This is a genomic window from Pseudidiomarina sp. PP-1MA, assembly GCF_041200125.1.
Lineage (GTDB): Bacteria > Pseudomonadota > Gammaproteobacteria > Enterobacterales > Alteromonadaceae > Pseudidiomarina > Pseudidiomarina fusca.
This window is the reverse complement of sequence record NZ_CP165718.1, coordinates 57,672-173,014: the sequence shown is the minus strand read 5'-3', so window position 1 is coordinate 173,014 and position 115,343 is coordinate 57,672. Positions and strand designations below refer to the sequence as shown.

Genomic DNA, 115,343 nt, shown 5'->3' with positions numbered 1-115,343 from the left:
TGCAGTGCTCCTGCACTACGGCCAAACTCGTTCAGCGCCAAACCTACCCCGAGCTCAGCTAACTGACGCAAACAGCTCAGCTGGCGTTTGGAGTTATCATTAAGCTCAGTCTCACTAAACTCTAGGATTAACGACTCTGGCGCAACTCCAGAGTTAGTGATGATATCAATTAATACCTTCACATCTGCCAGTTTATAAAGATGCTTACTAGACAGGCCCACATAGATAGGTAACGGCTGATCTTCAGCCTGTAAAATAGCGCAACAGCGTTTCAGCATCCAATGATCAAGCGCCAACGTCATCCCGGTTTTGTCAGCTACTGCATTAAAGCGATCTGCCGGAAGCAAGCTATCATCGCGTTGCCACCTTAGTTGCAATTCACGGGCAACTTCTGTGTTATCGCGCAGATCGGCTAAGGTAAACTGTTGTAATACAAAATCTTGGTCAAATTGAGCATGCCGCAATTCGGTTTCGCGATGCAACGAGGCCACCAAATCCTGGTGAATACTTTCATCAAAGACCACATAGCGACCGCGGCCCATACTTTTTGCTTGATACATGGCAGCATCAGCATCGCGCAGTAAACGCTCTGCCGAATCATTGCGCGATTTACACTCGGCGATACCCACGCTGGCACCCGAATAATGTTCGCTCTCACCAAAGACAAACGGTAACCGCATTTTTTCAATAATGCGCGATGCAACATCTCTAGCATCGTCAATATGGCGAATCATATCTAGTAAAATAACAAACTCATCGCCACCTAATCGTGCCACTGTGTCATTATCGCGAATGCAGTCACCAATCCGACGACTCGCTTCAAGCAAGAACTCATCACCCGCCGAATGCCCTAGCGTGTCATTAATATTTTTGAAGCGGTCTAAATCAACAAACAGCACCGCAAAATTATGGTTCGGGAAACGCTTTTTATGCTTCAGCGTTTGCTGTAACCGCTCAGTAAACATGGAGCGATTCGGTAAGCCCGTTAACGCATCATGGTGCGCGTCATAGAATAGTTTTTCTTCTACTTTTTTGCGGCGCTCAATTTCGCTAACCAACTCTTCTGTACGCTCCGCCACCTTACGCTCAAGATAGGCATTAACGCGTTTAACTTCATCGGCATTCCGACGGCGCTCGATGGCTACCGCAACATGTTGTGATACGAAGTTAAGAAGCTCTAAATCGTCCTGCTTATAGGTGATGTCATTCACGTAGGTTTGCACGGATAACACCCCAATCACTTCATCTTCAACCACCAAAGGCGAGCCCAACCACTGCGTTGGATGAGTACCGTAATAGCTTACCGCATCTTCCACTTCACCTGCCTGCACCAGCTGTTGATACTTGGCTCGGTCAATGAATACCGGTTGCGCATGACGGATAACATACTCGGTCATGCCTTTAGCTAACTTACGTTCGCGTTGTAAATTGCCATCATAGGCATCAACACTGTAGGGAAACTCCAGCACACCTCGGTCTTGATTAATCAGAGCAACAAAGAAGTTATCGTTATTGATGAGCATCCCTATCTGTCGATAAAGCTGTTCATAGAAGGTTTGCATGGACTCAGAGGTGTTGGTAATTTCCGAAATCGCAAACAACACGGAGGTTAATTTTTCAGCTCGCTCACGGACACTAATTTCATTAATCAGATCATCATTAATCTGCCGTAATTTTGCGGTTTGACGAGCAATTTCTGCCTGCATGTATTCACGCTGACGAACTCTATCTAAAGCATTTACAATGTGTTGCGAAACGAATAACAATAACTCTTGGTCTTGCTCTGTGTAGCGAATCTGCTCAGAGTAACTCTGCACCACCATGGCACCAACCACTTGACCATTTGAGCGCAAAGGCACCCCTAACCAGTCTACTGGAGGTGACCCTAAGTCGCGAATTTCACCTCGCTCTTTTAACCGTTCAAAGACCTCAATATCATACAAAAATGGCTTACCCGTACGCATCACATAACCGGTTAAGCCTTGCCCTAGCACCTCAGCCGGAATCACTTGCTCAAGGGCCGGAAAATCATCATATTCATCCACAAAATAGACAAACTGAACCGTGTCTTTAGCTTGGTCATACAAACAAATGTAAAAGTTTCGAGCATCCATCAGCTCGCCAATAATGGCGTGCACCGATGCATAGAAATCTTGCATGTTTTCTACAGAAGAGGCTAATTCAGAGATTTTAAACAGTGCTTTTTGCACCACTTCAGATTGGCGATATTTAAGTGCTAGTTTTTGCAGACGTGCAACAGCCTTACGCAGGCGCGTAATTTCTTTGCTTTCGGTGTTCTGCACTGCTGAAGTTTGAGCTTCAGGCTGCATCCCTGTTGACGTAGGCATAAGCTAGCTGTTTCGTTTTGTTTAATTGTTGTTTTTGTTTTATTTATTGTTTTAAAACTAACCAACCACAAAGTATATATTTACATTGCTAAATTACAAAGAGATTTATAAAAAACAGCTCAAATTATAGACACAAAAAAACCGCCGAAGCGGTTTTTTCTATTCATATTATGAATGCTAACTATTAAATTTCAGCAATCATAAAGTCGATAGCAGCTTGGATTTCTTCATCGCTACAGTCGTTACAAGTACCTTTAGGTGGCATCGCATTGATACCTTCAATAGCATGCTTCAGCACTGTATCCATGCCTTGAGCTAAGCGTGGCTCCCAATCGGCTGCATTGTTTAATTTAGGAGCACCTAACACCCCAGAGCTGTGACAAGCAACACAGAACTTGTTGTAAACCGCTTCACCAGAACGCGCGCCACCAGAACTTGCAGCTGCGGCTGGAGCAGCTCCAGCTACCCGTACTTGCGCTACCGGTGCAATGCGCTCTTTAATATCTGCGGTACTTTGTTGTGGTACTACAGCAGCACTAGCACCACCTACGACAAATGCCATTGCGGCAACCATTAAACGGCTAGATTTAAAAATAGATAATACGTTCACAGTAAACTCCTGATTGAACTAATGAGCTTGCACGCTCGGTTTGTTGTTGCGATTATAGCCAGATTCCACTCAAGGTTAAATACTTCCGTGCAATGTCAACCAATCCTAGCTTAGATACGCGTAAAATTGCCCTTTTGGATCTGGATGCTTTCTTTGCCAGTGCTGAACTCTTGCGCCAACCACAACTGCGCGATAAGCCTTTTGCGGTGGGTGGTGGCGGTGATCGCGGAGTGGTTGCTACTGCTAATTATTTAGCGCGGCAATATGGCGTGCGCAGTGCAATGGCCGGCAGCCAGGCTCGACGATTATGTCCACAACTTATCTTTGTGCGCCCTGATCATGCTTACTATCGCGCCATGTCCAATCAAGTTTTCGAAGTCCTACAACAGTATACCGAGATCATTGAACCTGCTTCTATCGACGAATTCTATTTGGACCTTACCCACAACCAGCACTATCAAGGGAGTGCCAGCTTAACGGTTAGTGCTATTCGAAAGCAACTACGAGCGCTAGGTTTAACCGCATCGGCGGGCATTTCTAATCAAAAGATGGTAGCTAAAATAGCTAGCGAAGAAAACAAGCCTGATGGTCAGTATTTAGTAACCCCAGAGCAAGTGAGCTCTTATCTTGCGCAATTAGATCTAAAGCGAATCCCTGGAATTGGACCGAAAAGTTTACAAAAATTGCATTACGCTGGCTTATTTTTAGGTAAAGATGTCCAACAAGCTGAGTTAACCAGTTTACAACGCATTTTAGGCGAAAAGGCCGGCTGGTTAGTTTATCAACGTTGTTTAGGTAACGACCCAAGAGCTGTGATTACCGAGCGTGTGCGCAAAAGTGTTGGAGTGGAAGAAACCCTAAGCCAAGATGCCACGAGCCTACGCCAACTCGAACAGTTCCTTGAACAAGTGCTACTGCCGCAATTGCAGAAGCGGATGAAAGTGAGTAACTGGCAGCAAGCCTTCATTAAAAGCCAGACGATTAAGTTAAAGTTTTCAGATTTTCAACAAACAACCGTATCCCGAACGGCTAACTTAGCCTCACCCAGCTTATTTTATCAACTGCTACGAGATGCCTGGGATAGGCGCCAGCAACGGCAAGTCCGACTCATTGGCATCAGCGTGGCGCTACCCGACCCTGATGATGCCCTGCAATTGGAATTGGAGCTGGAGTAAGCGGCTGCAACTAGGAGCTAAACTCATAGCTGCCTAACTGAATCACCTGGTTACGCAACTCAATCGCACTTAACGCAGCCTGTACGCGAGGATGCTGTAAGTGCCCTTCAAACTCGATAAAAAAGTGATAGTGCCCGAAACGCTGCCCGGTTGGTCGCGACACCAACGCCAATAGGTTAATTTGATGAACCGCAAAAGCTTGTAAGTGCTCGAGTAAGAGCCCCGGATGGTCTGCGTCATCGACAATAACTATCGAAGATTTATAGTGTTTCGAATCATCCGGTGCGGCTAAAGGCTGTGGCTGCTGTACCGCCACAAATCGAGTGATATTGTGGGCGTAATCTGTCACATCATGTTCCACCCAAGCCCAGTCCGCTGCGCTAGTATTAGGCTCGACCGCTGCCAACAGGTGCTCTGGAATGATTGCTGCCGCCGCCTGGGTTGTTGCTTGCAACTGCGCCAACGCTGCGGTATTGCTGGCGGTAGAAATCACCTCAATATCATGTTGCGATAACCAATCGCTGCATTGCCCTTGGGCAACAAACTGCGCGAAAATAACGTTCGGCTGTGGGTGATTTGCAACTACCGAAAAGCGCACTGGAATAGCCACCTCAGCAATAATTTGCAAAGGCTGCTTTAGAAAGCTATCAACGACTGGTGAAACAATCCCCTCAACGATATTTTCTAACGGCACTACCGCAATCCCCGCCTGTTCAGGGATGGCCTGCAGCGTTCGGGAAAGAGAGCTGTAGAAACTTATCGTAGGCGGCGCCTTGGCAAATTGCGGTAGGCGCAATACCTCACGCGCAGCTAACTCTGAGAACGTACCTGAAGGACCCAAAGTTGCGAGAAAAGTGGCTGAACTGCTAGTGGCTGGCACGAGATGCTTTACATCCTTTAACGATATCTTTGTATGAGTTGCAGTGAGATTAACTTACACGCTTTTATTCACAGATAAAAGTTACAGATTGTATTGAATTGGCATCTAGGTATTGGCAGTATGGCTGCTGACTTTATCGCTCAAGGCAGATGCGTATGGATTGGCTCACATTGCTACCCCCCTTGGTAGCCATTATCGTGGTTTTTTGGCGCAAAGAAGTGATTGTTGCGCTACTCCTTGCCATTTTCACCTCAGAATTATTATTACTTTTACACCATCAGCAGCCACTTTGGAGCGCTGGTGCTGCCATGCTAGAGCGTATCATTGCCGTCTTTAGTTCGGCCGGTAATACTCGTATTCTCATTTTTAGTTTGCTGGTAGGTGCGCTGCTTGCCTATGTGCGTGAGTCTGGTGGCGTGACTGCCATGGTCAATAGTTTACTCAAACGTGGTTTTGGCAAAACGAAGCGCAGTGCCAGTTTAATGACCGTCTTTACCGGAGTTTTTATATTTATTGAATCCAACCTCAGTGTGCTCACTGCGGGTATATTATCTCGCGGCTTATTTGAGAAGCTAGGCATGAGCAGAGCGCGATTGGCCTATTTGATTGATAGTACCAGCGCTCCCATCTGCATTTTGATTCTGCTTAATGGCTGGGGTGCCTACGTGCTCGGTATGTTAGAACAACAGCAACTGCCGGGGTCTTCGGTTGCCACCCTCTGGGCGACCATTCCATTCAACTTTTACGCACTCATTACCTTAGCGCTGGTGTTTTATACTGCCATTAGTGGCAAAGTACATGGCGCATTAGCTAAACATGAACAACAACCCCAGCCACCGCAAGATATCCAGCCGCAGGCCCCAAGCAACAGCAAGGCGCGTTACATGCTGGTACCTTTAACCGTCATGGTCGTGGGAATGATCGCCTTTATGGTGATTACGGGCGACGGTAATCTAACCGCTGGTGATGGCTCAAAATCAGTGCTTTATGCTACAGCGTTAGCCTGTTTGGTCGCCTACTTGATGCTCTTGGTCAGCCGTCGTAACAGCCATCAGCAATTAGTGACGATTGGCTTTAAAGGCATGAGCGAATTATTACCGCTGGTAACTATCGTTTTGTTATCATTAGCGCTTGGTGCTAGCGTCCGTGAACTTGGCACAGGAACTTTTTTGGCCGGGTTAGTCGGTGACTATCTACCGCTGGTACTGATAACCCCGATGCTATTTATTGCTGGTGCCCTGATTAGCTTTACAACAGGCACCTCGTGGGGCACTTTTGCTATTCTAATCCCGATTGCGGCACCCTTAATAATAGCACTAGATTTGCCAGCTCCCCTACTTCTGGCCGCGGTGCTTGGCGGAGGGGTTTTCGGTGACCATTGCTCACCCATTTCAGATACCACAGCTGTATCTGCGCTGGCGTCAGGCAGCGATTTGCTTGACCATGTTCGCACCCAGTTACCTTATGCACTGGTTGCTGGTGGGCTTACAGTAATTTTATATACAGTGGCAAGCTGGCTGATGCTTTAAGCTCGCCAGCTGATTTGTTTTTGCTACCAACTATTTGGATAATCATCAAACATGACACACGGTTTGCACTTTCGCTCTACTCGCGCCGAAATATCACGCCAAGCGCTTACCCACAATGTGCAACTCATCAAAGAAAAGTTGGGCAATAATTACCTTATCGGCGTAGTTAAGGCTGACGCTTATGGACACGGGATGATCAGCACGGCACAGGCTATAGCAGCTCACGTTGATGCTTACGCAGTGGCTTACATTGACGAAGCTCTAGCCTTACGCGAAGCTGGCTTAACCCAGCCCATTGTATTACTCGAAGGCTGTTTCAGCGCTGCCGAGCTTCCTATCTGTGCACATTACAATTTACTCCCGGTGATTCATCAGCAACACCAACTCGATGCCGTGCTCACTGCACGCTTGGCCCGTCCTGTTGGGGTCTGGCTAAAGGCTGATACAGGATTACACCGATTAGGCTGGCGTCCAGAGCAATTACCCGCCGTTTATCGACAACTCGATCAGTCTGCGCAAGTTGCTTCTATCACGCTGATGTCGCACCTAGCGATTGGAGATACACGCCATCAATTCACCCAACAACAGCTAGAGGCCTTTGCTGATCTTTGTGCCCAAACCAAGCCCTCAGCTCAGATGAGTGTCATCAATAGTCCAGCATTATTAAGTGCCGCTAAGGATATCAGCAATGGTTATGCTCATTGGGTTCGCAGCGGTATTGCCATGTACGGTGTCGCTCCGATTTTAGAAGGAGTTGAACTCCCTCCATTACAACCGGTGATGCGCCTTCTCGCTCCGATCATCGCCTTACGTGATATTCCTCAGGGCGATACGGTCGGTTACGGTGGTACTTGGCGAGCAACGCGTCCGAGTAAAATTGCAACCGTTGCCATCGGCTATGCTGATGGTTACCCACGCAGTGCAGCCAACGGCACTCCAGTTTGGCTTCACGGTAAACAGGTGCCCTTAGCCGGTACTGTATCTATGGATATGATTACGCTTGATGTAACCGACCTAGAGCAGGTCGCCATTGGCGATGAGGTTGAGCTGTGGGGGCCTAATCTAAGTGTGAATATCGTTGCGGAACACGCCAACACCATCAGTTACGATTTGTTTACTGGGGTTAGTCAACGTGTTCCTAGACTCGAAGTTTAATTACTCGGCTGGCGTGGGCTTCTGATACAACTTAAACCACGCTAGCGTATGTTCAATTTTTGCAATCATATTCGATGGCCTTGCGCTGACCGAATGAGAGGCGTCTGGCACCCGCACCATCACCGTATCTACCTTGCGTAATTGCAATGCTTGATAATATTGCTCTATTTCTGACATCGGCACTCGACGGTCGTTTTCACCGCTAAAGAGCAATACTGGGGTTGTTACATTTTCAACCAACGAAAGTGGAGAGCGCTGCCAGTAGTGATCCACATCTTGCCATGGCAATGCCGGGAATTGATTCGCAATCTGACCCAAGTAGCTATCTGCCGTAAGCGTCTTGCTGATCCAGTTAATGACCGGGTTGGTTGCAGCTGCAGCGTTAAAACGATCGGTTAACCCCACCGCATAGGTGGTTGCGATACCACCAGCAGAGCCACCAGCAATGAATAAATTATTACCGTCAACAAAGCCTTTTGCTAACAGCGCATCGATACCCGACATGTGGTCTGCAAAGTCACGTTCTGACGCATAGTAACCGTCAAGCTTTAACGCATGTTCAGCACCGTAACTGGTGCTACCCCGATAGTTGTTGTAGAAGACTACGTAGCCAGCCGCAGCATAGCGCTGATGTTCAGCTGCAAACATGGGGCTGTAGGCTAAATGCGGGCCACCATGAATTTCTAGCAATAGTGGGTACTTTTTATTGGGGTCAAAATTGGGTGGAGTGATATACCAACCATGAATCTCCGTGTCGTCAAAACTCGATTTGTAAGTGATCTCGTGCACTTCGCCAAGTGTTTTATGCGCAAGTAAATCTTCATTGAGCTTGGTTAATTGGCGCGCCTTCGTGCTAGTTACCGAGTCTAACAAAGCAACATCTGCAGGTCGGTATGAACTAGCTCGCGTATAGACGACCTGCCCCGTATTAGTAGCAATAGAATAACTACCGCTGGTGTAAGGTCGCGAAATATATTCACCGCCAACATCACTGACCCCCTCGGTTAACCGCCCATTTAATCTTACTTGCCCCAACTTAACGAGGCCGCGGTCGGTAAATTGAATGGCCAACGCACTATTATTAATCCATTGTGGGTTTTCTACCGAGCGGTCCCAGTCCGCTAATAACGCCTGCTGCTGATTCTTACCTAAATCTAAAACTTGGAGTCGATTATGATGATAAGCAATGGGTTCGTTTCCTCGATGCAAGAACGCCAACAGCTTGCCATTCGGTGACAAGGTTGGAGCAAACTCACGTCCAGGCAACGTAGTTAACTGGCTCAGCTCCTTATCTTTCACTCTTACTTGCCATAAATCAGCTTCTGCCACTTGATATTCCCAATCGGTAGAACGGTTCGCTGAAAAAATAAGGTGACTATTATCTGCACTCCAAACTAGGGGGCCCGAATGGCTGTAAGGACCTTCCGTTAGCTGGCGTGCATGCCCTCCTTCAGCTGGAACAACAAAAACTTGACTGTATTGATTGGCCAAAATGCCGGCACCATCGCGCTGATAATAAGTTCTCTCCACGATGGTAGGGGCTTTTGCCCAGTTTGCAGAAGCAGGCTGTTGCGGGCGGTAAACCGAGCGAGCAAACTCTGATTTAGGCGCATCAACGTTCATCATAAAAGCTAGCCAGCGTCCATCATGAGACCAGCTCAACTGACTTGGACTCTGGTCTACCGCAGTCACAACTGACATGGTTTTCTGCGCTACATAATAGACATGAATCTGATTACGGCCTTCATGACTGGTGGTAAAAGCCAAGCGTTTACCATCCGGCGACCAGGTAGGATTCGCATAACCATGAGCCATGGTTAGCAATGGAGTATGCTCGCCACTTTGGGTATTGATCAACCACAAGTGGCGCTTGCTATTATCCTTAATCATGTCAAAGCTGTTACGGCTATAGATTACCCACTTCCCGTCAGGAGAAATTTGGGGGCCTGCTGCATGCTCAAGTGCAAAGATATCTTCTGGCATGAAGGTTTCAACTGCTGGCTCTGCACTTACAACTGCGACATTTAGTAGCACCGCCAGCGGTCCGCTCCAGCGTAATAAGCTCTTAATCATGACATTCTCCAAACTAAACGTTTTGTTTTTATTAGTAATTAATGTACCCCTTTCTTTATCAAGAACCTAGTCTTTGGCCTACTTTTTGTATGGCGGGCATTAGAAATAGTCCTAGTAAATCCAGGGTTTTTATTTCGCATGTGCCTAAATTAATACTATACTCATCTTGTTGTAACACCATGTGAGTAGCGTTTGACTCAACAGAAAACATAACGAGGTCAAGAACATGCTAGAAAGTTGGTTCTCACAAGCTGATGCAGTCTTATTAGCTCGCTTTCAGTTTGCCTTTACAGTGGCATTCCACATCATATTCCCCGCCTTTACGATTGGTCTTGCAAGTTTTCTTGCCGTGCTAGAAGGGCTTTACCTTAAAACTCGCAATCCGGTCTACCAGAAGCTCTTTCGATATTGGGTGAAGATCTTTGCCGTAGCCTTCGGTATGGGCGTGGTTTCTGGCATTGTGATGAGCTATCAATTTGGTACCAACTGGGCCGTCTTCTCAGATAAAGCAGGACCTGTTATTGGCCCACTCATGGGCTACGAGGTACTCACCGCTTTCTTCCTGGAAGCTGGGTTTTTAGGGGTGATGCTATTTGGCATGAACAAAGTAGGAGAGCGGCTGCACTTTTTTGCCACCTTGATGGTAGCCGTTGGAACTGCCATTAGCGCATTCTGGATTTTGTCAGTAAACAGCTGGATGCAAACACCTGCTGGATTTGCTATGAATGAACAAGGCCAATTTATTGTTACAAGTTGGTTTGAAGCTATTTTTAATCCTTCATTTCCATACCGTTTAGCGCACATGTTACTTGCTGCCTATTTAACCACAGCCTTTGTGGTAGGCGCAGTTGGTGCTTGGCACTTACTCAAAGATAGTACCTCGGCCAGCGCTAGAAAAATGTTCTCGATGGCTATGTGGATGGCATTAATTGTGGCACCACTACAAGTGTTTGTTGGCGACTTGCACGGCCTTAATACGCAAGAGCACCAACCGGCCAAAGTAGCCGCTATGGAAGGCCACTTTGAAACCCAAAGTAACGCCCCTCTGTACCTGTTTGGACTTCCTAATCAGACCACAGCTGAAGTGGATTACGCGGTAAAAATACCGGGCCTAGCTAGCCTCATATTACAGCACGATATTAATGCTGAAGTTACCGGTTTGGACCAATTCCCTCGAGACGAGTGGCCACCAGTAGCAATCGTGTTTTGGGCCTTTAGAATCATGGTCGGCATCGGTGTGTTAATGATGCTTATCGGTCTCTGGTCTGGGTTCCAGCGTCTACGTGGCGGCCTTTACCAGAGCAAAATGCTGCATCGTAGTGCTGTCTTGATGGGGCCACTAGGGTTTGTAGCTGTTATTGCCGGTTGGGTTGTTACCGAAGTAGGCCGACAACCTTGGGTCATTCAAGGCCTCTTAAGAACATCTGAGGCTGTCTCTCCTGTCGATGCGGTTGGAGTCGGCGCTAGCTTGCTAGCTTTTATTATCGTGTACTTTTTAGTCTTCGGTGCTGGTACCGTTTATATCTTAAGAAAGATGGCCGGCGATCCCGAGCATACCCACATACCTGATTATGCTCGTATCCCAATGGCTGCAGAACGTCTCTACCACGAGGAGAAATAAGCAATGGATTACGCATTAATTTGGGCTGCACTTATCTCGATCGCGGTATTCGCATATGTAGCTCTTGATGGTTTTGATTTGGGTATTGGGCTCTTGTTTCCATGGTTTACAAACGAGCAACATCGTGACCGTATGGTCAATACTGTTGCGCCGGTATGGGATGGCAATGAAACTTGGCTGGTTCTTGGTGGTGGTGGCCTACTCGCGGTTTTCCCGCTGGCTTATTCGGTGCTGTTACCAGCACTTTACATGCCCGTTATTGCCATGCTCCTAGGCTTGATTTTTCGTGGCGTTGCCTTTGAGTTTAGATTTAAGAGCCGCAATAACAAACATTGGTGGGACCGCTCTTTTATGCTTGGGTCCGCAGTTGCTGCGTTTAGCCAAGGAGTGATGTTAGGCGCCATGCTACAAGGTATTGATGTCACCGATCGAGCCTACTCAGGCGGATGGTTTGACTGGCTAAGCCCATTTACTATTTTTGCAGGCATTGCGGTATGTATTGGCTATATGCTGCTTGGCGCCACTTGGTTAATTATGAAAACCGATGGCCAATTACAAGGCCGAAGTTTTTCATTAGCTCGTAACTTATCGTTACTCATGATTCTTGCAATAGCAGCCGCAAGTATTTATCTGGTATCAACTTATGGGCAAGTCGCTGATAGATGGTTAACGTGGCCGACCTCCGCTGGTTTGTGGTTGTTACCTTTTGCCTTAGCTATAGTCGGCGGCGGACTCCTAACAGCACTTAACAAGAAACGTGAGGGAACTCCATACCTCTGGGCTTTAGGAGTATTTTTAATTGCTTTTATTGGTTTTGCGGTGAGCATCTTCCCTTATCTTATCCCCTTTGAAATCACCTTATGGGAAGCCGCAGGACCAGATAATAGCCTATCGTTCCTGCTCGTAGGCGCAGTCATTCTAATTCCTATTATTTTTGCCTACACTGGTTATACCTATTGGGTATTCAGAGGAAAAACCAGTGAGGATTCTGGATATCATGAATAAACCACCAACTAAGTTACGACAGTGGCTCTGGTTTATTGGTCTTTGGGCTGCCGGGGTGATCACTATCACCCTAGTAGGTCTTCTGATTAGAGCGGCAATTCTTTAATCGGAGTCTTTCTCTTTTCGCGTTAATCTATCTAAATAACCCATGGCAAAAGCAGAGCCAACAAAAGTTAAGTGCATCAACACGTACCACTTGATGGTTGGCTCATCCATGTTTTGCGCGTTCATAAACACTTTCAATAAATGAATAGAGGAAATCGCAACGATAGATGCAGCTACTTTATTCTTTAAACCACCTGAATCAATTTTTCCTAACCAAGCTAATTTCTCAGTGTCGTTATTAATATTGAGGGTCGAAACGAAGTTTTCGTAACCACTCAACATCACCATCACTAGCAATCCTCCAACCAATGCAATATCGATTAAGGTTAGCGTTAACAAAATAAGGTCAACTTCTTTGATCGTTAGAATGTCTGGAAAAACATGTATAAGCTCCTGAAAGAACTTAATCCCCAGCAGCAACACCGCCAAGCTCAAACCAAGATAAATAGGTGCCAGCAACCAACGTAAGCTATACATTAAATTTTCTAAAAACCGTTCCATGAATATCTCAGAAAGTAAGGGTTCAACAAGAGGAACATCATACCAAGGTTAGCATTCACCGCTCAATTTTTTTAATCTACCGATGACCTCGACCATCAAGGCTGCCGTTAGACCAGCTGAAGCCAAGTATAATTCAAGCCAATAATCAAAACGTAACGCGCTCCTTTACCCAGACTTACAAGCAATAAAAACCAACCGAAACGTAGCCTAAGCATTCCTGCAAACATAGTTAATGGATCGCCCAAAATAGGTAGCCAAGACAATAATAAACTCCACTTACCATAGCGATTAAACCAAGCCTGACCCTGTGCTAGACGAATTTTACTCACCGGAAACCAGCGCTGGTTTTGCCAATGAAGAAAGTACCTGCCCAAGCTGTAATTCACGCAAGACCCAAGTACATTCCCTAAAGTAGCCACTGCCCACAGTGTTCCGATCGAGTCTGTCTGATTGAGCAAAAGCATCAGAAGCACTTCTGACGAACCTGGCAATAAGGTCGCTGATAGAAATGCTGAAATAAAAAGACTCAAGAACACAATCCACAACCCTCCCTGTACAAAATTCAAACAGGTGAACACGAAAATCTATCATTGCAACTAGTTTACCTGTTACGTTACTGGACATGGGAGTAATAATTCCCTAAAATCCACGCTCGCTGTTTTACCAACAGTACATTCCAATACGCACCCGTAGCTCAGCTGGATAGAGCGCTGCCCTCCGGAGGCAGAGGTCACAGGTTCGACTCCTGTCGGGTGCGCCAATTATTTCAATGAATACAACGGTAGCAGTCACTAACCAATATTTTTATGGGACCACATTGGGACCATTTTGGGACTGATTTTTAATACGCTATTATCGCATTTGAACTAAAGTGACCGCTAGCTAAAACTACCTAGCCTCGACTATTTTTAAGATTTCAGATGATGCATAGAACTGCTGAATAGATCATCATCTCAACAATTACAAATTATCTTAAAAACTTCTTCTTTATTACCCTCTGAGAATCATTGTCTTTGTGAAGCGCAACTCTGATACACATCAAGTACCTTGGATCACGTATTGAATACGAATTGCTTTTTGAACTTCTGTTTAATAGTGGATTTGAACCTTTGGCTAATTCTCCCAAAATACTTCCCACTCCCATGTTTGTTTCAGGAATTGTTGACGGAAACTCCCTTCTGATTAGTTGATCGATATCATTAGAATCGAACTGATGTTGTCGTACTTTTGCAATACAAAATATTACTTGATTCCGTCTCGCAACCGCTGTCTCTCGGCTATTGAGATGCGCTTCGATAACTTGATAGCTATTTCTTAGCCCCTGTTTCAACCATTCAACATCTGCATATTTTAGAAGATCTTTGTCATACTTCCATTCATTGTCCTCAATCTCATAAGCTAGGCACTCACAATATTCATGTACGCGCTGAGCGACACCCAGAGTCACATACCAAATATGCTCCGATAGATGTATCAGTGTTTGACCCGTAATATTGATAGAGAGTTGCTCAAATCCTTTTCTGACTATTTCTTGGACTTGTTGTCGATCAAGACTCGCAACTTTCTCGACTTCTTGTATTCTATTTGAGACCGATTCTTGGTTTTTTGTCTCACTAAAATAATGTAAAACTCCGTTTGGTACACCAACGATAAGAATATTTACATTACATTCCGCATAGCGAGTATCATCCAATAATATAACTATATCAGCCAGCTCTTCCATTAAGTCATCAGACGAGAATATCGACTCTAAATTATCTAAGACTATTACCTTTTTTTGATTAGTCGTCTCCGCAAACATCTTGAATGCCTTAAGTAAAGGCTCCTCTTGACTTATAGAATAGCTTCCATTGTGTTTTAAAGTGCCTTTGGCAAATAAAGCACCGACCTCAGCCGCCTTCTCCTCACTAAATCCAAGCTTTGTGACGGTGCCGGGCTCAATTAAACAATTGCATATCTCATGTGTAATCGAGCGAAGCCGAGAAGCGTTAGCACAATTAGCTACAACATATGGAATACCTAACTCATTCATCACTTTTTTATATAGCCACGACTTACCATTTCCACTATCACCGAATAGCAGAGTATGCGAATTTCTTTTTAAAGCTCTAGCAAGTGACTTTTCGTGCTGAGGTCGTTCAACGTACATCGAAGTGTTTACTTCCCCAAGCCGAGGTGTGAATACGTCTGATATTTGTTTACGGTCACGGTTCATTTACTTTCAATCCCTATTATCTTTTGAGTAACTCGCTTATTAAAGAAACCTAGTTCGGCACCAAAGTTAGGTAAACCTCTATACACTGAAAAGCTTACCAGCCATACCATCTAGCCGATGCTTCACATATTCCCAATTCGGCATCACCTGCCCCATCAGGCGGTAGAATCGCTCGCTGTGGTTGTGCTCTGCAATATGGCATAACTCATGCAATATCACGTAGTCAATGCAGTCGCGTGGGGCCTTTACTAGCAGTGGGTTTAGTGTGATGCGCCCTTGAGGCGAGCAACTGCCCCATTGGGTTTGCATGGTAAGCACGCGCAGCGGTGGGCGTTCGGCCACCCACAAAGCTTGTTCGAGAACAGCGTCTAACCGCTTATGAAACACTTCTTTGGCGCGGGCTTTGTACCATTCTTCAAGCGCTAAACGAACGCGCTCGGGCTCTTGAGCGCGCACGCTGACTAGCAACTGCCCGCGCAACAATTTAACGCTACGAGGCGCTGCGGCATCAACGGTAACTTTCAACAGGTATTGCTTGCCGAGGTAATAATGGCTTTCGCCACTGACATATTTGCGCGGGGTAATGTGTGCCTGCTGCGCTTTAAAGTCGCGTAATTGCACGTAAATCCAACGGCCGCGTTTGCGTACAGCGGCCAGCACTTCTTTGTCAGAAGCGCTCGTGGGTGCGGCCACCTGAACCGTGCAGTCGGGCTTTACCTTAATGGTCACTTTGTGTGCCGCGCTTTTGCTGTCGCGGCGTCTGAATGGTATCCACTCGTCACCGTAGTAAAAGCCTTGAATGGCAACGTTCATGGTTAAGCGTCCAACCGGCCGACACGAACAATCTGCACTACCGACTCGACAATGCGTTTGGCTTGGTCGATGCCACCGCCTAAACCTTTGCATTCAGCAAAAATCATTGGCAGTAATTTCTTGCGAATATCGGCTTCTATGTTTTGCGGGTTAATCGAGTTCTCGGCAACCGCTTGGCTCACCACGTCATCGACGTCAAACGCCAATTTGACCCATTTCTCTTGGGTTTTCTCGTCTAACAGCGCAAAAGCCTCCGGCAAGTTCTGTTTAAATACTCCGTAATAGCCTTGTGCGTGTTTGTTGGTATCAAACGCATCGGGTAGCTCGTTTAAGTAGCGTGCTTTTACCTGCTCTTCAAACTCATGAAACATCATGTATTGCTTCAGCGGGTGGTCAAACAGCTTCTCAGCTTCTTCAATGGCTTGACGCAACAGCTTCGAAAAGGCTTCTTGCGCGTAAGGGTCGTCACGCAGCTCTTGCTCAATCATGCGAGTCACGCGGGTGCGAATTATATCAGTTTCGTTGCGGGTTTTATCTTCGCTCCAGTCTTCGGGTTGTTGTTGCTGGCCCATTTTGCCCACTTCGTAAACACCCTCGGCATCGCGTACGCCCACACCAACCACGTGTTTATCGAGCAGCTTTTTCACATCGGCGGCATAGCTATCGTAGCTGACACGTTCGCCCGACTCTTGTTGCACCACTTGGCGCAAGCTTGATAGCTGCTTCACGGTTTCTTTATAAAAAGCACGGTCTTTGTCGGTGAAGCTTTTATCGTCAAAGAATGTCTTCGATTGCAACGCCACTTTTAAACAACTGGCAAACTCAGTCAGGGCTTCGTAGAAATCTTCGCGGCGCTTCAAGTTCACATCAACAAACTCACTGCCACGCTCTTCTAAGCGAGGAATAAGTACATGCTTTAATGCTTCAGTATCGGATTTGTTTTTCACGCCATCAAATATCGCCCACAATTGCTTATAAAGCTGCGGCAGGCGCTTATATTCGGTGCTCATTTGCTGATAGAGCCCTTCAATGTCGTTAATGTCGTAACCGCCTTGGGTGCGCGAGGCAAGGTCTTGATAGTCTTTGATGGTGGTATCAAGCTCAGCAAGAATGCCGCGGTAATCAATCAGCAAACCAAATTTCTTATCGGGGTGTAAGCGGTTTACCCGGGCAATGGCCTGAATTAAATTATGGCCCTTGAGTGGCTTGTCGATATACAGCACAGCATTGCGCGGCTCGTCAAAACCGGTTAGTAATTTGTCGACGACAATCAGCAGCTTCAACTTAGGGTCATTTTTAAAACGGTCAATCAAATGCTGGGTATAGGTTTTCTCATCACCGCCCTCAACGTTCTCTTTCCACCACTTGCTCACTTCCGGCATGCTGGCTTCGTCCACCGAGGTATTGCCTTCGCGGGTATCGGGTGAGCTCATCACCACGGCAGATTCAAACAAGCCAATTTCGTCTAAGAAGCGTTTGTATTTAATAGCTGAGGCTTTGCTATCGCAACACAACTGGCCTTTCAGTGTCTCGCCAATGTTCTTATCAAAATGGTGCGCAATGTCGTAGGCGATAAGACGAATACGGTCATCAGCGCCGTACACTTGCCCACGTTTGGCGAACTTTTTCTTTAAATCGGTTTTTTGCTCATCGCTTAAGCCTTCGGTAATGCGGTCAAACCACGCATCAATGGCGCGTTCGTTCACATCTAAATCAGGCACACGCTCTTCGTACAACAGCGGCGTCACGGTTCTGTCTTCAACCGCGCGCTGCATGGTGTAGGCATGCACTATCGAGCCAAATTTATTGGTGGTTTTGTCATCTTTCAATAACGGCGTGCCGGTGAAAGCCACAAACGCCGCTTTCGGCAGCGCCTGCTCCATACGAATGCTGTTCTCACCGCCCTGGCTGCGGTGCCCTTCGTCTATCAGCACAATAATATCTGGGCTTGGGTTGTAGCATTCTTTGAGCTTGGTCGCGGAGTTGAACTTTTGAATAAGCGTGAACACAATGCGCTCGTTACCACGGCCAATTTGCTGGGCTAGGCGTTTGCCTGAGGTGGCCATGGCTGATTCACGGTCTTTCTTGGATGATAACTCACCGCCAGAGGCAAAGGTTTTGGCCAGCTGGTCTTCTAAATCAACGCGGTCGGTCACTACAATAACGCGGCACTGTTTAAGGGCGTCTGTAAGAATGAGTGTTTTCGACAAAAACACCATGGTGAATGACTTACCCGAGCCGGTTGTATGCCAAATCACCCCTCCTTCGCGGCTGCCATCGCTACGGCGTTTTTGAATACGCTCAATTAAGCGTTTAATGCCAAATACTTGCTGGTAGCGCCCAACTATTTTGCCAATTTTTTGGTCAAAAATGGTGAAGTAACGCACCATGTCAAACAGCCGCTCGCGCGATAGCAGGCTAATCAGCAAGCGGTCTTGGCCACTTAGCATTAAATCGCCACCGGCTAGCAGATTTTGATACCAAGCTAAATCGCGCGGATGGCGGTGGGCGAACAACGCATTAATGTCATCGCTTGAGCGCTTTTTATTTTTAAGCGCTAGCATTTCAGCATCGTTAATGTCTTCTTCACGCCAGGCGGCCCAGAACTTTTCAGGGGTTTCGACGGTGCCGTAGCGCCCTTCACTGCCGTTAATTGACAACAACAGCTGGGTATAAGCGAATAAATGCGGAATTTCATCAGGGCGCTGGTTGCGCAAGCTTTGTGAGATACCCTCAAGTACCGTTGGGCCCTTTTGCGCATTGCCATCTGGGCGCTTGGCTTCAATCACCACCAATGGCAATCCATTCACAAAACAAACAATATCAGGCCGGCGTGAATCTAAGCCGTTAGCCCGAGTTACCGAATACTCTTCGGTAAAGTGGAACCCGTTGTTGTTAAGGTTGTGCCAGTCAATAAGCTGAATAGTTGGTGAGACTTTTTTGCCGTTAACAAACTCGGTTACCGGCATCCCGTACAGCAGGTGGTTATAAATTTTCTCGTTGGCGTGGCGTAAGCCTTCATTGAGTGCCGGCGAGCATAACTGCGAGATAATATTATCAACGGAGTTGTTCGATAACGGATGGCTTTCGCCGGCAAACACAAACGTGCGATTTGAAAGCACTTTGCGTAATACTTCTCGCAGCACAACTTGGTCTTGCTTACCACCGCGCAGCGCCAATGCCTCAGCCGGAGCTAGAAACGTCCACCCCAAGTTTGCCAATAGCGTCATTGCGGGAATTTTGGCGGCGTATTCTTCCTGAAATTTTGGGGTGTATTGCTCCATCACTGGACTCCAATTAGAAAATAATTAACGGTTAGTCACTAGATTTTTCGCTATCTCGATCAACATAATCATCTAGCGTTTGACCGGATGATGTTTTCCATTCACGCCAACCGTTTGTTGCACCAAGCACCAATAAAGCTGATGCGCCACTGGGTGAGTTAAATAGATAGTCTTTGGTAAACACCACCCTGTCACCAACTTTGTGCAAAACGCCTTTCTCAAGCAACTCATCGCGCTGACTTATTAATCGTGGCTGCGTCGTTTTACGTGTTGGCACATAAGGCGCTGACGAGCCTTTTAGCATCACCATCCCTTCATTGGTGTAATAGGCCTTGCCATCAACACCACCACGCTTACAGAAAAACATTTCCTTGGTATCACCCTCGGTTGGGTCCACCAAAGCTTCAAAAATGGGATAGCCTAGGGTAGCCAGTAATAATGAACCAACGCGATGAATTTCATCACAGTCGGCTTTCAAGGGGATTGGCGTGTGCGGCTTCTGCCCACCATTACCGTTAATGAGCTCATACCGAGCGCATTGCTTTGCTTTTTCGATACTGAGGGACTCAAGGTAGAGCGCGTGGGTTTGCGTTAAGTTATTAGTTAGCGAGATAAGAACTAAAGCGCGTTCCCAATCTTTCTTTTCGTTCTTTAAATGCTGGCCCAAACGGTGGCCAACATCGCCCGACTGCCCAATATACACTTCATCTTGATTCTCACGCCCCACAAGGAAATACAACCCAACCTGGTGTGCTTCTGGCATTTTTAAAAATTCAGCCATTTGGTTCCGCGGCACTTCAATTACTCGAACAATGGACGTGGTGATTTCAGCCACGCGAATACCTGACGGGTCGCCACTGGGTAAAAAGATTTGGATGGTTCTTGGCTGCTTTTCAAAACTCATGCGGCCTCCTCGTCAACTTTAACTCGGCGCTTGCCTGTTAAGAGTTGCTGCATTAGGGCTTTCTTTTCTTGTTTTAGGGCATCGAGTTTTTGTTCGTACTTCTTAATTTCATTTTCAGCAAGCGTCAACACAGCAGCAATCGAGTGTTGCTCTCTAAGGTCAGATGGAATCTTAAACTCTAGTTCCTTTAAAACTCGCATATGGCGACTATAACCAAGATTAGGAATATCGACGTGGCTCAATAAAAAGTAACCAAATTTAATGTCGAGAGTACTTCGAGAAACTAAGATCTGAGTGCCGTCAGCTCCGGGACAAAAGGCAAAATCAACCCATTTTATGCATCGCGTATGGTCTCCAAAAATGATTACCGGAATATCCTTATAATGTTCGGAATTGTTGCAAAACCCAGCAATTAGTTTCTGACCTTGATCAACAATCGGTACGTCACCAAAACTTAAATAGTCAGACGATTTAACCTGAGTCGACTTCTGGTTAGCGATCTTGAATGCGTCGCTAAATACGACAAATTTCCACTCCCCACTAAACCGCACACCATTCTCATCAAGCAAACGCTTTTTGCCGGTGAGCAGTTGTTGCATGAGTGCTTTTTTCTGCTGCTGGCTGTTGGCAAGCAGTTGCTCAGTGGTACTGATGGCCTTATCCCAAGTGGAAAGGATTTGGGCGATTTTTTTTTGCTCTGGGAGAGGTGGTACTAACAACGCTAAATTTAAAACATCTGATTTTGTGATGTTCTTCATGCTCCCGCTAGTACCAGTTCCAAGGTTTGATAATCTATATCTCGTATGAGCTGAACCAAGCCAGTATGCTAACCATCTCATCTCAACAACTTTATTTTTTGGTTTTAGTTGCCAAAGCCTGTCCGGTAGATAAGTATTATTGAGAGCAATCTCCACATAAGCATTCGCCCCGACTAATGCTGGAGTATTCATTCGACTAATAATGATTGAATTCGCTATCACTGGCTCTCGAAGCCTCGCAATCTCTGACTGCTCGATTACTGACTTGGTTTCATCGCTTTTAAAATAACCATATGAAACACAACTTGTTTTAAGTATTTTATGTGTAGCATTTTCATTACCATCGTCCTCAGAGTTCACGGAAACGCCTGCATCTAGGCTCCTGACTAACCCTTTGACATACTCTTCCGTCCACCCCTCAGGCACCATAACCCAACTCCTTCAGATACTTGGCCATTTGGTCTTCAAGTGCATCAAGTTCAGCTTTTAGCTTCATGCGCTCAGCACGTACAGCCATCAGGTCAATCTCTTCCTCTTCCTCAAAGGTATCAACGTAGCGCGGGATGTTGAGGTTGTAGTCGTTTTCTTGAATTTCTTTTAGAGTTGCAAGGTATGCATATTTATCAACGCTTTCACGGGCCCGATAAACATCGACAATCTTCTGAATGTTGTCATCGCTCAGTTGGTTTTGGTTTTTACCGGATTTGAATTCACGCGAGGCATCAATAAACAACACGCGCTCGTTATCTTTGTTTTTCTTAAACACCAAAATAGCGGCAGGAATACCGGTACCGTAAAACAGTTTCTCCGGTAATCCAATGACGGCATCAAGCAAGTTCTCGTCAATAAGCTGCTTACGAATTTTTCCTTCCGACGAGCCACGGAATAACACGCCATGCGGTACGACAACACCCATGCGGCCGCCGAGCGTTGATGACGAGCCTGGTTTTAGCGTTTCGATCATATGCAATATAAACGCGTAGTCGCCTTTGGTTTTGGGTGGCAAACCGCGGCGGAAACGTCCGAACTTGTCGTTGGCCGCGTCGTCATAACCCCATTTATCAAGGCTAAATGGAGGGTTGGCAGTCACGATATCAAACAGCATGAGGTCACCGTTTTTATCGAGTAGTTTTGGGTTACGAATGGTGTCGCCCCACTCTATTTTGTGGTTGTCTTCACCGTGCAAAAACATGTTCATTTTGGCCAGTGACCAAGTCGAGCCAATGGCTTCTTGGCCATAGAGTGCGTATTGCTTGCTGCCATGGTTGGCAACGACTTTGCGACCACATTTCATGAGCAATGAGCCGGAGCCACAGGCTGGGTCGCAGATGCTATCACCCGGTTGTGGGTCGAGCAGTTCGGCCATAAGGTCGGATACTTCAGGTGGTGTATAGAACTCACCGGCTTTTTGGCCACCGCTGGCAGCAAAGTTTTTAATGAGGTATTCGTAGGCGTTACCGATAACATCCAGTGAGCCCACGCGACTTGGCTTGAGGTTTAGCTCTGGCTTGGCAAACTCTTCAAGCAAATGACGCAGTATGTCGTTCTTTTGTTTTTCTTCGCCAAGTTTGTCGGTGTTAAAGCTGATGTCTTGGAACACGCTTTTACCGGCGTCTTTGAGTTTAGTGCCGTTGGCTTCTTCAATAGCATGTAAGGCTTGGTCAATGCGCTCACCATTACCGGGCTCGTAACGGCGTTCATACAATGCGTAAAAACTGGCATCGCGTGGTAACACGAAGCGCTCGTTTTTCATTAGCTCTTCAATGAGTTCTTGCACGTCGCCATGCTCGGCTTGATACTGGTCGTAATGGTCTTGCCAGACATCTGAGATGTACTTTAAGAACAGCGTAGTCAGGATAAAATCTTTGTAGGTATCGGCACTGACGGTGCCGCGGAACGTATCACATGCGTTCCATAGCGCTTTGTTGATGGTGTCTTGTGAAATGGGCGAATTCATTGTGTATCCCTACTCTTTTTTCAGTTACTAGTCGTGCTGAATTATCGTATTATCATGGTTGCGCGACGATATGTGTCGCAAAATGTTACACCTACTGCTCCTCGATATACTCAACCAAGTCTCCAACTTCGCATTCGAAAAATTGACACAATGCTTCAAGCGTTTCGAAATCCACTCGCCTTGCGGTTTCACGGTACAACAATGTCACGGTATTTCGATTTAAATTCGTTGCTCTTGCAACATCAGTAATATTTAGCTTTCGCTCACCCATCATTCTTGCCAAATGAACTTTTATCATGACTCCCCCGAAGAAATGTCATCTAAAATGGCAAAAAGTCATTGCAAATGTCATTTTGCGTGCTAATATGTCATTTTAGATGGCAAATTGAAATCTTAGAAAACTATATGTCATCTAATCTATCACCAATAATTGGAGGTTTCCATGCAAAAAGATATAACTTACTTAACCACGGCTGAGCTTGCTGAAAAAATCAAATATGACACTCGCACGATCCGCGAGCAGCTTAAGGATTCCGTACTAATAGAAGGGATTCATTACATCCGACCTTTTGGGAAACGGAAGATCTTGTACCTCTGGGAGCAGATTCGTGATGACTTAGGTAAATTCTCACAGGCATCAACCATGGTTCCCATGGCAAAGGGAGGTGTAGCTCATGGGTAGTGTTTATGCTCGGCCAGAAACGAAGCGGTTAATTATAGATTTCCGGTACCAAGGTGTTCGTTGTAAAGAAACTACCTCTTTACCCGACACAAAAACGAACCGAAAAAAAGTGGAGAAGCTTCTTCAAACAATCGAAGCCGAAATCACGCTAGGCTCTTTTGAATATCACAAATATTTTCCAAACAGCAACCGAGCCAAGCTTTTTGCAAATCAGGCTTTACATGAAAGTTCCGGTAATTTTCCAACGTTCCGCAACTTTGCTGAGCAGTGGTTTGGTGAAATGGAAACCCAGTGGCGTAAATCACATAGCGACACCGTTCGGAATACTATCGATAAGTACTTGATTCCGAATTTTGGAGAAAAAGAAGTTGGCCACATCACCAAAGCGGAAATCCTGTCATTTCGAGCCTCCCTCGCCAAAGTTACAGCTCGAAATGGCAAACAGCTATCACCGTCGCGGATCAACCATATCATGACGCCATTGCGCATGATCCTTAATGAGGCAGCCAACCGATTTAATTTTAGCTCACCCTATCAAGGAATTAAATCGTTAAAGGTTCCGCGTACGGATGTAGAACCTTTTACGCTCGAAGAGGTGAGGCTCATTCTTGATAATGTGCGTGTTGATTTTAAGAACTACTACACGGTTCGTTTTTTCACTGGCATGCGCACTGCCGAAATTGATGGTTTACAGTGGGATGCAGTGGACTTTCAACAACGCCAAGTTTTAGTCCGCAGTACCCTCGTTAATGGCCGCATCGAAAGTACAAAAACGGATGGCTCTTTTCGAGCTATCGACATGAGTCAGCTTGTTTACGATGCGCTCATGTCTCAACGTGAAGCGACCGGTCATAATCAATTCGTTTTCACCACCCGCGCAGGTACCCCGCTTTCGCACAACAATGTGACTAAACGAGTTTGGTACCCCCTCTTGCGCTATCTGGGGCTGCGTAAACGGCGGGCATATCAGACTCGACATACTGCCGCCACGCTCTGGCTAGCCTCGGGTGAAAGTCCCGAGTGGATTGCTCGGCAGATGGGTCATGCAACGACAGAGATGTTATTTCGAGTTTACTCGCGTTATGTACCAAACCTGACCCGCCAGGATGGCAGCGCATTTGAGCGTTTGTTGAAGCAAAACTTTGATGTGAAGACGTTGGAGGTGAGCCATGATGAATAACGATATGTTTATGGCTGATGATGCGGAACAAGTGATGAAAGAGCATCGTGAATATGCCGGACTCACTGCTCGTCATTTGATGACAAAGCTTCAAATTTTGCCAGGCAATCAACTTACCAAAATCATCGGAATTGGTTTTGAGCGTAATAATTTGGAAGCTTTAGAGTCATGGGTGTATTTCATCTCGAACACGTTGAAAATTCCATTTTCAAAAGAGCACTTCGAAATGCTAGAAGTTATTCTTCAGGGCATTCTAGAAGCGGCTGAGCGTGATTATCACATCCAACTACGTATGGAGGTGACACGTTATGCGCACTAATCAAGACAAGTCGGGACTTATGTCCCGACCGCCTCACGACTCATGTCCAGACGGTTGTCAGGACTTTATCACGACGCGTGAAGCGGCAACGCTTGCAAACGTATGTGAGCGCACTATCTCGCGCAAAGTTCACTTAGGACAGCTTCACTCGAAAAAGTCAGGACATAAACGTCTTATCTGTCGTGATTCTGTCATGACACTTTCAAATAAATCGACAAGTCCTGCGACAGTTTCTGTCGCAGCTAACGATTCGGGGATTATTCCTACTTTGCACGAACTCACAGAGCTTATGCAAATCATGATTTCTCTATATCACCCTACTAGCACCGCAGATGTAGCAAAGAAGCAGCAGGCTCGGGAGAAAGCAAAGTCACTGCGAAGACCGCCTTAGGCGCTCGACCTTTTGCGGTTTATTCCTCGTGGTTTTATTTTTCTTCTAAAGGTGATTTTATGATTAGTGATACTAAAGAACGTCAACTCGACGTGTTACAAACAATTTATTCAGAAATCCAAAACGGTGATATTCAAAAAGAATCTTTGTTACAACACGGAATTCTGTCAATCAATCGATTAATTAAGCTTATCAATTCTCGGTTAGAGCCAGCGGACATTCCTCTACTCAGAGGTACACTCGCCCTTGCGCGAAACCCGCTTCTTTATACCCCAACGCAGCAGATTAAATCTGCGCTGCAAGACATTCGCGAAGATACACTCAGTCTTTACGAGAAGCACATTTCACATATAAAAGACATGGTTGCAACTCGTACTAACAAAGAAACTCTGGCGTATCTTCGCTATAACATTCCGGCCCCACATCGTGCATTAGTTGCACTAGCAGCAGGGTTCGCAACAGCGAATCGCGATTTTTGGCTATTCTCAGATGAAGAATTACTCAACACCTGCGACGGCGTTGATTCATTAGCGGAGTTAAAGTACAAAAATTGCAGTGTCCATGCACATATCAAGGGGCGCCAGCTCGAATGGGAGTTTCAGAAACGAAATCCAGCCGCTATGCGCAACTATTATCTAGATGTCGAAGGACTCCGACATCGCTCTATGGGTGAACTTGTTACCGCCAATTTTCTGCGGTTGAATAACATCTCATTCTTAACCCAAATGCCAGTGGCCAATTCAAACGCCAAAAAGCCTAGAACAATAGACTTTTCACTCATTGACCATGATGTTCACATTGAAGTACTGCAAAACGAAGAGCGAGGTCAAGGTATCCGGCGTTCCAAGTATGTCGACCGGCTTAACTCTAAACGATATGAATATAAGCTTCTAGGTGGCAAATGTATTTTTGTTGACTCTGATAAGTATTGGACATCAGAGGGCTTTGACATTGTGGCTTTTAGTGAGCAGCTTCAAGCTTCGCTGCAGCTAACAGGGATTTCAACAAGTACCGAATTCCCCGCCACGGCTCTTGGTTATCGGGATAACTCTGAAGCTAAAAAGTTAATGACACTGCCACTGCCGGAGCTCATTTACTTTTTAGAAAAGCAAGGTGTTGTGGGACTTGCATCACTGAAGAACAACTTCCATTTTTTTATGACGATTCTAAAAATGCGAGATGATTTTGATGACATTCTTAATCACTTTAAGCAGCTTGGGGAGCGTATCAGGTTGTCGCGCATTCAAGCAGCGGTTAAAGAGCGAGATAAACATTATGCGAGCATTGAAGAGGTGCGAGCGTTAGCGGTCGAGCATAATATTACCTGTCAAAAAGAGTGGTTTGCTTTTGCAAAGGCCAACCGCGACTTTCTCAAGCAGATGAATATTCCGAGTAATATTTATCTTGTCTACTCACGGCTTGGGACCTGGCAAGGGTGGGGATATCTCTGGAACTGATGCCGTGATTGTTAGCGAGGGGCACATGCAATTGCCCCTCATTTTTCATTTAAGATGTGTAACCACGTATACTGAATCAGGTAGGATTATTCATCACTGATAGCAAAAGCGGCAAGGCAACGGAGAGGCCTGATTTAATTATCACCCTCGAAAGTGCATCCCGCCATAAGCTACTCTGGATAGGACAAAACATATGACGACGACACAAGCAATCATCATGACAGCGACGCCGGTCGTGTTTGTAATCGCCGGGCTAGTAATGATTTACTATAAGCGCAACAAGGATTAGAAAAGCACTAAAGCCTCGACGGGGCTTTTATATGTGGCAACTAAAGTAATTCAGAAAGCTTTCTTTTCAGCGCTTCTTGCTGCTGCTCTTTGGTTAAAGTTGGACGTACTAGTCGCTCATACTCAGGAAATACTTCAAGCAAAGGCAAGTCAATCGCAAGAGCTACTGCTTTGGCGACTCGCATTGAAATAGCTTTTCTGTTAATGATTTTAGAAATAAGGCTTGGTGAACAATTGAGTGCGTGCGCTATCGCACCTTGGTCAAAACCCTTCTTGTTAATTGCTTTACTAATGTCCTGTGGCGTCATATCTAAACATCCTAAATCAAGTTTCAAAATAGGTTATGCGATGTTTAAGTAGGCTACTAGACGTTACACTCGATTTACGAAATAACTTACACTGCAGATATCAGATATCGCACGCGAGAAGACGACATGCACTATAACGCTATGCAATCGAAGTACACCGGACGCGTACTCAAATCAGCCATCATCATTTTCATGTCATGTTGCCTACTGATGTTTTCAGGTGAGTTGCTCGCAAAGCAAGTCAAAATGAGTAAGAGCAAGATTTGTCACGACAGCTCAAGTCCATATTACTCGCGAACGAAAAATTTCACGGCTTTCGAAACAATCGAAGCTTGCTTAGCCGCTGGTGGAAAACTCCCCAAAGGAAGTCACAACCACAACAAGAATGGAGTTACTAAACCTGCAAATTCTACAACATCACAAAGTTACTCAAGGAGCGCTTTTGCGCACTGGACAGATGACGATGGTGATTGCTTAAACACCCGTCATGAGCTTTTACAAGACTTATCGACTGGACCAGTGACAATGTCAGAAAATGGTTGTCGGGTGCTTCGCGGACGCTGGAACGACCCATATTCAGGGAATGTACTTTTTGACTCATCGAAGATGGATATTGATCATCTTGTACCATTGGCTTGGGCTTGGGAACATGGCGCGTATACATGGACAGATGCAGAACGAAAAAATTTCGCGAACGACCCCGTCAATCTCTTTGCAGTTACAGCTAGTCTTAATCGGAGTAAAGGCGCAAAAGGCCCTCGCGATTGGTTACCTTCAAATAAAGAGTTTCATTGTCAGTACGTCACTCGATATTTACGCGTCATGCTCAAGTATGATTTTAATGAATCAGCTCGCGACAGCATTCGCGAGCTTCGAAAGCGCGTTTGTGGATAAGGGGTTTTAAAGTGACAAGTCCGTCATTCGGCACGTTATGCCGAGCTATGTTTCTTTGTCCGACTGCTTCATTCGCTTGATACCCCACAGTCCGAGTGCATAAAAGCTTCCAATCCCAATTACCAAAACCGCCAGCGATATCATCTGGACTGTCGACATATTTAGCCTCCTCAAAAAATCCGCTGAAAGTTATTCTAGATGAAGAATTGATTATATTACATCTCTTCATATACGAAGCATTTCGACAGCTTTGAGCGAAGAGCGGACCTTCTCGCTTTCAGCCAACTCCAACGAGTGACTCGCCGCCCCGTTATTAGTAAGTGTGTGTCGCTAGCGGTACATGGCCCATTCACTTGGGCAATATTGCGCGTTTTGTTGTTGTGTTGTGTATTTAAGTCGTTTACTGTCAATAACATAACAAAAAAGTAAAGGTTAGATATTGTGTGCTCGGCAGAGTGTAACTAAGCATGCTCAAATTGCCTTTGCTAGCTCGGAACCTTTCAAGTCAGGAATGCCCGCTTGATCAGTAAGTTTAGAGCCGAAGACTAGCAATTGGGCGAGTTTCTAAATGCGCACACACAATATTCAAATGTTATACGCTTTGAGCCGGAGTAAGTAGAGAGCAATATGGACATTCTGAGTACAGCGATTCAAGTAAATCTTTCAACGATTATCTTTGCTTTTATTGCTGGCATTTTAGTGTGGCGTTTTAATCATCCTGGCAAAGTTCGTTTCTGCTTGGGCTTGGTCATTGTGTGCTTAAGTGGCATCTTAGCTATACCAGCTACTCAGTATTTTTCAGGTTCATCGATGTCATTAATTACTCAAAGCAACATAATCGGCATCTTACATGGCGCTGGCTTGCTGGTTTGCGCAACTGCTTTTAATTCAAATGCAAAACGCGTATAACAAATTGCTTAATTTCGTTCCGGCCAAAAAAAGCGTGGCCTCCACTGGACTGCCTACGCTGCGCTGCGGCAGCCAATTAGCAAAGCGTTACGTGTCACCGAGAAATCATGTTTAGAGAATACTTTGAAGATTGGGAAGTTAGGCCAGAATATTCCAAAGAGTTCATATCTCTTTGGAAAGGCTGGCTTGGCAAAGAAAATTATCACAAGCTGGATGAAGTTACGGAAAACGAGTGGGCTCGATTCAACGAACTGTTAAGACGCCTAGCCGAAGTTTTCGTCCTCGAGGTAGTAAACTGTGAGAAGCAGTCGCTTGAAAGAGTTAGTGATATAGAATCTGTTCTTTCAACCTGTGAAGAAAGCATGAATAAAGAGTCTTCAGAATTTACAACTTTAGTAATTCCAGATTTGGAATGTGTTATAAGCGAAGAATGGGACTACACATACATAATTTGGCATAAGAATAATGGGGCCGTGGAAGCCCTTGCGCCTTACATAAAGGCTGCAGGTTTGGAGCACTTCCATGACTAAACACGTAACAAGTGCAGGCAAGGGACGCTCCTACCGTCGCGCCCCTGCTGCAAGCGTTATCTTTTAGAGTTGAACTATGAAGTATGAAAATAGAGTTGTTGCGTTCATCGACATCCTTGGGTTTAAGTCTCTTTTAAATGACACCACAAGCAAGAATGGCAGTGACAACGAAGAAAATATTGATGCATTAATAAAGGCCTATGAAACGATAAAGGATGTCTGGGAAGTCGACGAGATATACAATTCACTTTCAAAGCCGACATCTAGAAAGGTGTCAATATTCTCTGACTCCATTGTCATTTCATTTGAAGTTGGGGAAGAAAGTCAGGTTTTTTCCACATTGCTTGATATCAAACATTTGATAATGCGCTTAGTCTATCGAAAGATTCTGTGCAGAGGCGCAGTAGCTATAGGAAAGTTCATCCATACTGATGATTACCTTTTCGGTCCTGCGTTAGTTGAAGCGTATACGTTGGAATCTAAAGCTGCTATGTACCCTCGAATAATTCTAGATCGGGACGTTATTGATGTTGCAGCAAGAAACAAGCCATCCCAGCACTCATCCGATGATGAAAGAAAGTATGTAGAATCTCTTTTAGAGCAAGATTCGGATGGGATGTATTACATAGATTATTTTTTTAAAGCTCGTACCGAATTAGATGATCCCGAATACGATTTTCCAGAATATATTGAGATTTTGGGTGATATTATCCGAAAGGGTTTAATGGGCTCTAGCCATCATGGAAAAGCTGATTTAAGAGTGAAGTATTCTTGGATGAGAGAGCGTTATAACCGAATGGTAGAGATCGTAACCGATAAAAAATTAGTTTCAAGTCTTGATTCTTCTGGCCTATCAGAAGTCGCTGAATTTTATAAAGACCTAAAGAAAATCAGCCCCAATAAAGATAACAAGGCGTTGCACCGGACAAGCCGGTGAACGCGGCGTTAACGGGCAATAGGTCAGTACTTCGATATATGGAACAAATATGTATGAATGACTTTTTTCAGGCTTTGACCGGGATTGGTGCAATAGGGACAGCAATTGCGGCATGGGTTGCGTTCGGCCAGCTTAAGCAAATGAAAATTTCACTAGACGATACAAGAAACTGGAATAAATTGAGTACCGCATTTAATTTATTTCCTAATACACATGAATTCAATGAAATTGAGCAACAGCTAAATAAAAGCTGTATCAAACTAATAGATCGCAATTCTCCACTTACACAGGCAGAACTAGACGAGCTTCTTAGCCCAGAGCAGTCAGACACTAGAATACTTTTAAAAAATTACCTCAACGAACTTGAGTCCTATTGCACCGCTGTGAATATGGGAGTTGCAGATGAGGGGGCGGCAAAAAGAAAGTATTCGCACAAAATCGAGCGTCATTTTATAGAAATGAAGCCGTACATCGACAATATGCGAGCGGTCCATAATACAAAAGGTTTGTTTGTGGAAATTGAAATTCTGGTTAATAAATGGCAATGCAAGCAAGAGCAAGATCCGAGCTACTAGCCGTTAACAAGGCCAAGCACATCGCCCGCAAAAGCGCGGGCTGGACCTCGCTACGCTCGGCCTGTGTTGGCGGCGTTAGGCATTCAAGGAGGAGTGATGCATTCTTCGAGTAATAAGTATCTTTTGGCTGCGGCAATATGTTGTTTTTTTGCCGCACTTGCTCATCTTGGCTGTATTATTTTCGGCGGCGATTGGTATCGCTTTTTTGGTGCAGGTGAGCAGATGGCTCGGATGGCGGAACAAGGACTCTGGTATCCGACTATCGTTACCTCTGTCATAGTGTTGGTACTTTCGGTTTGGGCGCTTTATGGCCTGTCGGGTGCAGGTGCAATAAAACGTTTACCGCTGACAAAATTAGCCTTAATCCTCATTACCAGCATATTTTTACTCCGCGGCGTTTCTTTCGTTGGGTTAATGCCATTGTTCCCAGAAAATAGTCTGACATTTTGGCTGGTAAGTTCTGGTATATGTTTGGTTATTGGCAGCTTGTTTGCTCTGGGCTCATGGCAGCAGTGGTCAGTTTTAGGTGCAAAAAATGCCTAACAAGTTGCTCAATTACGTTCCGGCCGCCAAGAGCGCGGCCTCCACGGGACAGCCTACGCGTTGCTTCGGCTGCCCATTAGCAAGGCGTTAGATGTAATTAACCGGAAAGTTGCGCACGAATAATTTTTTTCTTCAAGACTGCAATTTTAAGAGAAAAGAACACATAATCCCTTCAAATCATATTGGAGGCGGATCATGAAAAGTTGGTTATTTCTTACTGTTGCAATTCTTGGAGAGGTAGTTGCAACATCTGCATTAAAGTCCAGTGAAGGTTTTACGAGGCTCGTACCATCTTTCATCGTAATTGTTGGCTATGGAATTGCATTTTATTTCCTTTCATTGGTCTTGAAGTCTATTCCTGTAGGGGTGGCCTATGCAGTTTGGTCTGGCCTTGGCGTAGTATTAGTCACTGCTGTTGCATGGGGGCTTTACGGGCAAAAGATTGATGCATGGGGTTTCGTGGGTATTGGTTTAATAGTTTGCGGTGTATTGGTTTTAAATTTGCTTTCTAAAGCAAGCGTTCATTAAGTGGCACTGGCATCTAACAATCGACAGCAGACGGTCAGGATAAACCTGAAACTTAAGCCTAACAAAGCCAGGCACGGTGACGTTTACTACATAGCGGCTTCGCCTACATTCCGTAGCCGCGCATCCTGGCGGCGTTATATTTCAATCGGAGCACTTGAGTGAGTCAGCAGGAATTACACGACTTAATTATTTATCAAGATAGATACTTTGAGATATTGACCGAGTTTTTCCTCAGAGTGACAGGCTGCCTACCTCGTGACTTTTCGCCACTGGATAGCTTTTCGGAATCTATTCAACGAATGGCTGTTACTTTAAGAGAAAACTCTGGCATGGCTGAAAGTGCTATGGTGGCATTTTCAACTCTCGAAACAGAACTTAAAAAACTTTATTCGGAGGAAGGTGGAAAAGCCTTTAGTGCAGCTCAGAAACTAGATGCATGTAAATTGAATTTGGGTGGAAGCAGTCGTTTCCTAGAAACACAGTTAAATGCTACACGAAAATCACTTCTATATTCCGATACGGTTTTAATTCCAGACCCTGTAATGCCATGGCTAGAGAAAAAGCGAGACGAAGAAAAGTTCAGTCATGTTATACCGCTTCAGATGGCATTTTTCATATTGCATTTGTGTGATCTCAAAGGAGAGGGATTTGATCTCCCACCGTTTTTTATTTTTCCAAGCTTTGAGAAATCCCTTGAAGAATACGATCAGCAAACGCAAGAAAACAGCATTCAGCTTATCACCGATGTGTTTTCATATTATGTGGACTCAGGTATAGAACATCCTCAAGATATTATGGAGTTTGGCTCTAAATACCCAGACCAATACTTTGGAAAAATTGAAGCATCACGGCTCTTTGTTTCACCCGGATCTGAGCCTGGAGAACCTCTAAAAGAAGAGCTGGAAAATTACAAGGCTGAAATGCGGCAATGGAGGTCAGCAGATTGGTGTAATGAGATATTTTCGCAGGGTGATGTTAGCGTTATAACCAACGCGATTTTTGAGCGCATTATGCCAAACTACCATTTGCTGGAAAATGCCGATGAGCTAAGAAGCCATCCATTTCTGTGTGTAAACGCACAGGCGCATTATTACCAGCTTATCGCAAGTATGAAAAATACATCTGCTGGAGAAGTTGCTTCATTTGATCCATCTACCTCAGCAATTTTACAGTCTCTTATGTCTAAAAGACTTGATTATTTGGCCAATATCAAAGACGCGCAGCTCGTGGCATTGAGGAAGACCGACGAGAATGTTGAATTTAGGAGAGAACTAAGAGATTTAGTTAACAGCTTGCCGAATACCAATCTCGATGATTTAGGGTATGTTGCAGCCGAAGTATGCTCTCACATTGAAAGAGCCATATCGAAACATGAGAAGCAGATTTCATCACTTAATGATAAATATCAAGCCAAACATAAATACACGGCTTTGATTGCTGGTGGCACACTGGCTGTAACAATGTATCCAGTTCTTGCCCCTTTCTTAGGTGCATTGCTTCCCCTAGGTGGGGTTGCTGCAACAGGTAAATATATTTCCGATAAGCTCGATGAAAAAGCAGAAATTGGAAAATTTTCTCACTCCATGATGGGCGTGATCTCGAGAGCGAAAGGGAAATGAAATATAACAAGGCGTTGTTACGGAAAATTTACTCGCTGGCGCTCCTAAATTTCCGCAGAGCGCTGCGTTATGTGAATAAAGCGAGATCGTAGAATGGATTTTTCACCAATCGTCAATCAAATAGTCAGTGCGCTTTGGTATCTTATACCAATTGCGATTCTCGCTGGAGTTCTTAAATCACCTTGGTTCAAAGGCGTTGTTGGCGAGTTTATCGTCAATTTATCAGCAAAGCTTTTACTGGATAAAGAAAAATACCAACTGATCAAGAACGTAACCCTGCCAACAGAAGATGGAAGCACACAGATAGATCACATCATCGTTTCTGAATTTGGCGTTTTCGTTGTTGAAACAAAAAATATGAAAGGCTGGATATTTGGGGGTCCCAACCAGAAAACATGGACTCAGAAGATTTATAAACATTCAAACAAATTTCAGAATCCATTGCGTCAGAACTATAAGCATGTAAAAACCCTTGAGTCATTGTTGGGCCTAAATGAGCAGCAAGTACATTCGGTGATTGTTTTTGTAGGTGACAGCACATTTAAAACAGAAATGCCTGAAAATGTGACCTATGGCGGAGGCTATGCGAGGTATATCAAATCAAAGAAAACGCCAGTTCTAAGCGAATCACAAGTAATAGAAATCGTGAAACAAATAGAACAGGGAAGGCTTACTCCATCATTTAGAACAAATCGCGAGCATGTTAGACACGTAAAGAATATCGTGTCCGAAAAAGAAAATAGAAATATCCCGAGTTGCCCAAAATGCGGTAGTGAAATGGTTCTGCGAGAAACCAAGAAAGGTCAAAATATCGGTAAGAAATTCTGGAGTTGTACAATGTTTCCTCAATGCAGAGGAATCATGAATGTCACATAACAATCACATACATTCGGACAACCAAAAGCGCCGCTCGTTCCTCGCTCTGCTTTTGGTTGCAGGTGATGTGAAGCGTTAACGTCCGCTATTGGCACCAAGCGGACCTTACCTCCCCCAACAAAAAAATATCTCTCCTCACTCAACACAATTAACTTTCATTAGTTGCAAAAACCTCAAAAAATCAAAATCGATTGTTTTTTGACCGAAAATTAAGCATTTTCTTATATGTGTGAGTACAGACAGCCTCTAAAACGCTTGTCTGTGCTCTTCACTATTTAAAATTTAGCCCGTAGCATTTTCGTCAGTAAAAGAAAAAAGTACGGGAGCGCTTTTATGGCCGAAAAGATTAAAAAATTACGACTGCGTGACATCGACAGTGTCGAGCTTGATGTTCATGCAAAGCATAACGTCCAGGTGCGCCGACTACTGCGGTTGTTATTTGAAACAAACCGACTTGAACAATTTCTTGAGTTAATGACTCCCGTTCGCGTAGTTTCAATTCGCGAAAAGCTCTACTTCTACGAAAATGCGGTCGTATTCTTTGCTATCTCAGAAATGGCTCCTGAGCTTACTATTGACGTTACTGTAACGCGCCTAAAAAACACATCGACACTGCTTACCCTGCGTCAAAGAATTCTCAACAGATTAGAGCTCGAATCGCTATGCTCTTTAGATAGCAAATCTGGCTATGCTTTTTCACACACCGCCGACGCGAATTCTCCCTTTTTGCGTCAATGCGACTACGCCAAAGTCATTGCATGCACCACAAGCGCTCTCAAAAAGAAGAAAAAGGCTTTCACGAAAAGCGCTGTGCTCAACACTGAGACACAAATTAGCAGCATAAATACTGAGGAGTTACTCAAAGACGTTCCCGCGCCCAAGTTAAAGCGAGTGAATGCATAATGCGTGAGCTTATCGAAAAGTACTTTCATATTCAGCCAAGTCTCGCAATTACTGAAGTTGCCGCGCGGCTTCGTCTCGTATGCGAAGCTGTGCTTGAGATAAATGAAATTAGCGCAGAGGAGCGCTCAGAACTTTCTAGGATTTATGAGTATCTGTGCAGTTATAAAGAAGCTGAAATAACGAATTTTCGCCGCGCGAGCTTCCATGGCGAGCTGGAGTCACACCCGTTTTCAGTGACGATGATGCTCATACCTGCGTTTAAAGAAAGCCACGCCAATTTTCATCAATTTAAATTCCAGTGCGCAATGCTGGCTCGACTCTATTGCTCGCGAGGCACCGATGATTACGACGCATACCTGCAATTTTATAAAACGTTTATAAGAAACAACGACGCACAGCTCCCTTTCGGCGCGAACTTCGTGACTCGCGCAAGCATTTATGAAGTACAAGTCGAACTACGAAAAGTCGCATTAAATCGAAATAATACTGAACTCGAAAAGCTTGCGAGATACTACCAACCTTCTCGTGAACCAACCTCAAAAAATGCGCACTCGGACGGCTTTAATGCTGCAGCGAAGTATCTTCGCCAACGCTTACAGCTCGACGGTGATATCCGCGCAGATTTAATCGATGCGTTAAACAAAAACGGGGAGCACCTGGCGAGCGTGCTTCATATCACACCCCAACTTACGAAGCTGACAAGCCAGGAGTATTCAATATTTCAGAAGAAAATCACAGGTGTTCAACGCGCACTGTACAATGCAGAGGTTGCGCCGCCTTGGACCTTAGCCGCTGCGACACCAGCCGAGCTAGCAGCGCTCTTGAATCATATCGATGAAAACCTCCTCCTCGAGAAGTTTTCTCAAATCGATGCAAAGACGTCAGCCTATCTCTTTATATTTTTTCTCAAGATCTTAGGCGTGCCCAGGCCGCTTGAGTTAATGCTCATAAATCGCGGCTCCCCCAAATTTTCAGCATCAATGATTCAGGCTGGCTCTATTGATTATCTACTAAAAAAACGCGTCAAGAACGAACTTGAGGACGCGCGGCTCACGCTTAATGCACGACTTATCGACATCGAAGGCCCTAAAGAAGAATCTCGACGTTTCCACTACTACACGAGTGAGCTTATAACGATTCGTCTTCCAGAGCCGTTGATTTCCTTGCTACAGAACTCACTTTCTAATATCGATGCAACTCGCCGTCATGAGTGTGAAATCTCCTATGCCTTTGGTATTGAGGAAAATGACTCTAACGCTTGGATAAACGCTCAAATAAAAAGCGCAGGGTTTGCTAAGTTCGCTATAACGCGAAGTTCATTTGAAAAAGTGTTTTTACAATACGCCCGGGAGGCTATACCTGAGGCGACACTTAATTTGTTACAGCAGCAAGGATCCGTGCAACAGCACTACCTACTTCAATCCCATCGAGAAATTGCCAAGCAAATTAATCAAGCATGGGGCAGCTTCATCGCCACAATCGGTTTTACGAGAATAACGCGTGTGGACGCGGTATCGCACTCAGAACATCTCGCTCACGCAGGCTCTGAAATGACACTACGAAGCTCGCTGCTCGATGAAATTCTTATGCACAGCGTCAATTCAGCCTCACAACATTTAAAAACAGAGGCTTTTCATGCGTTCAACGAGCTAGCTTTTTATATTTATTTGCGCGTCGCCAGCACCGTTGGCCTTCGCCCTGTTACAGAGCCTTTCCCTGGACAAGAGTATTACTCAAGCAAACTGGGAGTCATGAGCGTCAAAGATAAAGCCGTTCACCATGAAAAAGAGCGACGACTGATTGTATTAACATCAAAACTTTGTGAACTGATTGATGCACACATTGCAGTTGCTGAAGCTCTCGCATCAGTGCTTGCCATTCCAACACCACGGCGAATTGTGTCACGAATCAGCGATAACAAAAACTGGGAGTCCTTTTCAAGCGCATTCGTCAACGGCAAACTCACTCAGCTACTTACTGCGAAAGTCACAAATCATTCGCTCCGTCACGCTGCAGCTCAATCGTTTTTGCGAAACTCAATAGCGCGAGGTCAGTTTTTACAGCCTGGTTTGAACTTATTTCTTAATCATGCGCGCAGTAATGCATATGCGCTTAGCAATCACAGCCTGCTCTCAATTACTGACTTCATCACGAGCCAACGTAAGCAAGTAGAGCTTTACGATGCGCATCATCATGAAAACGACGCAAAAGCGTTGCAACTTCTGGAGCTCCTCAGGAAGGAATTTAAGTTATGAAGTTAGACTTCGATTTCTTTGTTGAAAAACTTAGCGCTGAAACGAAAGGCATACGTGATTGTGCTGGTTTCGCATACAGAATCATTCAAGATGAGTGTACGAAGGCCTTATCTCAGCCTAAAAATGTGCCAAAACACTATTTCTCACAACGCGCTCAAAAAGTTTACGCGCATGCAAAAAGAGATATCGAACTCAATGCGGTTCGCATTTGTTTCTTTGCGTTATACGAATATTGTCGAAAGTATAACGACGCGCTCACAACGCCAACCGCGCGCTTAGCCGTTAAGCAAGTAAAGACAGTGATTAACGATGACAGTCCGTCCTTTGCTCTCATCGATGTTCTTAATACGATGATTGAGCAAGAGCTCATTCGTGAGAAATCTCAAGCACAGACCATTGTTTTGGCGCTGCTCCTTTGCCGTCACGCCAATATAAAGTCTGTTGCGCAATTAACCGCTGTCCTTAGCGCTGACTTCAATGATTTGGTGGCTTTTAAAGATGCGCTTTTCGCATCACTAACTACAGCTTCGAAGCGATTTTTACTCGACGCAGTTGCGATACAAGCTTTTAAGCTCTTAAAGTCCCGTCCACCTCGCGAGCTGAGAACAGCTGTCATCGCAGCTCAACTCAAATCACTCTGCCTATCCTACTTGGCTGAACAGTCCGCTATTGAAAAAGCGGTTACGCTATCAAGCGCAATCCAAGCTGTGTCTTTTTTTAGTCAAAGCATCGCCGCCACGACGTTTGAAGATGTTTTTTCGCAACTAAGTGATGTGAGCTTTATAAAAGCTGTCACTGGCTTAACTATGACTTCAAATCCTGTTGATAATGCGACGCCAACACAGGCAAGACACAAGAAGCGCACAACAAAAGAGTTTGTAAAGCTAGAGAAACTCACAGAGCTTTTTGAATGCAATACTTTGCGAAAATTTGCATTTGACGCACGCACCGCATCTCCTGACTCTGAGCTACTCGATAGTATTCGAAAGTCAGTACAAGCATTTGCAAATGCAGATAAACGCCAGCGCAGAAGTACCGCCGCATTTAAACTACTAAAAGTAAATCTGATAGCGGCGTTATCAAGCGCATATGATGCTGATAGTGACATCAGTTTAACTGCTGTTGCCGTTGCGACATATAGTGTCGACTTAGCTCTGCACGGCAGTCATTTCAAAGATAAGCTACGAATGAGTACGATTGAGACGTACTTATCAACGTTAACTGTTTTTGCAAAATCAGCATGGTGCGATGAGCTGCTTTTGCATAACGCGCAGGAGTCAAACGAGCAACTCGAAGAGCTGACTGAATCGGTTGTTAATGCGCTAAGCGCAATTGGAGAAACGACCAAGCAAGGCACCGTGCTTGGCTTTTTGCAGTATTTATCACAAGCCACCAAACTCAAGTTTTTCGATGCGCAAGAGCTGGAATATTCGGGTGCAGGTAGCGTTGAGACGCGCGCTCATTATATAAACACGCAAGATTTGAATGAGGCATGCGAAGCTTTTCTTGCTAAGTCGAACATTGCAGAACGTCGTCAGTTTATTCTATTTGTTAATCTCAGCTACGCGACTGGTTTACGACGTAAAGAAGCAACTTTGCTTGAAATTGATGACGTGTGCTTCAACCTCGAGACGATTAATGTGTCACGACTCATGCAACGTAAAACTATGCGAGCCATTCGGCACATTCCGACATGTCTGCTGTCGGCTGAAGTTGAGCTCGAGCTACAAACGCATATTGATGAGCGCCGCCGGCTCGGCTATTCAACTGTGTTTGACGAAGCGACTCTTACTGCTCTCGATGACGAGTTTTTAGCCATTTTGCGTGAAACATGCAATAACGATGAGCTCGTTAATCACTCGCTCCGGCATTCAGCAGCAAACAACTTAGTTCTGCTATTTGCAATGTGTTGTGTATTAGAGCTTTCAGACTATCGAGAGCGTTTTTATTTTTTAAATAACGACACGTTTTCTGATGCGCGAATAAGCAGCATTTCGCAATCACTTAAAAAAATTGGGAAGTCAGCAAACCTATTTTTCCCAACGTTAGATGTCGCTGCCCAAATCCTCGGTCACGTCAGCCCCGCAGTCACAGCGCGAAGCTATCTACACTTACTCGACGTCTTGTTCTTTATGCACGATGCGCAACGTGCGCAGGCGCTATCATCGGAGCTTGCTGCCGCACTCGCATCAAATGGCAATTATCGATTTGAATTCAAAAAACAGTACGAGTCTTATCTACCTGATATCTCTCGTTGCGAGCAGCTGTTGTTTAGGTCTTACACTCGCGGATTAAAGTCTGTGCTTCAGTGTTCAGCGAGCAACAAAAAGAACGATGCCATCGTATCGCAGCCGTTTTCATTTAGTGACTATCTGAATGCAATGAAGCTTTACAAGCAATCACCAGGGGGCAGCATCGAAGAACTTCTACTCACTCACTTCGAAGTGCACGCTGGAGAACTCGATATTAACTTTCTAAGTGACAAGGCATTTACGTCAAATAATCGAGCCTGGATTCGGCTGCTGGATAGCGTTTCGAATACAACTTGGAACGCCAAGAACCAGCGAGCAATTCAGACACTTCGCCAGACAATTGAAAAAAATTCAATTACTAACTTACGCATCGCCGAGAGACATTTCCGCGCACTTAAACTTCTTTCTCTTCCAAATTTGACCATCGCACTTCACTTACCGGGACATGATGCGAAAGCAGAGAGATGGAGGGTACTTATTGATAAAAATGATTTTATACCATCACTCTCAGAGCACGATGTTGATACCTGCATCGCTATTGCAACCAAGCCACTCAATTTGCGCTGGCCGCTCTGGCGTTACTTACCTGAAATTTTGAATCTCCTTGATTCATACATCACATTCGAATCGAACCAAAAGGAAGTAAATTCATTATGAATACTATTGTTGACCGCACCCCGCTCAAACGTGTGGCGAAGTTATTTAAAGAGACGATATTGCTTCAAAAACATCGCGATACACTGCAACGCAATGCAATTGTTCTCATCTGTGATGCAAGCTCAAGCACACTTACGCTTGCCTCGTCGCTAAACGAATATCTATGGGCGTGGCACAAGCTAGATGCCACTTTTGATGATGAGTTCACGGATTCATTATGGATAGAACTGGATGCTGTCTTTTTCTCGACGCTGATAGAAAAAACATTATTCGCACACCATATAAAACTAGAAATTAATACTGTCGCGGCATCAATGACAATTCAGGCCGGTAGGGCTCCTATCGACCATGACCAAGCGGACTTGTTTCCAGATGAAAATAAATTTGTTGCGAATGATGATTCATCGACACTTCGACAGAATATCAAGATATTAGACACGCTTTCTGATTATGACTTACCGCGGCTAAGTGAAAGTGAGGATGCATTTCAGTTGAGCAAAGCGTCAGATAACACCATCGCCCTAATCGATGACTTTAACAAAGCCCAAGGTGCATCGATCGCGGACTATGTCGCGATACAAAACAGATCAGGTGCTCTAGTTTTTGAATCAAGTAATTTTAGCATTAAGACACAAGCTATTGATAAAGAGTTACCCATGAGCTCGGTTCTCGATTCTAGTACGCTTCACGCTTTGAAGAAAATGATTAACCTTTTGAGAACAACAGCGGACGCGCAAATATTGTTCACGCAAGAGCATGAACGAATTATTTTGCGCACCAAGGATTCTGTTGTTTTTCTTAAAACACAGGAGCACATTCATCGCCCAACCGTTTGCACTTTACCGAATTTTAGTGAGGTCAACTCACTCACTTTAAACAAAGAAATGTGTATAAAAGCACTCGAGAAGCTCGATGCTAAGCAGAAGAAAAATGAAGATTTCGTTTTCATTTCTTTGACAAAAAACGGCATGGATAAATTGATTCAGTTTGAGTCAGAGCCTGAAAGCGGCCAACTTAGTTTGGTCATTAAAGCGGATATCGACCTTGAAAATTTCGAGGAAATTAAAACGCTACGATCGTCGTTAATCGCAGCATTAAAAATCTTCAACGATGACGTCAATGTGCTTTTGCATAACCCTGACAAATCGAGTGACGAGTTCTATGTGACCACACCGTCCTTGGCAAGTTATGTCGCGCTACAGAAACTACAGTCCCAAAAGCCGGCGTCTTAAATATCTCTTTTAGGGATACACAAGCCGCCTCTGGCGGCTTTCAAATGAGCAAAATGTGATGGCAAATAGAATTAAGTGGACTAAACAAATGGATCGGTATCTTCGATGTTACTACCACCGAAAATCAGCAAAGTTCCTTGCTGAAAAACTCGGAATAACAAAATCAGTATTGCTCAGACATACACGAAGTTTAGAATTTCAATCAAAACGAGAAGCAGAAACAACTCTGTAAGCAGAGGGCCAATAGACAAATCGACTGGAAGTCCGAACGGCGCTCAGATTGAGCGCTATTCAAGAGACTAATAGTTTGACGGGCTATTAATCGAAACGTTCTTCATCCTTACGCTTTCATTCTTGCTGAACCTTACCGAAAATTCAAGCAATAATTCCAGTTAGTCTCGTCACGACAAATACTGAACCCATACTTCTATGTCTAGCAAATCGCATACTTCCCATAATGGTTATTATCGGAAGTGATTGGGCGCCAAACTCACCAGTTGGACTTTCTGCAACTTACTAACAATATTAGCGACTTTGTATTACCCTAGATTAAATCTCTCGATATCGATCATTGATATAGGAAAAACATAATCATGCGAAAACAAGGTTTACGAGAAAGAACTGTCGTCACGGACATTCTCTGCGATATCTGCAATAAAAGCGTGATCTCTGATTTTCATAAGAAAGTTACTACCAACTTCGACGATTTTGAAGAGTATGCTCAATTGGTCGCTCGATTTGGGTACGGTTCGAAACGTGATTCTGAAAGGTTTAACTTTGATTTCTGTGAATCGTGCTTTGATAAAATATTAGTCAAAATTGACGAACTTAAAGAGTCTAATAACTAGAGTATCGATAACCAGCGTGAAACGAGAGACTCATGAAGAAAGAATTCTCAGGCTACATTCTTAGTTTTATTAGTATATTAGTAGGCGTTATTGTTTCGTGGCATTTCTACGATAAGAGTCAACAGTATAGGAATCCTATCTATGCCGTTGATGATTATCCGAGAACAGTTTTGGATTTTAATGATGGTGATAGAGATCTTCCGTTAAAAGTGATTTCGAATACAGGCGAACCCATTCATGAGGATATCTACATTGCGACACACTATTTTTGGAACGCGGGACAAAAACCAATTCTCGATACAGATATACTCGAGCCGTTTAGAATACGCTTCAATCCTAAAGAAGTCACAATACTAGACGTTAGTATTTCTAAATCGAGTCGTCCCGTCGTTTCCTGTGAAATCACACAAATTGACAGCTCAACTTTCCAGGTTGCGTATCGAATTATGGAAAACAATGACGGATGTGCTGTAATCCCCCCATTTTAAGCAGCAGTTATTCGTAGAATTAATGAACCGCTTGCGTTAATTGTTTGGGCGGAATGCCTCCGATGGCCGTGTTAGGCCGTTCGTTGTTATAAAGCCAAAGCCACTGAGTGGCAAGTTCTTGTGCATGTTCGACGCTGTCAAACAGGTGTAAATCGAGCCATTCATGTCGTACTGTTCGATTAAATCGTTCAACATAGGCATTCTGAGTTGGTTTACCTGGTTGGATATAGAGCATCGTAATTTGATGCTTTTCAGCCCAACTGATGAGCTCACCCGAAAGGTATTCAGGGCCATTGTCGCAGCGAATAGCCGCAGGTTTTCCTCGCCATTCAATCACTTGCTCTAAGGCGCGAATGACTCGAGCACTTGGCAGCGACAGATCGACTTCAATGGTTAACCCTTCGCGGTTGTAATCGTCAATAACATTAAATGTTCGCAGTGAACGGCCGTCGGCTAAGCTGTCGGACATAAAGTCCATCGACCAGACTTGATTCATTGCGGTTGGCACGCTTAAAGCGTCCGGTTTATCGCGTCGCAGACGACGTTTGGGTTTAATTCGTAAGTTCAGCTCTAGCTCTCGATAAATGCGGTAAACGCGCTTGTGGTTCCATGGAAACCCTTTCACGTTACGCAAGTGCAAGAAACACAAACCAAAACCCCATCGCTTCTGCGTAGTGGTTAAGCGTAGCAACCAATCAGCAATCACAGCGTTTTCATCGCTGAGTTTGCTTTGATAGTGGTAACAGCTCATGCTAATGCCCATGCAAATACAGGCAAAACGAACACTAATACCATGACGTTGAATGGCAGCTTGCGCCATCTCTTTGCGCTGAGATGGCTTTACAGCTTTCCCTCAAGGGCTTCCTTGCGGATCTCAGCTTTGAGTCGCTCTTCGGCATACATTTTCTTGAGGCGCTTATTTTCGTCCTCAAGCTCTTTAAGACGCTTCATCATCGATGCGTCCATGCCGCCAAATTTGGCGCGCCATTTATAAAATTGAGCAGAGCTCATGCCGTGTTCACGGCAAAGCTCTGGAACAGGTACACCGTTCTCGTTTTGTTTCAGAATCGCTAAGATCTGACTGTCTGTGTATCGTGATTTGCGCATAGAAAACTCCTTCGTTTTAGTTTAACGGAATTTTCTACTTATAACTGCTCCGATTTTTCGGGGGGATTACACAGTGGCTGTGGAGACAGTCGTTTGATGATGTCTGGCTAGACTTTTCCTGCTATGAGCAAGCCGATGTGCCACTTTATGTGGTGACGACTAGTATTCTGTCTGGCAGGGCGCACTATCTTCGTCTTACGAAAGAAAATATGCACGACGTATTTCCGGCGTCTTGTGCTATTCCGCTTGCTTACCGTGACTTTCCCACCGTGAATGGCGAACCGATGACAGATGGTGGGATAGCAGATTCAATTCCGGTGAAAAAAGCCTATGAAATGGGCGCCAAAGAAATAACCGTCATACTATCCAGATCGCTTGGTTATGAGAAAAAGCGCGCTCGGGTTACTGGCCTAATGAAGCGATTATTTAAAGACCATCCCAAGCTACAGAGCGCCTTACTAACCAGGAACGCTCAATATAACGAAGCACTTCAGTTTATTAAACAACCGCCCGCTGACTGTAAAGTCAATGTGATTGCGCCACCGGTTAACTTTAAAGTCGGTCGTTTTACGCGTAACCCAGTTCGTTTAGAACAAGGCTACGAATCAGGGGTTATGTCAGGAGAGTATTTCATTACGAACTACTCGTCAGACTCCATACAGTCAATACAGCGTGTCTGAGTCGGGTCAAACTCTAGACGTTTTATACCGATGTCGTCACCACATATAAAACATTCGCCGAACTCGCCAGACTCAATTCGGCGCAACGTGCCTTCAATTTTTTGGAGGTGAACTTTGCGGCGTCGCGCCTGCTCCTGATACATCTGTTGCTGTTGCATCGCGTCCATGCGTGATAAGCGACCAATACTCTGCTGATCTAGTTTAACCGGCTTCGTGTTGTCTTTATTGGCTTCTTCACTTTCCAGCAACTGCTGTTTTTGTTCCTCCAGTTGCTTCTTAAAAGCTTTTCTCTGGTTCGCGTCCATAATTCACTCTACTTTAAGTTTGCTCTCGCTCTGGCTTTCTGTCTTGCGTTTGCTCATCGTAAAACTCCTTTGCTGTAATTTAAAGAAATTCTACGAGTGAGCTGTATTAACTTATGGGATAGTTACACTCTTAACTGCGGCAATCCTTTGACACACTTCCGGAATGCTTAGCGCTTCTTGTAAATAATTATCGTCTATCCACAAGCAATACCGATGATTGCTAAAGCCCGATGTGTTGTGATGAGTTCGGTGTTATCACTATTAGCCTAGCCATTGCTTTAGTATGTTTACAACGACAGGAGCAAACGCCTCTAATTTGCCATTTTGAGGAGTAGAAATATCATCTACCACCATTTCTAGAAGATCATCATCTTCTAAACCATCCTCCGCGTCCACTCCATTTGCCATTAATAAAACATGTACCAACTGCTTTCTCTGTTCAATTAAAGCGCGGTTATTTGCTAATTGATCACCGAGATTCAAAATTTGAATTGCATCTGTAGCTCTTTCAGTTAAGCCGACAACTTGACCACTTAATTTAAATTTAAGTTCAGATTCGCACTCAGGCATCAAAGGAGTCAAAGGTAATACTTTTGATTTATGGGCTAAACCACATTGTCGAGGCGTGTTGCAACTTACTATTAAATTATCAAAGTCTAAGGTTCTATTTGGGTTTGTTGCTTGAGCTTCAACATGCTCATTGTGACAATCATTATTCCCACTGATGGATTTACAACAATAACCACACAGATAAAACTGTTCTCTCAAAGCCTCGTTTCGTATGTCTTGACGAACTACAGCTCCTCCATTTTTCAAATCCGAGTATAGCTTTCCGCGATTGCCTCGCTTCCACGCCTTTAAACTATTAGGTTCAAAATTGTCTCGTTTAGTTATCCTTCTCAACTTTGAGTTTCCTTTTACGCAGCAACAATTTCGCTTTTGATAGTTCTACATTACCTGCAGGTAATTCCGCTTCTAACTCTTTAAGTAGTACGTTAGCAGATTCTAATTTTGAATCATGGATAGCATCGAGCAATTCGTTTAATTTGGCTTGTACACTCTTGTTTCGTATATCGGTATCCATAATTTCTAAAAGGACCGTGTTTGCATCTTGCCCATATAGAGGTGGCAGCCTTTCAACTCCCCCTTCACCAATAACATAAACAAGAACATCTCGACTATCACTAATAACCAACGGAGAGTGCGTCGTTAATACAAATTGGCAATTGGGAAAAGTTGAACTTAATTGATTTATCAGTGAACGCTGCCATTTGGGATGTAGGTGCATATCCACCTCATCAATTAGAACAATACCATCACCCTTCAATGGATTTTCTAATCCTGGATTCATCACGGCAAGTCGTCTAGCGATATCGCCTATCAAGGCCATTAGTGACTTTTCGCCCTGGGACAGTTGAGCCACGTCAAGTTCAGCGCCTCCCTTATTTATAGACATATGAAGCCTAGGTTTTCGGCGGACTTTCAAATTTGAAAACTCTGGCATAAACTTGTAAATTGCTGAACGCACAGCGCTAAGCTGTCTATCTTTACTTGAAGCTTTGAGGTTGCTAAGTTTCTGCCATGTCTCGATATCGTTACCGAGCAATTTCTGGAGCTCTTCTAGCATGTTATCGGAGAGGCCGCTCTCGTTTTCAGTATCTTCTCGCTCCCTGAACCACTCGAAAAACCTCCTGAAATCAACACCTTGCCTTAGTGAATTATCATATCCATCGAGCTGCAAAAAGGAATGTTTTCCTTTTATTTTTAAAGGTATATCGATTACGACACGTTCTACGGAATAAAACGCAAAAAGAGGTAAAGAAGCTTTTTCATCTTGAGATATAAGATTTCTGTAGTAATCGGCTAGCATTGATGCGTATGTAAGCTCACTTTTGTGTTCACCTTTTCTTCCTTTCTTACTTTTCGCCACACGCCACTCAAAGAAGTTTTCATGATAAGCCTCTAAGTCAGAATTCTGCTCTTGCCCAACCAAATGGTTAAACACCAAAACATCAATAGCGGCAGATGTTGAATCATTATTTATTACAAGCTCTGGAATTGGGCTTCCTTGACCAGTCTCACTTCGAATACGTGAAACTAGCCAACTTAGAGAGGTAGCTAGAGCTTTAAGGACAGAGGTCTTCCCTGAGCCATTGTTGCCCACTAATACCGTGACATTACTGTTTCGATTTCCAAGAGGCGCTAAAGGAACCTCTAGCTCTCTGAAACGACCGATGTTTTGTAAAGTGACTTTCTTAACTTCCATTAAGACTTCACTCCTTTGATTAGATTGATGCTTTTCACTACTGTAACCCTGCTCTCTCAGGTTAACAATAAGTGAATCACTACTACTCAACAAGACTTCAAGGCCTCTTAAGATTGAACTTTGAAGATTCCAGCAGCTGAAAGCTGTTAATAATATGCATCTAGCACCCATTGACTTTTTATCCACCAAGAGTGAATACTGGATTTTTCATAGAATTAAAAACTAAATTGATAGTTGGGCTTGTCGCCTTGCGGCAAATAATCATATATGCCTCATGGATAAAGCTGTCTTTAACTGGTGCTAAAATCACGTTCAACCATTTGATATAAACTATGATTATTGTATGAGTTAAACATACTCAATCATTAACAAGCTTACGTTCTGGCTCACTTTCTAGTTCTAGAAATTGTAAAACTAACTAATTCAGGAGAGTTATTGTCTGCATGAGTCAATCTGCAAGAAATGTGGACAACGTTAGAGTATCTCGTGCCGGACACACCTTTCACGAACGGTGGACTGCGCGGCGAGCGCTCCAACTTGTGATTCCACAGGACGATCTTTTTGCGATTGTTATTGAAGGCCTTTCTCCAAGAGAACGAATAGATTTTGGTCAAGAGGCAGCGGATATTGCCGACCTCACACTGTTTTACGGACACGGTGACACTTTCGAAAGCTGCAGAATTCAGGAAATTATTCAGTTTAAATACAAAGCGAATAGAGAACCTGTCACTTCATCATACCTTAAGAAAACTCTAAAAAAATTTGCTGCGACACTTCGAGAACTTAGACACAGTGTTTCGGAAGAAACAATCTTAAAGAAACTATCTTTTGCTTTCGTTACTAATGCAAAGTTTTCAGACGATCTTTGGGAGGCTATTGCTTGTGTATTATCCAGCAGCCAGCCAAAAACCAAGAGTGCGAAAAAGCAACTTGAATATCTGAATGCTTGGTGCAACGAAGAGAACATAGAAGCTCGAGCGCTATTTCCTCTTATCGAGTTTCGTGCATCGACACAAGATTTGCCCGCGCATAATAGAGCATTACGCAGATTAATTAGCGACTGGTCTGTTGGCTCATCCGGTCTAGCAGCGAAGAGACTACACTCCTTGGTAGAGCTTGTACGCGAGAGAGCACAAATTGAGGGGCAGAACAACAATTCCATCAGACGCGAAGATGTTCTAGATGCATTAGAATGTGATGAGGAGCAATTATTTCCTGCTGATACGCGTTTTGTTGATGTCGGTGACGTCATTGAACGAGTCGCTCTTAACAATATCAAGAACGAAATCAAAATAAACAATCTTCCGATTTTTCTTTATGCTGACGGTGGTGTCGGGAAAACCGTTTTCATCCAAAGCCTCGCCACACACATGCTAGATTCATTTGAAGTTGTTGTTTTCGATTGCTTCGGCGGCGGCGCATATCGCTCCGAAGCTCAGGCACGTCACCTACCGAAAGTTGGTTTGTTGCAGATTATCAACGAATTATCGACGCGCGGACTTTGCGATCCGCTACTTCCAACTGACAGCGATCAATACGGGTTAATCGACGCTGCTCGTAAGCGCCTCAAACAGGCGAGCGAGACCATCCAAAAGCAGTCAACAATGCAAGGCATACTGATTGTATTAGATGCTGCTGACAATGCTCAATTAGAAGCTGATGCAAGGGGTGAAGTTGCTTTTCCTAAGCTCTTGCTTGCTTCGCTTAGCAGTGAGCCTATCGATGGCGTGAGGCTCTTACTTACTGGACGTCCAGAACATAATAGAATGGATAGTGTGATTGGAACAAGCAAAGTAAAGCGTATCAAGCTTGAACCATTCTCCGTGGAAGAGGTGCAGAGATTTATTGAGACACGACGAGCACACATAACTAATGTCGAATTCTCAACTATACTTTCACGTTCAAAGGGAAATGCCCGAGTCCTCCAATACTTAGTGGAGAGTTGGGATACTAACGTGTCGGGTAATGCGCCTCAATCCGAAGTTTCCGTAAATGAGCTGATCGCTGAAAGATGCCAGAAAATATTATCTGACCTATATATAGCAGGTTGGAATGAAAGTGAAGTTCGCATATTCTTTGCAGCGCTAGGGCTTCTTCCACCACCTATCCCGCTGACTGAGTTGGCAAGGGCGTTAGATTGGTCAGACTCCCAAGTTAATAGCGCCGCGTCCGATCTTGCGCCAATGCTTGAACTCGTCAAGCACGGTGTAATTTTTCGTGATGAACCCACCGAGACCTACATCAAAGAGCATTTCGCATACGAGGTTTCTGCACAGCAGTCCATCGCCCAAAGGCTTCAGGAACAGCAAAGAAATTCAATTTACGCTGCTGAAGCCCTACCCCATTTCCTTGTTGTAATTGGCGATAGCGACAGAGCATATAAGCTTGCTGGATCAGACGAGTTTCCCAGTGAAATTCCATCCGAACATGAACGTCGAAGGCTGCACCTCGCGAGGCTTTATGCTGCATTCTTGCTTGCAACACGCAGTCAAGATATGGATCGCATTCTTAGCCTGTCGATGCAACTCTCCCAAGTGTCCTCGGCAAATGCAAGAGGCGACGAGTTCATTGGTAAATCTCCTGGGTTGGCAACGATTCTTGGAGGCTCAGATGTAACCCGCCGCTTATTTAATGATCGATCAGGTTGGCGCGGTGCACGTGACTCGCGTCTCATAGTCGCCTTTTGTTTTTCTGATGAACTTAACGAAGCGCGGATCCATCATCATCGGGCCATTGGTTGGATCAATTGGTATCTCCGCTCGGATAATGAGACCAAATCAATAGAACGCTCTGGCCCAGAAGCGGTTGACATCGCTGCTGTAATGTTTTTAAACGTGTTAGAGAATGACTTTTCGTCATTTAATCGTAATATCCAGATGTGGCATGACAATTTTGCACTCTCAGTCATAAGCGAGTTAATTTCCCTCTGTGCGCAGCACCAAGCAGCGAATGGAAGTGAAGCTTTGCAGACCCTGACGGCATTCTCAAAGTCGAAAAAGTGTCTGTCTCTTACGTTGCAACTCGGCCTGCTATCAAGGAATTATGGCCTTGCGAAAAGTCAAATCCGTGATATTACACGAGCAACATGTACACTATCTCAGCGATACAAAAAGAAGCTGACAGAAGATTATCTAGACTACGAAATGAGAATGCAGAGTACAATCGCAGGTGCAGCGATAGGATCCCTCCTTATGCATTCAAATCAGTCGGCTAAGAAACTACTTAGGTTATATCGTCACCATCGACCATCGAGTTACGATTATCATGACCCGCATCGTATGAAAAGGGTATGGGTACCTATTCTAACTGCTTGCATCAAAGCGTGGTCATCGGGCGAACGGCTATCTTTTCACTACCTAATTCCCAAAGAAGTGAAAACTGGGCGAAAGACGAAATTGATAGCATCCGAAGCTGACCTAAGGGTATTCCTCGATAGCCTCATAGTTACGAGAAATCATAGTCCAACACGAAAGGGACGCAAATTTAAAAAACACAAGCAATTCTCCCCATATGAACAGGAAGATATTTTAAAGGGCACAGCCTGCATTCTTCGGTTGGTCAATCCAATTGAAGCTCAGCTTCTGTCGAAAACTGCACTCTCGAACGATGTTTTTGCTGCTTTTTTGGCTGTCTGGAAATCAGAGTTGAGACCGAATGTCGATTGGCAGTCTGATAAAGGCTTAGACAATATTGTGCGACATGTTGGCATAGGGTTTGCCAAAATATTGCTTCATCACTGTGAATCAATCGAAATGAGTGAAGCGAAAGAGTTGATAAACATTACTGAAGAAAACAAATTCTCGGTAGGTGACAAGCTAGCTTTACTAAGTCATATCGCCAGGCGCGCTAACCTGAACGAGCTCGCGGGGGAGTATGCAGCTAAAATTTCCCAATATATAGTTAAAGATGATTACATCGAGCAACGAAGCGATGCCTATCGAGAGCTGGCTGAGGCTCTTATTCCGATGAGTATTGACGAAGCGCAAATGTACTATTCCGAAGGTTTGGCTCAACTTGATCAGATGGGTGGAAGTGACTATGACCTGATCTACTCAGTTTTGAATTATGCAGCCGAACAGCCAGGAGGGTTCGTTAAACCCGAGCTTTCACACCGGTTAATGAACCTATGCCAAATCATCTTCCAAGATGAGCCGTCAAAATTCGGATGGACGCTATTTGCGCGAGCCTCTGCTGCCTCAATTGGCCTTCCGGCATTATATAAACTGATACGATGGAATGACCAAGATATTGTAGACTATTCTTACGCCCTTCCGCAGCTCGTATGCTACCTCGCAAAGGCGGGTCACCTTGACCCTCGTCGTGCTTCGGTACTACTGACAATTTGCAAGGACCATGGCTGGCATCAATGGCAAGTCGGCGATGGATTGCTCGATATACTCTCTGTTGCTGATCACAGTGATAAAGCATCGATATTTTCTCTTATCACAGAAAAGTTGGAGAACGAACATTGTTATGGTGGATGGGAAGGGCTTTGGAAAAGCCTTCTTAAATGTCTTGATAAATATGAAAATATTAGCAAAGAGGGGACTTACCATCGTATCCAAAATCATCTCGACGAAGCAATCGGACGGCGAAAGGTTGAGACAGCCGAACATAATATTGAAACGCCAATCATCCAGTACAGCACCAAAACAACAAATAAAATACAAGATGAGCTTGCTCGAGAAAAAGCTCTAGCCAACATTGTAACTAATTACTCTTTCACATCCACATCTTCATTCGATGAGGCAATTCAGCAACTCCAGCATTTTACTAAACCCTCATTTGGAAATACTAATCGGTTGCTAGAAGAACTAATAAAAGCTTGTCCGTATAACGAACGAGTCAAGTTTCTCGAGTCAATTTGCGAATCCACTGAGTTAGAGCTTGATCGCATACTCGATCTTTTAATTGAATGTGTCGGAACTTGGAGCAATAGTTCGGCGCACCTATCAAACAGCTTAACCAAGCTCATCAACAAGCTCTTTTCGTTCAAAGGCTCCCAATTATTCGGACTCAGCTATTCAAGTGTCTCTAGACAAATTTATCGTTTATCTGAACTATGTGGTGATTCGAAATTTGTATTGAAGACTGTTTTGGATACAGTTGCTAAAGAGCGGCTTGAGCCTTCGGGTGAGGAATGGCTTCAAATAGCCTCGAGCTTATCTTGTCATACAAAACCGGCAACTGCGGTAAAAGCACTTGAGGAATTGCTATCAAGTTCAGCTGCACAAGTTGGGGACGAGATCGGAGAGGGCTTATATAGGCCTGAATTTGCTGCTAACTTCAATGAAGGACAAGTTTTCTCAGATATAGTTTGGCATCTACTTGGTGACAGTGACGCTTATATCCGTTGGAGCGTTGCGAGAAGTCTAAAGGGAATACTTGACGTTGGATTAACTGAGGATATTGAACGGTTACTTGATTTATTTGATACTGAAGAAAACTTGTCATTGGCTTCTGAGAATCAGTATTTCTCTTTTATGAATGCTCAACAATGGTTATTAATGGGGTTGTCACGGGCGGCTCTTCATCATGGGGAAAAACTGAGACCATTAAAGGATCGAATCCTAGAGTTAGCAAAGCGACCAGAAATACATGTTCTGAACAAACTTCATTTAACAAGATGTTTAAGTCACATTGGTGAAACCAAATCAGATAATCGTGAGCTTGCTCAGTTATGGTTGGAAATTGACGTGCCCCCTCATGGTATTACTAAAAATGACGGAATACCTAGCCATCAAGACCGAAAGTACGATTTCGATTTTGATTATGAATTCACTAAATACAAGATTTCGAACCTTGGAAGTTTATTTGGAACTTCAAAAAATGTGGCGAACGACTTAGTTGCTAAAGAAATATTAAAACGTTGGCCGCAAGCGAACAATATGTCCTACTTTCCTGGAAAACCTCGCTATCGTGTTGACGATAGGTTCGAAACGTATCGAGAACACATTCAAAGGCATGCTCGACTTCATGCCGCTACTACGATGGTAAAGATAATGCCTGTCGTGCAACGAAGTTACGACTGGGAGGAACATGATCCGTGGAAAGAGTTTCTGAAGATAGAAGATGTTTCATTTGAAGATGGCTCATGGCTGTCAGATCACAAGGATCGGGTTCCCAAGGAAGCAAGACTGAAACTACTTCGGAAAAGTGAAGGGAGCCAACAAGCGCTCTTGGATACAGAGACTCTATTCTCGATGATTGGCTTTTCTAAAATCACCGAAGACCATTTCCTTCCTATCTGCGGAAGTTGGAAATCACCGGATGGCGTTTACATAAATATCTCTGCTGCAATAATCAAAACCCGCGGAGCCGTAGGCCAGTGCGCGAGTTTCTCCAAATCGCCCGATCATGAACTGTGGTTACCCCGCTTTAGCTCCAACGGGCGAAGTGATCCAATGAGTAAGAGAGACTCAATCACCCCTCTGATCTGGGAACCAGAACCATATCCGGTTGGCATTGATGAGAACGACGAATGGGCCACGCGGTATGCATTAGCTCGCCCCAGATTGGGGGCGACGATAAGTAGGTTACTAAAGTTAACTCCTAGTAACGATGAGCGTTTTTGGTACGATAATATGGGAGAGCTTGTTTTGAAAAGCGGGGTATGGGGTGGATGGAGATACAGTTCTAGTAATCGAGAGCGCAGAGTTCAAGATGACGGGACCATTCTATGGGCCAAATACGACAGACTCGACCAACTTCTCAAATCAAGCAAACGAAGCTTAATCTTCACTATTCAGTTTACAAAGACCAATTCCGATTATAATTACGACAATTCTTCGGGGATCAGAGAAATCTATATTGGCTTGAAAAGGGTTGGCGAGCCACCCCGCTTTTGGTTTGCAAAAAAGGCTTCTAAAATAGGGTGTTAGTCTATAAACCTGGTTTTATATCGGCTTCATTAGGTAAACTATGTAGAGAAATTAGGAGTTACCGGATCTTCCACTGCGTTCCAAAATAGCTAAAATGCACCCGTCGGTTTTTGGGAGGAGTCTTGGATAGAACACCAGTCTACTTAGATAGTAACGTCATCATTGATATGGCTGATGGGCGTGAAAATGAGCTCCTTGGTTTGGTCATGAGGAGCATCTACTTCGGTCCGTACTGCTATCCATATTCTGCAGAGCAAATTTCTGAAATTACAGACAATGAAAGGCAAGCCAGAAACAAATCTAGGCTGATGCTGTTATCTGACATAAGCCGTAATGTTTATTTTGAACACAGCATCAATAGCCTTCAATTTCGTACTGAGCCTACTACTAACGTCTTTGAAACGATTAATAAGATGCCATTGACTCAAAGTTGGGAGGCAGATCTAGCTAACTTTATTTCTTTTGAGCAACAGCTGAAGGCTAGAACCTCTTATGGCCTATCAACTGATGATTTAAATAATATATCCGCTGAAGAGGCAATTTCTAAGATTAACTCGGCGATTTCAGAATACGAGTATGGGATAAAGCCGGGACAGATAGAGCCTCCGAGATCGCTAGACGATCTTATGGCGTACACAGAACACAATATGCGAGAGCACTTCACTCCTATCTGGGATTTCTTGGGTGCAGACGTAGAGTCTCAGCTTCGAAACGGTAAATTAGTTAGTTTATTTTCGTTGCTCGACTCGTTCGGTTTCTGGAGTGATTCAAAAAAGATCTACAAAAAAGGATCTCGGCTAGCTGATAGTCGTCATGCCTTTAATGGCTCTTATTTTAAGTGTGTCGTATCAAGAGATAAGCGGTTTCTGAACAAATCAGAGGCGGCGTATAAGTTTTTTGAAATTACTACGGAGTGTTTCCACACCGATAATTTCAAATCGCATTTAGATGATTTGATGTCGAAACTCAGTTAACAGAACTAGACTCGGCGATATATTTTTCGCTTCATTTACGAACCTGTAATCCCCTCATTTATTTAGTATCTATTCGTAGAAGTAACGAATGAATTTACTAAAAACTTTTAGGTCTTTGATGCTTACATTCAAGGTAAACTTAGTTACGTGATACTATAATTCAGTCATTTAAGGTGGAATTTTTTCCACCTAAAAACTCAGACTTTTCCGGAGATTCAGAATTTTTTGTCGCGAGGCAAAGGTCAAAAATTGAAATTTCAGAGTCGGTATCCTGTGACCAATTTTGTCATTAAACGGTCTCAAAAGTGTCGATTTCGACGCAAAACAGAAAGTCAAAACACCGTTTAATCCCGTGCTACGCCTAGCTTTAACGATTTATCACCGAACCCGTGACTGCCCTCCGGAGGCAGAGGTCACAGGTTCGACTCCTGTCGGGTGCGCCATAATTCTATAGCCTGACATTGATAGCAAGTACTAACTTTGAGGCTTTTGTGCCGATTCTGTGCCAAAATTGTGACTTGTTAAGGTTTTGCCTCCAAGTTTCATGACCTTCGCACAACATTCTTGCTCTTAATCAATTTAGGAAGCAAATTCTGTCGTTTTCTCTTAAGCATAAACAACAATATTCAATTTTAAGCATCGTCTTTAAATAATTCCTGTGCTGTATAATACAAGCTTTGATCAAAACGACGTTCTGGACTTAACTCTTTGTGCCCGCCATTCATAATCACATTTGTGATGCTAGATAATTTCATAATTGGATTATAACGTCGAGGATGATTCATAAATCTACGAGTCATTTTACCATTCAGAGCAAATTCTTTGTCAGTCTGCAGGTTGAAAGCCATTTGAGTATAAATATTATGAATATTTACCTTATCTGTTTGTGTTAGTTCGTAAAGAATCCTTGCAAGCCTTAGCGTTGATCTATAAAGCCTTGTAACTTTCCCCACATCTCGCTCTCTTGATGCGCAATCAATAAAGGTACGGCAAATAGCAAAGTCGCTCCAAACAAAAATATCATATGCATTACCCTTATCAATAATCGGTGACTTACCCAATGTCTTCCATATTGGATGTAATAAAAAAGGTTTTTGGTAGTCTTTAAACTCTGTAAATATTTTATTTAAACACCCAATGATTTCCTCCCTTTTACTCAACATTTCAACAGTATTATCCCAATGTTGAATTGTCGAACAGGTAGGCTCTAAGATTTCCTTTAGTCTCGCTCTAAATGGTTTTATCGAATCAAAAATACCTAGCGCGGCGTAAGAAGTACTTGCAGGTCTAATCACCAACTCGGTACCCCAGTCAGACTCTCTGTCGTTTGCAGTGGTATCGTCCGGAATAACTGTAAGCTTAACTTCCAAGGCTCGAATAAATGAGTCACCGAGTTTTAGTACGAGATCAATTCCTTTAATGTCTGTCCTTGAATATTCTTGGTAAGGCTCGAATTTTGACTCGAATAAAAAACTCAATTCATTATTTGCCACATCGGTACCAAATATAAAATCAAAACCTTCTTCTCGCGCTTCTACCTGAAGCTCTTGATTCGTGCATAGGTATACAGCAGAAGTATTTGTGTGAATCGCCACTAGTTGAGAACTATTTTTAATTAATGTATCCTTAAGCTGCTTATTTAGAACTGTAGGTAATGATGCTTAGACTCGGATTTTTAATACTGGTGCTTGTTGCTGTTCTGACTCAAATCAGTCAGGCGGTTGCTGATGTGCATCAATCTCACCAGTCCTCTTCTGAGCAACACCTCAATTTTGAGCATGACGAATCCCACATCGATAAGCGCAATCTCCCTAAAAGTGGAGAAATCAGCTTTGACTACCATCACTGCTGTCACTGCCATGGCTCATTTCATTTATATGCCATGGAGACTGAAAAAACTCTCGCGTTACCACGAATGGGCACAATACGTCCTGGGTATACTGAGTTTTACACTAACCCTCTATCATCTCCGCTGTTCCGGCCTCCCATCTCCTCATAACTGCCTAATAAGCTGCTATAGCAGCGCAAAAAAATCATTATTTTACGCAGTAATATGACTGAGGAGTCTATCTATGGGTCCGTTTTCGACACATAGCAAACGCTTGTTTATTGCCGTAAGTCTGGCAATAAGTTCAAGCTACGCCAATGCACAGCAGTTGCCCGAGCAATGGCAAAAAACTGTGCAGCAACACCCCAGTGTTGAAGCCGCTCAACAGCAGGCTGAAGCGCTGATCCAACAGGGCAAACAATTAAATCAGCCTTTGTACAACCCTAGCTTATCGTCACGCTTAGAGCGTGAGGGTGACATCAATAATTACACTGTTGGCCTAAGCCAAACGCTGGACTGGAGCACTCGCAATGAAGCAAGAGCCAGTCAGAGTGACGCCATGACGGCTATGGCAGTGAGTATTTATCGCCAGTCGGCGACATCGCATGCTAAAACTCTGTTGAATGCCTATGTGCAATGGCTGGATGCAAAACAGCGTTACGCACTGGCCGAGCAACAAGAGAAAATCGTTAAACAGGCGATAAGCTTGGTTGCCGAACGACGTAAAGCCGGTGACTTAGGTGCCGTCGACGAACAACTGACGGTACTCGCACTAAGTCGGCAACTGCAACAAACGGCAGCGGCTTATCAACAACTGCAATCCGCTGAAGCAGAGTTAAACGCTCTGCTAACAACGTCTGATGTCGGTCAACTCTCCATTAATGAGGAGCTATTTAACGTTGAACCTGCGTTAACGGCTCGTTGGCAACAACACCCAGCGTTAAAAGCCGCTTACCTGCAATGGCAATTAAAGCGCGCGGATGTCGACTGGAAACGCTCGTTAACCACCGCCAACCCAACCGTAGGCGTCGAAGCGGGCGAGAGCGATAACGAAACAGTGGTTGGCTTATCATTCAGTATTCCACTACAGATTCGCAATAACTACAGCGATGCAGTACGCGCAGCCAATAGCGAAGCTGTTGCTGAAGAAAAGCGTCTGATTGCACTAAGGCAACAATGGCAAGCAGCACTGAAATCATCTCTTAACAATTATCGCTTTGTGAAAAAACAGTGGCAAAGCTGGCAAAAAGACTTTCAATCTCGGCAGGATGAGTCGATGCAGGTGATTGAACAGTCCTGGCTCGCCGGTGACCTATCCACCACAGACTACCTCACCGCTGTGCAACAGCAGCTCGATAGCCAATTTGCAGGGATAGCGCTGCAAACACAATATCGGTTGGCCGCCATTGAATGGTTGTACCGTTCGGGCGAACTCAGTAAAGCGCTGACGTTATCGCCGTTAAGCCAGCAAACAAACGCAGAGATTGGAGAGTAAACGATGTCAGTAAAACCTTTATACGCAGCAATAGCACTTGCGCTGAGCTTTTCGGTTATGGCGCAGGATGAACACGGACACGACGAAAAAGAAGATACCCACAAGGAAGAAGGCAAACACGAGCAAGGTGAACATAAGGAAAGCTCAGGCGTGGAGCTATCCAGCAAGCAGCTATCCATGGCAGATATCACCACGCGAACCTTGCAAACTCAAGTCATTGAATATCCGGTTTATGCCCCGGGCGAGGTGGTTGCTAACGACTTTAATAGCTATATCGTGAGTCCGCGCATCGATTCGACCGTTCTCAAACGTTTTGTCAGTATTGGCGATCACGTCGAAAAAGGTGAGCCACTGGCAACCCTCTTCAGCGCCACCATGGCGGAGGCGCAAAGTCAGTATTTGGTCACACTTAACGAGTGGCAACGCGTGCAGTCACTCGGCGAGTCAACGGTGGGTGAAAAACGCTTTGTCGAAGCGAAAAACGCCTTTACCTCAGCGCAAGCGCAACTCAAAGCATTTGGTATGTCAGCCAGCGACATTAAGCGTTTAAGTAAAGCTAACTACCCTATCGGCGAATACCAACTGACCTCAGAAATTGGCGGGATTGTGGTTAGCGATAACTTCAAGCAAGGCCAGCAAGTTAATGCCGGTAATCACTTGGTTGAAGTGCTGCAAGAAGAAACCTTGTGGGTTAATGCTCGTCTACCAGGCTCAGCTGACCTTAGTGTGCAGTTTGGTGATCCTGTTACAGTGAGTGTCGACAATCAGCGCTTTGCGGCAAAAGTCATTCAGGAAGGCCACACAATAGACCATAAAACCCGCACCCGAACGGTACGACTTGCGGTAAATAACGAAAAGGACCAATTACACCCTGGTTTATTTGCGGATGTTTATTTCTCAGTCAAGTCGGATGGACCGGTGCTTGCAGTTAAGGACTCAGCCTTAATGCGGGCCCCTGATGGTGACTGGCAGATATTCATTGAGCACGAACCCGGAAAGTTTGAACCGAAGAAAGTCGAATTGGTTGATGAAAAGGGTCCGTGGAAAGTTATTCGAGGCGTTAAGGAAGGCACAAAATACGTAGACAACGGCGCGTTTTTCGTTCGCTCACAAATCGCTAAAGGCGGTTTTGACCCACATAACCACTAACAGGAGGTTGTATGTTTCAGCGCATTATTCAGTTTGCTGTCGCCAATCGCCTGTTATTGGTATTGGCTTTATTCAGCATCAGCATTGCGTCATTTTTTATTATTCCCAAACTTAATCTGGATGCCTTTCCCGATGTTACCAACGTTCAGGTAACGGTAAATACGGAAGCACCCGGATTAGCAGCGACCGAAGTCGAGCAGTTGATTACCTATCCGATAGAGTCGGTGATGTATGCCCTGCCCGACGTCAAAGAAGTTCGGTCAATCTCAAAAACAGGTTTATCGGGCATTACGGTAGTATTTGACGAGAGTGTCGATATCTACTTTGCCCGGCAACTGGTGTTTGAACGACTGCAGGCGGCAAAGGAATTAATACCCGAAGGCGTAGGTACACCCGAAATGGGTCCTAACTCTTCCGGCCTCGGCCAGGTTTATCAGTATCTGCTACTTGCCGAACCGGGCTCCGGTGTCAGCAGTATGGAGCTACGCAGTCTAAACGACTATGTGGTTAAACTGCTATTGATGCCCGTTGAGGGAATTACCGAAGTCTTGTCCTTTGGCGGCGAAGTTAAACAGTATCAGGTTAATCTTAACCCCGCTAAGCTGTTGTCTTACGACCTTACCCAGCAAGACGTCATGAGCGCGGTCAACAAGAATAACGGTAACGTTGGTGGTTGGTATATGCCCCGCGGTCAGGAGCAGTTGGTTATTCGCGGCACCGGCTGGCTGGAAAGCGGTAAAAAAGGTCTACAGCAGATACAACAAATACCGCTCAAAACCGTTGACGGCGTTTCCGTAACACTGGGCCAGGTTGCCGACGTCGAAATCGGCAGTGAAATTCGCCAGGGAGCGGTCTCAATGTCGCGTAAAGTCGACGGCGAGGTCAACCAGCTGGGCGAAGTGGTGTCGGGTATTGTGCTCAAACGCATGGGCTCGAATACCAAAGCCACCATCGACGGTATTAAAAAGCGCATTCCGCTTATTCAGCAAGCATTACCCGAGGGTGTCACCTTTGAGCCGTATTATGATCAGACCGATTTAATACAAAAAGCCGTATCTACGGTCGCGTATTCACTGCTCATTGCCTTTGTCTTTATTATCGCAGTATTAGCACTGTTTTTGCTCAACATACGCGCTACTTTTTTAGTGTTACTGTCCATTCCCGTTTCTATCGCCATTGCCCTGATGGTAATGTCCGCGATGGGCATGTCAGCTAACCTGATGTCGCTGGGCGGGATTGCTGTTGCCATTGGTATGCTGGTCGACGGCTCCGTGGTGATGGTTGAAAACATCTTTAAGCACTTAAGTCGTCCGGATAGTGAACACCAAGACGACGCCGAGCAACGCACAGAGCACCGCGACCCAGATCCTCAGGCAGCCAAACTCGATAGCCATGGTATCAAGCTGCGAGTTAAGGAAGCGGCGAACGAAGTGGCACGACCGGTATTCTTTGCCGCCATGATTATCTTGGTGGTCTTTATGCCACTGTTTAGTTTTCAGGGTGTTGAAGCTAAATTATTTGAGCCCATGGCGATCAGTATTATGTTGGCCATTATCTCCGCGGTTTTTGTGGCCATTATGGTTGTCCCGGCATTAGCCAGTTACTTTTTCAGTCGGGGTATTAAGCCTCGTGAAAATAAACTGCTTAAACCACTAGATAATGGTTATAAAAGACTATTATCGGTGGCGTTACGCAGTAAAAAGGCTGTTATTACCCTGGCCGGTGTGCTGTTTGTCGGCGCTTTGGTGTTAGTGCCTCGTCTCGGCACAGAATTTGCGCCCGAATTGGAAGAAGGCACGATTAATATTCGCGTGACATTAGCCCCCTCCTCTAACCTTGAAACGGCCTTAGAGGTGGCTCCGAAGCTTGAAAAAATCCTGATGTCGTTCCCGGAAACCACCTACGCACTCAGCCGCATTGGACGAGCTGAAGTGGGTGGTGATCCAGAGCCTATCAGCAACATCGAGATATACGTGGGTCTCAAGCCGCAGTCTGAATGGACAACAGCATCGGATCGCTACGCCTTACAAGAAAAAATGGAGGCAAAACTCGATGCTCACCCAGGCTTGTTGTTTAATTTTTCACAACCTATCGCAACACGGGTTGATGAACTGCTCTCAGGTGTAAAATCGCAGCTAGCCATCAAACTATTTGGACCCGAGCTTGACGTGTTGGCCCGTAAAGGCCAGGAAATAGAAAGTGCCGTCAAGCAAGTTGACGGGGCCGTTGCAGTAGCGATGGAGCAAATAAAAGGTGAAGCACAACTCGTGGTTTCGCCGAAACGCCAACAACTCTCACGCTACGGCTTAAATGTCTCCGATGTACTGAGCGTTGTCGACAATGGCTTGGGTGGCGCTTCGGCAGGCCAGATCATTCGCGGTAATGAGCGCTATGATATTTACGTGCGGCTGGCCAAGCAATTCCGCGATACGCCGGAGTCTATTCGTTCGTTACGCCTGTTAACTCCCTCAGGGGCCTGGGTAACCTTAGGCGAAGTCGCCCACGTCGCAATTGAATCAGGACCACCGCAAATCCGTCGTGATGACGTACAGCGTCGCGTTGTGATTCAATCGAACGTTCAGGGTCGTGACATGGGTAGCGTGGTTGCCGATATTAGGAAGGCAATTGACGAAAAGGTGGATTTACCCACCGGTTACTCAGTCGATATTGGTGGCCAGTTCGAAAGTCAACAACGAGCACAGGAGCGCTTGTCCATTGTCGTTCCCATATCGCTGGCACTCATCGCCCTGCTGCTTTATTTTGCTTTCGGCACCATGGGTCAAGCCATGTTGATTTTGGTGAATGTACCGTTGGCAGTCATCGGTGGTATTGTGGCACTCTATGTGTCAGGACAGTACTTATCGGTGCCCAGCGCCGTGGGTTTCATCACACTGTTTGGTGTGGCGGTACTAAACGGTGTGGTTCTGGTCGAAAGTATAAACCAGAGAATAACCGATGGGCATGCAGTTAATGATGCCGTGTTTGATGGCGCATGGTCGCGACTACGCCCGGTATTAATGACGGCAATAACCTCAGCGTTAGGACTCATTCCCATGCTGTTTGCAACCGGCGCAGGCGCTGAAATTCAGCGTCCACTGGCCACCGTCATTGTTGGCGGCTTGGTGTCTGCGACATTGCTAACACTGGTTATCTTACCCGTGCTCTATCCTTGGTTTTCGAAACAAAAGGTTAATGATTTGAGTCGTTAGGGTTCAATAGCACTTAAAGGGGCGGTTATTGCCGCCCCTTCTACTACAAAGAGGAACGTATTGTGGGACATCACCATAACCATGATCACTCAAAGGACATGCCGTCCAACCGCCTGGGATGGGCGTTTGTTCTTAACTTCGTTTTCACCATTATCGAGTTTATTGGTGGTTTTCTTACCAACAGTACCGCCATTTTAGCTGATGCCGTTCATGATCTTGGCGATAGCCTGTCGTTAGGTCTCGCTTGGATACTAAATAAACTTGGCAAAAAACAGGCTAACCAACACTTTACCTACGGTTATAAAAGACTGAATCTTGCCGGTGCATTTATTAATGCCGTTGTGTTAATCGCAGGCTCTGCCTGGGTACTTGTGGAAGCAATTCCCAGACTCTGGAACCCTCAGATGCCCGTCGCTGATGGCATGATTGCTTTAGCCGTCGTTGGCATTACAGTTAATGGATTTGCTGCTTACAAATTGTCAGAGGGCAAAACGTTAAACGAACGCGTTATTAACTGGCACTTGCTGGAGGATGTTTTCGGCTGGGTTGCTGTACTTATCGTTGGTATTGTTTTGCTGTTCGTAGACTGGCCGATTCTCGACCCTATATTGTCGATTGGCTTTACTCTATTTATTTTAGTGAATGTACTACGCAACCTGTGGGCAACACTGAAACTCTTCATACAGGCCACGCCAGACAAAAAAACCTACAAACAAGTCGCGGACGCTTTACTGGAGCTACCTCATGTCGCTGACCTACACCATCTGCATTTTTGGTCACTAGATGGCGAGGAGCATGTATTAACCGTTCATTTGGTGTTATCTAAAAACCTTGATATTGAGGCCCGTAGCGATTTAAAACAGCGCATCGATGACGTCCTTGCGCCCTATGCTTTAAGCCATACAACGGTAGAACTAGAAGATCCTGATGAAGCCTGTAGGGACAACTGATAATGAGTGCATTATTTTTAATGAAAACACTGGGCTTATTTATTGCCACCGCAATTGCTGAAATTGTCGGATGCTATTTACCCTACCTATGGCTCAAAGAGGGCCATTCGGTTTGGTTGCTCATTCCGGCGGCAGTGAGCTTAGCCTTATTTGCTTACTTATTAACACTTCATCCAGCGGAAAGCGGGTGGGTCTACGCAGCTTATGGTGGTATTTACGTGTTAACTGCCATAAGCTGCGAATTATCGATAAATCGCCTTTATCCAGCTTCGACTTGATTGGGGCGGCGTTTGTGCTAACCGGTATGGGGATTCTTGTGTATGGCTGGCGTTAGCTATAAAGCAATTCAGTTAAAGAACTACGCTCAAAAGTTTTACTACACAGACTAACGCACCTTATGTTTGTCCGTGGTAGCGTCCTCAACCCCGTCATTAAGCGACGCCATCAGTGGACAATAGACATCTCCGTGTCCGGAGCTGCATTTTTGCACCAGCTCATTCAACGCTCGTTCAATTTGCTGTAAGCGCGATATCTTTCGACGAACACTGGTGAGCTTTTGCTCTCCAAGCTCCCGTGCTTCATCGCAATGAGCGCCATCTTGCAGAGTTAATAGCTCACCAATTTCATCCAGACTAAATCCGAGCCATTGAGACGCGCGAATAAAATGAAGCCGAGCAAGCGCTTGTTCGTCGTAATGTCGGATCCCCCCATACGGCTTCTCCGGCTCGCTCATTAGCCCTCGGCGCTGATAATAGCGCACCGTTTCCACGCCCACGCCGGCTGTTTTGGCCAGCGTGCCAATTGTCATTACGTTGCGTTTTTTTAACATAGCTATTGCTTCCGTAGTGAGGTACGGGTCTAAGATTAACACATTAAAGCAAAATGCCCGAAGGAGTTACTCTTATGTCAAATTCAAAATCTGGTCGGGGCTCTCTTCTCGCGGGAGGGATCGCAGCGACTCTGGCATCTGCGTGTTGTCTGGGTCCCCTCATATTACTTGCACTCGGTGTATCCGGGGCCTGGATTGGGAGCCTCACAGCACTTGAGCCTTATCGACCCATTTTTATTGCCATTGCATTGATTGCCATATTCTTTGCCTGGCGTCGAATATACCGGCGTGCTGATGACTGCAACCCTGATAACACCTGCGCAACGCCAAATGCTCGTAAGAGCTACAAAGTGATGTTTTGGCTCGTTGCGGTACTTACTTTAACAGCATTGGCTTACCCCTATGTTGTTCCTTTCTTTTACTAGGAGGCAATACACGATGAAAAAAACAATGATAACAACCATTTTATTTTTACTGTTTAGCATGCCCGCATTGGCGGTTGAGAAAACGGTTACGCTATCAGTACCCGGTATGACATGCGTCACCTGCCCAATTACTGTCAAAGCTGCACTTGGCCAAGTTGCAGGTGTGAGCGCCGTCGATGTCCGTTTTGAAGAGCGGGATGCAACCGTGACATTCGACGACGAAAAAACGTCAGTTAAGCAGCTCACTGAAGCAACGACAAATGCAGGATACCCATCAACACTGAAAGCAACGGCACCAAAAAATCAGTCATGAAACATCACAATGCCTTATAGCTGCTGTAAAACTGAAAGACCAAGGAGTAACCGTTATGAGTAATAACAATTTACACATTGCTGTCATTGGTAGCGGCGGCAGTGCGATGGCTGCGGCACTCAAAGCGACCGAGAGAGGTGCCCGAGTGACGCTCATTGAGAGAGGTACTATTGGCGGAACTTGTGTCAATATTGGCTGTGTCCCGTCTAAAATCATGATCCGAGCGGCTCATATCGCCCAACTGCGGCGAGAAAGCCCTTTTGATAAAGGCTTAAGTACTCATACTCTTAAGGTAAATCGATCAGCTCTCCTCGAGCAACAACAGGCTCGGGTAGAAGAACTCCGTGAATCCAAATACCAGAGTATTCTTAGAGAGAATTCCGCCATTACCGTTATTAACGGCGAAGCCCGCTTTATAAACGATGAAACTCTTTCCGTATCACTTCGCGATGGCGGTGAGCAAACGGTTTACTTTGACCGTGCTTTTATCGGCACCGGGGCCCGACCCGCACAACCCCCCATCCCCGGCTTAGCTGAAACCCCTTACCTTACTTCGACAAGCGCATTAGAGCTAAGTAACATTCCTAAACGCCTCGCTATTATTGGAGCCTCGGTCGTTGCTCTTGAATTAGCACAGGCCTTCGCGCGTCTCGGTAGTGAAGTTACTGTTTTGGCTCGCAGTCGGGTGTTATCCAAAGACGAGCCTGCCATTGGTGAAGCAATAGCGACTGTTTTTGATCGCGAAGGCATCAATGTGCTTGAGCATACAGAAGCCAGCGAAGTGCGTTACGACGGACAACACTTCATTCTCAAAACCAATGCCGGAACATTAAAAGCAGAACAACTGCTCGTGGCCACAGGCCGTACGCCCAATACGGAAAACCTCGATTTAAAAACCATCGGTGTACAAACTGAACGCGGTACAATAACGATTAACGAGCGCATGCAAACCTCTAACTCAAGAGTATATGCGGCAGGCGACTGTACGAATCAGCCGCAGTTTGTCTATGTCGCCGCCGCAGGCGGCAGCCGAGCCGCTATTAACATGACGGGCGGTGATGCGCATCTTGATCTCAGTGCAATGCCCGAGGTTATCTTTACTGATCCACAAGTCGCCACGGTGGGTTTATCAGAAGCTGATGCTAAAACTGGTGGTTACGTCACCGAAAGCCGCACGTTGAGCCTTGAAAATGTCCCACGGGCATTGGTTAACTTCAATACCCAAGGGTTTATAAAAATTGTCACAGAGAGTGGCAGCGGCCGACTGCTCGGTGTTCAAGTCGTCGCAGGAGAAGCCGGTGAGTTGATTCAAGCTGCTGTAATGGCGATAAGAGCAGGAATGACAGTCAATGAGTTGGCTGATGAGCTCTTCCCATACCTTACGATGGTAGAAGGCTTAAAATTATGCGCTCAAACGTTTACTAAAGATGTTAGCCAATTATCTTGCTGCGCTGGGTGAGATAACCTAGCTGAATCGACACTGATTTGCTAGACACCTTGCCGCCATTGAGTTTTAAATAGATTGAAGACAATCATGTATAAGTTTTCTCATCTTTAAGATCAAAGGCTGTCATAATACTCTTTGATCATTGTTGCCATTAAAAAACGGCGTCCCGCTCGGAACTCTTTGTAATTTTCTGCGGTAGTATTGAATATGAGCTCAGGAATAGCATTTTCGGCTAAATTTCTCTGTAAATCTTCTCGATCACAAATTTCGCCAAGTCTTAAATTTCCGGATTCAATCTGTTCAAGAACCATTAACATGTATTCTTTCGGTGGTAGGTCTTTAATCGCGATGTTGATTGCTGTTTCTGTCAACGCAAAGTTTGCAATCTGGTTGTAATCTCCCTGTTTCGGGAATCCATGACGAATAAGGTGATTCTTGGGAATTATGTGGTGCATATCGCCATGCCCCTCGATCATCTGTGCGATATTAATCGACTTTGAAAGGAATCCCCGCCCTCCTTTTGCAACTCTTGCTGCTAAATATGTTTGGAATGCAGGACTACGCTTGCTTGGTGACTCGAGCTCCTGAACTAAAGTTACATCCCAAAAACTATCACTTAGAACTGAGGCTTCAAGAGTGCGTAAGTATTGTTCCGCACCGTGGTCCTTAATACGACGTAAGTCAGTTTCCCACGTGGATTCAAAGCTTCCCACGGCTCTTCCGGTCAGTAATGTCATAACGAACCAGCGTTTTACAATTCTTGCTCTCTCTCCCTCATTCAGCTGATCGTCCAGTCGAAGGCGCAGTTGTAATCCCCCCGAAAAATCGGAGCGGTTATGAATAGAAAGTGCTATTACTGATTGAACTCTGCTCTTGTCTTCATGGCGCTCGAAAAAATATCGACAAGTGGCTGAAGATCGAGATTCACACCAGAAACATTGGCATCGACCCACTCTTGCTGCGAAATTTCAGGCCACAATACGTCATAACCAAGTGCAAATAGCATTTCTTCAAAAAAGAATCGTTGCGCACGCCCATTACCTTCTCGGAATGGATGTAATAAGTTAATCTCGCAGTATAAATCAGCAACTTCACGCACGAAAACCTCTGGTGTTTTCGCATGTTCTAACAAAGGAATTTGGCGAAATAACCTATCCGCCTCAGCTTTGATTCTTGATGCCGTACAGAATCGAGTTGCACCTTTTGAAATATCAATTGTTCGTAACTCGCCAGCCCAATCGTATACATCCTGAAATAAATGCAGATGTAAACGCTGTAGATGCTCGAGTGTGAATTCCTGACTGCCTAATGTAGTAGCTGTGTAGGATTTATAACGTAGGGTAGTAAATTCTATTTCGGCAGCGGCAAGAGTTTCCTCATCGCGAATATTGAGCTTGTTAACCAAAACATCAGAGTCCGGATAACAATACGGATCTTGACCAACGCCGTACTTATCTCGCATATTTACGTTTTAAAGATGCAATAGACTGCTTTTCAGAAGACTCTTTCATTTTTAGGCCTTCGTACCCAAGACTGGTCTTGAAGTTCTCAATATTTGGAACAAAGCGCTCTTGTTTATCTGAGCTGTTTTTTGTGCGTTTCATTATCATGTACCCTTATGATGAGTCGCATAAATTATAACCTATGCCACGCACCTAAGCCACGTTCGAATTGGTGGAATTTTTTCCACCTAAAAACTCAGATTTTTCCGGATATTTAGAATTTTTTGTCGCGAGGCAAAGGTCAAAATTTGAAATTTCTACTTCGGTTTCCTGTGACCAATTTTGTCATTAAACGGTCTCAAAAGTGTCGATTTCGACGCCAAATAGAAAATCAAAACACCGTTTAAACCCTTGCTACGCCTAGCTTTAACGATTTACCACCGAACCCGTGACTGCCCTCCGGAGGCAGAGGTCACAGGTTCGACTCCTGTCGGGTGCGCCATCAAAGAATTTCAGAGCCGTCTGTCCGATAATACCGTTAATTAGCCGGCACCACTGAGGTACTTAAGATTAGAACTTGTTATTTTAAGGAGCTAGTTAGCGACAGAGAGCAGCTATAGGTTCCCTTAGCGTTAACAAAACCCGATAAGTCCCAACTCAATAGCCCTTAAAACTGCTCGCGTCCGGTCTCTCACACCAAGCTTCGCCATAATGGCGCTTACTTGATTTTTAACGGTGCCTTCCGACTTAAAAAGAGCGTCGGCAATTTCTTTATTGGAACAACCGGCGGCAATAAGGCGTAATATTTCTAGCTCTTTAGCGGAAAGCGCCTCAGGCGCGGCAAAGGCCTCAAATTCGGAATGTAAGCCTTGTAATCCGTTTAAAAGCGAGGTGGTAATGGTAGGTTGAATCATTGACTCGCCAGCGATTATTCGCTCAATACCACTCACTAGCATTTCGAGTTCTACGTCTTTAAGTAGGTACCCTCGCGCCCCTGCTTTCAACGCTTCAAGAAGCATATTATGGTCGTCAAAGGTGGTCAGAATCAAAACCGGAATTTTTATATTCTCTGCACGCATGGCTTGTAGAAGTTGAATACCATTCATTTTTGGCATTCTTAAGTCCAGCAGGATTATGTCAATGTCGCTGCCATGGGCTTTGATCCACGCAAGTGCCTGTTCGCCATCTGCTGCTTCATGTGCTACTTCAATATGGGCTGAAAGCGACAATAAGCTCGCTAAGCCTTGTCGAATTAATTTTTGGTCATCGACTAACATAACTCGGTGCTTTTCGGGTGAGTGCAAAGTGCTCATAAACCCACCGGTATTCTAAGACACACCAAAACGCCGCGCGCTTGGCGCTCAGCAGTTACAGTGCCATTAAAGCTTTTTAGCCGCTCCTGCATGCCGTTCAAGCCATTGCCAAATTCGATCGGTTTGCTGCTTTGCCCGTTGTCTTTAACACGCACTACAAGTTCGCGTTCAGATTGCTGCACCTCAATTCCTACCTTGGTGGCTTTGCCATGTCGCACGCTATTGGTCACGCTTTCCTGCACACCGCGCAATATTGCTAGCGCTTGTTCTAAATTGAGTACCGCAACTTTATTCGGGAAAGCCAATGAAACCTCAATGCCCGGTAATTTTTCGACCAAAGCCTCAAGTGCTTCACGCAAATTCAGTTGTTCATGTTCACGCATTTCGCTTACGGCAACACGCACGTCTGCGAGCAGTAATTTCGAAATAGCACGAGAACGCTCTACGTCAACTTTCAGAGCTTCAGGTACCTTACGCGCCAGCACCTGGAGTTGCACCGTAAGCGCGGTAAGATGATGGCCTACAAGATCATGAATATCGCGGGCAATACGCAGCCGTTCTTCCTGCTGCGACGCCTCTTTCACAAGTGACTGCATAGCAATAAGCTCTCGATTCGCTTGCTCTGCGCGCTCTTTTTGAAATTCTGCATTACGCCTCGACTCCATCATAATGAGCGCGAACACATTAAACGTAGTGAACAGCACCCCAGTAATTACAATGCCGTCGGGCTGCCAACGCAGAAAGTGCGTACTCCACGCAACAAAGCTCCACAGTGGCGTGAGCCAAAGCGCCCAGCGAAAAGGCATAAAATAAGGGAGCTGCGCCGACCACACCACTAATAAAATGGCACTAAACATATTGGGTGTGGTGTACATTATTGAACAAATGACTACAAATTGACCACCAATTATTAGGTGCCGGGGCCATCTTGAGAGCGGTACTTCATCGTTTGTATTGATGAAAAATGTAACCGTAAAAGTTGCATAAAGTAACGCCAACAAAGCAAGCCTTGGTGTGCTTGCGTTGGTGGTTGAGAGTAACAGCCACAAGTCGAAAGCGGCCACTACCAGCACGGTGCCAATACCGCTTAGTCGATCAGCATCTAGTTTTAAGTTTTTCAGTTCCATTGCCTGAGTATGCAAGCAATTGCGTAAATCACCAATAGGCCAAAAGTCATTTTTAAAGTTGTGACTTCTGTCACTAACATACATTTTCATAGCCACCTAAAATGTCCTCCATGGTTTAAGAGGCCTGCTCTTTACCCCTATGTTCTCGGAGGAATGGCAATTATGTTAACCATCTATCAACTTACCGTAGCAATTCACGTACTGGCTGGAGCGCTCGCAGTCTGCCTATTTTGGGTGCCTGTACTTTCTCGTAAAGGCGGTTTAAATCACAAAAAATTCGGCAAAATCTATGGCTCAAGTATGCACGTGGTTGCGTTGACTGGAATTTTTGCTTCCGTAATGGTGTTGTTATTCAATACTGCCGTTAAACCTGAACTTGCTGCGGTTCCTCACCTTACCGAGGTGCGCCTAAAACAAACTTATATTTTTGCTTGGTTTCTTATTCATCTTGGCATGTTGATTCACTGCGCTATTTTTCACGGTAATCAAGTGCTGGAGCACAAACGCAACCGTAATGGCTTGAAAAAGCCTCTGCCTTTAGCCATCAACGGAGCGTTTGCAATCAATGGATTAGCACTTAGCGCTTTTGGACTCTTTAACAGTCTCGTTTTACTCATTGTATTCGGCGCACTTGGAGTGGTGATTGGTGTGTCTAACTTGGTTTATATCTACCGTAAAAGCGTGTCTCCAACGGCTTGGTTGCGTGAACACTTGGGAGCTTATCTCGGCTCTGGAATTGGTGCATACACCGCTTTCATTGTGTTTGGTGGAAATTCGTTACTACACGCTAGTGGCTGGGTACAAACTGCCCTTTGGTTCGCTCCTGGAGTTATTGGATCATTCTTTATCGCCAAACTCTCAAAGAAATATGACCCGCCACGCAAAGCTTTAAATTAAGGCCATAAATAAGGACCGATTATGAAACACATACTTATTCTCACAGTCGCTGCATGCACATTTGCCACTGTAAACACTTGGGCCCAACATAATTCCCAAGCTCTTGAGCCTCAGCTGCAGCAAATAGAAGCACATTTGCCAAATGAACTTGGCCCTGCGCAGCGCCTAATGGAAAGGCTACTTGAGCAGTACCCTGAGGACCCTCAGGTGAATTATTACTGTGGTGTAATTTATGGCCTACGTGCGGGAGAAGGCATGTTGAGCGCTATGCGCAATGCACCAAGAAGCCGTAAGTGTACTGAAAAAGCCGTGGCCCTCGAGCCAACGAATATGAAGTACCAACTAGCCGCGCTGAACTACTACTTGAATGCACCTTCTATTGTAGGCGGCGGCGAGACCAAGGCTCGGGCCAAGGCCGCTGATATAGCAGCGCTCGACAACCTTCAAGGTACACTTGCGCAATTACGTGTAGTGAACGTTTTCGACGCTAACAATTATACCGCTGCATTAACCCAGGCCATGACAAAACATCCGAATGAACCCCGACTCGAACTTCGTTTGGGGCTACAAAAGCAAGCAGAGGGAGATTATGCAGGCGCTCACACCTTATTCAAACAAGCCGCTATGTTACAGGCAGACAGCGCGCTCTCGGAGCATCCAGAAATTCGTGCAGCACAACTAAACGCTCGCTATCAAGTGGCTAGAAATGCAGTGTTTAGCGGCATGCATGTGCAAGATGGAATTCAAAGTATGGAAGCCTACATTCTTGCATTCGACAACGACTTAGAACTTCCAGAGCTTGCTTGGGCGCATGCTCGCATGGCTCAGCTCATGAAATTGGACAACAACGAAGCGGGTGTTGAAGCACATCGCCAACTTGCACAGCAGCTTGGTCAGGAGAACGACAAAGCACTGTATGAATTGCTCGACCGCCTTTAAATGCACATTCAGAAGTGCCGTAGTGTAATCACCTCATTTATAACACAGTCTTCTCCTAGCGTATTTATGGCGCATTTCGTTCCTCAAAAGGAGCACAACAGACCAAGCCCCGCGCAACAAGTTCATAGTTTTTATCGCATAATGAGGGGACTTTTTTTACCGAAAAGGAACAGGAAATATACGCATCTCTCTACCCATATAATCACACCGGCTGGGTGTTAGGTTATCAAAGTATCGCGAGATACCATCCTGAGGACGATATGGTAGTCATTCAGTTTGTCAGTACTACCGGTAACGACCTCGTGATGTTAACTAAAATTCTCTATGACCGCGTGGTTGAGATACTCCGCTCGACTTAAATACTGCACTTTCCAACTGCTGCCGGAAATCTGCCGCATAGCAGTAAAACGATTGCGCGCTGAGAGAGGCTGGTCTCAAGAGCAGCGCCAGCAGAAATGCATGCTTTCAATACATCGTGCGTTTCGAGACTTACACGGTCAATTAACGGCGATGACCTATGGAAATGGTCAACAGCTTACGCAGATCTTTAGTTACGATGCTCGTGGTAACATCCTCTTCTTCAGAACCTCTCCAGTACTGCTTGCATACACGTTTCTTAGCGTATGCAAGACTTCAAGTGGCTACTCAACGTTACACTCAATGTAAGAAATGGCTTACACTGCGGGTATTTAATGCCGCACGTGAGAATACGACATGCACTACAGCGCTTTGCAATCGACTTACACTGGACCTGTACTCAAATCGGCCATCATCTCTTTCATTTCATGTTGCTTAATAATCTTCTCAGGTGAATTGCTTGCCGAACCAGTCAAAATGAGCACCAGCAAAATTTGTCATGACAGCTCGAGTGCATATTATTCACGAACGAAAAACTTCACCGCTTTCGAAACAATCGAAGCTTGCTTAGCCGCTGGTGGAAAGCTCCCCAAAGGAAGTCACAACCACAACAAGAATGGAGTTACTAAACCTGCAAATTCTACAACATCACAAAGTTACTCAAGGAGCGCTTTCGCTCACTGGACAGATGACGATGGTGATTGCTTAAACACTCGTCACGAGCTTTTACAAGACTTATCAACTGGACCAGTGACAATGTCAGAAAATGGATGTCGGGTGCTTCGTGGACGTTGGAACGACCCATACTCGGGGAACGTACTTTTTGACTCATCGAAGATGGATATTGACCACCTTGTGCCACTGGCGTGGGCTTGGGAACATGGTGCGGATAAGTGGACAGATACAGAAAGAAAAAACTTCGCGAACGACACCGTCAATCTCTTTGCAGTTACAGCTAATCTTAATCGGAGTAAAGGCGCAAAAGGCCCTCGCGATTGGTTGCCTCCAAATAAAGAGTTTCATTGTCAGTACGTTACTCGATATCTGCGTGTAATGCTCAAGTATGATTTTAATGAATCAGCTCGCGACAACATTCGTGAGCTTCGGAAGCGCGTCTGCTAGATGCGTATCTAGCGCTCGAGTCAACCTGCAGCCGTGTATGCGGCACGAAGCCAAGCCTTAACCTCGTCGTCTACTTGGGCAGCATCGGTGAGCTTCACGATGTAATGACACATTTTCCCACTACCCTGTGGCTCCAAACGCGGTGCCGCCGGTAAGTCTTTAACGTTCAGTCCAAGCTCTACGCGTGAATTGGTCGCAGGCCCTATCATGGCGAATTGCTTTTTGCGGCGATAGCTCACGTATTTCTGTTTTGGAGCTGTTTCGTAGTCCCCTAATTGATTGAGCTGTTCCAACAAAGCTTCATGAATCGGTCGCAAGTCTGCTTTTTTCTCAACATAAAGGCCATCCAACGGATTAGTTGATTCCGTAGACTTAGCATCGGCATCACGCTTAGCTAAATGCACGACCGTATTAGCATCACCGTGCCCCATATTGAAGTCCGTCTTGAGCATGCTTACGATATCACTATGCTTGCTTAAGCCGCTCGCTGAAACTAAAGCCTTTAACTCGTGAATCGTTTTACCGGTCCGCTCCTGAATATTTGCAATTTGCGTTTCCAGAGCCTTTTGCTGATCTGCCATTATCCTCTCCTTGTTGTCGAATCTATTATCGTTGGTTTGATTTTATTATAGCCATTAGACAGGCTCGTAAATGCTCGTACCAGAAATTTGCCGCACTAACTAAGCGTTGGTCGTTTTGGTTCATGGTTGTTATCTTCATAACCAGCCCTGTTGATGAGCGAAGCGTGCGGCCTCGACGCGATTATTTGCGTGTAATTTACTTATCGCCTCGGAGAGATAGTTGCGGGCAGTTCCCTCTGCAATAAACAATGCTTCTGCAATAGCTTGTGTGCTCATTCCCTGTCCTGCAAGGCGCAGTGCCTTGCGTTCTTTCTCCGTTAGTGGGTCCTGTTGGCCGAGTGCTTGCAGCAGTAATTCATTGCTTATTACTCGCGCTCCCGCACAGACCTTGTGAAGTGAATCAATGAGTGTAGCAATCGGAGCATCTTTGAGTAAGAAGCCGCTCACTCCAGCATCAACGGCACGTTTGATATAACCCGCGCGATTAAACGTCGTAATAATGACGGTTTTGAGCGCTGGCTGATGCTGCTGTACCCACTGCAGAAGCTCAAGCCCAGAAAGATGAGGCATTTCGATGTCGGTCAAGAGTATGTCGTAGTGCTCCTGTTGCAGTTGTTGCTGCGCTGCTGCACCGTCGACCGCCTCATCAACCTCGTAGTCTGCCTCTAAACGAAGCAAGCTAGCTAACGCGGTGCGCACCATCGTTTGGTCTTCGGCAAGCAAAATTTTCATGTCGTTGCTCCGTTGATTTTCGGCATTTCAAGCTTGGGTAACTGTAAGGCGACCACCCACCCTCGAGCGGTGGACACTTCGACGGAGCCGCCTAGCTCTTGTATTCGTTGTTGTACTCCCAACAGACCGTTACCTCTTTGAACTTCTGCATGATTACCGTCGTCGCTTACTTGCACCCGATAGACGTCAGCGCTTTCGTCAAAATGAATAGTGCAGAGCTGGCCTGAACTATGACGAATCACATTTGTAACTAATTCGGTTATGGCGAGCACTAGGGTTGTTTCACGCGCTGCATCAAACAGCGGTGGCTTACCTAAGATATCGGTGCGAAAACCGGCATCCTGTAAGCGCTGTTCTAGCCGCTTCAGTTCAAGCGCTAGTCCACGATGTTTATAACCTGACACGCTTTGCCGCACTTGCGACAAGCTAATACGAGCTATTTCGCTGAGCTCCTGTAGCTGTTGCGCAGCGGCATCGTATTGCTGTTTGCCAAGTTGCGCTTTGGCTAAATCAGATTTCAATACAATACTCGAAAGTGTATGCCCCAAGATATCGTGTAAGTCGCGGGCGATGCGCTCGCGCTCAACACTCGTTGCGAGGCGTTCGATTTCTTCGGCACTGCGGCGTTCTGCGGCGGCGTGGCGTTGCCGCAAGCGTTCAACTCGGCCAAAGATCGCAACGGTTACCACAATAACGGTACCGTAATGGAAAAACAGGTCCCAATGCGTACCCACACCCCACTGAAATACTGCGAGGGTAGCGATGACACCAAGCACGGCGGTTAAGGCATAGGGCCAACGATAGGCAAAACCTAAAAAGAAGCCAACGTAACTGAAGAAGGCGATAGAGCCGGGGTTCCACGGAGTGACCGCACAGGCAATAACGTACATCCCGATAATCGGCCAAAACATGCGCTGGCGCGGCAAATAGAAGCAATAAAAGTACAGAGCGACAAATACCAACATGGCGAGCGAAAGCAACACGATTTCGCTGACCGTATAGGGGAATAGCACCATCGGTAGGATGTAAAAACCTAAGTTAAATAGATAGACCCAAGCATGTTTCGCTTCTTCGTTAGAGGCCTTTTGTTTGGTTTTTTCGTTGATCATCATCTGCTTCTTTGGCTCGAAGTTACCTCATTATGGCCATTGCTAGCCCATTCGGCTAGTGACATTTGTCACCTTCAATTGCTGACAAAAACGACTGTCGCGCGAACTCCTGTCTCCCTAAACTTGGCTCTAACACTATTCATTGGAGACCGATCATGGCAGTCATACACCTATCCATTCAAGGTTTAAACAAGAGCTATGGCGAACATTACGCGCTTAGCGATATAAATCTCACGGCCTCTAGCGGCGAGGTTCTTGCAATACTTGGCAAAAATGGTGCCGGTAAAACGTCACTCATCAATAGCGTGCTTGGCATCCACGCCTATCAAGCAGATCAACTTGAACTTTTTGGTCACCCCATGCTGAACCAACATCGACCGTTAGCGGTACGACAGCGTTTAGGCGTCATGATGCAACTCGGTACACTGGCAGCCAATCTAACTGTCTACGAGCAGTTGGACCTGTTTTGTAGCTATTACCAAAACGGTTTTCAGGTTGGTGAGCTCATAAACAAATTGAATCTTAGCAGTATCGCCAAGCAACGCTTTGGCAAACTTTCTGGCGGCCAGCGCCAGCAAGTCCTTTTTGCCCTCGCCGTTGCTGGCAAGCCCGACTTACTGTTTCTGGATGAACCGACGGTGGGCATGGATGTCGAGGCGCGTCATGCGCTCTGGCAGCATATTCAAGACTACCGCTCTGCGGGCACGGCTATTGTACTGACCACCCACTACATTGAAGAAGCCGAGCGTTTGGCCGACCGTGTCGCGATGTTGCGAGAGGGAAGAGTCATCGCTGCAGGCACTTTGTCCGAGGTGATTGCTGATCATGGTTCACTCGAGCAAGCCTACCTAGCCAACATACAGGAGCAGCGCTATGTTTAATGCGAATTTATACGTTAAAGAAGCAGGCTATGATTTACTAAGTCTATGGCGTACACCCGCGTTCTTTTTGCCGGCTATTTTATTTCCAGTCACTTTTTATGTCTTTTTTGGTATCGTTTTTAATTTTAGCTCAGGCAGTAGCAAGTACATGCTTGTTTCTTATGCCTGTTTTGGCATGATGGGGCCGGCTATGTTCAATTATGCGACCGCAGTCGCCAGTGACCGAGCCCATGGCTGGCTTACGTTGAAGCGCGTTGCGCCTATGCCCTTTAACGCTTACGTAGCAGCTAAGTATGTCAGTAGCTTGGTCTTCGCCTTGTGCATTGCCTTAATCCTGTTTGTCACCGGTGGCTTATTCGCGGAAGTTGAACTCTATACCTGGCAATGGTTAGCGCTGTTGCTGGTATTGCTAATCGGTACCCTTCCCTTTGCCCTTATCGGCTTATTGCTGGGCCTATGCTTGTCCGACAAAAGCGCTCCCGCTGTGGTCAACTTGGTTTATTTACCTATGGCCTTCTTATCCGGCTTGTGGGTGCCCATTCAATTCTTACCGGAAGCCGTGCAATACATCGCCTATGGCCTGCCCGCTTACCACTATGCGCAGTTGGCACATGCTGTGATTGGCACGAGTCAGGGCCATAGCATTTGGCTGCACTTGGCTGCACTTGTCGGATTTTCCCTGTTACTTGTTCTGCTTGTACGCTGGCGTTATCAGCGCCTTTCGCACTAATTTGCATGAGCCTGTTACCTATGAAAAAGATACTTTTATTACTTGCCGCTGTTGTTGCTGTAATGGTTATCGTATTGAATTTACCAACTCCGAAAACTGCTGACGTGGCGAACGACAACAGCTTCGTGATCGGTCCGGTGAACATCTTTGACGGCGAAAAATGGCGCGATGAAAAGTTTGTTGTCGTTCACGATGGTTGGATTACTGAACTTGCATTATCGCGCCCACAACTCGATTTACCCTACCGTGAAACCCAAGGCCAAGTGCTGATGCCCGGCTTAATCGACGCGCATGTGCACGTCTGGGGCGATGCCCTTGAACAAAGTTTGAACTTTGGCGTGACCACCGTGATCGATATGTTCGGTGACCCTAGCTTCTTGCAGCAACATAAAGCCGCGCGTGCGAAGACCCAGCAAGCTGAACATGCTGATATCTTTGGTGCTGGCTACTTAGTCACTGCACCTAAAGGCCATGGCACGCAATACGGTATTCCCGTACCCACGTTAAGTGAACCTTCCGAAGCCCCTGAAGCTGTCGCAAAACGCCTCGACAGTGGCTCCGATTTTATCAAGATCGTTTACACCCGTGCTGATGCTGTTTATCGACATGCGCCGTCGATTTCCTACGCAGAACTAGAAGCCACTATTACAGCAGCCCATAAAGCACAGCAACTCGCCGTGGTGCATGTTGCCGATCACGCTTCAGCAGTGGACGCCGTCAAAGCAGGTGCCGACGGCCTGGTGCATAGTTTCTTTGACCGCCCAGCGAGCGATGAACTGGTGCAATTGATGCGCAGCAACGGGACTTTTATGATTCCCACGATGGCGCTTTACGAGGGGATGTTGCGTGGCGAAATCAACGACGAACTGCTCACCGCAGAAAACCTCAAGCTTCCAGCAAGCGCTGAGGCCAGCCTCAATCAGTCATTTGGCAATACTACTTTTCCTGCACACTTTTATGAAAATCTACGACTCACCACCGAGCGTCTCTATCAAGCAGGAGTGCCGATTTTAGCTGGCAGCGACGCACCGAACCCAAGCACCGCTCACGGCTGGTCATTACTGGTAGAACTCGAGCTATTAAAGCGTGCTGGATTGCCGCTCGAATCAGTCCTGCACGCAGCAACCGCCGCGCCAGCGCAAGCTTTTGCACTGCCTCATCAAGGGCGCATTGCCGAGGGGATGAAAGCTGACCTACTCCTAGTTGATACCAGTGCTACAACGAACTTGCCGGCACTATTCCATCCACTAGCGATTTGGAAGAATGGCTTTGCACTCTGAAACAACAGTGGCCAAGATTAGTTGGCTACTCCCCCCACGAGCGTGGGGAAGACGTCGAAAAGCGCACAGATTTCCGCGAAGCTACGCTGGTAGTACTGCTCACATTGCCACAAACGTGCACCATCAAGATGTACTGCGCGTTGGTAGTTTTGTTTCATGGTTGTTATAGTCATAACCAGCCCTTTTGATGTGCGAGGTGTGCGCCCTCGACGCGATTAATCATACCCTGCGCTAGACAACTGAGAGTACATCATGAACACAATGGTTCGCTTCATCACACTTGTTACCCTACTAACCTTTATCGCAGCGTGCGAGCCTGCTCAACCGTCCGCACCAGAAACGTCACATCAATCACCGAAGAACTTTGCGTTTACAAATGTTGCTGTGGTGAACATTGCGCGTAATTTGGGTGAGATTGCCGAAGCTCAAACAGTTTTGGTGGTAGGCGATCGCATTACCACGGTTGGAGCAACCTCTGCCGTGACAGTTCCCAGCGGCTTTGTAGAAATTGACGGTACCAACCAGTTTTTGATGGCTGGCTTAACCGAGATGCACGGCCATGTGCCGCCGGCATCAAGCTTTGGCCAACTGCCAGAGCGCTATCTAGATGATGTGCTATTTATGTATGTTGCCAACGGTATTACCACGGTGCGGGGCATGCTCGGCTACCCCCATCAGTTACAATTGAAACAGGACATTACAGAAGGTAAGCGGACAGGTCCAACACTTTATCTGGCTGGGCCAAGCTTTAACGGCAACAGCATTGAATCACCAGAAAAGGCCACTCAACGCGTTATTGAACAACGTGATCAAGGCTGGGATTTACTTAAAGTCCATCCAGGGCTAACGCTTAGCGAATATCAAGCAATGGCAAAAACTGCGCGTGACGCAAACATCGACTTTGCTGGTCATGTACCGAAAGACGTGGGTCTTGAAGTGGCATTAACAGAAGGGCAACGTACCATTGACCACTTAGACGGCTACTTGGAAGCCATCGACGCTTTAAATCGGCCTGCTAGTAAATACGAACTGGACTACCTCGTTGATTTAACCCTGCGTCACGGTGCCGCGGTGGTGCCAACCCAGGCATTGTGGGCCACGATTATTGGTGCCAGTGACATAGAGCAGCTGCGCCAGTACGAAGAAATTGACTATGTACCTGAAGCAGTGCGAGCCGGCTGGTTTAATTACTTAGAAGAGCCAAGTTTAGGGTACTTCAACGCCGAAGCGGCCGCCATTCAACAAGACAATCGCCAGCGGCTAATTAGAGCCCTATTTGACGGTGGCGTACCCATTATTTTTGGCACCGATGCGCCCCAATTATTCAGTGTTCCGGGCTTCTCAGCCTTACGTGAAATTGCAGTATTACACGACGCCGGAATTCCGCTGGCTGGAATTTTACACAGCGCAACCGTCGCAGCTGGGGAGTATTTTGCCGATAAAGATTTATTCGGTCGCGTTGCAGAAGGTCACCGTGCTGATTTGGTGTTGTTACAGCAAAATCCGCTGGAATACCCTGCAGCGCTCGCCGGACGCTCTGGTGTCATGGTGGCAGGCCAGTGGCTTGATAGAGCAACCATCGATAATCAGTTAGAAGCCATTCGAGCTGCAGGCATGCGCAAATCAGCAAACTTCAAGCCCGAGTAGACCCACTAAAACGTACCCGGGAGTACGTTTTACTGGGTTCAAGTTGGCTAAGGTTGCCAGCATCAGTAGCGTTCTAGCCAATGTGCATAAGGGGCTGGCAACACCCATGATGGTTTCTCCACACGCAGTGCTTTAGCTGCTTCATAAGGCCAATGCGGATTAGCTAGATGGGCACGTCCTATCATCACTAAGTCTAACTGACCTTGGGCAACTGTATGCTCGGCCAGTTGCGGAGCATCAATTCCCCAGGCCGAGGCAACTGGGATGGCTGCCGCATGCCGAATACGTTCTGCGATAGGAGCCATGAAGCCGGGTCCCCAAGGAATAGACGCGGTTGGTGTAGAAAAGCTGATACTAACGTTCAAGAAATCCAAACCTTCGGCTTTCAATAGGTTGGTCAGTGCGATAGCTTCTTCAAGTTGCTGTTCATCGTTGCCGTCAAATTCAATCACGCCTAAACGTGCGGTGAGCGGTAAATTATCTGGCCAAACTTGCTTCACAGCTCGCACAGTTTCTACCAAAAAGCGTGCACGGTTTTCGAACGAACCGCCATAGTTGTCGTCACGCTGATTGGCGTGAGGCGACAAAAAGCTTTGTCCTAGATAGCCATGGGCAAAGTGTAGTTCTAACCACTGAAAACCAATATCACGGGCTCTTTCGGCGGCAGCGACAAAGTCGTCTTGTACCCGTTGGATGTCTTCGAGGGTCATTGCCTTAGGCATCCGGGATAAGTTAGCGCCAAATGGAATAGCAGAAGGTGACAGGGTTTGCCAGCCTTTGGCATCTGCTTCGGCGATATGATCGTCGCCATCCCAAGGACGATTTGCACTGGCTTTACGCCCAGCGTGCCCAAGTTGAATACCCGGTACTGCGCCAGCAGTCTGAATAGCTTCGACAATAGGTACAAATGCTTGTGCCTGCTCATCATTCCAAAGCCCGGTACAATTCGGCGTGATTCGACCTTCTGGTGAGACAGCCGTTGCTTCTACGATGATTAGACCTGCACCACCACGGGCCAAACTGGTGTAATGGTTAAGATGCCAATCATTGGGCACACCTTGTTCTGCCATATATTGGCACATTGGTGGAACTGCAATACGATTACGTAGTGTTACGTCTTTTAATTGAAAAGGCTGAAAAAGTGCAGACATGTAAAGTGTTCCTTATTGGTTCATTAATGCCATGAGTTGCATTATTCTACCTTTCTTTGCCAGCGCCGTTGTTGAATAAAAGCTATCGCGGCAATCGGTTTTTACAGCTTAGTTAGTATCCAATTAAGATAGATACAAGCCGAACCAAAATGACTAGAAGAAGGTCTACTAGAAGGTGGTACGATGTGCCAAGACAGAACCTTCGGAGACGCCATTTGCTTAAACCTAAAGTTTTGGTTCCTGAGCAGTTCCTTCACGAACAACCTATTCGTCATGGCGAAGAGTTTGGCGTGTTGTGTTGGAATACGCAGAAACTCACAGATACACCCGAGTTTCAGCGCACTCTTACGCGCCTTTTAGCGCAGTTTCCTTGCCTATTTTTACTACTACAAGAAGCCAAGCTTAGCTCTAAAACCAATTGGCTCTTACCGCATTGGTCTTACGCTGTCGCACCAAATATGCAAATGCGGCGTTCTACTTATGGTGTGCTCACAGCCAGTCAGTATGCGTTTACCGAAGCACAAGCTCGATTAAGTAGAAAGCGCGAGGGCATGTTTGCTACCCACAAAAGCTACATGCTTTCCTATCACACACTAGCAGAAGGCGGTGCGCTGTTAGTGGTAAATATCCATGCGATTAACTTTGTGCGCACACAGCAATTTTCACAAGAAATTGAGCTGATTAAGAACGAGATTTTAGATCACAAAGGGCCGCTTATCGTTGCTGGCGATTTTAATGTTTGGAGCCGCCAGCGCCGCCTTCGCCTATTACGGTTTTGTCGAAGCATAGGCCTCAAGCACGCCATTATGGCTGATCCACACCATATCAAGGCCTATCGGCAACATCCGCTGGATTTCATTTTCTACCGTAATTTATCTTTGCAACAAGCATCGGCGCTTGATACCCGTACAGTATCTGACCATAATCCTCTTTATGCCCGCTTTAAGCTCTAGCGATATCTGACATTAACAGGCACTTATGAAGCACTTATCAGCAACAACTATAGCGCATGCAATTCAAGCGGGTGAACTGACGTCTACCGCAATTACTGAGCATTATTTGGCTCGCATTGAGCAGCATAATCCAAAGCTGAATGCCTTTGTCGATATCTATCGCCATCAAGCGTTGTCGCAAGCGAAACAGCGCGATGACAACGCCAACTGTCTAGGTCCACTGCATGGTGTTCCCATTTCTATTAAAGAGTGCTTTCTGTATCAGGGCACTGCAACGACTCTCAATTATCCGCCGTTGAAGAATTACCAAGGTTCGCAGACGTCCCCCTTGGTTCAACGCTTGCTTGATGCTGGAGCCGTCATCCTCGGCAAGACCAATGTGCCGCAATTACTTGCTGATAGCCAAACCTTTGGGCCACTCTATCCGACTGCGAATAATCCCTTTGATATCACCCGAACTCCGGGTGGCAGCACGGGTGGTGGTGCCGCAGCGTTAGCAGCAGATCTATGTGCTCTTGAACTGGGCAGTGACATCGGCGGCTCCATTCGCAATCCTTCGGCCTACTGTGGCTTATTCGGATTAAAGCCTACCGAGAACGGTCACAGTCATGATGGCCATGTCCCCCCTTTACCCGAACATAAGCTTGGGTTTAGTGTGATGAATTGTACAGGGCCACTCGCCCGCGCCCCTGAAGACTTAGAGCTGGCGTTTAGAGTACTGTACCCACAACAGCAGCTCCAACTTGAAAGTAAGCCCTTGAGCGGATACACCTTTGGTTACTTTGACACCTTGCATGGCTTAACCGCAGGCCAGTCGGTGCAGTTGGGTTTAGACCAATTAAAACAGTTAATTACAGCTCAAGGAGCCACCCTTAAACCCGTTACCATAGATAACCAATTGGCTGCACAAGCGATGGAGTTGTGGGCAGAGTTATTCGGCTTTTCTATTGCCCAAAATTTACCCTGGCTGATTCGTAAAATTTTCTACATGAAGTTTCGTCCTGCCCTCAGAGATAGCTCATTGACGCTCATTCCTGCGCTAAAACGTGGTTTAAGCCTAGACTTCAAACATTTGAGCAGAGCGCTGTATCGACGCCGTGAGGTGATTGCAGAACTCAACCGAAGTTTTGCGGTTTGCGATGCGGTTCTCAGCCCCACCGCCTTAGGCCCAGCATTTCAGCATAACCATCAGCATCAACGCATTGCATTGGATGGGGAGCAGATACCCTACATGGATTATTGCTTTCCGTTTGTAGCTTTGTTCAATTTAAGTGGTCAGCCGGTACTGACTGTACCGACAGGATGTGACGCCACGGGACTACCTATTGGAATCTCCATAAGTGCCCCGCATCATCATGAGGGGCGCTTATTGCATATCGGTCGTCTACTTGCTCAAAACGGGATAACGTTTAGCTCACCCGAACTATCCTAGCGGACATGCTAAGAAGCTAATTAAACTGCCCCATACTTGGCAATTTCATCGGCTTTGCCGGCAGCTCAAAACTACTGGCTGGTGGCTCGGTGGTGGATATCTCTGTGAACACAAAGTCATCACCTTGACGTAATACACCGTAGCCTTGGCTTAGGATCCGCTCCTCCATTTTAATCACCCCGGGCGGTAGCTGACCACCGCTCGCGGTAATCATCAATTTCGTCATAGCGTTCATGGCTCGAGTTAAGGCCACGATACTGTCATCTTTACTAAGAACCATGTTGCTCGTTTGCTTATGTCCCCGTCCATCTATATAGGTCATCGTGAAAATCTCACCACGAATACCCGCCACCATCTCAGATTGTCCGGTGTTGGTTAGTTCAAGAATATCTTGAATCTCTTCATCCCAAACGCCTTGCGACTCAACCATGCCGCCCATTGATGCGACTGCTGCCGTTAAATCAAACACCATCGCCTGACCGCCTTGTTGCGCCACCGCGTAAAGCTTGTCTCCGCGCATGAGCATGTAGCCTTCATCTGCGTCAGAAGTAATTCGTAACCGATCTGTCCCTAAATATTCTAGTTTGACTTGCTCGCCATCATCCATCATCACTGCACTCCCTCCTTTTGCAGTGATGGCTTGGGCCGGCGCTAACGAAACTGCCAGCAGCCCCAGTGTTAATACTAAAGTGACTAATTTGTATGGTTGCATCATGCTTCTCCCTTGTGTGTTGCTTTCCTCATTCGCGTTAAATTTTAGACCTTATTGAGGGTTCTGCCAGTTACAACCACATACGATTCAATAAGGCGGGTTAGAGCAAAGATTCGAGCCGCTAAAAATGCTAAGCTCAGGGCAACTTACACATCGTTGGATACGAATAGCAGAGGTGGCATCATGCACGGAGAATTTAAAGTTCCTGGCGGTAAGCTAGTAGTGGCAGATATTGAAACTAATCAGGAGGTTATTACCTCGGCTAGTATTTCTGGCGATTTCTTTTTGGAGCCTGATACGGCACTAGAGCATATTAACCAAGCGTTGGTAGGCCTATCCATTGATGCTAGCCATGCCATTATTAGTAAGGCCATTACCGCCGCCCTAGCGGACGATGTGGTGATGTTTGGCTTCTCTGCTGAGGCAGTAGCTACGGCGGTAAGACGCGCTTTAGGCAAAGCCAGCAGCTGGTTTGACCATGACTTTGCTGTGATTCCACCTGTCACCTTACCAGCGATACAACATGCGGCGCTAGATGAAGTGCTTGCGACCTCTGTTGCACAAGGTACGCGCGGACCAACCCTCAGGTTTTGGGATTGGGATGATTCGGTTGTGGTTATTGGCTGTTTTCAATCGGTTAGAAATGAAGTAGACATGGACGCAGCCAAGGCTGCTAATATCAATGTTGTTAGGCGCATTACTGGTGGCGGCGCCATGTTTATGGAGCCAGGTAACTGTATTACTTATTCGTTAACCGTGCCTAGTTCTTTGGTAGATGGCATGAGTATTGAAAGATCCTATCAATTTCTTGATACTTGGGTGTTAGCTGCACTAGCTGAAGTGGGAATTAAGGCGCACTACGTGCCATTAAACGATATAGCCTCAACCCAAGGTAAAATTGGGGGTGCTGCACAAAAACGTTTTGCTAATGGGGTGATTGTGCATCACGCCACTCTCGCCTATGACATTGACGCCGATAAGATGCTCAAAGTACTCCGTACTGGGCGCGAAAAGCTCTCTGACAAGGGCACCAAAAGTGCTAACAAGCGGGTCGACCCCATGCGCAGTCAAACCGGTTTACCGCGAGCCCAGATTATCGACGCCTTTATGGAGCAGTTTACCCAGCTTTATCAAACCCATACTGACAATTACAGCGCGGCAGAGTTAGCGACATCAGCACAGCTTGTTGCTAATAAATTTCGCTCTGACCAATGGCTCTATAAGGTGATTTAGGTTTTAGGTACCGCTACCCACCCGGTAGCGGTGCGTTGTTGCAACGTTGCTGTTGATGGTTGCCACTGCCATAGCCACAGCCATTCGTTGTCAACCAGTTGTTTGACGACCGGTTGCGCAGCTATCACCTGGTCAATTGCGACCGTATCTGCTGCAATCACAACGGTAAGTCGCAACGGCTCATGGTACCAATCTTGTCCGTCATGTACCGATTGGCGTGCTAAGCCAATACGCAGATCTCCCCCATTCCCCTCAAAGACACCCAACCCATCAGCTACAACATTGTGCAGTAGCTTATTACCACTGCCAAACTGCTGCGGTGCCACCGTTGACGCGTAATATTGCATATTGATCCAATGAGCCACCACCATAGGTGCCGTTAACAACTGGGTTAATAGGCTTTGGTCTTGATCGTGCTCGGCGACATACTCGTGTAAAAAAACACGACCATCAAAGTTCAAGCTGCGAGTAACACGGCGCGGTGCAAAAATAATGGCCGCATTGCGCGCGAGGCCCCATTCTGGACGAACTTCTGCCCAGCTTCCTGCCCGTTGTTGTAACAATTGCTGGGGGGGGATTGTGGCAGCCTGCTGCCCCAATAATCGCTGGGCTTGTTCTTGTTGCGCTTGGGTATTTGCAGCTGCTATCCAGGTAGCCACATCTTCAGGGACATCTGCACTTAAAAGCTGTAGCTGCTGTAATGTGGTGTTATGAAGCGCTGCAATAAAGCGTGTCTGAGAGGGAATGCTGATCTGATGGTGTTCAGTTAATAGCTGCCGTACTGAAGGCTCATTAAGGATTTGCGCCAGCACTTGCGCATTAACTGCGCCAGACTGACCGCCACAAGCGCCGCACTCCAAACTAGCAGCATGTGGATTATTATGAGTTGATGCTGTGTGGCCTATCAGCAACACTGACTCGGCAAAAGCTTCGGTGAGGCTCATACCCGTTAGCACTTGCGCAGCAACTTGAGCTAACTCACGGTTACTGACCGGTTGTTGATGACGAGTGATCAGCCACGGCCCAGTATTCACCAAACTTGCCGCGATACGCTGTTGGGGCTGGTAGGTTAAGGTTTTCTTAAGTAATTTAGCAATCTTTGCTAAGCCACTCATTTCAACCCAACCATAAGCCCCTGCAGGGCTCTCGTGAGCACGGTGCCAACTGGCGGAACGCCAGATTTTACTCACCTGCTCACTCGTTTCATGATGACCGGATAACTGCACCTGCCACTGAGGTGCCAGTAAAGCCGGCAATTGGGGCTTGCTCAATTCTGCGCTTACTTGATATTCAACCGGTAACCCAAAAAAGCCGGCAAAACCTATGGTCTGAATCCCCTCATGCTGCGCCTCTAGCGCTCTGCGCATAGGTTCAGAGCGAACGTCTATACAGCATACAGCTTGCAGCTTTGGCTGTTTACCCAGCGTGTTCTCGGATTGCTTTGTCGATGGCGTCATCAATTGGGTAGTTAACTGCTGCTGATAGTGCTGCTCACGTTTTGATTGCTGTTGCCACAGCGGTTGTAACTGTATAGCGACCTGTTGCTTACGCTCTAAATAATGACTCCAGGTTAGCTTGAATTGTTGCTGTAGTGCCTCATCAGAGCTTTGCCAGCAAACGAGGTCCCAGGCCAAGCGAATCGCTAGTAGCTGATTAAGCTCGTCATTAAAATCCGGCCGCTGGGTTAACTCTCGTTGCCAACGCCTTTGAGCAAAAATACTCGCCCAACCATACAGATCATGCAGCAGTACCTGCAGATAGATTGGCCATTGTGCTGCTGTTAGTGGAAGCTGATGTAAGGCTATTTGGTAAAGTTCGAAAATATCCTCTGGCAAGTTCTCTAGGTGCTGCTGTATGTTTTTATGATTCAACAACAATGCGATGCCACGGTCTTGCCGCACCACCTTCAGCCATTGTTTAAACATACGTTGATTGATGTCATGGTGCTGTCCGACTTGCGCAGGATAATTAACCCATAATGCACAGAATTGGCTCATTTGTTGCTGAATTTCAGTTAGCCAAGGTAAGGTACGGAGCTTACGTTGAGCCTGTGTCGCATCGTAAGATGCCGCCACGCTGCCATGAAACCGCCCTTCAGCCAATAACCCTTCAGCTCCTTTTACAAGCGGTATGTTAAACCATGCTAGTTGCTCTGCCGCAACTTCGTGAATTGATTCGGTACGCTGTTGCCACCAAGGATTAACAGCAATACTTCGGTCTAGTGGCCATACCGGAGCGACCGTAGCTGTCGTTTGTTGTATCCAATTGGCCAAGCGGTTCACGTCTTGTTCTTGTTTAGAATGGGAGTTTGTAAACATACTAACGGGGTACTCCGGTAGTTGCAGAAGATACCCGTAAAGGCCAAAGCGTTAAGGTGAGCCGAGTAGCCCATTCATCCAGGTACAAGCCTGCATTCAACATGATAAAAAGTTTACTGCTATGGGCTGCTTGGGGTCGGTACAACAACCATAGGTAAACTCCCGTAATAGCGATTAAGACACTAGATACCCACAGATCAAGCCCAACGACAAGCGGAGCCTCAACAAACTCTAGATGCAGCTTTAATAACCACAGCGCTGCGCCATAGCAACTCAGCCAAATCATGGCGATAGCCATTGCTGGTATGAACTCAGCCCACGCAAAGCGTTCAAAATAGCTCGCTAGCCATAAGCTCAGCGCTAAACTCACCGCCAACCAAGGCGCGACATACGTAAGCAAATCCAACTCAATAACTGTGATCAGTACTAAGCTGCAAATACTGACTAACGTAACAATAACGGCGCTAAACGGCGGTAACGCTAGCCCTACAAAGCGCTGCCGCTCACGCAACTCCACTGCACTACCTGAACTTAAAAAGGCATAAGCTTTATAGCAAGAATGTGCCAGTAAATGCAGGGCAGCCAAGGTGTAGTAACCTAAGCTAATTTCAACTAACATCAGCGCCATTTGCGCCACAGTAGACCAAGCCAAGCGTACTTTGATGCTAATCCGGGTCATGGTGACTACCGCTGCAACTAACATGCTCAATCCAGCAACTAGAGCCAATAACCACCGCGCTAGAGGAGCATCGCTAAGTACTGGTGCAAATTGTAGCAACAAGAATCCGCCTAGATTAATAATGCCCGCATGCAGTAAGGCTGAGACTGCCGTTGGAGCTTCAACCACCTGCAATAACCAACCATGTACAGGAAGTTGCGCGCATTTAAGTAAGGCAACCAGTACCAGTAGCACCGCAGGTACCTGTTGATTCACTAAGGAGCCTTGCTCGGTTAGTTGACTGATATGAGTGGTACCCGTGTGATACCACAGCCAAATGAGCGCCGCCCCCAGCAATAGCTCTGCGATACGCGCAAAGATAAATTTTTTATGGGCTGCTAGTTGTGCTCGGGGCCGCTGAGGATAAAATAACAGGAGCTGGTGCAAACTTAAGCTCACGGTCACCCAAGCCAACCAAAATAACAGATAATGATCCGCTAATGCCGTGGTCAGAATGGATACCAACACCAACACCAACCAGCGATGAAACCGGTGTTCTTCTTGCTCACCACGCACTTGAACCGCGGCGAAACGCAACACAACCCAACCGATAAAGCAGATCATTGCGGCAAATCCAGTGCTCAGGGTTGTTAACGCAAAACCAAAGGCTTTAACCTCTGTCCAACCCGTGCTACCTATAAGCAAACTGCTGATCAGAAAGCAACCACATAGCAGAGCAATCGTAACGGTACTAATGCGCCAGCGCATATGGCCTCCAAAAGTGATCCATTGATGTTGAGATTAGTGCAAGTGGCGGCATTGTGCGTGATTCAAATACATTATAAAAATACATATATTTTATTTATTCGTTCGCTAAAATAGAACAATAGGTTTATCGTGACTCTTTCTTTAAGACAAACTCAGGAATAACTCCCATGGCACGACTTAACTACCATCACCTTTACTATTTTTGGCGGGTAGCTAAGCAGGGCAACCTCACCGCAACCGCTTCACAACTGGCACTATCTCAATCGGCTTTATCTACTCAAATCAGTCAGTTAGAACACACCATTGGCCAACCTCTGTTCAATCGTGTCGGTCGTTCTCTGGTGCTTACCGAATTAGGCCGTACGGTGCTGAATTATGCTGAGGATATTTATCAGCGTGGCGAAGAGTTGCAACAATTACTCAGCCAAGGGACGCCTACCGTGCCTAGTTTAAAGATTGGGGTGCTATCCAGTATGTCACGCAACTTTGTCGATGCTTTTATCAAGCCTTTAACCCAAGGCTTAGATGTTCACTTTCAGCTCATTGCGCGACCGCAGTCCGAGCTAGAACAGTTATTGGCACACCATCAACTTGACGTGATTCTTACTAACCGAGAGCTTGCTAGTGGTGATGATGTGGGGTGGCAATCTCAGCTGTTAGCGCGCCAAGCCCTAAGCGTTATTGCGCCGAGTCGCCTTGCCCATTTGCCAGCGGAAGTAGACGCTAGTTATCAACAACAGCGTTGGGTGGTACCAGGTGCAGCATCGCCCCTGCGTGCCGCATTTGAGTTTTTCTGCACCCAGCATCAATTGCGCCCCGAAATTATCGCGGAAGCTGACGACATGGCCATGTTGCGGTTACTCGCTCGCGACAGTGGCGCCCTCGCTGTCATGCCTGCAGTAGTTGTGCGCGATGAGTTGCAAAGCGGACTCTTAGTTAAACGTTTTGACCTGCCCAATGCTTTTGAAAACTTTTACGCGGTGACGCTAACTCGTAAATACCAACACCCGAGGCTAGCCGAACTGCTACAAGCATCGTACTAACGCTTACTGGCCACTTCTAATACGCTGTTCGCACATGCACCTCTATGGCGTTGTTATCAATATTCTAGTTCTTAATAATCAGCAGAAACCTCAACGCGGTTACGGCCCTTGTGCTTCGCCTCATAAAGAGCTCGATCAGCACGTTGCAAGACCGCAACTAAATCATCCTCTGCAACCATATTGGTCACCCCAATACTCATGGTTACCCGACCATGAGCCCAATGCGTCTGTTCAACCAGTTCGCGAATGCGCTGTGCTGCTTGTTTAGCTTCAGCCAAACTAGCCCCGCTCACAATCAATGCGAACTCTTCACCACCGATGCGGGCAACCGTATCAATAGCGCGCGTCTGCTCGGCTAAGACTTGTCCCATCCGCCGTAACACAGCATCGCCTTCAGCATGCCCAAAATTATCGTTTATCGATTTAAAATGATCGATATCCATCACCAGCAAAGCGGCGCTAGCGGAACCACGTTTGACTTTTTCCAGCTCAATCTCTAATTGTTGCTCAAAGGTGCGTCGATTTGCCAGTTGGGTTAATGAGTCTGTGGTTGCTAAACGTTCTAACTGTTTATTTAGTTCAGTTAATTGCTGATGTTTGTGTTCTAGTTCAGACCGCGCACGCTCTAATTCTGCCACCACCAGTTGCTTCTCACGTAGCGCACGCTCAGCGTCTTTTTTTGCTGCTACTAGCTGGTCTTCAAAGATAAAACGCCGGAGAATGGGCAGTAACACCATGACAAAGCCATTGTTCGCTTCGGGCAATTTGACGGCATTCATCAATACTGGCAATTCATTATTCTGCTTATCCTTCAGGCGCAGGTACATCTCTTCTACGGTACCTTGATGCTGCATTAGCGGAAAAACATGCGTCAAAAAGAACAATTTGCCAGCACCCGAGAACAACCTATCAATCGACTGTCCCACGAGTTCGTCTTCTTGATAGGCCAGCAACTCTAATAATGTCTGGTTAATATCAACGATTTGACGCGCACCGTTAATTGCCAATAATCCTATCGGAACCTGTTGTGGATTAAAGAAATCAAACTTAGTAGTCGTCATCTTACGAGGCACTCAGTGATTTTATCACGTACTAAATGCGGTGAGCTAACATGGGGATAATGACCACTGCAGCCTATGTTGGCTGTTTGGCAATGGGGAATTTTAGCTGCCATATAATCAATTACTGCAGTAGGTACAATCACATCAACGTCGCAATATAAGATACTCACGGGCACGGTAATTTGTGGTAGCAGTGAACGATTGTCACTCAGAAAAATCAATTCAGCAAAGCGTCTTGAGATTGTCGGATCGGCATTAGCAAAACTCTGTCGCAATTGCTCACTCAGTTCTGGTCGGTGACTATTTTTCATCACAATCGGCGCCAAATAACCAGCCCATTCAAAATGATTACGCTCCATTAAACTCAATAGCTCGTTAATCTCATCTAACTTGAAGCCGCCCTGATAATTATCACTATCCAAATAGCGCGGAGAAGGCCCTATCGCAATGATCTGGCGAAATAAATCAGGTCGCTGGATGGACGCAAGCATGCCGATCATGCCACCAACGGAATGTCCAACGTAATGTACCGGACCACACTCAAGCGCTTCAACGACTGCAATAAGATCATTGATATAGCCAGTGAAACTTGAATAGGTTTCAGCATCATAATAACTAAAGTCAGAACGACCGCAGCCGCAAAAATCAAAGGTAACGGGGGCTATTGTTGAAGGTAATTCGGCCAGCAGTGGGGTCCAAATAAGTTGATCGCAACCAAAGCCATGCCCGAAGAGCACCCTGGTGGGTACCGAGTCATTAGGGTTTACCTGCTGGACATGTTGAGTAACGCAGTAACGTGACAGTATCTGGTTCGCGGGCATTGGCAATCTCTTGTCGATAACTTTATGTTTAAACATAGAGTTTTATGAGCGAGATTGCCAGTTTAACCTGTACTAGCTGAGTAGCAAGCACTCAACCCTGATTAATGTAGCTTCAAGCGTGGTCGCAACCGTCGGCTTAAGCCCTTGATCAGCATAAACAAGAAGGTTTTAAAATAGCCATGTACCGCCACTTGATGCATACGATACAAACTCTTGTACATGATACGTGCCAACCAACCCTCAACTTTCATGGCACCCTTGGTTAAGTTCCCCATCAGACTACCAACTGCCGTGTAGCTTGATAGCGACACCAATGAACCATGATCTTTGTAAACAAAAGTACGCAAGGGTTTATGCTTTTGCTTAGCAACAATATTAGCATAGGCGGTGGCTGCCATCTGATGAGCAGACTGAGCTCGTGGTGGAACCCTAGACCCATCAGCTTGGGTAAATGCTGCACAATCACCTATCACAAAAACATCGTCATTGGTGCTGGCTTGCAAGGTAGGCTTCACCACGATCTGATTGGCTCGATTGGTTTCAAAACCTGGTAATTTGGCAAGAAAATCGGGGGCCTTTACACCAGCAGCCCATACTTTAATACTAGCTTCGATGAGTTCGCCTGATTTAGTGACCAAGCCTTGGTCTGTTACTTCAACCACTTGCGTATTATCACAAATACGTACGCCTAATTTTTCTAGCTCTTGTTGCGCAGCTGCAGCAATACGCTCCGGTAGCGCGGGTAAAATACGTGGCCCGGCTTCAACCAAGGTGATTTGCAGTTTATTCAACTCAAAGTCAGCAAACCCATACGACCTAATCAGTTCTGCTGATTTAAATAGCTCAGCAGAAAGCTCGACTCCGGTCGCTCCACCGCCCACGATGGCTACTTTTAGGGGCCGTGGATAGCGCTCAGCTTGCAGCGATAAGAATTTATTCATAAGGCGATGGTGAAAACGCACCGCTTGTTTGACACTATCTAGGAAGTAACAATGCTGACCGGCACCTCTGGTACCGAAATCATTGGTGACGGAGCCAATGGCTAATACCAGTGTGCTATATGGCAGCTCACGGGCAGCAACGATTTGCTGTCCTTGATCATCAGTAATAGCAGCGAGTTTAATTAAACGTGCGGTTGTATCGATATCATTCAATTCACCTGGTAAGAAGTTAAAACCAGCGTGAGCTGCCTGAACCCGATAATCGACACCATCAATGTCTGCATCAAGCGCGCCCGCTGCTACTTCATGAAGCAGAGGTTTCCAGACATGGGTTAGATTGCGGTCGATTAAAGTGACCGAAATCTTCTTATTGTTACGGTACTTCTTGCCAAGTTTGGTGGCTAACTCGAGGCCGCCGGCACCACCACCGACGATAATAATATGCTGGGTATCCATGAGAGCTAATAAGGCTAGGAACAAGTGCATAAATTATACGCCTGTTACCAGCCCAATATAAGCGCTTTTATTGCCTTATGTTAAGCAGGTTTAAAAGCAATAAACTGACACACCGCACCAGCACCTGTATGGCCAGTTCCTTCATGTAGCGAACGTACTAGCTCCTGGCTATGGGTAACCTCAAAGCTTTGAAAAGCCTCATTAAACTCGGCTGCTGTTAGCATAAGGTCTGCGCTTGGTGGACCACCAGTACCTCGCCCTAGTTGAGCCGGAGTGTAACATTCAGCCAGAAACCAGCCGCCGGGCTTAAGCGTTTTTACTATCTGCTCATACAAGAAAGGGCGATGGGCACTGGGTAAATGACAAAAAATCATAACAACGCCATCATATGCCTGTTCTGGAAGCTCGGTTTGGCTCAAATCAGCCCACTCGGTGGTAATCACAACCTGCTCAGCTTGCGCCAAGCGCTGCGCTTTCTGCAAACCAACTTGTGAAATATCTAAAGCCGTTACATGGGCACCTAACTTAGCTAAATAGACACTGTTACGCCCCTCACCATCAGCTAAGCAAAGGATGTTAGCTGGCTGTTTACCATGCTTCAACAGGCTTGCGGCATGGTCTCGTAAAAAGTCATTCGGTTCGGTACCGTAGTGATAATCTTCTTTACTGTAACGTTCATCCCACTGATTCATTCTAACAACCTCATTGCTGTAACTTTTGCTGACTAATCAGCTAAGGGTAAATGGCCCGTTTTAACTAAGATGATGGTTTCTTGCTCAACAAAAGGCGTGTGTTGGCTCATGTGCGGGCTACGCAGCCAGCAGCCCGCTGGATAGCGCCCATGTTCATCCATAAACTCTCCGGTTAATACGAAAATTTCTTCACCACCAAAGTGACGATGAGGTTTAAACACCTCACCCGCTGGCCATTTGACTAAAGCTGTGTGCTGCGTGGCAAAACTATGTAGTGGCATCACCTGTAAGCCGCCTTGCCCTGGCAACCATTGCCCAGTTTGGGTTTGAATTCGCACGGAGGCAAGATCGGCAGGATCAAATTGATGGAGTTTTACCAATAAAGTACAGCCCTGCTCGCTGTAGGGTGCATGAGCGGACCCTGGCGGATTACGAATGTAGGTGCCAGCTGGGTAATCTCCGTTTTCATCTGAGAAGACACCCTCAAGCACTAGAATTTCTTCACCTAATGGGTGTTGATGAGTATTGAAACGCGCCCCAGCAGCATATCTTACAATGCTGCTGGCTCGCCCTCGTTCAGCTTCTTCGCGTTCTAGTAATTTCCGTTCCACCCCTGCGGCTGGACTAGGTTGCCAAGCCTGTGCATGGGTATCAATCACCACACGTTGCGAAAAATCCATGTGTAACATAACCAATAACTACCTTATACCGGTTGCGATGTTTGCGGTAGCTTCAATATACCCTGCAACGGCGGTTTAAGATCAGCGGCCGATAAGCGCTCGACCCATGGATCGCCACGATGGTTCTTTGCCGTACATGGTAATGCCTAACGTAAATAATCTTACGGCTGCTGAACGAATAATATAGGTGGTTAAGAACAACACCACTAAACTACCGCTCCATTCCCACCAAGCAACACCGCCATCAGCGACACGAATAGGCATCACCGCAAAGCTCGTTAACGGAAACCAACTTAAGATTTGTGCCAATAACCCTTGCGGGGTATCCATCACACCAAAGCCCGCACCAACGAACAACGCAGGAATCAGCATCATGGCGCTACGCCCTGAATGATTAGGATCGTCAATAGTAGCGGCAAAACCTGCCATCATCGCATTAATCATAGCTAAGCCTAGTAGAGCAAATAACGTCGTAGCGACAAACAACTGCCAGCTCACTTCTGGATACGTCATCGCATCACCAGCCACCACACTCATGACTAACACCACCAACACAATCAAGATCAAAATTGTCGCCATGCTTTTCAAACAGTGCAGCGTAATGCCAAGAATCTTGCCATCCATCCATTGGCTCGGGGTAATTAAGGTGAGCAACTGTTCAGTAACACGCTGTTGTTTTTCTTGCGTAATGGCCGTCATCATCAGACCAAAACTACCAAATACAGCAACCATGATGCTTACCAAAATTAGCGTGGGTAAGGCTTTATTGGCAGAGCTTCGCGCCCGATCTTGGTTTTGCACTGCCACCACAAAACTTGGCGGTTGATTTAAAAAGGCGATCTGCTCCTCATTCAAAGCGAGGTCGTTGAGCTTCTGCTGTTGCAAATAACTACTTATGGCCTGACTCATACGGTCTTGCCAACCAGCGTTACTTAATACTGCCAACTCAGCGAGGTAACCTTGCTCGGCATCAGCGGTTATTGTCAGTACCCCAGCATAAGTTGTTCCCAGCTCTGTCATAGCTTGACTGGTGTTCGAGGCCGGCACCCAAGTAATGTTCTCTAGTTCTGGCATGGTCAGAGGCGCCACGACTGCAACTTGATGGGTCTCTTCTAAGGCAACTTTAAGTTGTCCCCAACCTATTGAAATAGCAAACAGCACTCCCATCAATACTAATGAAAAAACCTCTTGCTTCCATTTAAAGAAGCGCCGAAATTCAAATCCGCCAATGCGTAAGATATGTTGCCATCGATTCATGCTTGCACCGCCTGAAGATAAAGTTCGTGAAGGTTTTGTTGCTGCGGACTAAATTGTTTTACTGGCGCCAGCTGTTGTAGTTGCTGCAATAAGTCTGCGGCAACCAACTGCTCAGTACAAACCAAACGATAGCTGTATTCATCCACTTGAGTTACTTGGGTCACACCTACCATAGCTTGTAATTGAGGGATAGCGACCGGCTGGGTAAATGCGACCTCTAGACTATGCTGCTGCTGTAATTGCTTACGCACTTCTGCCAAGCTGCCTTGAGCGATCACTCGGCCTTTGTTCATCAGGACTAATTTATCGGCCATGCGCTCTACCAAAGCCATTTGGTGCGCGCTAAGAATCACAGTACAGCCCTGCCGTTTGAGTTCGTCTAATACGGTTAACACAAATTCTTGGTTAACCGGATCCAAACCCGAAAAGGGCTCATCCAGTACAACCAATTTGGGGTGATGCAACAAGGTAGCGATTAATTGTACCTTCTGCTGATTGCCCTTCGATAATTGACGCATGGGCTCTTTGGCCCGCTCAGTTAAACTAAATCTTGCTAACCAGTGATCAATGTTTGCTGCTGCGGTAGCTTTAGGAAGCCCGCGTAAGCTTGCTATATACCGCAAGTTATCAAGCAAGGTGCGATCTTGATACAGCCCTCGATCCTCTGGTAGATAGCCAAAATCGCTGGTTTGTAATTGAGCTGCTTGCCCGCGATTAGCATCGCTGAAGTAGTGAATGCTACCACTATCTGGCCGGGTTAATCCCACCATCATTCGTACTAAAGATGATTTGCCGGCCCCGTTGGGCCCAAGTAACGCGAGAATTTCGCCTCCAACCGCGGTTAAGCTGACTGCATCAACCGCTCGCACGGTTGCATAGTCTTTAACCACTTGTTCCACTTTAATTTGCATGTAACAGGTCCTTGCTTTGGTGAGCAACTTATTTTTATAAGAATGATGGGTTGTCATCAGTAAAGTACAATTATTCCATATTGCTGCAATGCTGCTATCAATAAAGCTGATTAAACTGTGTGCAAATGTTTCTAAAGTCATTAAAAGTGATCTTTTATAGGTGACAACGCTTAATTTCATCTAGACTCATAGAAAAGTCAGCTAAACTTTCCTTTTCATTATTGTCCGAGGTTTGGAGTTACAGGTTATGGCAATTCGTCTTAAAACAGCAGTAAAAGGGGTATCTCTTGCCATTGCAGGAGCTGTCGTGGGTGCCGTGGTGTTATTTGCGCTACCGGGCGAGCCAGCCAAACACATCATTCCTAGTGCTCAAGCAAGCGACCAGTTTAGTACGGGAAGTGACGGCTGCTTAGTTGTGTTTAACCATCAGCTGCGCGGCTTGCATACTAAGAACTCTCACGACTTGTGTGAGTTAACGAAAGATAAAGTGGTGATGGTGGTTAACACCGCCAGCAAGTGCGGTTACACCGGCCAGTTTGAAGGTCTTGAAGCCCTATATCAGCGCTATAAAGACGAAGATTTCGTGATCCTTGGCTTTCCGTCAGATAGCTTTATGCAAGAGCATAATGACGAGGCTGAAACTGCCGATGTCTGTTTTGTGAATTTTGGTGTTACTTTCCCAATGATGGCCACAACACCGGTACGCGGTAGTGATGCTAACCCGGTGTTTCAAGCCTTAAGCGCTGCCGCACAGCAAAGCCCACAATGGAATTTTCATAAGTACATCGTGGCCGCTGATGGAAGCCAAGTATCAAGCTTTGTGAGCAAGGTAACACCTACCGATACGACTATCACAGACGTGATTGATAGCTATCTAGCTGCGCAAAAATAGTTTACGCAAGATATTTAACAGCGTCTTGGTTTAACAGGACGATAAAAAAGCCACTACCTTTCAGTAGTGGCTTTCAGATTATTCAGCTATATCGGCGTAGATTTTTACCCACTCGGTCAGTAGGCGCACGCCGTAACCATTCCCGCCAGCAGGGTGGATGCCATTCGCACTCGTGCTATACGCATTTCCCGCCATGTCGATATGAATGAATGGGGTATCTTTAGCAAAGTGTTGTAAAAATACCGCACCCGCCTGTGCACCCGGTGAACCCACGTTGGCAATATCAGCTAGGTTACTTTTGATAATCCCTGGGTATGGCCCCAAAGGTAATTGCCAGACCAGTTCTGCGGTTGCTTCACCGGCTTGTTGCATACTACGCAAAACATCGTCTTGATCCGTAAATACAGCTGAATAAGCTGTGCCTAAAGCGCCCACTTTCGAGCCGGTTAAAGTAGCAATATCCGCAATGACGCGAGGTTTGAACTTATCACGCGCATACCAGATACCATCAGCCAAAATAAGTCGACCTTCGGCATCGGTGTTAGCAACTTCAATCCGAGTACCATCACCTGCGGTAACCACATCACCCGGTAACAGCGCTGATCCTGAGATTAAGTTATGCGATAACGGCACCACTGCTACAACGTTTACTGGAGCTTTCTGGCCCGCTAAAGCCATCACCGCACCAATCACCGCACCGCCGCCGGCTTTATCGGTTTGCATCCGTAAAATAGATGCTGATGACGTTTTTAAGTTATAGCCACCCGTATCAAACGTATTGCCTTTACCCACCAAGGCAATAGGTGCATCTTTGCTACCCTGCCATTGTAGAGCCAGCAGATAAGCCTTATGCTCACTACCTTTGCTTACGCCGTAAAGAGCTCCCATACCGGCCCGTTCAACTTGACGAGGGTTAAGCACCGTCACCTTAATACCTAACGGCTTCACCGCTTTTTCCACCATCTCTGCAATGGCCTGTGGATAACCGTCTCCACCAGGCAAGTTGATGATGTCACGAGCCATGAATACGCCGGCAGCGATAGCCGCGTAGTCAGCATAATGGTCTGCTACGGACGAGGCTTGGTTTACCGCCCATTGCACGTGTCTAACTTCGGTTTTTGCAGGATCGCTTTTATAGCGATCAAAACGGTAATCTCGCAGATCCATGCCATGTGCGATCGCGGCAACTAAGTTGGCATTGTTGAGCAACCGAGCATCCACGCTCACGGCATGCTTTGCATCAGCGGTTTCAGGTAAATAGCTCCATAAGGCGGCTCCAAGCTTCTCGGCGGCAACGCGGTTAAAGCTCTCGCTATCACCCACTCCAGCAACTAGTAAACGCTCGCTGGCTAAACCAACCGGTGCAAGTATCTCAACGATTTGCTGTGGGGCTCCGGTAAAATCTTTAGCTGCTAATGCAGCACTGACCATGGCTTGCGTATCCGCACTCCAACCTGTCACTTGTGCCGTTTGATTGGCGCCAACCAGTAACACTGACACTTTGGCATCAGCCTTGGTTTGCTCAGTAAACTGATGTTTGATGGCAGCAGGACTGGCCTGAGCTACCACGCTTATAACCATTGCACTCATCAGCGCAAGACTTTTTAACCACTTCATGATACATCCTCTTAAGATAGACATGATTGTCATTCTACTCAGTGCAGCTTATTACTTAACTCGGTTCGGGTAAATCGTCTAATTCATGCGACAAGACTAGGTTTATTAGTTGCAGCAGAATGGTTAGTCTGACAAATCGAATCCAAAGGAGAAAATTCATGACTGCCAGTGACGCTTGGTTAACCCAACTTACCACGCCATTGTTGCTTATAGATGAGCGCAAGTTAAACCGTAATGTGCGGCGCTTGCAGCAGCGTATGGCAGCGTTAGGTTGCGCATTGCGGCCACATTTAAAGACACTAAGGTCGTTGCCCGCAGCTGAGCGAGTGGTCGCTAACCCACAGGCTCCTATCACGGTATCGACTTTAGCTGAAGCAGAAGCCTTTGTTCATGCCGGATATACAGATGTCCTCTATGCGGTTGGTATTACTCCGCTCAAATTAACCCGAATTGCCAACTTAATTCAGCAGGGTGCTAAGGTACATATTCTGTTAGATACCCTAGCACAAGCAACTGCGGTGTATCACTACTCACAGCAGCATCAAGTTGATTTTTCCGTCTTTATTGAAATTGACTGCGATGACCACCGCGGTGGTTTGAGCCCGGAAGATCCGGTGCTCATCGCCTTGGCAAACTACCTAGTTGCCTATCCGGTTAATCGACATGGCCCAGCAATCACTGGGCTTATGACCCACGCAGGCGGCTCCTACGACACTGATTCGGTTAGCGCCATTAAACAGGTTGCTGAAGCTGAATGCCAAGCAGTACGCACAGCTGCTACTAAACTTGCTGCAGTTGGTATCGAACCACTCATGTTGAGTGTAGGCTCTACTCCTACCGCACATTTCGTTGACGACCTCACTGGTATCACTGAGGTTCGCGCAGGGGTATACACCACCTTTGACTTAGTGATGCAGCAACTTGGAGTATGTGCGCTAGACGACATAGCGATGAGCGTTGTTACTGCAGTTATTGGTTACAATCATGAAAAAAACTGGCTTTTAATCGATGCTGGATGGATGGCGCTCTCGCGCGATCTAGGGGCAACTCGTAACTCACAGCAGCCGGCTTATGGCGTAGTTTGTGATATTGCAGGCCAGCCCTTAGCTACGGATCAATCCATTGTGGTTAATGGAGTTAATCAAGAGCATGGGGTGATTGCACTGCCAGCGGCTATCCGTTGTGAGCAATTTGACATAGGTCAGTTGCTGCGTATTTTGCCTAACCATGCCTGTGCCACAGCTGCCATGCATACCCACTATCATGTCATCACTGAAACACAAGCGCACGAGGTTTGGCCACGCATTCTTGGATGGTAATGGCTGGGGTTGGTAAAAACAGCTTTGGCTGATAATAAACTTTTTTGATAATGAGATAGGATGATTTTAATGAAGCAAACGTCTGTTGTTAAACTATCCCAACAACTGAAGCCAACGGTTTTAGCGTTGGCACTCCTCATGATGCCGAGCCTGAGCAGTTATGCCCAAGCTACCGATACACTTGCGAACACCGCTGTTGAGGCAGAAAAGCCAGCTTTAGCCGAACATATTAGAGCAACCGCTGCCGCTAGCTTACCTGCGTTTAACGTACCTGGTATGGCGGTAGTCGCAGTGCATCAAGGCAAAGTAGTGCTAGCTGAGGGTTTTGGTATTCGCGACCTAGAATCTCAACTGCCTGTTACCAAAGAGACCTTGTTTGGGGTTGCCTCACACACTAAAGCCTTTACCGCTGCGGCTCTGGCAACCCTAGTCGACCAAGGCAAAGTAAGTTGGGATGACCCAGTAATAAAACATCTTCCCGAATTCAAGTTAGCAGATGCTCACTTAAGTGCGCAGTTAACACTGCGTGATTTGCTGAGCCATCGCACCGGCTTAGGTTTAGGTGCTGGAGATTTGATGATTTGGCCGAATACTGATAAAACCACGGCCGATCTATTAGCGGGATTGGCTCATGTCCCTATCGCCCACGGCTTACGTGAACGCTTTGACTACAACAACCTGATGTTTATTGTTGCCGGCGAAGTTATAGCTCGTGTTAGCGGGATGAGTTACGCCGATTATCTTGCAGAAACATTCTTCAAGCCCCTCAACATGAATAACACTCACGTTGGGTTTTCAACGATTCCAGCCAATAACACGAACTTCGCGGTGGGAACGATTGAAGCACAAGGGCAGCTCCATCGCTTTGCGCTAGATTATTTAGAAGACTTTGGTGCTGCCGGTGCGATTGCCAGCAATGCTGAGGACTTTGCGCAATGGCTGCTAACCCTTCTCAATCATGGCGTGAGCCCTGCCGGCGAACAGCTAATAAGTGAGCGCAATGTACAGGCAATGTGGCAAGTAACTACACCTCTTGGGGTACCACCAGCAGCTGCTGCTCAGGGCACCCACTTTCGTGGCTACGGACTCGGTTGGTTTGTCAAAAATTACCACGGGGTGAAGCATGTATCTCACAGTGGTGGTATTTTGGGCATGCTCTCACTAACCACTCTTATTCCTGAACATGATTTTGCTATCACTGTTATCAGTAATCAGCAAGCCTTCGGCGCTTTAACAGCCGTCACTGAAGAAGCACTGGAGCTCGTTCTCGATTTACCCGATAAAGACTGGGTGGCTAGCGAACAAGCTAAATACGACGATATGATCCAAGCTAAAGCCGAATTCACCTTGCCGGCACCGAGTACGACACGTGCGGCCTTAGACCTAGCCTCGTATAGTGGCACTTATCGGGATGCTTGGTACGGTGACGTCAACATTAGTGTTAACGACGATCAATTAGCCATTAGTTTTGCGCACACCCCCATGTTGCAGGGCCAGCTAGAACATTATAGCGGTGATACTTTTGTGATTCGTTGGCATGAACCCTTGCTAGAAGCCGATGCCTTTATTGATTTTAGTGTGAACCGGGAGCAACAGGTTACTGGCGCGCGCTTAGAAGCGGTTGCTGATTTTACTGATTTCAGCTTTGATTTTCATAACTTACGGTTAGTGAAGCAATAAACGTTAGTGATATTGTGACAAGCAAGCGCAAATAAAAAAGCCCAGCACGATTGCTGGGCTTTTGGTTTGGGTTCTACTCACCCTTAAGGTGTTCATCTAACCAACGAGTTTGCTCCCATAGCATGTGTAATACTGACTCGCGAGCTCGGTAGCCATGTGATTCATGAGGTAACATCACCAATCGTGCGGTGCCACCAAGTCCCTTGATGGCTTGATACAGACGCTCCGACTGCATCGGGAAGGTACCTGAGTTGTTGTCGTTAATACCATGAATCATTAACAGAGGTTCGTTAATTTTATCGGCATGAAAAAACGGTGACATGCGAATGTATAAGTCAGCATCATCCCACACGGTACGCTCTTCGCGCTGAAAGCCAAAGGGTGTCAGGCTACGGTTATAAGCGCCGCTGCGAGCAATACCTGTCTTAAACAGATCACTATGCGCAAGCATGTTAGCAGTCATAAATGCACCGTAAGAGTGGCCACCTAATGCGACTCGCTCTGGGTCAGTCACACCTAGTTTGGCACCAGCATCAATCGCGGCTTTACCGTTCATTACCAACTGCTCAATAAAGGTATCATTTGGTTGGGCATCGCCCTCACCCACTATAGGCATAGTCGCAGCATCTAGTACGGCATAACCTTGGGTTGCCAAGTACTGAGGAGACCAATAGCTAATGCGAACAAACTCATAAGGTGATCCTGAAATTTGTGCTGCTGCTGCTGAGCTCTTGTATTCACGCGGGTAGGCCCAAACAATGGTTGGTAGCGGGCCATCACGATCTTTATCGTAGCCAGCCGGTAAATACAGTTCAGCCGACATCGGTAAACCATCGTCACGCGTATAGGTAATTTGCTCGCGGGTAATGCCTAAAGTATGCGGCATCGGATGCGGCGTTTCAGTTAGCGCCGTGAGCTTATTATCATCAATATCTCGAATAAAGAAATCGGCAGGATCGTTCACCCCTTCTCGCTGTGTTAAGAAGGTCATGGCTTCTGCATCAATCAGTTCTCGAGGGGCTTCATAATAAGGCGCCTCACTGCGCCATAAGCGCTCACTGCTCTTATCCATCAGGTTATAGCTGTCGATGAAAGGCCGATCACCTTCATCCGATGCTCCACTACCACGCAGTAACAAGTTACCGTCCTTCAGGTACAACAGCGTTCGCCCCTCATCGGTTTGTACGGTGAACGGAGCGCCTGGATCGTTATAGCGGTCTTCCCATGAACGCTCCCATACCAGCTCGGTGCTGCGCTTACCTGATGCATCCACCAACCAAAGTTTCTCGTCACGGTCTGCCCACCAGCGCTCCCAAATGAGAAGATGCTCATTATCTGCAGCAAGCAAGCCGCTGAAACGCTTACTCAAATCGGCTAATTTTTGCGGCTGGCCCTTAAATGGAGCAGCTAACTGGAACACTTGGTCGCGCACTTCAGTAGCAACTGCCGGGTCACCTTGGTCTGCGGCTTCAGCCCAAACTAGAGTGGCATCCGCATCATTACGCCAACTAATCGAGCGACGTCCCTGCACTACGGCATCGAACGCAATCGGTAAGTTATCAGCTAACCCCTGCTCTACCACTTGATAAACTAACTTACCCGTAGGTGACCAGACTTCCGTAGTTTCAGGAAAACGATAATGAGGTACTGCGTAAGAATAAGGACGCTTAAGCTGGCTTACCAAAAGATAGTCATCACTTGGAGCCACACTCAGGCCATTGTAAACCGCAGGTTCACCGATGACACGCTCTTTACCTTTCACACTAAACAGCTTGATTTGGCTCGTAAAATAATAGTCAAACAAGTCTTCATCATGTTTGTTTTGCAACAAATCTTGGTAGGTGCGCCCAGGTGCTGTACGGCCTTTGCTTTCAGTGATCACCGGCCCGGTAGGGACAACTTTTGCAGCAGGTTTGGTTAATCCGTCAACCACCGTGTAACTGTACACACCGGAGCTATCGTGCAACCACGCTAAGCGCGCGCCCCATACCGCATTAAGTGCGGTTTTTGACCAGCGTTTTGCTTTGGCCTTGGCAACATCCACCAGCCATAACTCCACGTGCTTTTCTGTCTGCTGTGCCAAAGCTATGTAGCGGCCATTGGGCGCCCAGCTTACTGCTAACGCCTTCAGATCAGCAGGCAGCCCTTGAATGGATTGATTGTTACCGGTAGCTACATCAACCAGCTTTAACTCACTGATATATCGCGCTTGGCTGACCGTGTAGTTGGCCGGATTAATACGACGACCAGCCAACTTCAATTGGTCTGCAGCCATATCATAAATATCGGGTAAGGCAGGATAGCCGGTTACCAACAGTAAGGAGCCATCTGGGCTTAAGCTAGCCCCAGGTGATGGCGCTGCATCAACAATATCAATGATGTCTTGGGCTGGTTGTTGGTAGTTAATTTTAACCGGATTAGCTGCTGCCATCGGAGCGGAAAGTGCGAGTACGCCTGCGGCTAAAACGCTTGCACAAGCCGATAAGGGAAAACCTTTGATCATAGCCTTTACCTTGTTGATAGTTATAGTAGATAGCTTCTAAGCTAACACAGCCGCTAAATTTCTCCAGCCAATCATCCCGTGGCAAGCGATATACATGCCTAAAAAAGAGATGAATGCAGAATCCTTTACGTAAAGCTTGCCAAACTGACTTATTTTGCTACATAAAAAGAGGGGGTGTTTGGCTATACTAGATCTTCTTGTTGTGCTAATTCTTTTGTCACCTATGAGGTCCGCTATGCAGTCCGTCAAATCCGTTATCAGCCGTCTAGGCTTAATTATATGCGCCACGTTACTCGTCAGCGCCTGCGCAGAGCCAAGCAGCGCCAACCTGCAGCAAGCATGGCAGCTACAAGGGAGCTCATTAGAACAGCCACCGACCATTGAGTTTAATCAGAAAACAGAAGTGTTTGGGTCGACCGGCTGTAATCGTTTCCATGGTACCTATACTGTTGGAAAAAACGGCAGTGAACTTAGCTTTAGCCCGATAGCAGTTACCAAAATGATGTGCGCTCCAGATCAAATGGAAGCGGAGCAAGCATTTTTAGAAGCTTTAAACCAAGTGCAAAGTTTCAATATTGAGGCTGATATGCTGCATTTGTTGGGGCGCAATACAACCGCTGCGCCTTTGATGAGTTTTACTGTAGTGACAAAAAAGCAGCTCGATTGAGCTGCTTTTTCACTGAGATAGGCACTTACTTGTTAACGCTGGTAAAACGTAAGTAAGGCTTCACTGTTTTAAACCCTTGCGGGAACTTCTTCTCGGCATCTTCCATCGATACACTTGGTGGAATGATAACATCACCGCCTACTTGCCAATCAGCTGGGCAAGCCACGCCAAATTGATCACCGGTTTGTAAGGCATCAATCACACGAAGAATTTCGGTGAAGTTACGGCCAACGCTCATTGGGTAAGTCATGGTTAAGCGAATTTTATGGTTCGGGTCAATGATAAACACTGAACGTACCGCTGCAGTTTCGCTCTCACCTGGGTGAATCATGTCGTACAACTCAGCGATTTTCTTATCTTTATCTGCAACGATAGGAAATTCCAAAGTGGTATTCTGAGTTTCGTTAACGTCTTTAATCCAGCCTAAATGCTCTTCTACGGTATCAGTCGATAAACCTAAAGGTTTGACGTTACGCTGAGCAAACTCGCCAGCTAACTGTGCCGTGCGACCCATTTCAGTAGTACAAACTGGAGTGTAATCAGCTGGGTGGCTGAAGAAAAATACCCAAGAACCTTGCGACCAATCATGGAAGTTAATCTTGCCTTGAGTGGTTTCAATTTCAAAATTTGGGGCGATATCGCCAATACGTAATCCCATCATATTCTCCTAGTTCACTTTGCTTGTTTAGGTTGTGGCAGCCAACTGCTTGAGGTGTCGACCAGAATAACAAACATCTATGCAACCGGCTCTATTTCGTAACTTTCTAAAATATAGTCAATCCATTCGAAAATGGCCAGTTTTGTAAATCGATTAGTGCCATCTATTTTATCGAAACTGTTCGCTTGTGCTTAGACCACTTTGCTCTAACATATGTTCCATTAACTCAAAGCCTTTGTATTAGCAATGAAAGATTCAGCGCCAGCCTAACCAGATGGTGACACCTGTTTACAATTTTGTTGTTTAATCCATGCGTTATTGTTAGCCCGTGTGATATTCTAAGGACGTTTGTAGAACAATAATCAACAAGGTCCTCCATGAACAAAGCACATCTTTTAGTACCAGCTATGGCGGCTTTAGCCCTAGCTGGCTGCGCTAGCCAAGCGCCGCAACCCACACCAACCAAACCGCCAGTCAATCAGCAACAACAGCTGGCGGCACAGGCGCAGCAACAGGCTGAACAGCCGATTGAGTTGGGCCTTAAGCGGAAACTGGCGGTAGGTAGATTAACCAATGAAACTAACTACGGACGCAGCCTTCTGCGCGAAGCCAGTAGTGGTCAGCATGACCAAAAAATATCCGATATGTTTACTCAGGCCATCGCCAATACCAATCGATTTTTAGTGTTTGAACGCCCCGATCTCAATGCGGTAACAGCAGAACAGCAACTTACTGGGCAAGCTAATAACTTAGTGGGCGTAGATACCTTAGTTATCGGCTCACTCACCGAATTTGGTCGCTCAACTACCGGTGAACGCGGCTTTTTATCGAGTAGTTCGAAGCAGGAAGCGACTGCTACCGTAGACTTACGTTTGGTCGACACCAATACGGGCCAAGTGATTGCCTCGGTATCAGGAAGCGGAAACTCAGCCTTAGAGCAATCTCGCACCATGGGTTTTGGCTCGGTTGCTGGCTACGATGGCAGCTTAAATGACCGAGCTATTGGTGCTGCCGTTAATGCTGCGGTAGAGAAAATGCTGGAATTGATTCTAGCCAAACCATGGTCTGCTGATGTATTGGCGAGCGAAGACCAACTGGTGTTTATTAGCGGCGGCGAAAAACAAGGGGTTAAGCCGGGTATGGTGTTTGATGTGCTAACCAAAGGTAAGGTAGTGCGCTCACCCACTACCGGTGGCAATATCACGTTACCAGGTAAAAAAGTGGCTGAACTTACCATTCAAAGTTTGTTTGGCAGCACAGATTTAGACCAAGGCGCAGCAGGTACTATTACCTCAGGCAGCATTACGGATCTGGAACTTTCAACCCTCGAAGTAAGAGAGCAACAATAATGAAGAATCTCAGCTTAGCCCTAACCGCAACCCTGTTGGCGTTAACCTTAGCTGTTGGTTGTGCCAAACAACCGACTCGTACCACCACCATTGCCGATACGGCTCCGCAGGTAAGCTTTAAAGTTGCAGATGCTGCGGGCTTAGAATTGGTTGTTGACGGCGTCAGCTATGGTGACCTTGCCCAATACACCTATCCAGAGCGGGCAGTTCAATTGGTGCCTGGGCAGCATTTGATTATTGTGCGCCAAGGGGAGCAAGTGGTCTACCAAGAATCACGTTACTTTAGTGAAGCAACGCAAAGCACCATAACCATCAACGAATAGTACCTAACGAGAACTGGCATACATGAAATTAAAACTGCTTTTGGTTGTTTTAGGCAGCCTACTGGCATCTGCCTGTGTCACCAATAATAATCTTTACCAATGGGGCAATTACGAAGAAGCGCTTTTTGTTTATTATCATGAACCTGAAGTTAAAGAAGAGATTCTGATTGATTACTTAGAATTTATTGAAACGGCCCAGCAAAAGCCAAAGCCTGTTGCTCCTGGCCTGTTTGCTGAAGCTGGTACCTTTTTACTGGAGCAAGGTAAACGAGCTGAGGCGATTAAGTTTTATCAACTAGAACATGACACGTGGCCTGAGAGTCAGCTGTTTATGGCCGCCCTGATTCGTAACCTGCAAACTCAACAAGGACAATAATCATGACATTACTCCAACGTGTTAGCATGCTTGTTACTGTCCTTGTGTTGGGGGCTTGTGCGAGTGCTCCAGATACCACGCACCTCGAGCCATTGCATCAGGCTAAACTGCAATCGATTTTAGTGGTGCCAGTAAATAACAACACCATTGATGTGCAGGCACCAACCTCGGTGTTAGCAACCTTACCCTTTATGCTCGCCGAGAAAGGCTATTACACTTATCCGGTCAATACCGTAAAAATGTTACTTGAAGCGGAAGGCTATTATGAAGCGGCTGAAGTGCATGCAGCGCCAGCTGATAATTTAGCTGCGTTGTTTGGCGCTGATGCGATTTTGTATGTCACCATTCACGAATGGACAGCCCAATACATGGTGCTTGCGACACATACAAAAATCGACTTTGAGTATCGTTTAGTTAATGCTCAAGGGCAATTATTATGGCAAGCACGCAAAGAGTTGGTTTATGCACCGCAGCAACAAAATAGCTCAGGTAATCCATTGGCGGATTTAGTGGCGATGGCTATCACTGCAGCTATCGAACGTGCTGCTCCTAACTACCTGCCATTAACCCGAACTGCCAACGGTCAAGTCTTTTATGGCGCAGAAACGGGATTACCACCAGGTCCTTACCATCCCAAATATGCTGAGTATTATCAAAAATTAGAGCAACCCAAGGCTACTCAGTAAGCTGGTTGAAATCTACCAGTCGCAGTTTTTCAGCGGGTAATTCAGGATGATAAATAGCCAACTGAAAAACTGCTACCTGGTGCCAAGTAGCAGCTGCTTGATAAACGTCAAAAGGCTGCTGCAAGGTACGCATGAGTAACCCTTGCTGATATTTAGTCACGGCTTCAGCTAAGGTCCAACGCCGACTAAATTCAGAGGTACTGACGGTAGCTGATAACCCGGCCAAAAAGCCATCCGCAAAACGTTTCAATAATAACGGTAGCTGTTTAGGCGCTCGGCTGCGTTCAATATCCACCCCCATGGCATGGCTAGCACTGACGCCAACCAAGGCCGCACCCTCAGTGTGACTAATGGAGCAGTGCCAACGCTGGCCTTGCACCATGAGTTCTGGCGCGCCATTACTCGCACGTACAATCACAATATCCTGATTAGACACTTGAGGCTTGAGCTGTGTTACCGCAGCACGAATGAGCGCACGCCCAGCCAGAAATTGTTGCTGACGTTTTGGCGCCGCGTACTGAGCGGCCTGCTGCTGCTCACTCACAGATAGCCCATGTAGTTGATGGTCAGCGCGCAGCACGGCAGCTAGGTCCGTGCTGTATACAGCTAATAGTTGTGGTGGCTGAAGCTTAGCCCTGCTGCATTTGTTGGCGGAGGTAATCATCGTAAGTACCAGAGAAATCACGCATGCCTTGGTCGGTTAATTCAATAATGCGAGATGCTAACGATGACACGAATTCGCGGTCATGGCTAACAAAAATCAACGTACCATCGTAATGTTCTAAGGCCAAGTTTAATGCCTCGATAGACTCCATATCTAAGTGGTTGGTAGGTTCATCCATGATCAAAATGTTAGGCCGCTGCATCATCAATTTACCGAAGATCATACGCCCCTTTTCACCACCCGATAAAATGGTCACCGGCTTTTTAATATCGTCCTGAGAGAACAGCATCCGCCCCAACACACTGCGTACAGCTTGCTCATCATGGTGCGGCTGCATCCATTGGCTCATCCATTCAAACACGGTAATTTTATCTTTAAACCAATCGGCATGGTCTTGGGCATAGTAACCAATATTGACATTTTCAGACCATTTGATGATGCCGCTATCGGGCGTATGTTGCCCCACTAAGCACTTCAATAACGTCGTTTTACCGATACCGTTTGCACCCAGAATTGCGACCTTCTCACCCACTTCGATCATGGCGGTGAGATTTTTAAGCACCTGCAACTCGTCAAAGGACTTACTTAAGCCTTCTATTTCAAGGGCTAATCGGTACAGCTTCTTCTCTTGCTCGAACCTAATATACGGACTGATTCGGCTTGAAGCTTTCACTTCTGCTAACTGAATCTTCTCAATTTGTTTAGCTCGAGAGGTTGCTTGTTTTGCCTTAGAAGCATTTGCTGAAAAACGACTCACAAACTGTTGTAGTTCTGCGATCTTCTCTTTCTTTTTAGCATTTTCGTTCAGCAGCTGCTCACGCGCTTGGGTGGCCGCAAACATATACTGGTCGTAATTACCTGGATACACACGCAATTCGCCGTAATCAATGTCCGCCATATGAGTACAAACACTATTCAAAAAATGACGGTCGTGCGAGATGATGATCATGGTAGCTTGGCGGTCATTCAGTACCGTTTCTAGCCAGCGAATGGTGTTAATGTCTAAGTTGTTGGTCGGTTCGTCTAACAACATAATATCAGGGTCAGAAAACAGCACCTGCGCCAATAACACCCGCAGCTTTAGGCCCGGAGCTATGTCACTCATTAAGCCATAATGCGCTTCAAGTGGTATCCCTACTCCTAGCAACAACTCACCTGCTCTTGATTCAGCGGTATAGCCATCAAGTTCGGCGAACTCGGTTTCTAAGTCGGCTACCCGCATGCCGTCATCTTCGCTCATTTCCGGTAAGCTATAAATGCGGTCGCGTTCAGCCTTGATTTGCCAAAGCTCGGCATGACCCATAATCACCGTATCAATAACCGTGTATTGTTCGTAGGCAAACTGATCTTGGCGTAACTTACCTACGCGTAAGTTCGGTTCTATGGACACGTTACCCGCAGACGGCTCTTGCTCACCACTAAGAATGCGCATAAAGGTAGATTTACCGCAGCCGTTAGCGCCAATCAAGCCGTAGCGATTACCTTCACCGAACTTAACAGAAATGTTTTCAAAAAGAGGTTTTGCACCAAATTGCATGGTGATGTTTGCAGCAGAGATCACGATTGTACACCCGAACAAAAATTAGGCGCGTAATCTACGTGGTTTCGCGCCAAATTACAAAGGAAGTTTCATTAAAACGCGATAATCATACGCCAACATCGCGTTAACCCCATGGAGAATTAACTTAAGGTAAATGAAGTTGGCTTCTATTAACTCGCTAGTAACAACCAGGCTAAAGAACCAGCGCCAATCAACAACCACAGCAACACGGCTAATAACAGGGCTGCTCCGCCAGCGGCTTTGAGCTTAGCCCAACTCATGCTAGCTCCAATCAAGAACAAACAAACCACGAGAAGTTGTTTACCGCCATGAAAGAGGAGGTCATAAGCAGGAGTAAATTGCGGCCAAACATAATGCACTAACATGGCCAGCACATAGCCTAAAATAAACCATGGCAAACTTACCTTAACCCGCCCGGCGTTCGGCTGCATCCGCTGATACCACCATGCTGATAACAGCGCTAGCGGCACAATCCACAGAGCTCGTGCTAACTTAAGGGTGGTGGCGACCTGCAGAGCCTCATTGCCATAGGCCTGCGCAGCCCCTACTACCGACGAAGTATCATGAATAGCAATGGCAGCCCAAACGCCAAAGGTATGCTGGTCTAAATCAAGGGCATGGCCGACAAGAGGAAACACCACCAAGGCCACCGCATTCAGCGTAAAAACTGTTGCCATAGCTAACGCCAGTTGGTCGGCTTTAGCATGAATGGCAGGCCCAATAGCGGCAATTGCACTACCGCCACAAATGGCTGTACCAGAGCCAATTAAATAACTAGTGGTGGGGTGAACTCGAAAGGCCCTACCAAGCAACCAAGCTGCGACTAACGTCAGTACAATTGAGGCAACAATCAACCCCAAATAGCTCCCCGTTAAGCTAACGGCCGCTTGTAACTGCACGCCAAACCCCATAGCGACAATGGCTATTCCGAGTAATTGCTTAACCCAGCTGGCTATTGCTACAGGGCCTGGGTGTAATCCCAGTGCAGTTGCAACAAACCCCATAACTAGCGCGACGGGTGCACTCATCCATGGGGTTAAACAGCTCAATAACAGTAACCAAAAAATGGCAACTTGCATTATTCAACGATCACCTTGGTCAAGCGTTTTACAATCGGCAATAAAATTAATAATACCGGAAACGCCACCAGCCAAGAAATGAGCCAAGCCTGTGACCATAACTGCATAAAATTATCAGGCATCCCTACCGCTCGAATAGTGCTTACCAAGGACACAATAAAGGTCATTAAAATGGACAATATCAGCGGCATGACTTTGGTTTCATACTTAGCTGGCAACTTCTTGGCCATGAATGCTCTCCGTTAAAAGATTAGGATAACCCTATTGTTGCTACAGCTGATCAATGGGTAGCTTTAAGTAGACTTTGCCATTGTCGTCAGCTGGGGGCATTTTACCGGCGCGAATATTCACCTGAATAGAAGGTAAAATCAACCGTGGCATCTCTAACGTTGCATCACGCTCTTCACGCATTTTCACAAACTCTGCTTCGCTCACGCCATCATGCACGTGTTTACTATGTTTACGCTGATCAGCCACTGTGGTGCGATACTCGTGCCCCCGCCCTGCTGGTGGGTAATCATGACAAATATAAATATCCGTCGTTTCTGGCAACGCTAGTAGCTTTTTGATGGAGCGATATAACGTTGTGGCGCTACCACCAGGGAAATCACAACGAGCCGTACCCACATCTGGCATAAACAGGGTGTCGCCAACAAAAGCCATTTGCTCATCGACAATGTATGCTAGGTCTGCTGGCGTATGTCCCGGAGTATGCATAACACGCAGTTGCATGCTACCTACTTGAAACTGCTCGCCATCAGTAAATAAATGATCAAACTGGGTACCGTTAGGTAAAAACTCTTTTTCAAGATTAAAGATCTCTTTGAAAATCGTTTGCACTTGTTTGATATGCTCACCGATACCTATCTTGCCACCTACGTTTTGTTTGATAAACGGGGCTGCTGACAAATGGTCGGCGTGCGCATGTGTTTCTAAGATCCACTCTACCGACAAGTCGTTTTGCTTAATGTAATCAACCATGCGCTGCGCGCCATTGGTTTTAGTGCGGCCAGATTTATAATCAAAATCAAGTACAGGGTCGATAACAGCTGCAGCTTTTTCATCGGTGCGGTGGATAACGTAGCTAAAAGTTTCGCTATCGTCGTCTAAAAAAGGTTCAACATGAATTCTAGTGCTCATCGTAGGGCTCCTGTCGTATTCAGCTAAAATGGCCTTGTTAACTATAATACGAACTCATTCGTATTTCGGTTTATTCTAAAATACATGATTTTTCACCAACTGCAACCATAAAAAAAGGCGACC

General features: G+C 46.1%; 102 protein-coding genes, 1 tRNA gene and 1 pseudogene (1 of these 104 only partly in view). 55 read left to right on the top strand and 49 right to left on the bottom strand.

All coding sequences use genetic code 11. The features are described from left to right. Nucleotides 1–2,348, bottom strand: the 5' portion of a protein-coding gene (locus AB8S08_RS00785; protein WP_369743074.1) for a diguanylate cyclase domain-containing protein. It extends 283 nt beyond the left edge of the window; 2,348 of the gene's 2,631 nt are visible here — the first part of the coding sequence; it begins with the start codon at nt 2,346–2,348; its stop codon lies off the left edge, out of view. A 184-nt stretch (nt 2,349–2,532) separates the two neighbouring features. After that, nucleotides 2,533–2,910 (bottom strand): cytochrome c5 family protein, encoded by a 378-nt coding sequence (locus AB8S08_RS00780; protein ID WP_369744207.1) that lies wholly within the window; start codon nt 2,908–2,910, stop codon nt 2,533–2,535. A 140-nt stretch (nt 2,911–3,050) separates the two neighbouring features. On the opposite strand from AB8S08_RS00780, the gene dinB reads away from it, so the two are divergent. Beyond that, entirely contained in the window at nt 3,051–4,133 is a 1,083-nt protein-coding gene (gene dinB / locus AB8S08_RS00775) for a DNA polymerase IV (protein ID WP_369743073.1), read from the top strand. Between the two features lie 10 nt (nt 4,134–4,143). Here dinB and AB8S08_RS00770 read toward each other — a convergent pair whose 3' ends face one another. Further along, nucleotides 4,144–5,013 (bottom strand): prephenate dehydratase, encoded by an 870-nt coding sequence (locus AB8S08_RS00770; RefSeq protein ID WP_369743072.1) that lies wholly within the window; start codon nt 5,011–5,013, stop codon nt 4,144–4,146. Between the two features lie 155 nt (nt 5,014–5,168). Between AB8S08_RS00770 and AB8S08_RS00765 the strand changes: the two genes are divergently transcribed. Together AB8S08_RS00765 and alr are read left to right on the top strand one after the other, a co-directional pair. After that, nucleotides 5,169–6,542, top strand: a complete 1,374-nt coding sequence (locus AB8S08_RS00765; RefSeq protein ID WP_110076725.1) for a Na+/H+ antiporter NhaC family protein — start codon at nt 5,169–5,171, stop codon at nt 6,540–6,542. Nucleotides 6,543–6,593: 51 nt separating this feature from the next. Continuing rightward, the gene (alr, locus tag AB8S08_RS00760) at nt 6,594–7,697 is read left to right on the top strand and encodes an alanine racemase (protein WP_110076724.1); all 1,104 of its coding nucleotides are present in this window, start codon (nt 6,594–6,596) and stop codon (nt 7,695–7,697) included. Here alr and AB8S08_RS00755 read toward each other — a convergent pair whose 3' ends face one another. Beyond that, nucleotides 7,698–9,770 carry a S9 family peptidase gene (locus tag AB8S08_RS00755; protein WP_110076723.1) on the bottom strand — a complete coding sequence of 691 codons (2,073 nt, stop codon included), beginning with the start codon at nt 9,768–9,770 and terminating at the stop codon, nt 7,698–7,700. It lies immediately after the preceding gene. Between the two features lie 226 nt (nt 9,771–9,996). Here AB8S08_RS00755 and AB8S08_RS00750 point away from each other — a divergent pair, with 226 nt between their 5' ends. After that, entirely contained in the window at nt 9,997–11,391 is a 1,395-nt protein-coding gene (locus tag AB8S08_RS00750; RefSeq protein ID WP_153827045.1) for a cytochrome ubiquinol oxidase subunit I, read from the top strand. 3 nt (nt 11,392–11,394) lie between these two features. After that, on the top strand, nt 11,395–12,396 hold the full coding sequence (gene cydB, locus AB8S08_RS00745) for a cytochrome d ubiquinol oxidase subunit II (RefSeq protein WP_369743071.1): 1,002 nt from the start codon (nt 11,395–11,397) through the stop codon (nt 12,394–12,396). A 102-nt stretch (nt 12,397–12,498) separates the two neighbouring features. On the opposite strand, the gene AB8S08_RS00740 is transcribed toward cydB, so the two are convergent. Continuing rightward, on the bottom strand, nt 12,499–13,002 hold the full coding sequence (locus AB8S08_RS00740) for a TIGR00645 family protein (protein ID WP_110076721.1): 504 nt from the start codon (nt 13,000–13,002) through the stop codon (nt 12,499–12,501). A 107-nt stretch (nt 13,003–13,109) separates the two neighbouring features. Continuing rightward, the gene (locus AB8S08_RS00735; protein WP_110076762.1) at nt 13,110–13,541 is read right to left on the bottom strand and encodes a YqaA family protein; all 432 of its coding nucleotides are present in this window, start codon (nt 13,539–13,541) and stop codon (nt 13,110–13,112) included. A 144-nt stretch (nt 13,542–13,685) separates the two neighbouring features. Between AB8S08_RS00735 and AB8S08_RS00730 the strand changes: the two genes are divergently transcribed. Beyond that, a tRNA-Arg gene (locus tag AB8S08_RS00730) sits at nt 13,686–13,762 on the top strand. A 207-nt stretch (nt 13,763–13,969) separates the two neighbouring features. On the opposite strand, the gene AB8S08_RS00725 is transcribed toward AB8S08_RS00730, so the two are convergent. The 7 genes from AB8S08_RS00725 to AB8S08_RS00695 all read right to left on the bottom strand — a co-directional run bounded on the left by AB8S08_RS00725 (nt 13,970) and on the right by AB8S08_RS00695 (nt 23,231). Then, the gene (locus AB8S08_RS00725) at nt 13,970–15,217 is read right to left on the bottom strand and encodes an ATP-binding protein (RefSeq protein ID WP_369743070.1); all 1,248 of its coding nucleotides are present in this window, start codon (nt 15,215–15,217) and stop codon (nt 13,970–13,972) included. A gap of 78 nt (nt 15,218–15,295) precedes the next feature. Continuing rightward, entirely contained in the window at nt 15,296–16,030 is a 735-nt protein-coding gene (locus AB8S08_RS00720; protein WP_369743069.1) for a M48 family metallopeptidase, read from the bottom strand. 2 nt (nt 16,031–16,032) lie between these two features. Next, a complete protein-coding gene (locus AB8S08_RS00715) occupies nt 16,033–19,314 on the bottom strand; it encodes a type I restriction endonuclease subunit R (RefSeq protein WP_369743068.1) in 3,282 nt (1,093 codons plus the stop codon). Between the two features lie 31 nt (nt 19,315–19,345). Beyond that, the gene (locus tag AB8S08_RS00710) at nt 19,346–20,218 is read right to left on the bottom strand and encodes a GIY-YIG nuclease family protein (protein WP_369743067.1); all 873 of its coding nucleotides are present in this window, start codon (nt 20,216–20,218) and stop codon (nt 19,346–19,348) included. Beyond that, nucleotides 20,215–21,405, bottom strand: coding sequence for a restriction endonuclease subunit S (locus AB8S08_RS00705; protein ID WP_369743066.1), 1,191 nt, complete (start codon nt 21,403–21,405; stop codon nt 20,215–20,217). The genes AB8S08_RS00710 and AB8S08_RS00705 overlap by 4 nt, the downstream gene beginning before the upstream one ends. Then, the gene (locus AB8S08_RS00700) at nt 21,395–22,933 is read right to left on the bottom strand and encodes a type I restriction-modification system subunit M (RefSeq protein WP_369743065.1); all 1,539 of its coding nucleotides are present in this window, start codon (nt 22,931–22,933) and stop codon (nt 21,395–21,397) included. The genes AB8S08_RS00705 and AB8S08_RS00700 overlap by 11 nt, the downstream gene beginning before the upstream one ends. A gap of 91 nt (nt 22,934–23,024) precedes the next feature. Beyond that, nucleotides 23,025–23,231, bottom strand: a complete 207-nt coding sequence (locus AB8S08_RS00695; protein WP_369743064.1) for a helix-turn-helix domain-containing protein — start codon at nt 23,229–23,231, stop codon at nt 23,025–23,027. Between the two features lie 144 nt (nt 23,232–23,375). Between AB8S08_RS00695 and AB8S08_RS00690 the strand changes: the two genes are divergently transcribed. The 4 genes from AB8S08_RS00690 (at nt 23,376) to AB8S08_RS00675 (ending at nt 26,962) form a co-directional block, all read left to right on the top strand. Next, nucleotides 23,376–23,615, top strand: coding sequence for a hypothetical protein (locus tag AB8S08_RS00690; protein ID WP_092836295.1), 240 nt, complete (start codon nt 23,376–23,378; stop codon nt 23,613–23,615). After that, the gene (locus tag AB8S08_RS00685; protein ID WP_369743063.1) at nt 23,608–24,795 is read left to right on the top strand and encodes an Arm DNA-binding domain-containing protein; all 1,188 of its coding nucleotides are present in this window, start codon (nt 23,608–23,610) and stop codon (nt 24,793–24,795) included. Before AB8S08_RS00690 ends, AB8S08_RS00685 begins: the two co-directional genes overlap by 8 nt. After that, nucleotides 24,785–25,114, top strand: coding sequence for a hypothetical protein (locus AB8S08_RS00680; RefSeq protein WP_369743062.1), 330 nt, complete (start codon nt 24,785–24,787; stop codon nt 25,112–25,114). The genes AB8S08_RS00685 and AB8S08_RS00680 overlap by 11 nt, the downstream gene beginning before the upstream one ends. Nucleotides 25,115–25,564: 450 nt before the next feature. Continuing rightward, nucleotides 25,565–26,962: a hypothetical protein gene (locus AB8S08_RS00675; RefSeq protein ID WP_369743061.1), complete on the top strand. Its 1,398-nt coding sequence runs from the start codon at nt 25,565–25,567 to the stop codon at nt 26,960–26,962. A 329-nt stretch (nt 26,963–27,291) separates the two neighbouring features. Here AB8S08_RS00675 and AB8S08_RS00670 read toward each other — a convergent pair whose 3' ends face one another. After that, a complete protein-coding gene (locus tag AB8S08_RS00670; protein WP_369743060.1) occupies nt 27,292–27,558 on the bottom strand; it encodes a helix-turn-helix domain-containing protein in 267 nt (88 codons plus the stop codon). A gap of 126 nt (nt 27,559–27,684) precedes the next feature. Here AB8S08_RS00670 and AB8S08_RS00665 point away from each other — a divergent pair, with 126 nt between their 5' ends. From AB8S08_RS00665 to AB8S08_RS00600, 14 genes are all read left to right on the top strand, one after another. Next, a complete protein-coding gene (locus AB8S08_RS00665; protein WP_369743059.1) occupies nt 27,685–28,452 on the top strand; it encodes an HNH endonuclease family protein in 768 nt (255 codons plus the stop codon). 627 nt (nt 28,453–29,079) lie between these two features. Beyond that, on the top strand, nt 29,080–29,361 hold the full coding sequence (locus tag AB8S08_RS00660) for a hypothetical protein (protein WP_369743058.1): 282 nt from the start codon (nt 29,080–29,082) through the stop codon (nt 29,359–29,361). Nucleotides 29,362–29,468: 107 nt separating this feature from the next. Further along, a complete protein-coding gene (locus tag AB8S08_RS00655; RefSeq protein ID WP_110077096.1) occupies nt 29,469–29,891 on the top strand; it encodes a hypothetical protein in 423 nt (140 codons plus the stop codon). Between the two features lie 76 nt (nt 29,892–29,967). Next, nucleotides 29,968–30,828, top strand: coding sequence for a hypothetical protein (locus AB8S08_RS00650; RefSeq protein ID WP_369743057.1), 861 nt, complete (start codon nt 29,968–29,970; stop codon nt 30,826–30,828). Nucleotides 30,829–30,881: 53 nt separating this feature from the next. Further along, a complete protein-coding gene (locus AB8S08_RS00645) occupies nt 30,882–31,403 on the top strand; it encodes a DUF4760 domain-containing protein (RefSeq protein WP_369743056.1) in 522 nt (173 codons plus the stop codon). A gap of 96 nt (nt 31,404–31,499) precedes the next feature. Beyond that, nucleotides 31,500–31,946 carry a hypothetical protein gene (locus AB8S08_RS00640; RefSeq protein ID WP_369743055.1) on the top strand — a complete coding sequence of 149 codons (447 nt, stop codon included), beginning with the start codon at nt 31,500–31,502 and terminating at the stop codon, nt 31,944–31,946. A 195-nt stretch (nt 31,947–32,141) separates the two neighbouring features. Further along, nucleotides 32,142–32,474, top strand: coding sequence for a quaternary ammonium compound efflux SMR transporter QacK (gene qacK / locus AB8S08_RS00635; protein ID WP_369743054.1), 333 nt, complete (start codon nt 32,142–32,144; stop codon nt 32,472–32,474). Nucleotides 32,475–32,632: 158 nt separating this feature from the next. Continuing rightward, entirely contained in the window at nt 32,633–34,093 is a 1,461-nt protein-coding gene (locus AB8S08_RS00630) for a hypothetical protein (RefSeq protein ID WP_369743053.1), read from the top strand. Between the two features lie 93 nt (nt 34,094–34,186). Continuing rightward, entirely contained in the window at nt 34,187–34,969 is a 783-nt protein-coding gene (locus tag AB8S08_RS00625; RefSeq protein ID WP_369743052.1) for an NERD domain-containing protein, read from the top strand. Between the two features lie 333 nt (nt 34,970–35,302). Next, the gene (locus AB8S08_RS00620; protein WP_369743051.1) at nt 35,303–35,872 is read left to right on the top strand and encodes a hypothetical protein; all 570 of its coding nucleotides are present in this window, start codon (nt 35,303–35,305) and stop codon (nt 35,870–35,872) included. Then, the gene (locus AB8S08_RS00615) at nt 35,872–38,127 is read left to right on the top strand and encodes a hypothetical protein (protein WP_369743050.1); all 2,256 of its coding nucleotides are present in this window, start codon (nt 35,872–35,874) and stop codon (nt 38,125–38,127) included. The genes AB8S08_RS00620 and AB8S08_RS00615 overlap by 1 nt, the downstream gene beginning before the upstream one ends. Further along, nucleotides 38,124–41,036, top strand: a complete 2,913-nt coding sequence (locus AB8S08_RS00610) for a tyrosine-type recombinase/integrase (RefSeq protein ID WP_369743049.1) — start codon at nt 38,124–38,126, stop codon at nt 41,034–41,036. The genes AB8S08_RS00615 and AB8S08_RS00610 overlap by 4 nt, the downstream gene beginning before the upstream one ends. Beyond that, nucleotides 41,033–42,268: a hypothetical protein gene (locus AB8S08_RS00605; protein WP_369743048.1), complete on the top strand. Its 1,236-nt coding sequence runs from the start codon at nt 41,033–41,035 to the stop codon at nt 42,266–42,268. The genes AB8S08_RS00610 and AB8S08_RS00605 overlap by 4 nt, the downstream gene beginning before the upstream one ends. A gap of 880 nt (nt 42,269–43,148) precedes the next feature. Further along, nucleotides 43,149–43,604, top strand: coding sequence for a hypothetical protein (locus tag AB8S08_RS00600; protein WP_369743047.1), 456 nt, complete (start codon nt 43,149–43,151; stop codon nt 43,602–43,604). A 19-nt stretch (nt 43,605–43,623) separates the two neighbouring features. On the opposite strand, the gene AB8S08_RS00595 is transcribed toward AB8S08_RS00600, so the two are convergent. Continuing rightward, a protein-coding gene (locus tag AB8S08_RS00595) for an IS3 family transposase (RefSeq protein WP_369742905.1) occupies nt 43,624–44,711 on the bottom strand; the annotation gives its coding sequence in 2 pieces (ribosomal slippage) (nt 43,624–44,450 and nt 44,450–44,711; 1,089 coding nt in all). A gap of 209 nt (nt 44,712–44,920) precedes the next feature. Here AB8S08_RS00595 and AB8S08_RS00590 point away from each other — a divergent pair. Beyond that, nucleotides 44,921–45,391, top strand: a complete 471-nt coding sequence (locus tag AB8S08_RS00590) for a DUF6363 domain-containing protein (protein ID WP_369743046.1) — start codon at nt 44,921–44,923, stop codon at nt 45,389–45,391. Here the strand turns inward: AB8S08_RS00590 and AB8S08_RS00585 are convergent. From AB8S08_RS00585 to AB8S08_RS00570, 4 genes and pseudogenes are all read right to left on the bottom strand, one after another. Continuing rightward, the gene (locus AB8S08_RS00585) at nt 45,352–45,696 is read right to left on the bottom strand and encodes a TraR/DksA family transcriptional regulator (protein ID WP_369743045.1); all 345 of its coding nucleotides are present in this window, start codon (nt 45,694–45,696) and stop codon (nt 45,352–45,354) included. The genes AB8S08_RS00590 and AB8S08_RS00585 overlap by 40 nt on opposite strands. Before the next feature lie 111 nt (nt 45,697–45,807). Continuing rightward, nucleotides 45,808–45,903: pseudogene (locus tag AB8S08_RS00580) on the bottom strand (hypothetical protein); the annotation flags it as partial. A gap of 54 nt (nt 45,904–45,957) precedes the next feature. Further along, nucleotides 45,958–46,599 (bottom strand): hypothetical protein, encoded by a 642-nt coding sequence (locus tag AB8S08_RS00575; protein WP_369743044.1) that lies wholly within the window; start codon nt 46,597–46,599, stop codon nt 45,958–45,960. Further along, the gene (locus tag AB8S08_RS00570; protein ID WP_369743043.1) at nt 46,583–47,962 is read right to left on the bottom strand and encodes an AAA family ATPase; all 1,380 of its coding nucleotides are present in this window, start codon (nt 47,960–47,962) and stop codon (nt 46,583–46,585) included. The genes AB8S08_RS00575 and AB8S08_RS00570 overlap by 17 nt, the downstream gene beginning before the upstream one ends. Nucleotides 47,963–48,405: 443 nt before the next feature. Here AB8S08_RS00570 and AB8S08_RS00565 point away from each other — a divergent pair, with 443 nt between their 5' ends. Both AB8S08_RS00565 and AB8S08_RS00560 read left to right on the top strand, forming a co-directional pair. Continuing rightward, on the top strand, nt 48,406–54,843 hold the full coding sequence (locus AB8S08_RS00565; protein ID WP_369743042.1) for a hypothetical protein: 6,438 nt from the start codon (nt 48,406–48,408) through the stop codon (nt 54,841–54,843). A 122-nt stretch (nt 54,844–54,965) separates the two neighbouring features. Then, nucleotides 54,966–55,817, top strand: coding sequence for a hypothetical protein (locus AB8S08_RS00560; protein WP_369743041.1), 852 nt, complete (start codon nt 54,966–54,968; stop codon nt 55,815–55,817). 632 nt (nt 55,818–56,449) lie between these two features. Here the strand turns inward: AB8S08_RS00560 and AB8S08_RS00555 are convergent. Both AB8S08_RS00555 and AB8S08_RS00550 read right to left on the bottom strand, forming a co-directional pair. Beyond that, nucleotides 56,450–57,412 carry a HindVP family restriction endonuclease gene (locus AB8S08_RS00555; protein ID WP_369743040.1) on the bottom strand — a complete coding sequence of 321 codons (963 nt, stop codon included), beginning with the start codon at nt 57,410–57,412 and terminating at the stop codon, nt 56,450–56,452. An 80-nt stretch (nt 57,413–57,492) separates the two neighbouring features. After that, nucleotides 57,493–57,678: a hypothetical protein gene (locus AB8S08_RS00550; RefSeq protein ID WP_110076837.1), complete on the bottom strand. Its 186-nt coding sequence runs from the start codon at nt 57,676–57,678 to the stop codon at nt 57,493–57,495. A 211-nt stretch (nt 57,679–57,889) separates the two neighbouring features. Here AB8S08_RS00550 and AB8S08_RS00545 point away from each other — a divergent pair, with 211 nt between their 5' ends. The 5 genes from AB8S08_RS00545 (at nt 57,890) to AB8S08_RS00525 (ending at nt 64,726) form a co-directional block, all read left to right on the top strand. After that, complete coding sequence (locus AB8S08_RS00545; protein ID WP_369743039.1) at nt 57,890–59,140, top strand: TolC family protein; 1,251 nt, start codon at nt 57,890–57,892, stop codon at nt 59,138–59,140. 3 nt (nt 59,141–59,143) lie between these two features. Then, nucleotides 59,144–60,289 carry an efflux RND transporter periplasmic adaptor subunit gene (locus tag AB8S08_RS00540; RefSeq protein ID WP_058577379.1) on the top strand — a complete coding sequence of 382 codons (1,146 nt, stop codon included), beginning with the start codon at nt 59,144–59,146 and terminating at the stop codon, nt 60,287–60,289. Between the two features lie 11 nt (nt 60,290–60,300). Further along, complete coding sequence (locus tag AB8S08_RS00535) at nt 60,301–63,498, top strand: efflux RND transporter permease subunit (protein ID WP_369743038.1); 3,198 nt, start codon at nt 60,301–60,303, stop codon at nt 63,496–63,498. A 62-nt stretch (nt 63,499–63,560) separates the two neighbouring features. Then, the gene (locus AB8S08_RS00530) at nt 63,561–64,448 is read left to right on the top strand and encodes a cation diffusion facilitator family transporter (RefSeq protein WP_110076834.1); all 888 of its coding nucleotides are present in this window, start codon (nt 63,561–63,563) and stop codon (nt 64,446–64,448) included. A gap of 2 nt (nt 64,449–64,450) precedes the next feature. Beyond that, nucleotides 64,451–64,726, top strand: coding sequence for a YnfA family protein (locus AB8S08_RS00525; protein ID WP_369743037.1), 276 nt, complete (start codon nt 64,451–64,453; stop codon nt 64,724–64,726). 107 nt (nt 64,727–64,833) lie between these two features. On the opposite strand, the gene merR is transcribed toward AB8S08_RS00525, so the two are convergent. After that, complete coding sequence (gene merR, locus AB8S08_RS00520; protein WP_092857846.1) at nt 64,834–65,277, bottom strand: Hg(II)-responsive transcriptional regulator; 444 nt, start codon at nt 65,275–65,277, stop codon at nt 64,834–64,836. Nucleotides 65,278–65,351: 74 nt separating this feature from the next. On the opposite strand from merR, the gene merT reads away from it, so the two are divergent. The 3 genes from merT to merA are packed head-to-tail and all read left to right on the top strand — an operon-like array spanning nt 65,352 to nt 67,474. After that, on the top strand, nt 65,352–65,702 hold the full coding sequence (merT, locus tag AB8S08_RS00515) for a mercuric ion transporter MerT (RefSeq protein ID WP_034734507.1): 351 nt from the start codon (nt 65,352–65,354) through the stop codon (nt 65,700–65,702). 13 nt (nt 65,703–65,715) lie between these two features. Beyond that, nucleotides 65,716–66,015, top strand: a complete 300-nt coding sequence (merP, locus tag AB8S08_RS00510) for a mercury resistance system periplasmic binding protein MerP (protein ID WP_034818174.1) — start codon at nt 65,716–65,718, stop codon at nt 66,013–66,015. Nucleotides 66,016–66,070: 55 nt separating this feature from the next. Next, nucleotides 66,071–67,474: a mercury(II) reductase gene (gene merA / locus AB8S08_RS00505; protein ID WP_369743036.1), complete on the top strand. Its 1,404-nt coding sequence runs from the start codon at nt 66,071–66,073 to the stop codon at nt 67,472–67,474. A 101-nt stretch (nt 67,475–67,575) separates the two neighbouring features. On the opposite strand, the gene AB8S08_RS00500 is transcribed toward merA, so the two are convergent. From AB8S08_RS00500 to AB8S08_RS00480, 5 genes are all read right to left on the bottom strand, one after another. Beyond that, on the bottom strand, nt 67,576–68,199 hold the full coding sequence (locus AB8S08_RS00500; RefSeq protein WP_369743035.1) for a hypothetical protein: 624 nt from the start codon (nt 68,197–68,199) through the stop codon (nt 67,576–67,578). Nucleotides 68,200–68,315: 116 nt separating this feature from the next. After that, nucleotides 68,316–68,924: a putative adenosine monophosphate-protein transferase Fic gene (locus AB8S08_RS00495; RefSeq protein ID WP_369743034.1), complete on the bottom strand. Its 609-nt coding sequence runs from the start codon at nt 68,922–68,924 to the stop codon at nt 68,316–68,318. Further along, nucleotides 68,914–69,066 (bottom strand): hypothetical protein, encoded by a 153-nt coding sequence (locus AB8S08_RS00490; RefSeq protein ID WP_181394963.1) that lies wholly within the window; start codon nt 69,064–69,066, stop codon nt 68,914–68,916. Before AB8S08_RS00490 ends, AB8S08_RS00495 begins: the two co-directional genes overlap by 11 nt. 470 nt (nt 69,067–69,536) lie before the next feature. Next, complete coding sequence (locus tag AB8S08_RS00485; protein ID WP_369743033.1) at nt 69,537–70,181, bottom strand: response regulator; 645 nt, start codon at nt 70,179–70,181, stop codon at nt 69,537–69,539. 32 nt (nt 70,182–70,213) lie between these two features. Then, entirely contained in the window at nt 70,214–71,434 is a 1,221-nt protein-coding gene (locus AB8S08_RS00480; protein ID WP_369743032.1) for a sensor histidine kinase, read from the bottom strand. A gap of 72 nt (nt 71,435–71,506) precedes the next feature. Here AB8S08_RS00480 and AB8S08_RS00475 point away from each other — a divergent pair, with 72 nt between their 5' ends. The 4 genes from AB8S08_RS00475 (at nt 71,507) to AB8S08_RS00460 (ending at nt 74,659) form a co-directional block, all read left to right on the top strand. Then, nucleotides 71,507–72,241, top strand: coding sequence for a hypothetical protein (locus AB8S08_RS00475; protein WP_313932706.1), 735 nt, complete (start codon nt 71,507–71,509; stop codon nt 72,239–72,241). A 21-nt stretch (nt 72,242–72,262) separates the two neighbouring features. Then, nucleotides 72,263–73,180 carry a hypothetical protein gene (locus AB8S08_RS00470; RefSeq protein ID WP_369743031.1) on the top strand — a complete coding sequence of 306 codons (918 nt, stop codon included), beginning with the start codon at nt 72,263–72,265 and terminating at the stop codon, nt 73,178–73,180. A 324-nt stretch (nt 73,181–73,504) separates the two neighbouring features. After that, the gene (locus AB8S08_RS00465) at nt 73,505–73,846 is read left to right on the top strand and encodes a hypothetical protein (RefSeq protein ID WP_369743030.1); all 342 of its coding nucleotides are present in this window, start codon (nt 73,505–73,507) and stop codon (nt 73,844–73,846) included. 48 nt (nt 73,847–73,894) lie between these two features. Further along, complete coding sequence (locus AB8S08_RS00460; protein WP_369743029.1) at nt 73,895–74,659, top strand: HNH endonuclease family protein; 765 nt, start codon at nt 73,895–73,897, stop codon at nt 74,657–74,659. Nucleotides 74,660–74,679: 20 nt separating this feature from the next. Here the strand turns inward: AB8S08_RS00460 and AB8S08_RS00455 are convergent, their stop codons facing one another. From AB8S08_RS00455 to AB8S08_RS00445, 3 genes are all read right to left on the bottom strand, one after another. Next, on the bottom strand, nt 74,680–75,240 hold the full coding sequence (locus AB8S08_RS00455; protein WP_369743028.1) for a DUF5655 domain-containing protein: 561 nt from the start codon (nt 75,238–75,240) through the stop codon (nt 74,680–74,682). A 135-nt stretch (nt 75,241–75,375) separates the two neighbouring features. Next, nucleotides 75,376–75,972, bottom strand: coding sequence for a response regulator transcription factor (locus AB8S08_RS00450; protein ID WP_110076876.1), 597 nt, complete (start codon nt 75,970–75,972; stop codon nt 75,376–75,378). Beyond that, nucleotides 75,969–77,084 (bottom strand): sensor histidine kinase, encoded by a 1,116-nt coding sequence (locus AB8S08_RS00445; protein WP_369743027.1) that lies wholly within the window; start codon nt 77,082–77,084, stop codon nt 75,969–75,971. Before AB8S08_RS00445 ends, AB8S08_RS00450 begins: the two co-directional genes overlap by 4 nt. Nucleotides 77,085–77,236: 152 nt before the next feature. On the opposite strand from AB8S08_RS00445, the gene AB8S08_RS00440 reads away from it, so the two are divergent. From AB8S08_RS00440 to AB8S08_RS00425, 4 genes are all read left to right on the top strand, one after another. Then, nucleotides 77,237–77,962 (top strand): ABC transporter ATP-binding protein, encoded by a 726-nt coding sequence (locus AB8S08_RS00440; RefSeq protein ID WP_369743026.1) that lies wholly within the window; start codon nt 77,237–77,239, stop codon nt 77,960–77,962. Then, nucleotides 77,955–78,692, top strand: a complete 738-nt coding sequence (locus AB8S08_RS00435) for an ABC transporter permease (protein WP_369743025.1) — start codon at nt 77,955–77,957, stop codon at nt 78,690–78,692. Before AB8S08_RS00440 ends, AB8S08_RS00435 begins: the two co-directional genes overlap by 8 nt. Nucleotides 78,693–78,712: 20 nt before the next feature. Beyond that, nucleotides 78,713–79,972: an amidohydrolase family protein gene (locus AB8S08_RS00430; protein ID WP_369743024.1), complete on the top strand. Its 1,260-nt coding sequence runs from the start codon at nt 78,713–78,715 to the stop codon at nt 79,970–79,972. A 252-nt stretch (nt 79,973–80,224) separates the two neighbouring features. After that, a complete protein-coding gene (locus AB8S08_RS00425; RefSeq protein WP_369743023.1) occupies nt 80,225–81,619 on the top strand; it encodes an amidohydrolase family protein in 1,395 nt (464 codons plus the stop codon). A 62-nt stretch (nt 81,620–81,681) separates the two neighbouring features. Here AB8S08_RS00425 and AB8S08_RS00420 read toward each other — a convergent pair whose 3' ends face one another. Further along, nucleotides 81,682–82,770 carry an NADH:flavin oxidoreductase/NADH oxidase gene (locus AB8S08_RS00420; RefSeq protein WP_369743022.1) on the bottom strand — a complete coding sequence of 363 codons (1,089 nt, stop codon included), beginning with the start codon at nt 82,768–82,770 and terminating at the stop codon, nt 81,682–81,684. 215 nt (nt 82,771–82,985) lie between these two features. Between AB8S08_RS00420 and AB8S08_RS00415 the strand changes: the two genes are divergently transcribed. Continuing rightward, nucleotides 82,986–83,723: an endonuclease/exonuclease/phosphatase family protein gene (locus AB8S08_RS00415; RefSeq protein ID WP_369743021.1), complete on the top strand. Its 738-nt coding sequence runs from the start codon at nt 82,986–82,988 to the stop codon at nt 83,721–83,723. A 25-nt stretch (nt 83,724–83,748) separates the two neighbouring features. Next, nucleotides 83,749–85,155 carry an amidase gene (locus tag AB8S08_RS00410; protein ID WP_369743020.1) on the top strand — a complete coding sequence of 469 codons (1,407 nt, stop codon included), beginning with the start codon at nt 83,749–83,751 and terminating at the stop codon, nt 85,153–85,155. A 16-nt stretch (nt 85,156–85,171) separates the two neighbouring features. Here AB8S08_RS00410 and AB8S08_RS00405 read toward each other — a convergent pair whose 3' ends face one another. After that, the gene (locus AB8S08_RS00405) at nt 85,172–85,870 is read right to left on the bottom strand and encodes a hypothetical protein (protein ID WP_369743019.1); all 699 of its coding nucleotides are present in this window, start codon (nt 85,868–85,870) and stop codon (nt 85,172–85,174) included. 180 nt (nt 85,871–86,050) lie between these two features. Between AB8S08_RS00405 and AB8S08_RS00400 the strand changes: the two genes are divergently transcribed. After that, entirely contained in the window at nt 86,051–87,100 is a 1,050-nt protein-coding gene (locus AB8S08_RS00400) for a lipoate--protein ligase family protein (protein WP_369743018.1), read from the top strand. Here AB8S08_RS00400 and AB8S08_RS00395 read toward each other — a convergent pair. Then, nucleotides 87,097–89,418 (bottom strand): DUF2309 domain-containing protein, encoded by a 2,322-nt coding sequence (locus AB8S08_RS00395; protein WP_369743017.1) that lies wholly within the window; start codon nt 89,416–89,418, stop codon nt 87,097–87,099. The two genes, AB8S08_RS00400 and AB8S08_RS00395, sit on opposite strands and share 4 nt — an antisense overlap. Before the next feature lies 1 nt (nt 89,419). Continuing rightward, complete coding sequence (locus tag AB8S08_RS00390; RefSeq protein WP_369743016.1) at nt 89,420–90,844, bottom strand: NADH-quinone oxidoreductase subunit L; 1,425 nt, start codon at nt 90,842–90,844, stop codon at nt 89,420–89,422. 167 nt (nt 90,845–91,011) lie between these two features. Between AB8S08_RS00390 and AB8S08_RS00385 the strand changes: the two genes are divergently transcribed. Then, nucleotides 91,012–91,887, top strand: coding sequence for a LysR family transcriptional regulator (locus AB8S08_RS00385; protein ID WP_369743015.1), 876 nt, complete (start codon nt 91,012–91,014; stop codon nt 91,885–91,887). A 71-nt stretch (nt 91,888–91,958) separates the two neighbouring features. On the opposite strand, the gene AB8S08_RS00380 is transcribed toward AB8S08_RS00385, so the two are convergent. The 7 genes from AB8S08_RS00380 to AB8S08_RS00350 all read right to left on the bottom strand — a co-directional run bounded on the left by AB8S08_RS00380 (nt 91,959) and on the right by AB8S08_RS00350 (nt 98,706). Further along, a complete protein-coding gene (locus AB8S08_RS00380; protein WP_369743014.1) occupies nt 91,959–92,948 on the bottom strand; it encodes a diguanylate cyclase in 990 nt (329 codons plus the stop codon). Beyond that, a complete protein-coding gene (locus AB8S08_RS00375; RefSeq protein WP_369743013.1) occupies nt 92,945–93,769 on the bottom strand; it encodes an alpha/beta fold hydrolase in 825 nt (274 codons plus the stop codon). Before AB8S08_RS00375 ends, AB8S08_RS00380 begins: the two co-directional genes overlap by 4 nt. 101 nt (nt 93,770–93,870) lie before the next feature. After that, on the bottom strand, nt 93,871–95,196 hold the full coding sequence (locus AB8S08_RS00370) for an NAD(P)/FAD-dependent oxidoreductase (RefSeq protein WP_369743012.1): 1,326 nt from the start codon (nt 95,194–95,196) through the stop codon (nt 93,871–93,873). A 50-nt stretch (nt 95,197–95,246) separates the two neighbouring features. Beyond that, nucleotides 95,247–95,858: a class I SAM-dependent methyltransferase gene (locus AB8S08_RS00365; protein WP_369743011.1), complete on the bottom strand. Its 612-nt coding sequence runs from the start codon at nt 95,856–95,858 to the stop codon at nt 95,247–95,249. 32 nt (nt 95,859–95,890) lie between these two features. Next, entirely contained in the window at nt 95,891–96,547 is a 657-nt protein-coding gene (locus AB8S08_RS00360; protein WP_369743010.1) for a cupin domain-containing protein, read from the bottom strand. Between the two features lie 72 nt (nt 96,548–96,619). After that, nucleotides 96,620–97,795, bottom strand: a complete 1,176-nt coding sequence (locus tag AB8S08_RS00355; protein ID WP_110075646.1) for an ABC transporter permease — start codon at nt 97,793–97,795, stop codon at nt 96,620–96,622. Then, nucleotides 97,792–98,706, bottom strand: coding sequence for an ABC transporter ATP-binding protein (locus tag AB8S08_RS00350; RefSeq protein ID WP_369743009.1), 915 nt, complete (start codon nt 98,704–98,706; stop codon nt 97,792–97,794). The genes AB8S08_RS00355 and AB8S08_RS00350 overlap by 4 nt, the downstream gene beginning before the upstream one ends. A 247-nt stretch (nt 98,707–98,953) precedes the next feature. On the opposite strand from AB8S08_RS00350, the gene AB8S08_RS00345 reads away from it, so the two are divergent. Further along, complete coding sequence (locus tag AB8S08_RS00345; RefSeq protein WP_369743008.1) at nt 98,954–99,598, top strand: glutathione peroxidase; 645 nt, start codon at nt 98,954–98,956, stop codon at nt 99,596–99,598. A 78-nt stretch (nt 99,599–99,676) separates the two neighbouring features. Here AB8S08_RS00345 and AB8S08_RS00340 read toward each other — a convergent pair whose 3' ends face one another. Continuing rightward, nucleotides 99,677–101,215 carry a M17 family metallopeptidase gene (locus AB8S08_RS00340; protein ID WP_369743007.1) on the bottom strand — a complete coding sequence of 513 codons (1,539 nt, stop codon included), beginning with the start codon at nt 101,213–101,215 and terminating at the stop codon, nt 99,677–99,679. A 158-nt stretch (nt 101,216–101,373) separates the two neighbouring features. On the opposite strand from AB8S08_RS00340, the gene AB8S08_RS00335 reads away from it, so the two are divergent. Then, nucleotides 101,374–102,534 (top strand): alanine racemase, encoded by a 1,161-nt coding sequence (locus AB8S08_RS00335; RefSeq protein ID WP_369743006.1) that lies wholly within the window; start codon nt 101,374–101,376, stop codon nt 102,532–102,534. Nucleotides 102,535–102,672: 138 nt separating this feature from the next. Next, nucleotides 102,673–104,214: a serine hydrolase gene (locus AB8S08_RS00330; RefSeq protein WP_369744206.1), complete on the top strand. Its 1,542-nt coding sequence runs from the start codon at nt 102,673–102,675 to the stop codon at nt 104,212–104,214. Nucleotides 104,215–104,287: 73 nt separating this feature from the next. Here the strand turns inward: AB8S08_RS00330 and AB8S08_RS00325 are convergent, their stop codons facing one another. Continuing rightward, complete coding sequence (locus tag AB8S08_RS00325) at nt 104,288–106,717, bottom strand: prolyl oligopeptidase family serine peptidase (RefSeq protein WP_313932733.1); 2,430 nt, start codon at nt 106,715–106,717, stop codon at nt 104,288–104,290. Nucleotides 106,718–106,952: 235 nt separating this feature from the next. Here AB8S08_RS00325 and AB8S08_RS00320 point away from each other — a divergent pair, with 235 nt between their 5' ends. Beyond that, nucleotides 106,953–107,384 (top strand): META domain-containing protein, encoded by a 432-nt coding sequence (locus AB8S08_RS00320; RefSeq protein WP_369743005.1) that lies wholly within the window; start codon nt 106,953–106,955, stop codon nt 107,382–107,384. Nucleotides 107,385–107,409: 25 nt separating this feature from the next. On the opposite strand, the gene AB8S08_RS00315 is transcribed toward AB8S08_RS00320, so the two are convergent. After that, the gene (locus AB8S08_RS00315; RefSeq protein ID WP_313932781.1) at nt 107,410–108,042 is read right to left on the bottom strand and encodes a peroxiredoxin; all 633 of its coding nucleotides are present in this window, start codon (nt 108,040–108,042) and stop codon (nt 107,410–107,412) included. A 377-nt stretch (nt 108,043–108,419) separates the two neighbouring features. Between AB8S08_RS00315 and AB8S08_RS00310 the strand changes: the two genes are divergently transcribed. The 4 genes from AB8S08_RS00310 to AB8S08_RS00295 are packed head-to-tail and all read left to right on the top strand — an operon-like array spanning nt 108,420 to nt 110,776. Further along, the gene (locus AB8S08_RS00310) at nt 108,420–109,391 is read left to right on the top strand and encodes a CsgG/HfaB family protein (protein ID WP_369743004.1); all 972 of its coding nucleotides are present in this window, start codon (nt 108,420–108,422) and stop codon (nt 109,389–109,391) included. After that, nucleotides 109,391–109,714, top strand: a complete 324-nt coding sequence (locus tag AB8S08_RS00305) for a hypothetical protein (RefSeq protein ID WP_110075658.1) — start codon at nt 109,391–109,393, stop codon at nt 109,712–109,714. The genes AB8S08_RS00310 and AB8S08_RS00305 overlap by 1 nt, the downstream gene beginning before the upstream one ends. A gap of 22 nt (nt 109,715–109,736) precedes the next feature. Continuing rightward, nucleotides 109,737–110,090 (top strand): DUF4810 domain-containing protein, encoded by a 354-nt coding sequence (locus AB8S08_RS00300; RefSeq protein ID WP_110075659.1) that lies wholly within the window; start codon nt 109,737–109,739, stop codon nt 110,088–110,090. A gap of 2 nt (nt 110,091–110,092) precedes the next feature. Next, the gene (locus AB8S08_RS00295; protein ID WP_313932738.1) at nt 110,093–110,776 is read left to right on the top strand and encodes a GNA1162 family protein; all 684 of its coding nucleotides are present in this window, start codon (nt 110,093–110,095) and stop codon (nt 110,774–110,776) included. Here the strand turns inward: AB8S08_RS00295 and AB8S08_RS00290 are convergent. From AB8S08_RS00290 to AB8S08_RS00270, 5 genes are all read right to left on the bottom strand, one after another. Then, nucleotides 110,766–111,356 carry a 4'-phosphopantetheinyl transferase superfamily protein gene (locus tag AB8S08_RS00290; RefSeq protein WP_369743003.1) on the bottom strand — a complete coding sequence of 197 codons (591 nt, stop codon included), beginning with the start codon at nt 111,354–111,356 and terminating at the stop codon, nt 110,766–110,768. The genes AB8S08_RS00295 and AB8S08_RS00290 overlap by 11 nt on opposite strands. Before the next feature lie 49 nt (nt 111,357–111,405). Beyond that, nucleotides 111,406–113,001 (bottom strand): ABC-F family ATPase, encoded by a 1,596-nt coding sequence (locus tag AB8S08_RS00285; protein ID WP_369743002.1) that lies wholly within the window; start codon nt 112,999–113,001, stop codon nt 111,406–111,408. Between the two features lie 149 nt (nt 113,002–113,150). After that, nucleotides 113,151–114,080 (bottom strand): YeiH family protein, encoded by a 930-nt coding sequence (locus tag AB8S08_RS00280; protein WP_369743001.1) that lies wholly within the window; start codon nt 114,078–114,080, stop codon nt 113,151–113,153. Beyond that, nucleotides 114,080–114,310 carry a DUF2798 domain-containing protein gene (locus AB8S08_RS00275; RefSeq protein ID WP_369743000.1) on the bottom strand — a complete coding sequence of 77 codons (231 nt, stop codon included), beginning with the start codon at nt 114,308–114,310 and terminating at the stop codon, nt 114,080–114,082. The genes AB8S08_RS00280 and AB8S08_RS00275 overlap by 1 nt, the downstream gene beginning before the upstream one ends. A 40-nt stretch (nt 114,311–114,350) precedes the next feature. Further along, nucleotides 114,351–115,220 carry an MBL fold metallo-hydrolase gene (locus AB8S08_RS00270; protein WP_369742999.1) on the bottom strand — a complete coding sequence of 290 codons (870 nt, stop codon included), beginning with the start codon at nt 115,218–115,220 and terminating at the stop codon, nt 114,351–114,353. Nucleotides 115,221–115,343: the final 123 nt, after the last annotated feature.

Excerpts from the sequence above, each read along its gene's own strand:
- AB8S08_RS00685 (WP_369743063.1), top strand. The coding sequence starts at position 23,608 with ATGGGTAGTGTTTATGCTCGGCCAGAAACGAAGCGGTTAATTATAGAT.
- AB8S08_RS00475 (WP_313932706.1), top strand. The coding sequence starts at position 71,507 with ATGTTAACCATCTATCAACTTACCGTAGCAATTCACGTACTGGCTGGA.
- AB8S08_RS00480 (WP_369743032.1), bottom strand. The coding sequence starts at position 71,434 with ATGAAAATGTATGTTAGTGACAGAAGTCACAACTTTAAAAATGACTTT.
- AB8S08_RS00615 (WP_369743050.1), top strand. The coding sequence starts at position 35,872 with ATGCGTGAGCTTATCGAAAAGTACTTTCATATTCAGCCAAGTCTCGCA.
- AB8S08_RS00400 (WP_369743018.1), top strand. The coding sequence starts at position 86,051 with ATGCACGGAGAATTTAAAGTTCCTGGCGGTAAGCTAGTAGTGGCAGAT.
- AB8S08_RS00550 (WP_110076837.1), bottom strand. The coding sequence starts at position 57,678 with ATGGCAGTGACAGCAGTGATGGTAGTCAAAGCTGATTTCTCCACTTTT.
- AB8S08_RS00485 (WP_369743033.1), bottom strand. The coding sequence starts at position 70,181 with ATGTTAGTCGATGACCAAAAATTAATTCGACAAGGCTTAGCGAGCTTA.
- AB8S08_RS00540 (WP_058577379.1), top strand. The coding sequence starts at position 59,144 with ATGTCAGTAAAACCTTTATACGCAGCAATAGCACTTGCGCTGAGCTTT.
- AB8S08_RS00780 (WP_369744207.1), bottom strand. The coding sequence starts at position 2,910 with ATGGCATTTGTCGTAGGTGGTGCTAGTGCTGCTGTAGTACCACAACAA.
- AB8S08_RS00310 (WP_369743004.1), top strand. The coding sequence starts at position 108,420 with ATGAACAAAGCACATCTTTTAGTACCAGCTATGGCGGCTTTAGCCCTA.
- AB8S08_RS00660 (WP_369743058.1), top strand. The coding sequence starts at position 29,080 with ATGGACATTCTGAGTACAGCGATTCAAGTAAATCTTTCAACGATTATC.
- cydB (WP_369743071.1), top strand. The coding sequence starts at position 11,395 with ATGGATTACGCATTAATTTGGGCTGCACTTATCTCGATCGCGGTATTC.
- AB8S08_RS00435 (WP_369743025.1), top strand. The coding sequence starts at position 77,955 with ATGTTTAATGCGAATTTATACGTTAAAGAAGCAGGCTATGATTTACTA.
- AB8S08_RS00665 (WP_369743059.1), top strand. The coding sequence starts at position 27,685 with ATGCACTATAACGCTATGCAATCGAAGTACACCGGACGCGTACTCAAA.
- AB8S08_RS00755 (WP_110076723.1), bottom strand. The coding sequence starts at position 9,770 with ATGATTAAGAGCTTATTACGCTGGAGCGGACCGCTGGCGGTGCTACTA.
- AB8S08_RS00495 (WP_369743034.1), bottom strand. The coding sequence starts at position 68,924 with ATGCGAGATAAGTACGGCGTTGGTCAAGATCCGTATTGTTATCCGGAC.
- AB8S08_RS00280 (WP_369743001.1), bottom strand. The coding sequence starts at position 114,080 with ATGCAAGTTGCCATTTTTTGGTTACTGTTATTGAGCTGTTTAACCCCA.
- AB8S08_RS00455 (WP_369743028.1), bottom strand. The coding sequence starts at position 75,240 with ATGGCAGATCAGCAAAAGGCTCTGGAAACGCAAATTGCAAATATTCAG.
- AB8S08_RS00365 (WP_369743011.1), bottom strand. The coding sequence starts at position 95,858 with ATGAATCAGTGGGATGAACGTTACAGTAAAGAAGATTATCACTACGGT.
- AB8S08_RS00680 (WP_369743062.1), top strand. The coding sequence starts at position 24,785 with ATGATGAATAACGATATGTTTATGGCTGATGATGCGGAACAAGTGATG.
- AB8S08_RS00410 (WP_369743020.1), top strand. The coding sequence starts at position 83,749 with ATGAAGCACTTATCAGCAACAACTATAGCGCATGCAATTCAAGCGGGT.
- AB8S08_RS00395 (WP_369743017.1), bottom strand. The coding sequence starts at position 89,418 with ATGTTTACAAACTCCCATTCTAAACAAGAACAAGACGTGAACCGCTTG.
- AB8S08_RS00675 (WP_369743061.1), top strand. The coding sequence starts at position 25,565 with ATGATTAGTGATACTAAAGAACGTCAACTCGACGTGTTACAAACAATT.
- AB8S08_RS00345 (WP_369743008.1), top strand. The coding sequence starts at position 98,954 with ATGGCAATTCGTCTTAAAACAGCAGTAAAAGGGGTATCTCTTGCCATT.
- AB8S08_RS00570 (WP_369743043.1), bottom strand. The coding sequence starts at position 47,962 with ATGGAAGTTAAGAAAGTCACTTTACAAAACATCGGTCGTTTCAGAGAG.
- AB8S08_RS00390 (WP_369743016.1), bottom strand. The coding sequence starts at position 90,844 with ATGCGCTGGCGCATTAGTACCGTTACGATTGCTCTGCTATGTGGTTGC.
- AB8S08_RS00450 (WP_110076876.1), bottom strand. The coding sequence starts at position 75,972 with ATGAAAATTTTGCTTGCCGAAGACCAAACGATGGTGCGCACCGCGTTA.
- AB8S08_RS00740 (WP_110076721.1), bottom strand. The coding sequence starts at position 13,002 with ATGGAACGGTTTTTAGAAAATTTAATGTATAGCTTACGTTGGTTGCTG.
- AB8S08_RS00525 (WP_369743037.1), top strand. The coding sequence starts at position 64,451 with ATGAGTGCATTATTTTTAATGAAAACACTGGGCTTATTTATTGCCACC.
- AB8S08_RS00500 (WP_369743035.1), bottom strand. The coding sequence starts at position 68,199 with ATGACATTACTGACCGGAAGAGCCGTGGGAAGCTTTGAATCCACGTGG.
- AB8S08_RS00380 (WP_369743014.1), bottom strand. The coding sequence starts at position 92,948 with ATGACGACTACTAAGTTTGATTTCTTTAATCCACAACAGGTTCCGATA.
- AB8S08_RS00275 (WP_369743000.1), bottom strand. The coding sequence starts at position 114,310 with ATGGCCAAGAAGTTGCCAGCTAAGTATGAAACCAAAGTCATGCCGCTG.
- AB8S08_RS00300 (WP_110075659.1), top strand. The coding sequence starts at position 109,737 with ATGAAATTAAAACTGCTTTTGGTTGTTTTAGGCAGCCTACTGGCATCT.
- AB8S08_RS00350 (WP_369743009.1), bottom strand. The coding sequence starts at position 98,706 with ATGCAAATTAAAGTGGAACAAGTGGTTAAAGACTATGCAACCGTGCGA.
- AB8S08_RS00420 (WP_369743022.1), bottom strand. The coding sequence starts at position 82,770 with ATGTCTGCACTTTTTCAGCCTTTTCAATTAAAAGACGTAACACTACGT.
- AB8S08_RS00315 (WP_313932781.1), bottom strand. The coding sequence starts at position 108,042 with ATGGGATTACGTATTGGCGATATCGCCCCAAATTTTGAAATTGAAACC.
- AB8S08_RS00705 (WP_369743066.1), bottom strand. The coding sequence starts at position 21,405 with ATGGTGCCTGAGGGGTGGACGGAAGAGTATGTCAAAGGGTTAGTCAGG.
- AB8S08_RS00700 (WP_369743065.1), bottom strand. The coding sequence starts at position 22,933 with ATGAATTCGCCCATTTCACAAGACACCATCAACAAAGCGCTATGGAAC.
- AB8S08_RS00710 (WP_369743067.1), bottom strand. The coding sequence starts at position 20,218 with ATGAGTTTTGAAAAGCAGCCAAGAACCATCCAAATCTTTTTACCCAGT.
- AB8S08_RS00590 (WP_369743046.1), top strand. The coding sequence starts at position 44,921 with ATGCACGACGTATTTCCGGCGTCTTGTGCTATTCCGCTTGCTTACCGT.
- AB8S08_RS00370 (WP_369743012.1), bottom strand. The coding sequence starts at position 95,196 with ATGCACTTGTTCCTAGCCTTATTAGCTCTCATGGATACCCAGCATATT.
- AB8S08_RS00270 (WP_369742999.1), bottom strand. The coding sequence starts at position 115,220 with ATGAGCACTAGAATTCATGTTGAACCTTTTTTAGACGACGATAGCGAA.
- AB8S08_RS00650 (WP_369743057.1), top strand. The coding sequence starts at position 29,968 with ATGAAGTATGAAAATAGAGTTGTTGCGTTCATCGACATCCTTGGGTTT.
- AB8S08_RS00385 (WP_369743015.1), top strand. The coding sequence starts at position 91,012 with ATGGCACGACTTAACTACCATCACCTTTACTATTTTTGGCGGGTAGCT.
- AB8S08_RS00585 (WP_369743045.1), bottom strand. The coding sequence starts at position 45,696 with ATGGACGCGAACCAGAGAAAAGCTTTTAAGAAGCAACTGGAGGAACAA.
- AB8S08_RS00655 (WP_110077096.1), top strand. The coding sequence starts at position 29,469 with ATGTTTAGAGAATACTTTGAAGATTGGGAAGTTAGGCCAGAATATTCC.
- AB8S08_RS00640 (WP_369743055.1), top strand. The coding sequence starts at position 31,500 with ATGCATTCTTCGAGTAATAAGTATCTTTTGGCTGCGGCAATATGTTGT.
- AB8S08_RS00715 (WP_369743068.1), bottom strand. The coding sequence starts at position 19,314 with ATGGAGCAATACACCCCAAAATTTCAGGAAGAATACGCCGCCAAAATT.
- AB8S08_RS00440 (WP_369743026.1), top strand. The coding sequence starts at position 77,237 with ATGGCAGTCATACACCTATCCATTCAAGGTTTAAACAAGAGCTATGGC.
- merP (WP_034818174.1), top strand. The coding sequence starts at position 65,716 with ATGAAAAAAACAATGATAACAACCATTTTATTTTTACTGTTTAGCATG.
- AB8S08_RS00355 (WP_110075646.1), bottom strand. The coding sequence starts at position 97,795 with ATGAATCGATGGCAACATATCTTACGCATTGGCGGATTTGAATTTCGG.
- AB8S08_RS00305 (WP_110075658.1), top strand. The coding sequence starts at position 109,391 with ATGAAGAATCTCAGCTTAGCCCTAACCGCAACCCTGTTGGCGTTAACC.
- AB8S08_RS00600 (WP_369743047.1), top strand. The coding sequence starts at position 43,149 with ATGAAGAAAGAATTCTCAGGCTACATTCTTAGTTTTATTAGTATATTA.
- AB8S08_RS00750 (WP_153827045.1), top strand. The coding sequence starts at position 9,997 with ATGCTAGAAAGTTGGTTCTCACAAGCTGATGCAGTCTTATTAGCTCGC.
- AB8S08_RS00720 (WP_369743069.1), bottom strand. The coding sequence starts at position 16,030 with ATGAACGTTGCCATTCAAGGCTTTTACTACGGTGACGAGTGGATACCA.
- AB8S08_RS00375 (WP_369743013.1), bottom strand. The coding sequence starts at position 93,769 with ATGCCCGCGAACCAGATACTGTCACGTTACTGCGTTACTCAACATGTC.
- AB8S08_RS00330 (WP_369744206.1), top strand. The coding sequence starts at position 102,673 with ATGATGCCGAGCCTGAGCAGTTATGCCCAAGCTACCGATACACTTGCG.
- AB8S08_RS00465 (WP_369743030.1), top strand. The coding sequence starts at position 73,505 with ATGACCGCGTGGTTGAGATACTCCGCTCGACTTAAATACTGCACTTTC.
- AB8S08_RS00625 (WP_369743052.1), top strand. The coding sequence starts at position 34,187 with ATGGATTTTTCACCAATCGTCAATCAAATAGTCAGTGCGCTTTGGTAT.
- AB8S08_RS00565 (WP_369743042.1), top strand. The coding sequence starts at position 48,406 with ATGAGTCAATCTGCAAGAAATGTGGACAACGTTAGAGTATCTCGTGCC.
- AB8S08_RS00335 (WP_369743006.1), top strand. The coding sequence starts at position 101,374 with ATGACTGCCAGTGACGCTTGGTTAACCCAACTTACCACGCCATTGTTG.
- AB8S08_RS00430 (WP_369743024.1), top strand. The coding sequence starts at position 78,713 with ATGAAAAAGATACTTTTATTACTTGCCGCTGTTGTTGCTGTAATGGTT.
- AB8S08_RS00490 (WP_181394963.1), bottom strand. The coding sequence starts at position 69,066 with ATGAAACGCACAAAAAACAGCTCAGATAAACAAGAGCGCTTTGTTCCA.
- AB8S08_RS00425 (WP_369743023.1), top strand. The coding sequence starts at position 80,225 with ATGAACACAATGGTTCGCTTCATCACACTTGTTACCCTACTAACCTTT.
- AB8S08_RS00670 (WP_369743060.1), bottom strand. The coding sequence starts at position 27,558 with ATGACGCCACAGGACATTAGTAAAGCAATTAACAAGAAGGGTTTTGAC.
- AB8S08_RS00360 (WP_369743010.1), bottom strand. The coding sequence starts at position 96,547 with ATGTTACACATGGATTTTTCGCAACGTGTGGTGATTGATACCCATGCA.
- merA (WP_369743036.1), top strand. The coding sequence starts at position 66,071 with ATGAGTAATAACAATTTACACATTGCTGTCATTGGTAGCGGCGGCAGT.
- alr (WP_110076724.1), top strand. The coding sequence starts at position 6,594 with ATGACACACGGTTTGCACTTTCGCTCTACTCGCGCCGAAATATCACGC.
- AB8S08_RS00405 (WP_369743019.1), bottom strand. The coding sequence starts at position 85,870 with ATGATGCAACCATACAAATTAGTCACTTTAGTATTAACACTGGGGCTG.
- AB8S08_RS00535 (WP_369743038.1), top strand. The coding sequence starts at position 60,301 with ATGTTTCAGCGCATTATTCAGTTTGCTGTCGCCAATCGCCTGTTATTG.
- merT (WP_034734507.1), top strand. The coding sequence starts at position 65,352 with ATGTCAAATTCAAAATCTGGTCGGGGCTCTCTTCTCGCGGGAGGGATC.
- AB8S08_RS00765 (WP_110076725.1), top strand. The coding sequence starts at position 5,169 with ATGGATTGGCTCACATTGCTACCCCCCTTGGTAGCCATTATCGTGGTT.
- AB8S08_RS00605 (WP_369743048.1), top strand. The coding sequence starts at position 41,033 with ATGAATACTATTGTTGACCGCACCCCGCTCAAACGTGTGGCGAAGTTA.
- AB8S08_RS00340 (WP_369743007.1), bottom strand. The coding sequence starts at position 101,215 with ATGAAGTGGTTAAAAAGTCTTGCGCTGATGAGTGCAATGGTTATAAGC.
- AB8S08_RS00610 (WP_369743049.1), top strand. The coding sequence starts at position 38,124 with ATGAAGTTAGACTTCGATTTCTTTGTTGAAAAACTTAGCGCTGAAACG.
- AB8S08_RS00325 (WP_313932733.1), bottom strand. The coding sequence starts at position 106,717 with ATGATCAAAGGTTTTCCCTTATCGGCTTGTGCAAGCGTTTTAGCCGCA.
- qacK (WP_369743054.1), top strand. The coding sequence starts at position 32,142 with ATGAAAAGTTGGTTATTTCTTACTGTTGCAATTCTTGGAGAGGTAGTT.
- AB8S08_RS00470 (WP_369743031.1), top strand. The coding sequence starts at position 72,263 with ATGAAACACATACTTATTCTCACAGTCGCTGCATGCACATTTGCCACT.
- AB8S08_RS00445 (WP_369743027.1), bottom strand. The coding sequence starts at position 77,084 with ATGATGATCAACGAAAAAACCAAACAAAAGGCCTCTAACGAAGAAGCG.
- merR (WP_092857846.1), bottom strand. The coding sequence starts at position 65,277 with ATGTTAAAAAAACGCAACGTAATGACAATTGGCACGCTGGCCAAAACA.
- dinB (WP_369743073.1), top strand. The coding sequence starts at position 3,051 with ATGTCAACCAATCCTAGCTTAGATACGCGTAAAATTGCCCTTTTGGAT.
- AB8S08_RS00460 (WP_369743029.1), top strand. The coding sequence starts at position 73,895 with ATGCACTACAGCGCTTTGCAATCGACTTACACTGGACCTGTACTCAAA.
- AB8S08_RS00320 (WP_369743005.1), top strand. The coding sequence starts at position 106,953 with ATGCAGTCCGTCAAATCCGTTATCAGCCGTCTAGGCTTAATTATATGC.
- AB8S08_RS00645 (WP_369743056.1), top strand. The coding sequence starts at position 30,882 with ATGAATGACTTTTTTCAGGCTTTGACCGGGATTGGTGCAATAGGGACA.
- AB8S08_RS00725 (WP_369743070.1), bottom strand. The coding sequence starts at position 15,217 with ATGAACCGTGACCGTAAACAAATATCAGACGTATTCACACCTCGGCTT.
- AB8S08_RS00545 (WP_369743039.1), top strand. The coding sequence starts at position 57,890 with ATGGGTCCGTTTTCGACACATAGCAAACGCTTGTTTATTGCCGTAAGT.
- AB8S08_RS00690 (WP_092836295.1), top strand. The coding sequence starts at position 23,376 with ATGCAAAAAGATATAACTTACTTAACCACGGCTGAGCTTGCTGAAAAA.
- AB8S08_RS00620 (WP_369743051.1), top strand. The coding sequence starts at position 35,303 with ATGGCCGAAAAGATTAAAAAATTACGACTGCGTGACATCGACAGTGTC.
- AB8S08_RS00695 (WP_369743064.1), bottom strand. The coding sequence starts at position 23,231 with ATGATAAAAGTTCATTTGGCAAGAATGATGGGTGAGCGAAAGCTAAAT.
- AB8S08_RS00295 (WP_313932738.1), top strand. The coding sequence starts at position 110,093 with ATGACATTACTCCAACGTGTTAGCATGCTTGTTACTGTCCTTGTGTTG.